The sequence below is a fragment of the Streptomyces sp. NPDC055013 genome, assembly GCF_053608645.1.
In genome coordinates this window covers 1-115343 of sequence record NZ_JBSGVW010000022.1, presented here as the reverse complement: position 1 = coordinate 115343, position 115343 = coordinate 1, and the positions used below count along the sequence as shown (strand labels likewise).

The following is a 115343-nucleotide window of genomic DNA, read 5'->3' as shown; positions in this document are numbered from 1 at the left end:
TGTGGGACACCGAGCCGGACAAGGCCCGCGCCCATGTACGCACGGCCGCGTCCGTCACCGCGCACAACCTCGCCGAGGCCCGGCGCTTCGTACACGACCTGGCCCCCGCCGATCTCGCCGGCGGCGGTCTGGATCAGGCCCTGCGCACCCTGGCCGGACGGGAATCCGGGACCGACCTCACCGTACGCGTCCACGTCGACGGTGCCGAGCGCCTCCCTCAGCTGCCCGACCGGGTCCGGTCCGCCCTGCTGCGCATCGCCCAGGGCGCCCTGGCCAACGTCCGCGAGCACGCCTCGGCCGACAGCGCCGCCCTCACCCTGACCCTCCTCGACGACGAGGTCGTCCTGGACGTCTCCGACGACGGCCACGGCTTCGACCCGGCGACGCTGCCCGACTCCCCCGCCGACGGACGCGGCCACGGACTCCCCGCCATGCGGGCCCGGCTGCGCGCGCTCGGCGGGACCCTGACCGTCGACTCCGCGCCCGGCGCGGGCACCGTCCTGTCCGCGGCCGTTCCCCTGGAGGCACCCCGATGACCCCCGACCGAGCTGCCGTACGCATCCTGGTCTGCGACGACCACGCCGTCGTACGGGCCGGACTGCTCGCGCTGCTCGACAGCGCCCCGGACATCGAGGTCGTCGGGGAGGCCGGCACCGGCGAGGAAGCGCTCGCACTGGCCGCGAAACTCGCGCCGGACGTGGTGCTGATGGATCTGCAACTGGGCGAGGGCATCGACGGCGTGGAAACCACCCGCCGCCTGACCTCGACGCCCGGCGCCTCCCCCCACGTCCTGGTCCTGACCACCTACGACACCGACGCCGACATCACCCGCGCCATCGAGGCGGGCGCCACCGGCTATCTGCTCAAGGCCGAGCGCCCCGACGAACTCTTCGCCGCGATCCACGCCGCCGCCGAGGGCCGCCCCGCCCTGTCCGCGCCGGTCGCGGGCCGCGTGATGGCCAACCTCCGCCGGCCCCGCCCCACCCTCACCGACCGCGAACGTGACATCCTCACCCAGCTCGCCCGGGGCATCGGCAACCGCGACATCGCCCGCGCCCTGTTCATCAGCGAGGCCACCGTCAAGACCCACCTGCGCCGCATCTACGACAAGCTCGGCGTCGACACCCGGGCAGGCGCGGTGGCGGTCGCGAAGGAACAGCGTTTGCTGCCGTGAGGCCGACCGGCCCGGCCGCGGTGCGCCCGCGGGCCCCTGAGGGGTTGACGCTGCTCAGGAAGATCCCCCACTCGCTCTTGAAGATGTCGGCGCCCTCGGTACACATGCCCTCGGCCCCCGCCCGAAGCGGAGGCGGAGGCTTGGCTGCGTCGCTGAGTCCGTAGCAGGGAATCGGGTCGCGAAGCCGGTCGATCTCGTCCTGGACAGCGCCGGTGGTGAGGAAGACCGCGCTGTATGTCCCGCGTCAGGTGCGATGTCGCCGCGGACGCGGAGGCGTCCGGGACGGCTGAAGCGCCGGCCGGCGCCGACGATCCCGCCTGCGGTGGCGTCGGGTCGGCTTGGCAGGCGCCGGATCGCCGCTGCATGCGGTCAGCAGAACTCAGGTGGCCACAGCCGGCGGTGGCGGCCAGGTCGGTCTGATCGCTCGTCGTCCCGAGAAAATGGCGGGATCTTGGGGACGAGCGCGCGGGAGGGGTCCCGACTCGCTCCGGGTACCCCTGGGACGGCCGGGCCTGACCTGCTCGTCCGGCGGACTGAGGTCCGGGTGGACGCCGCTACCCCCTCCGGTCCGAGTCGACCGACTCGTCGACGCGTTCGGCCACCCAGGCCAAGAAGACGTGTACGTCGGTGGTGGGCAGCGCGGTCGCGGCGGTGCGGGAGGGGCGCTCGTAGCTGTGCAGTGCGGCCCGCAGGAGCGGACGGAAGCGTTCCTCGGATGCCGCGACCGCCTCCGCCGCCCGGCGTTTGGCCTGCCAGCGGCCCGTACGGCAGAACTGAACGGAGCGGCAGCCGTTGAGGACCCGGTTGTCAGCGAGATGCCCTTCGCCGCTGCTGTGCTCACGGACCGAGGCACGGAGTGCGATGAGCACGTCGGCGCGTGCGGGCTCGGCGATCACCTCCCGCGCCGGCCTGCCGTACAGCACGCGCCCGGCTTGGTGAGCGACGGAACGGTCGATGACGTACCAGAACGCCGGCGACTCCGACGGGTCGACGTCGGCCCGTTCGGGCAGGAGCGGTCCGGTGTTGATGTCCAGCAGGTAGCCGGCCTCGCCGGAGGGCCGGGCCGTGAAGTTCCGGTCGTAGACCACAAGCTCCAGTCCCGCCGCGGGGCAGGGCAGGGCGGGGTGTGCGAGTGCGGCGGCCAGTTCGGGGACGGCTCGGTCGGGGGCGGTGCCGTCCACGACCACCGTCACGTCGACGTCGCTGCGTCCGTGCCGGTAGTCGCCGAGCGCGACGGAGCCGACGGCGATGACGCTCACCAGGTCAGATCCGCACAGGGCGTGCGTGCGCTGGACGACCTCCTGGAGGTAGGGACGCAGTTCGTCCGGGACGGAGTGCGGGTCCACGAGAGTCCGGGTCATACCGTCAGTGTCCGCCGAGGCCGGAAATCGACGAATGCCCGAGAATCTCCGCACCGGGCGACAGGTCACGGCACCCGGCACATCCGGAATCACGCCAATATCAACATCAGGAACCTCGCGGGCGACGCGCACCGCGCCGCTCCCCACAGGTGGCCCCTCCCGCCCCTTGCCGTGCACAAATGCACCCCCAGCAGGGGCTTCACACGCCCGTCGCACGCTCATCACATGAGACACACATTCGGCCTATCGACGACAGGAACGACCTTTGAGGGGCAGACGACGTGCGCGCCGGATGCCTAGCCTCCCGGGCCATGCGATCACCACGTATGAGACGCCTGGGTCTCACCGCCGTCCTCGGTCTCCTGCTCGCCGTGTTCGGTCTGGCCCCCAGCGCGAGCGCCGACCCCGCGCCGGCCGCCCTGACGTTCACCGCCGATTCCGCCACCACGACACCCGGCGGCACGGTGCAACTCTCGATGACGCTGACCAACAACAAGACGTACGACGTCCTGTTCGTCTACCAGACGATCGAGCCGACCTGGCTCACCACACAGCGCCCCGACCTGAAGTACAGCTTCACGGGCTGCGCCCTCACCACGGCCGCCGGCAGCACGCCCTGCGCCGGCACCGGGCCCAGCAACCTCGGCCAGAACTACGGCGCCACCATCCCGCCCGGACAGAGCCGCACGGTCACGCTGACCCTCCAGGTCGCAGCCGACTCGGGCTGCAACGGCAACATCGGCTTCTACTCGTACTACTACGCCGAGTTCAGCGACGCGACGAACACCAGCGGCGGCCCGGTCTTCACGCCGGAGACGCGCGTGCTCTGCGCCTGACGCCCGCACCAACCCGCCGACGCCCCGTGCAGGTTCCTTCCTGCGCGGGGCCAGTCGGCATTTCGACGGGCGGGCCCGGGGAATGACCCAGGTGCGGAGGACGGGGCCCGGTGACGAGGACTGCCCGGTCGGCGCGGCTGTCACAGAATGGGGGTCGGATCATCAGGAACCCCCAGCAGCGCCAGATGGGCGAGGTCGCCGGGCGGGGGCGTGCTCACCGACCAGAGAGGCGCCGGGCTCCCGTCGGCGACGGCGGCCGGGGCGTCGGTCAGGTTCATCCGCTCGCGCAGCCGGCCGTAGAAGTCCATCGGGCCGAGCCGGACGGCGCGCAGTCGGCGCGGCGCCGCGTACACACCGATCCAGTCCCCCGGGTCCAGAACGCCCCGCACCTGCCCGTCGATGCTGACGGCGGCCGGTCCCGACCGCTCGAGGACGCGCAGTCCGACGGGCTCGTCGGGTGCCGTGACGATCGACCGGTCGAACGCCATGTGCGGGGCGACCGGCGTGAAGACGAGGGCCTCGGCCCGCGGTGAGACGACGGGTCCGCCGGCGGCGAAGCTGTAGGCGGTCGAGCCGGTCGGGGTGGCCACCAGCAGCGCGTCGGCGGAGTAGGCGGCCAACAGCCGGCCGGAGACGTACACGCCGACCGACACCTGACGGTCCCTGGCCAGCTTCTCCAGTACGACGTCGTTGAGGGCGGTCACGTCGAGGGGGATGCCCCACTCGTCGTTGACCTCGCAGTCCGGGCGCACCGGGGGCGGCGGCAGGAGCGGACCGCGGCCGTACCGCACCCACTCCTCCAGGCCCGCCGGTACCTTCAGCCGGCAGGAGGCGCGCAGGGCGAGCAGCATCCGCGTGTCCATCCTGAGCCGGTCCTCGCGCACCGCGTCCAGCGCCGAACGCACCCCTGAGGCCGGCACCTCCGTCAGGAAGCCCACCCGGCCGAGATCGACGCCCAGGACCAGGGCGTCGTTCTGCGCGGCCATCCGGGCGCCGCGCAGGAAGGTGCCGTCCCCGCCCAGGGTGACGACGAGGTCGGGGTTGCCCGCGGCCTCGACCTCCGCACGGGAACTGCGCCGCCCGCCCTCGCCCCACACGTCGATGTCCGTGCATCCCACGGCGTGCTCCGCACACCACGCACGAACCACCCGAGCGGCCTCCACGGCCTCCGGACGTCCGCCATGCACGACCAGGCCGAGCCGGTTCAACGTCATCTCCGCCTCCAGGGCATCTAGGTCACCGGGTCGTGGCGACGGTCCGGAGCGTGGCCCGAGCCAAGGCCGACGGGGTGGCAGGCCACCCCATTCGTAGGATCCCCGCATCGCTGCGGCCCCGCACGCGCGGTCGGCGGAGGAGGCGGCAGACGGGATCGAGCACGAGGCCTTCGGTACGGGCGGTCAGGGGCAGGCGGCCATGACGGGCTCCGCCGGTCCCGCCGTATCCGTTGCCACCTGGTCGCCGGGCCCGCCGAGAGGTTGCCCGCCTCAGGGCGCGCACGAGGGCGGGCGTTCGGCTGCAGGCCGGGTTGATTTGAGCCCGCCCGGTGCGAGCAGGGCACGGGGCGGGCTCGTCTTGCTCATGCGTGGTGCGGCACGCGTCAGTCCACGATCAGCTCAGCGTCCGCCGCCGGGGCCCGCCCGACGAGCGCGCCGCCGAAGTTCCCCTGCACCTCCGCCTTCTCCGCCGCGTTCGGGTGCGGGTTCGTGCATGCGGTGCCGGCGCTGGACCCGGACATCAGGCTGGAGCACGGTCCGGGCTTGCGGTCGGGCAGGCCCAGGATGTGCCCGAGTTCGTGGGCGGAGATGCGGATCGTGTCGTAGCCCTGGTCGACGGCCTGGCGCCCGATGTAGACGGTTCCGTTGCCCAGGCTGGTGGGCAGGGCGCGCGGCCAGCCGTTGTCCGCGAGGACCCGTATGTTCGCGCGCTGCCCGGCGCCGGCCGGCCGCAGCTCGACGGCGTCGACACTCTCGTTCCAGATCGCCGCGCCCCGGTCGACGGCGCTCCTGAACTCCGCGGAGCCGCCGGCGTCGTAGGTGAGGACACGGGCGGCCAAGGGGGTGTCCGCCTCGTCGAGCGGAACGGCCACCGCCTGGCCGCCCATCAGGGACAGCGACACCACACAGGCAGCGGCCAGGCCGCCGGTCAGCCTACGTACGTGCATGATCGACCTCCTCGTGGGGGAAGGGTAGTCGTGCTCATGACATTCACTCCCCTCACTGCCCGGCGGGAGGGAACGTGAATCCGTCAATCCGAGGTGCGGCGATGAGTCCCGCCGTGGTTGCCGGTCTGTATTTCCGGCAGGCGATCAACCGCACTCGAGGAGAGCACCATGACCGCGACCTACACCTTCGACGTCTTTCCAGCCTCGACGGATACGGTGCCGCCGGCGGCGACTGGACCGGTTACTGGGGCAAGCAGGGCCCCGAGCTCCTCGACCACCGCCTCGCCCTGTACGGCGAGGAGCAGCGGATGATCTTCGGGGCCAACACCTATCGCTTGTTCGCGCAGATGCTGGCGTCGAGCACCGAGGAGTCCGAGGTGCGTGACCCATGGGTCACACGGATGAGGAACATGCCGGCAACGGTTGTTTCGACCACCCTGGAAGAACCCCTCGACTGGCCGGACGCGACCGTCGCGAGCGGCGACGCCGTCGAGATCGTCGCCCGGCTAAAGGAGGAGTCGGACGTACCGTTGCGCTCGCACGGCAGCCTGTCGATGAACCGGGCGCTGATGGCCGCCGGTCTGGTCGACCGCGTCCAGGTGACGCTCTTCCCGGTGATCACCGGCCGGACCGGGCTGGACCCGATCTTCCACGGTGCAGCCGACTTCGACCTCGAGCTGATCGAGAACCGGACGCTCGACGGCGACATCCAGGAGCTCGTCTACCGCCCTGCCCTGCATGTCTGAGTCCGCGAAGGGCTGCTCCTGAGCCCGGCGGAGCCGACGAACGCCAGGGCGGCCAGTACAGTCACGGCGTTCTGCCGCCGCCCTCCAGCATTCGCTCGAGACGGTCGAAACGCTCGTGCACCGCGTGGGTCACCTCCGCGTACGTCTGCTCCACCGCTTTCTCGGCCTCGCGCATGCGGCGGTGCCGACGTTCCTCGTCCCGCCCCACGAACCAGGTGGCCAGGGCCGCGGTGACCATCCCGTAAGCCGTGATCCCGACGACCATCACCACCACCGCGATCAGCCGCCCCCACAACGTCACCGGATAGAAGTCGCCGTACCCGACCGTCGTCGCGGTCTCCACCGACCACCACAGCGCCCGCGGATACGAGGTCAGCCGCGCCCCGGGCGCACCCCGCTCGGCGGACACGACCAGGCTCGAACCCACCAGGATCACGACCCCGAGGACGACCGTCGCGGCCGCGGCCGCCCTCACATGCAGCGAACGCCCCTGACGGCCCGACAGCAGCTCGACCACCCGGGCCATGAAACCGGCAAACATGCCCCGCATCCTGCGCCACCTGCCGACCCGGGCCCGCGAGAACGCGCCGCGCGGGTAGGACCCCCGACCCGAACAGCGGCCCCCGGTCGCCTTCCACGCGACGCGTGTCACACCTTGGGCAGGCTCCCTGTCATATGGGGTAAAGCGGGCAAAAAGCCCACCACCCACCCAGGGAGTGCAGCAATGACTGAGCCGATTCTTGAGCCTGAAGCGCAGGAGCTCGCGGATGCGACGGCCAATCCGCCGTACCTGTACGAACTCGGCCCGGAGGGTGCCCGGAGGGTCCTGGACGACCTCCAGGCTGCGCCCGTCGAGAAGCCGGACGTCGAGGAGAAGTGGATCACGGTCCAGGCCGGGGTCGGCGACGTGCGGGTACGTATCGTCAAGCCCGTCGGCAGTCGGGGCGCGCTGCCGGTCGTTCTCTACGTGCACGGCGGCGGCTGGGTCCTCGGCAATGCCGGCACCCACGACCGTCTGGTGCGCGAGCTGGCCGTCGGTGCGGATGCCGCCGTCGCTTTCGTCGAGTACGACCGTTCGCCGGAGGCCAAGTACCCGGTCGCCATCGAGCAGGCGTACGCGACCGCTCAGTGGATCACTGCAAAGGGCGCCGAGGCGGGCTTGGACGGCTCCCGGCTGGTCGTGGCCGGTGACTCCGTCGGCGGCAACATGGCGGCCGCACTGGCCCACATGGCCAAGCGCCGCGGCGACGTGGCCTTCCTGCACCAGTCGCTGTACTACCCCGTCACGGACGCGGCCCAGGACACCGAAAGCTACCGGGAGTTCGCCGACGGCCCCTTCCTCACGGCGAAGGGCATGGCCTGGTTCTGGGACTGCTACACCACCGATCCCGCCCAGCGGGCGGAGATCACCGCCTCGCCGCTGCGCGCGAGCCTGGAGGAGCTGCGCGGGCTGCCGCCGGCGCTCGTCATGGTCGACGAGAACGACGTGCTGCGGGACGAGGGCGAGGCGTACGCCCGCAAGCTGACCCAGGCCGGCGTCCCCACCACGAGCATCCGCTACAACGGCGCCCTGCACGACTTCATGATGCTCAACCCCCTCCGGCCCACGCAGGCCACAACCGCCGCGGTGGAGCAGGCCATTCGCACCCTGCGCACCGCCTTCCGCACCAACTGAAGTACCGCGCTGTCCAGCCGCAGCAAATTCACCGGGGTCGACACTCGACCCACATGCCCAGAAATAGTTGGAACCTCTGCCTCGAAAGGGCTCCTCATGTACCGCCATTCGCGTCTTCAGCAGGCCCGCACGCCGCTCACCCTCATGGCCACCGCAGCGGTCGCCACCGCCCTCTTCGCCACGTCGGCCGGTCCGGCGAGCGCCGCCAAGAGCGGCCCCGCAAAGGCCGCCAAGCCGACCGTCGTGCTCGTGCACGGCGCGTTCGCCGACTCCTCCAGCTGGAACGGCGTCATCAAACAGCTGAAGAAGGACGGCTACCCGGTGATCGCCGCGGCCAACCCGCTGCGCAGTCTCAGCGGCGACGCCGCCTCCGTCAAGAACCTGCTGGCCGGCATCGACGGGCCGGTCGTGCTTGTCGGGCACTCCTACGGCGGAGCGGTGATCAGCAACGCCGCCTACGGCTCCGACAACGTCAAGGCACTGGTGTACGCCGACGCCTTCCTCCCCGACAAGGGCGAGAGCGCCAACGAGTTGGGGAGCAAGTTCGAGGGCAGCGTCATCGGCGACGTTCTGCGTCCCGTCCCGATCACCAAGCCCGACGGCTCCAAGGACTTCGACTTCTCCATCGACCAGGCCAGGTTCCACCAGGCGTTCGGTGCCGACGTCCCCGCGGATACCGCTGCCCTCATGGCGGCCACCCAGCGTCCCGGGACCGGCACTGCCCTGAACGAGCCGTCCGGTGAACCCGCCTGGAAGACCATCCCCTCCTGGGCTCTGGTGGGCTCCAAGGACCGGATCATCCCGCGGGATGCCCAGGTCTACATGGCCAAGCGCGCCAATGCCCAGATCATGGAAATCGAGTCCTCCCACGCCGTGAGCGTGTCCCACCCGGATGTTGTCACCCACATCATCGAGAAGGCGGCCCGGACGGTCCGCTGACCAGCACATTCAGCAGGGCGGGGCGGCGAAGACGCCGCCCCGCCCGTTTGCCGGCCACGACACCGTGCTCCATCCGGCGTTAGAGTGCCGTGGCGCCACGCCCAGTTGCAGGCAAAAGGAAGGCAACGCGTTCCGTGAACCACACCCACGAGTCCACCGGCTCCGTCGGCGAGCGCCGCCTGCAGCACCTTCTCGGCACGGCCGACCAGGCCGCCACCTTCTACGACCGCCAGGTGCAGGCCCGTCTGACACCACAGATGGCGGACTTCATAGGGCGCCAGACCATGGCGTTCCTGTCCACGTCGGACGCCGGCGGAGCCTGCGACGTCACCTTCCGTGCAGGCCCCCCGGGTTTCGTCACGGTGCTAGACGACGGGACTCTCACCTACCCCGAGTACCGTGGCAACGGGGTCCTCGCGAGTGCGGGGAACATCAACGAGAACCCGCATATCGGCCTGCTCTTCGTCGACTTCGCCCATGACCACATCGGCCTGCACGTCAACGGCGGAGCTCGGCTGCACCGGGACGAGGATCAGCGGCGCGCCTATCCCCACCTTCCTGTGGACACCGCTCCTGGGCGCCGGCCCGAGTTCTGGGTGCACATCACGGTGGAGGAGGCGTATGTGCACTGCTCCAAGCACATCCCCCATCTCGTGCCGGCGCCCCGCCCACGCCCGGGGGCCCAGCGGCCGAAGGATGCCGACTACTTCGCTCCCGGCGCCGAGCACCAGGCCCCACCGCACGAGGCCGAGCAGACTGCGGGAACTCGCACCGGGTCTCTGCCGGGCAGGGGTTGACCCGTAAAGCACGTGCTCGCGCCGGGCGCCCTGGGACCTCTCCCCCGAGAGATGTCACATCTCCGGGACAGCGACACCAGCCTGTGCCTTCTCTGCCTCCGGCTCCTGCGACTTCTCGGCCTCCCGCTCCTGCGGCGGCTCGGCGAGTTGCTCCCGCAGGTAGTTCCAGATCACCGCGATCAGCGCGGTGACCGGCACGGCGAGAAGGCTGCCCACGATGCCGGCCAGGCTGCCACCCAACGTCACCGCCAGCAGAATCACGGCCCCGTGAAGGCCGAGCCCACGGCTCTGGATCATGGGCTGGAAGACGTTGCCCTCAAGTTGCTGCACCACGAGGATGATCGCGAGCACGATCAGGGCGTCCGTCGGACCGTTCGACACCAACGCGATCAGACACGCGACGAAACCGGCGAACACCGCGCCCACGATGGGCACGAACGCGGAGACGAAGGTCAGCACCGTCAGCGGGAGCACCAGCGGTACGTCGAGGATCCACAGGCCGAGGCCGATGAAGACGGCGTCGAGCATGCCGACGAGTGCCTGGGACCGCATGAACGAGCCCAGGGTGTCCCAGGCTCGCTCGGCCAGGACCGGAACGTCCTTGGCTAGCCGGCCGGGCAACTGGCGGGCGAGCCACGGCAGGAAGCGCGGGCCGTCCTTGAGGAAGAAGAACATCAGGAAGACCGCCAGGATGGCCGTGACCAGGCCGCTGAGCGTGGTGGCCACTCCCGTTGCGACGGTGTTGACCAAGCTGCCGACGCTGCCCTGGACGCGGGCGGCCGCGGTGTCCAGGGCAGTCGTGATCTGGTCGTCGCCGATGTTCAGCGGTGGCCCCGCGGCCCACTCGCGCATCTTCTTGATGCCCTCGACCACACCGTCGCTCAACTCGCCCGACTGGGACGCCACCGGAACCGCGATCAGCGCCACGATGCCGAGGATGGCCAGGAGGAACAGCAGGGTCACCAGCAACGCGGCCAACGCCGAGGGCCACCCACGCCGCCGCAGCGCACGGGTCATCGGCCAGGTCAGTGTGGTGAGGAACAGGGCAATGATCACCGGCCACACGACCGACCACATCCGGGCCAGCCCCCACAGAGCCACCGCAACCGTCGCGAACACCAACAGCAATTCGACCGATACGCGCGCGGACGTGGCAAGCGCGGCGCGGGTTCTCCCGGAACTCAACATGTCAGGCATGCGGCCACACTATTGGCACTCCGGTCACTGGCATCGCCCCTGTCCGGTGGGCTACGTTGTGCGGCGATGACTACCGGGACGGCCTTGCGCCACACACGGATCGGTGACCCGGCCCTCCCCTGAGCGCCGAACGGGCCGATACCGGCCCGCTGTTGGACCGGGGATCCGGCGCTGCTGCGCGGGCTCCGCCTCCTGTCGTGTTGATCAGCACTCGACACGTCGACCACGACAGGAGAACTCATGCTCACCAAGATGTTGCACATTCCCACCGCCGACGGCCGGGCCGACGCTTTCGCCGCCTGCCCCGACCGTGGCGAGCGGCACCCAGGGGTGCTGATGTACGCGGACGGCTTCGGCATCCGGCCCGTGCTGCGGGAGATGGCCTGCGAACTGGCCGGACACGGGTACTACGTACTTGTCCCCAACTTCTTCTACCGGCACGGGCCGGCGCCGGTGATCGAGCTTCCCGAATACATCGGTGAAGAGGCCCGGCCCGCGGTCTTCGCCCAGCTGATGCCTCTGATCGAGGCGCACACCGCCGAACGTGTCCTCAGCGACGCGGATGCCTTTCTCAGGTTCCTCACCGCCCAGCCCGAGGTGGCCGCCGGACCGGTCGCGGTGACCGGCTACTGCATAGGCGGCCTCCTGGCGATGCGCACCGCCGCCGCCCACCCTGACCAGGTGGCCGCCGTCGCCGGATTCCACGGCCCCGTGGGCGCCGACGGGCCCGACAGCCTGCGCCGTCTCCTCTCGACGCTCACCGCCCGGGTCCACCTCGGCCACGCCGAGACCGACATGACGCCCGAGGCGCTCGGCGAGCTCAACCGGGCCCTGGACGCGGCCGGTGTCGACCACACCTCGGAGATCTACCCCGGCACCGTCCACGGCTTCACCATGTCCGACACCGACGCCTTCAACCCCGGTGCGCTGCAGCGGCATTGGGCCCGCCTGCTGCCCCTCCTCGATCGCACCCTCACCGACCGGGGAGCCACTGCGACGGACTGATGGCAAAGGCGCTCAGGGCGTGAGATACGCCTGCACAGCCGGCGCGTACCGGTCGACCAAGGCGTCGACCGTGCTCGCACGCACCTCGGTGCCGCGAGCGATGCCGTACATCACGCCCAGGCCCAGCAGGGTGGCGACGGCCAGTTCGGCGCGCAGGCCCGCGTCGGGACCGGTGAGGCGGTCGGTGATGCGGTCGGTGACCTGGGTGCGGAAGTTGGCGCGCAGGATGTCTCCCTGCTCACCGTGCAGGGGCGCGAACACGATCCGCAGCAGCGGGTCGGCGCCCTGCTCGGACTGGCTGACCAGCACGTGCCGGACCATGTGCGGGCCGAGTTCCGCAAGTGGTGCGGCGAGCAAGGCGTCGGCGTCGGCCTCGAAGGACATGACCTGGGCGAACAGTGTGTCCTTGTTGCCGAAGTACTTCAGGATCAGCGGCGGGCTCACCCCGGCGCGGTCGGCGACGGCCTTGAGCGTGATGTCGGCGTGTGCGTGCCGGGCCAGCAGATGGCGGGCCGCCCGGAGGATGGCCGCCCTGGTCGACTCGGCGTCCCTGCGGGCCGGTGCGGGCGTGACGGGTGGAGTACTCACGGCACTCATGCTCCCTCCATCGCCTCGTCGCGCGCGCCCCGGGGGCTGTCACCGGTTCGCTCCGGCCCTTCCGTGACCGCCTGTGCGGGGTCGCCGGGGATGCACAGCGCCGCGGCCGCGGCCCCGAGGGCGACCACGCCCGCTGTCGCGAACGCCAGCTGGTAGCCGTGCAGGGTGGGCACGGGTGCTCCACCGACCACGCCGGTGTGGTGCACGAGGACGGCGGCCACGGCCGCGCTGGAGCCGGCCTGGCCGATCGTCCGCATCAGGACGTTGACGCCGTTGGCGGAGGCGGTCTGCTCGGCCGGCACGGCTCGCAGGATGAGCGTGGGCAGCGCCGAGTAGGCGAGGGTGGTTCCGGTGGCGACGATCGTGGCCCCCGTGATGATCATCCACAGGTCGCGGCTGTCGGCGATACGGACGGCGTAGCCGACGGCGATCACCGCGGACCCGAGCGCGAGCGTGATGCGCGGCCCGCGTGCGGCGGAGATCCGGGCGGAGACGGGCGACAGCAGGAGCATGACGACACCGCTGGGCAGCAGACACATGCCGGTGGCGACGATGGACAGACCCAGTCCGTACCCGGTGGCCTTGGGGGCCTGCACCAGCTGGGCGGTGACCAGGGTGTTGGCGTAGAACGCGAAACCGGCGAGCAGGGCGGCCACATGGGACAGGCCGACCCTGGGCTCGGCCACCAGCCGCAGGTCCACCAGCGGTTCCTTCGTCCGCAGCTGCTGTCTGCACCACAGGGCGAGCACGACGACGGCTCCGGCGAACAGGCCTACGACCCGTGCGCTGCCCCAGCCCCATTGCCCGCCCTGTGACACCCCCAGCAGCAGGCACACCAGCCCGGCGGCCAGGCCCAGCGTGCCGGAGACGTCGAACCGGCCCGGCTGTCGCACCGGCGATTCCCGCACCGCCCACCGGACCAGCGTCACGCCCGCCACGCCGAGGGCGCTGGTCACCCAGAACATGGTGTGCCAGTTCGCGTACTGCACGATCACGGCTGCCAGCGGCAGGCCCAGCGCGGCGCCGATGCCGACGGTGGCACTCATCAGCGCCACGGCCGATCCCCGGCGCTCCGGCGGCAGTTCGTCGCGCAGGATGCTGATGGACAGCGGGACGACCGCGGCGGCCGCTCCGGACAGCGTCCGGGCGGCGATCAGCACGCCGATGTCGGAAGTCAGGGCACACACGACCGAGCCCAGGGTCATCAGCCCCAGAGCCGACATCAGGACCCGCCGCTTGCCGTACATGTCACCGGCCCGGCCCAGTACCGGGGTGAGGACCGCGCCGGACAGCAGGGTGGCCGTGACCATCCACGAGACCGTGCCCGCCGAGGCGCCGGTCAGCCGGGGCAGGTCGGGCAGCAGGGGCACGACCACGGTCTGCATGACGGCCATGAGGATGCCGCCGAACGCGAGCACCGGCACGGTGAGCCGGTCTCGGAGGGTGCTCACGCGGGGCGGCTTCTGTATCGCGGCGGTCCGGTCCATCGGCACTCCAGCGGGGCATAGCCCGGCAAGGGCAGCGGGTGAATGGCTATTCACCATAGTTGGTGAATAGCCATTCACCCAAGCCAAATAATCCCGCCGACTCGGAGGGTGCTCAGTCGAGACAGAATTCGTTGCCCTCGATGTCCTGCATCACGATGCACGACTCGTTCTCGTCATCGGCGGGCAGCAGCCGCACGCGTACCGCGCCGAGCGGGATCAGGCGTGCGCACTCGGCCTCGAGCACGGCGAGGCGCTCTTCACCCACGAGCCCGGTGCCGACCCGCACGTCGAGATGAACCCGATTCTTCACGACCTTGCCTTCGGGAACGCGCTGAAAGAACAGTCGCGGGCCGACACCCGAGGGATCACTGCAGGCAGCCCATGCACCCCGATCCTCAGGAGGCAGCGAGCGGTTGTAATCGTCCCAACTGGCGAACCCCTCCGGCGGCTTCGGCAGGACGTACCCCAGCACCTCGCACCAAAAGCGAGCGACACGCTCAGGTTCCGCGCAGTCAAAGGTGACCTGGAACTGCTTGATCGATGACATCGGCGCACCCTAGCAGGGGGATTCTCGGCTCAGATCGAGAACCGCTCCTTGCGCAGCAACGGCCGCACTCGGCCGCTGAAACCGCCCGTGCGGAAGGGGGCTTGGAGCAGGCCGGGCCGGAGGTGCTGGGCGAGGGCAGCGGTGATCATGCCCTGGTCGAGGGCGAGGACGAAGTCGCTCACGCGACCGGTGGTGACGTCGACCGAGTCACGGAAGCCGTAGCGGTCGTCGTAGGCACCGAAGGCGCGGTCCAGACCACGGAGGTTGGTGACGGCCTCGGTGGGCGCCTGGGGAAGAGCGAGGAAGTTGGCGTGCGGGGTGACGACTCCGAGCGAGTGGTAGCCGTCCTCCTGCATACCGATGGCATCGACGCCGTACTCTCGGTAGCCACCCTCGGGGATCGAGGCCGGGGAGAAGCCCCAGTAGCCGTATCCCTGCTCGTCCAGGCCGTGTTCGATCTGGCTGCGGACGAAGCGGTCGTGCGTGGTTCCCCAGGAGTTCGGGGACCACTCGGCCTCGGGCACGAAGAGCGGGACCATCAGCGCCTCGAACATCGAGCCGCCCCAGGTGGGGACGAGGTCGCGGCCCCGGTAGGTGTAGTGGCCCTCCCACACCCGTACGCCGTCGATCTGGACGTACTCGCCCTCGGGTTCCTGTTCCTGGCCCGCCCCGGGCAGCAGGGTGCGGAAGAGGTTCCAGTAGTGGTCGACGGGCAGCGAGCCGTCGGCGATGCCGAGGTAACTGGCCATCCGGGGCTCGGTGTTGAGGGCGCCGTAGTGGTGGGCGGTGGGTTCGCCCTTGCCGGGCTTGTCCGGCCAGTAGCCTCCGCGCAGTTGGCCGGGCCCGGCGACGGGGTCGGCCGGGTCGTAGGGCGTGTAGTAGTACGACCAGTCCGCGTCGGCGAGGAGCGCGCCGACGCGTGAGCGCAGGGCGGGGTCGGCGTGGGCGGCGATGCGCAGGCCGGTCACCAGCCAGGCGTTGTCGACGGTGGACAGGAACGGGCGTATCGGGTCGCCGGTCTCGGGCCAGGCCGTCAGCAGGGAGCCGTCGTGGGCGTCGTACCAGTTGAACCAGAACCCGTGGGCGCGTTCCAGTCGCTCGACGGCGCTCAGTGCGCGGTCGAGGCGGCGGCGCATGGTCGTCCCGGAGATGACGCCGAGTCCGGCGGCGGCGACGGTGGACCACAGGCCGCAGCCGATGTTCGTGGGCGAGGTCTGTGCCGAGGGCACCGGGGTGCCGCTGCCGCTGACGTCGATCTTGTCGGCGGCCAGGCCGAGTTCGGTCGTCATGGCCTCCATGGAGCGGTACGTCGCGGTGAACCACTCGTGCAGCAGGCGGCGGTCGGTGGCGGAGCGGGATGCGGGGGCGGCGGCGCGGGCGGTGAACGGGGTCGCGCAGGTGACGGCCGCAGCGGTGGTGGCGGTGGCGGCGGTCAGGAAGCTTCGACGGTTCATCGGGACTGGCTCCCTTGCGTGGGCGGACGGGTGTGCGGGTGCGGTGGTGCCGGGGCGTGCCGAGGAGTCGTACGAGGTCGTACGGGGGTGTGGCGGGGCCGGCCGGTGTCAGGGGCCGGCCGGCCCTCGCCCGTCCTGGTGGTTCAGCCGCCGATGCGGGGCAGGGTGCGCTCGTGGCCGAGGGCGCCGAGCCAGGCGGCGGACGGCTTGGCCGTGCGCGCGAAGGTGACGGGGTCCACGGCGATGAGGCCGAAGGTGGGCTTGTAGGAGCCCCATTCGTAGTTGTCCAGGGCGCTCCAGGCCAGGTAGCCCTGGATGTTGAGGCCGTCGTCGAGGCAGGCGGCGACCGCGTCGAGGGCGCCGGTGTAGTAGTCGACGCGGCGACCGTCGTCGGCGGTGGCGATGCCGTTCTCGGTGACGATCAGCGGGGTGTCGTCGCCGATCACGTCGGCGGTGTGGCGCAGGGCGTGGCCGACGGCGGTCGGGTAGTACTCCCACTGCGTGAGGGTGCGTTCGGCGTCCGCGGGGGCGGGGATCGGGCCGTCGGTGCCGATCTTGGTGCGGGTGTAGGACTGCACGCCGATCCAGTCGTCCCCACGGGCGGCCTCGATGAAGACGTCCTCGCGCGGGTGACGGTAGTCGGCGGTGACCTGCTCGGCGCCGGGCAGCGCCTGGTACACCTGGTTGGCGACGGTCCAGCCGACCTTGACGGCGGGGTGCCGGCCGCGCAGCGCCTTCACGGCCGCGTGGTGCGCGGCGATGATCGCGTGGGTGGTCTCCTCGTCCGGGGTGGGCAGGCCGGCCGGCGGGAATCCCTGGTCGCCGGCCTTCGCGGCACCGGCCATGACGGCGATCATGTTGGGCTCGTTGATGGTGCACACGTACGGCACACCGTCGGCGATGACCGGCGCGCAGTGCTCGACGTAGCGGACGAAGTGGTCGACGGCGCCGTCCGCGGTCCAGCCGCCGAGGTCCTCGAACCACTGCGGGACCGTGAAGTGGTGCAGGGTCACCATCGGGCGCAGTCCGCGGGCCAGGGCACCTTCGACCATGCGCCGGTAGTGGGCGATCTCGGCGTGGGAGAAGGTGCCGGGGACGGGTTCGATGCGGGACCACTCGATGCCGAAGCGGTAGTCGGTGAAGCCGAGTTCGGCGAGGAGGTCCATGTCCTCGTCCCAGCGGTGGTAGCTGTCGCAGGCGTCGAGGCTGGGTCGTTCGATGCCGGCCGCCGGATCGTGCTCCTTGCGCCACCAGTCGCTGTTGACGTTGTTCCCCTCGATCTGGTGACCGGCGGTGGATGCACCCCACAGGAAGCCGTCGGGGAAGGGCGTGGTGCGGTACGTCATCGTGTGTCGCTGTCTTTCCGGTAGTCGGGGGTGGGGGGTGTGCGGGCATGACGGCCCGGGCCCGCGGCCGTGGGGCGTGGGCTTGGCGCCCCGAGGCCGTCGAGGCGAGGGCCGGGGTCCGACGTGCTGGTGCGCCTACTTGAGGCCTGCTGTGGCGATGCCTTGGGTGAAGTGCCGTTGCAGGACGGCGAAGACGAACAGGACCGGCAGGACCACGAGCAGGGAGCCGGCCATCAGCATGCCGTTGCCACCGGCGACCGTGCGGTTGGGATCGTTGGCGAAGGTCGCCAGAGCCACCGGCAGGGTGTACTTGTCGGGGTCGTTGGTGGCGATCAGGGGCCAGATGAAGTTGTTCCAGGAGCCGAGGAACGTGAAGATCGTCAGTGTGGCGAGAGCCGGCTTGACCAGGGGCACCACGATCCGCCAGAAGATGTACCACTCCCCCGCGCCGTCCAGGCGGGCGGCCTCCAGCAGTTCGTCGGGCACCTGGAGCATGAACTGCCGCATCAGGAACACCCCGAAGGCACTCGCCGCGAACGGCAGGACGAGTCCCGCGTAGGTGTCGATCATGCCCATGCCGTTCATCAGCACGTACAGCGGCAGGATCATGAGGTTGCCGGGGACCATGAGCGCCGCCAGGACCACGCCGAATACCTTGGAGCGTCCGGTGAAGTCGAGCTTGGCCAGCGCGTAGCCGAGCATCGAGCAGAACAGCAGGTTGCTGACGGTCACCAGGACGGCCACGATCAGCGAGTTGAGGAAGTACCGCGGCATGTCGAGCTGGTCGAGGAGAGCGGTGAAGTTCTCCATGGTCCAGTGGGTGGGAATCCACACGGGCGGGTTCGCCGTGAGGTCCTGCCGGCTCTTGAACGCCGACAGCACCATCCACAGGAACGGGGCGGCCATCACCATCAGGCCCACCGAGGCGACGGTGTAGAGCAGCGGCTTGCGCACGCGTCCGGTGCGGCGCGGGCGGTGTGCCTTGACGGCTGTCTCGGCGGTCATCGGGTGTTGTCCTTCAGCAGGCGGAGCTGGAGCACCGTGATGCCCATGATCACGACGAACAGGACGTACGCCATGGCGCCGGCGTAGCCCATGTGGAAGAAGTTGAAGCCCTCGCGGTACATGTCGAGCGAGACCGTCAGGGTGGAGTCGGACGGGCCGCCCTGGGTCATCACGAACGGCTCCTCGAAGACGTTGAGGTAGCCGATCGAGGTGATGACGGTGGCGTACAGCAGGGTGGGCCGCAGCAGGGGGACGGTGATGCGGCGCAGTTCCTGCCAGGCGCCCGCGCCGTCCAGGCGGGCGGCCTCGCGGACCTCGGCCGGGATCGCCTGCAGGCCGGCGATGCACAGCACCATCACCGTGCCGAGGTTGCGCCATACGGCCATGGCGATCAGGGAGGGCATGGCCCAGGTCTCGGAGCCGAGGAAGTCCGGCGCCGTGAGGCCGGCTTCGGAGGCGAGGGAGGCGATGAGACCGTCGGAGGGGTCGAGCACGAACCGCCAGACGATGGCCACGGCCACGATGGTCGTGACGACGGGGGCGTAGAAGCCGATCCGGAAGAACGTGCGTGCGCGGTCGATGCCGTTGTTCAGCAGGATCGCCGCGAGGAGCCCCAGGACGATCGTCGCGGGCACGCCGACGACGACGAAGTAGGCGGTGTTGAACAGGGCCTTGAGGAAGGTGTCGTCCTGGAACAGCCGGGTGTAGTTGTCCAGGCCGACGAACTCCGCCTCCAGGGGGCGGGTGACGTTGCGGGCGCCGAAGTCGGTGAAGCTCATCAGGAGCGTGGCGACGATCGGGAAGAGCATGAACAGGCCGAACAGCGCCAGGAAGGGCGTGGAGAACAGCCATCCGGTCAGGTTGTGTCTGCTCAGGGAGCGATGCCCGCGGGGCGAAGGTGTGCCGGGCTCGGGGCTTTCGTCGACGGCCGCGTGGGGTGCGGCCGGTCCTGTCGTGAGGGACATGAGGGGGGCACGCTCTCTTACTGCACGAGGCCTTCGATCTCGGACTGGGCCTTGTCCAGGGCGGCCTTCGCGCCGGACTTGCCCTGGGTGACCGACTCGATGGCCGCGTCGACCTTGGAGGTGATCTCGGTCAGCCTGGGCTGGGAGGGTGTGCTCTCTGCGGTGTCCATCTGCTTGCGCCAGATCTGGAGGGTGGGGTCGGTGGCCAGGTCGCCGGACTTCCAGGCGGCCGTGTTGGCGGGCAGGTCCTTGGTGCGCTCGAACCAGTCGGCCTGGCCCTTGGCGTCGGTGAGGTAGGCGACGAACTCCTTCGCCGCGGCCTCGTGGTCACTGTCGGCGGACACGGCGAGGCTGGAGCCGCCGGCCATGGAGACGGAGGACTCGTCGGTGGGAACCGGGGCGACGGCCCACTTTCCCTTGATGTCGGGGTAGTTCTCGTCGAGGAGGCTGGTGAACCAGGGACCGCCGAAGAACATGGGCACGGAGCCTGTGTTGAAGTCCTTCGTCACGTCGTAGCCGGGCTGGACGGACTTGTCGCTGAGGTCCTTGCTGAAGAAGCTGCCGTAGTTCTCCAGCGCCTTGACGGCGGAGGAGGAGTTCACGACGGCCTTGCCGTCGTCGTCGATAATGGCGCCGCCGGCCGAGAACAGGAACGGGTAGAAGCTCTGCACGGTGTCCAGGCCGCGGGGCTGTATGGACAGACCCCACTTGGAACCGGCCTTCTCCTGGTAGGCCTTCGCCACGCTCTGGAGCTCGGCCATGGTGGCCGGGGCCTTCTTGATGCCGGCCTTGGCGGCGAGGTCGGTGCGGTAGAACAGCACGCGGGTGTCGACGTACCAGGGGACACCGTAGGCCTTTCCGTCGTAGGAGCCCTGCTCCCAGGCGGCCGGGAAGAAGTCGTCCTCCTTGAACGTCTTGGTGTCGACCGGTTCCAGGACGCCCATGTCGGCGAACTCGCCCAAGTAGGTCCCGCCCATCTGCACCACGTCGGGCAGCTTCCCGGCGGCGGCCGCGGCGACCAGCTTCTGGTGCGCGACGTCCCAGCCGATCGGCGTGACCTTGACGGTGATGTTGGAGTGCGTCTTCTCGTACTCCCTGGCGACGTCGCCGAGCTTCTCGCCTTCCGTGCCCATGGCCCAGACGGTCAGAGTCTGCTCGGCATCGGCTGCCACGCCCGCACCACCCGAGCCGCCACAAGCGGTGAGGGTGAGCGCAGACGCCAGGGTGAGGGCGAGCGACCCGATTACGGCGGCGCGGTTCATGGAGGGCTCCTCCTTGAGCTCTGATGAAAAATGTATGCGCTGCCTGTAAGCGCATACATCACTCTGTTGCAGCGCTTCGGGGCCTGACAAGAGGGGCCGTGGTCACACTCCGGTAACGAGCGCGACACCCTGCGGACGGTCCGCGGGGCACCGGTGACACGTGGCCTCGCGTGACCGACCGGTGCGACAGCAACGTATGGCGGATCAATGCATAGTGAAAGGATCTGTGACCGATGCCGCTGTCGGCGCATCCGGCGAGACGCCCGACGGTGCGGCTCGTGCGGGGTGATGGCGGGCGCGGTGCGCCGCTGCCCAGTCACTCTTGATTTCGGCCCCTGGCGCGGCCACGACCGCAATGACCTGCTGGTCATCGGCGTGCGTGCCGCGCCGCCTGGCTTCGATGACTTTAGGTGCGACCACCGAGGCGGCGTCCGACACACACTTCCGCGATTCCGTCTCGGTCGGTTCGTCGGGGGCGCGACGGCTGTCAGGTGCGGGAGCTCTACCAGGACATCCTCTGCGGGCGCGCTGGGCGGCTTTGCTGGTGCTATCGACCGAGGGGCCGCAACGTTGTGGCTTCGCGGTCCGGCAGGGCTACGGCGGCCGCGCGGATGTCGGAGCGGAGCGGGTGTACCGCTGCCGATGCCCGGCTCGGCGACGGTCCTGAGCCGCTCGCGCGCGGGCTCCCGGGGGCTTCGGTGGGGGGATCAGGGCTTTCGCGATGCCGTCGGACGACCGGTTCGCGGCGGCGGCCCGGCTAGCCGTGCCCGCCGTCGGCAATCACCCGCCGCACCTGGCCAACTCCCCAGCACCGGCAGCGATATCGGTGCGCAGCTATGTCCGTGCGCACCCGGAAGCCGTCGGGTCCTCGCCGACTTGGATGCGCCTACGGCGCCACGCGCGAGGGTCCCTGTGCTGATGGCCTTACTCGATTCCCCTGCGTACCTCCACCCAGACAGTTCGCGATCCTCGGGGCGCTGAGCCGGACTCGGCAGCTGGAAGCGGTCGACGCGGCTTCTTTCGCCTACGGCTCGGCTGATCCGCCTAGATCTTCTCTCCTTGGCCGTCTGCCGGCTGGGGCGCTTGGACATGGTCAATGGTGGTGCCATCAGGGTTCCTCCCGAAGGCGGCCTCGAGAACTGCGGGGAGGTCTGCCTCGGAAACTGTGGTGCGAATTCCCGCCAGGACGTGCCCGAATGCGTCGTCGTCGATGACACCCATGTGTTCCTGCCGAAGTTGGTAGATGATCTCGACGAGTTCGGGCTTCAGCAGCATCCAGGCGCGGGAGGTGCGGATCTCGTCCTCGACCTGGTCCATGAACCAGCGCATGACCTCGTACGGGACGTCCACGTGTGGCCCTTGAGGGTTGAAGCAGACCGTGGGCTCCCTTGCCGGGTCCTCATCAGGGATGATCGCGATCACGAGATTCCGTTGCCCGGCCGTGTGGTCCAGTTCCAGGTACCAGGCGTCATCGGGCACGGAGTACATCGTGGTGATCGTGTAGTCCCCGTTGGGGTGTGCGATGGCCATGGCCAGGATGCTGTCACGCCGGGCTGGGGGCGTGCAGCTTTGAAAAGCCACCCCAGTCCCCGGCCCCGTATGAGCCCGTTGATGCCTCGCTCAACGGTGTTGCCCTACTTGTGCGCATCCCCGCCAAGGCAGGGTGCCGTTCGCCGAGCCGACCTCGCTTGAGTCAGTGGTTGACCTGGCGGCCCCGCCCTTTCCGAGCCCCGCCGCTTCCGAGCGGCACAGCCTCCAGGCGGGCCCCTCCACGCGACGTCGCCCTCAGACGGCCCCGAACGTCCCCGACCCCGCATCCGCACAGCCGCAGCTCGCCCGGCGGGCCAGGCTCACCGGAAGTACCAGGGACACCGGCTCCGCACTGCTCTCCCCGCGCAGGCGTCCGATCAGCAGTTCGGCGGCTGCCTCCCCCAGGCGCACCATCGGCTGGCGCACCGTGGTCAGGGAGGGGCGGACGATGCGACTGAGGGGGATGCCGTCGAATCCGGTGACGACCACGTCGTCCGGCACCCGCACACCACCACGTTCGAGCGCCTGGAGTGCGCCCACCGCCATCTGGTCGTTGGCGAACACGAAGGCCTCGGGCCGCTCCCCGCTCGCCTCGCAGAGCAGCTCCGCGGCTCGGGCGCCCTCCGCCTGCGTCATCATCGGCATACGCAGCGCGGGTTTTGCCCCGGCGTGGACTCCGGCCTCCACGCACGCCCGGCGAAAGCCCCGGAATCGGGCCTCCACGTCGGGCGAGGTGTCGTCGACCCCGACATAGGCGAGGCGGCGCAGTCCGTGATCGTCCAGGAGGTGGCGGGTCAGCTCGTACTGGCCGTCTTCGTTGGCCACCTCCACATGGTCGAGGTGATCCAGGGACGGATCCGCACGTGGGCCCGCGAGCATGACGACCGGCTGGCGCCGGGAGATCACCTCCAGCTCCTCGGTCGGCACGGTCCGCGCGAGCACCGCGAAGCCGTCGACCCGGCCGGCCACCTTGGCGACGAGGCTCTCCGGGCCGCCTTCGAGCGATGCGGCGATCAGCAGGGCGTAGCCGTGGCGGCGGGCCGCGCGTTCCATGCCCCGGATGATCTGGTCCGAGTAGAGCATGGCCGCGTCGTCGTCCTCGATGTCCGCGGTGTCCGGGTCCGCGTAGTCGGGGAAGCACAGACCGAGGACGCCGGTGGAACGGCTGGCGAGACCACGCGCGTTGCCGCTGGGTACGTATCCCAGTTCCCGGGCTGCGGCGAGGACTCGCTCACGGGTGGCGACCCGCACGGAGTCGGGGTTGCGGTACACCCGGGACACGGTCGCGATGGACACGCCGGAGCGCTCGGCGACGTCGTACACCGTGGGTGTGGCGCTCACGATGCGGCGCCCTTCATGATCGATCCCCCGTTCCGTGCTGGTCGTGCGATGCGCCGACACGTGAATGAAAGCGCATTCATCCTAGGGTCGGGGTGGGCCGGGAAGCAACCGTGGGCGCCGGCCCAGGCCACCGGCGCGAGCCACGGGATCGTTCGGGCGGGCGGCAGCTCAGGATCTGTGCGGGCGCGGTTGCCGTGCGTGCTCGCTTGAGGCGTGCCGCGCCTGCTCCTGCGGCTCGGCTTCGGGGAGTCAGGTGCCGTGATCACTCCGACCGGCGCGGGCCCGGATCACACGTATGGGGCTGCTGGAATCAACTCGCCTTCCGGCCATGGTCGTTCACGCGATTCGCTGCGGCGGGTCATTCACACCGTGCCATGCTGTGCGCACGCTCTGCGACGACGCCGAGCCGCTTCGGGGGGAAGAGACATTGGCACGCAACGATCCCGGTCGACCGTCGGTGGACCCGCCGCACCCGCCGAACCCGCTGCCGGGCGGCACTGGTTCCGGGTCCGGGTCCGGGTCCGCCAACCGCCCGACGCCACAGCCCGATCCGGCGGCGCCGGAGCCATCTGCTCCCGATCCTCCATCGACCGATCCGCCGCCCGCTGGTGCGCCGCCCGGTGAACCGTCATTGGCCAATCCGCCGTCGGGCAATCCGGCGTCGGGTGATGCCGACGACGAGGGGGACGGCGAGGACGGCCGCCCCCGCACCAGGCGCGCCCATCTGGTGGGCATCGCGGTCGCGGCCGGTGCCGCGCTCGGGACCGCCGTCATATCCGGCTTCGGCGCGCACTTGGTCTCGGGCGTCATGGGCCTGTTCCGCGACGATCCTTCGGCACGGTCCGCGGTGGCATGGGACGCGACGTGGCGCGATCCCATGAACGGGTGCGAGGCCGGGAGGGGCAGAGTTCAGCCGGTACGGCCGAGCAGGCTGGGGCCACCCGGCGACCTCGCCGCCACAGGTGTCATCGCCCGCGGGAACGTCCTGGTGGTGACGGTGCAAAGCCCGTCGGCGGCGGCCGTCGTGCTCACAGGGGCTCGCGTCGAGGTGGTCGCCCGCAGGAGCCCGATCGCCGGCACCTTCGAACCACCCGCCGAGGGATGCGGCTCCTTCAGCTATCGCTCCTTCGTACTGGACCTCGACAAACCGAACCCTCTGCTTGCCCCGGCCCGTGAGACCGACGTGACCGGAGAAGAGGGCGGCGCGGAGCCTGCCGGTCAGGGGCAGGACCGCTCCGTCACGTTCCCGTTCAAGGTCTCCGAGGGGGACCCCGAGCAGTTCTGGATCCGGGTGGACACGCGTACGTGCGACTGCGACTGGGTCCTCCACCTGGATTGGATCGACGGCGGCGAGCGCCGGGAAACGGTGGTCTCCGACCACGGCGAACCGTTCCGCACCACGTCCGTCGCGGACTCCCCGTCGTACAGCTACGACAGCGAGCGCTGCCAATGGCGGCCCGATGCCCGCTGCGAGGACTGCGCGCCGGCGCCCGCCGCCGCACCGGGCGTGTCTCCGGCCACGGGGACGACGCCATGAGCCGCCGCCGGCCCGGCCTCCGGGTGATCGCGGTGCTGGCAGTGATGGTCGTGGCGGCTGTGGTGATCGTCGTCCAGGCGGGCCCCTGGTCCGACGACCGCCCCGAGGGACCCACCTACGACTCGTGGGCGCAGGTGTCGGACACCCGGCTTCCCGAGGGTTTCGAGACGCGTGCCGCGACGATGACCCCGTACGGATTCGTCATCGCCGGCATGGCGAGCGAGGAGGATCCCTCGGCGGAACTCGGATTCCGGTTGCTGCCCAAGGCTTTCGTGTCGTCCGACGGCCGCACGTGGCAGGCGGCCGATCTGGGACCGGCGGGCCGCAACGACGACCTCGACGCGATCGGGGCCGTCGCCATGTCCCGCAAGGTCGGCTTTCTCATGGCCTCGGGTCGGCAGACCACTCAGGTCTGGACATCGAAGGACGGCCGACGGTGGACGCCCGCCGCGGGGCCGGGCCGCGGCACACCGCCGCCGGCGGGAATCCTGCACGGCGCGGCCGGCACCGATACGGGTGTCGTCGCCCTGATCCAGCCGACGGACAACCCCGACCAGGGCGCGGACACCGACGTGGAGATCTGGGCCTCCGTGGCCGGCTGGACCTGGAGGCAAATCGCACAACCTCTACCGCGTCAGGAGTCAGAACTCTTCGAACTCGGTGTCTTCTCCCTCGACGACCAGGTGACGACGGCCGGCTACCGACAGGATCCGCCGCCGCCCGCGGCTTCGCCCGACGACACCCCCGCATCCGTCTACTGGCCCGCCGCGTGGACCTCACCTGACGGCAGCGGCACCTGGACGTCGATGGCGGATCGGCTCCCCGGTGCGCTGTGGCCGACGGCGGCCCTGACCTACAAGGGCTCCCCGCTGATCTGCGGCGCCACGGTCGCGACGCCTGAACGCACGCGCGCCATGGACACGTTGGAATCGCCCTACGACGTGCACGGCCCACCCGCTTGCTGGACACGGAGCTCCGACGACTCCTGGAAGCGGATCGGTCGTTTCAGGACGGGACAGCTCCCCGATCCGACCGCCGTACCGCTCACCGAGCAGCGGCTGTCGAGCGTGGTGGACGCCGACGGAACGCTGATCGGCGTGGGCGCGGCGAACCTCCCGGACGGGAAGCGGACCGTCGGGGCCGTCTGGACCTCACGGGACGGACGCAACTGGTCCGAACTGCCCGCCTCCGACAATGATTTGGTCTCCTCCACCGCGACGATCGAGCTGCGCCATGTACTGCGGCACGACGACATCGTGATCGTGGTCGGCAAGGAGGAGACGTACCGGGACACCGAGCCGTTCCATGAGGAGTACACGAGGATTTGGATCCCCAAGCCCTAGTCGGCGCACCGCCGTTCAGTCGGGCGGCGCGCCTGCCGGGATCGGGTTCATTTCTTGGGGGTGCGGCGCCGGCAGAGCGACGGCTTCAGCAAGTCACCCAGCCACCCAGTCACGAGTCACGCTGCACTGCCTACATGGCGTCCCGTCTTCGCCCGCGTACGGGCTGGTCTGATCCGGTAGGTGGTTTTGGACGGATCGATGACGGGCTCGCCCAGTTCGATGCGTCCGCCGGAACGCAGCTTGTCGCACACGTCGGTGGGCAGGGCGACGTAGCAGCCGCCTCTGCCTGTGGTGGAGTCGACCGGGCGCCAGTAGCCGTAGCGGGTTCGTCCGCCCTCGTGGACGGTCACGAAGACGGGTGTGCGGGAGTCGGACACGATGCGCAGCACCTCGGAAGCGAGGGCGTCGGGCGGCACCGTGGATCTGGGCGGGTGCAGTTGGAAGGGTGCACTCAGGCCGGCGAGGTCCGTACGGGCCACCCGCCCGAGCCGGTCGGGGTCACCGCGGCGCGCAGGGTGAACCGTGTCGGCAGCAGAGTCGGTGTCCGCGACGGAGTACGAGGCGCGGGAGGTCGCGAGGGGCATCTGTACGGCCTTTCCAGGGTGGAGGACGGACAGCGCGCGCCTCGTTCCGAACCCGACGTTGATCTTGCTGGACCGCATTGTTGCGCCTGCCACTGACAATGCGTCCCCCGTCGCTGCGCGGCGCTCGTGCGGACCGCTCGACGCACCGAAGGCGCCGACACGACTCGCACTCTTCAGCGAACAAGGGGCGCCGGTAAGAACACTGTGACCGACCCTGCTGGCTTATTGCGCGGTGGCCTCGACGGTGTCCTCCGACTTGCGGTTCAGCTTCGGCTTGAGGTCGTTGAACCTGTTCTTGACGTGCGGCGTGGCCTGCGCGGCAACGATGCCCGGCGCGGCTACGGCTGCGACCACCTTGATCACGTTCTCAAGACGCGCTGCGGAAACTCGGCGTCCCGGCCGAGAAGGGCCCCACCTCGGCCATCCGCCGGCTGGTCCGGTCGCGAGTAGCAGCGGTACAGCGGCTAACGGTGATTGATCTTGGTCAGCTGGCGCAGCGATCGGCGGTCGTGGGGCAGTTCGGGCAAGCCCGCTGAACGTGCTCGTGGCGTGGCCACGTTCACCGCGTGCCGGTGGAATTCCTGGCTGGCGAGAAGGCCGTTGTCTGGACCCCTCGCGTTCTCTTGCCGTGCTGAGCCGGGGCTCTTTGTCCCTGACAGCGTCAGGGACATGCCGTTTCAACCCCGGACCGCCGTATCGACGTGGCGTGCGCGACGCCGGGCGGCGAGGTCCTCGGCTGCGGCATCCCCACTGATCTCCATCCCCACTGATCTCCCGGAGGCAAACCTCGGGGCCGCCGGCACCATTTGCCGGTGCCGGCGGCCCTGCGGGTCCCGGCCGCGGGACAGCGGCCTACGGGCGCTGCTTCACCCGGTCGACGATCCCCCAGTCCACTACGTGCGACAGCTGGATGTACTTCTTCTTCCCGGAAGCCGAGATCCGCTCGTCGCGGAAGCCCAGGAATTCATACGACGCCGGGTCGAAGATCAGGTACTTGTACGTGCGCTCGGCATGGGCGATCCCCACCCCGGTCCGCCCTGCGGAGTCCTTCACTCCCGGGATCGTCTTGACGCCGGGCACAAGGGCCAGCGCCTCGTACGCCGCGGGGCGCAGTCCCCGGGGCAGCACCGGGTTCTTCAGGAGCTCGCCGAGCAGCCAGTAGGCCTCGTACCGTTCGAGCTTGTCGAGATCGCTGATCGACCGGTCGTCGGACGCGCCGAGGGAGATGATGGCCGAGATGAGCTTCTCCGGGTCCTGGGGCAGCTTCTTCAGCTCGCTCCACTTCCGGGGTGGCCACACCCCGCCGCCCTTCCCCGCGGGCTCCTCCCACATCTCGCGGCCCAGTTCCATGGTCAACGAGGGCTTGGAGACGTCCACCGAGTCCCACATCTCGTCGGTGTAGGTCTTGACCTTGCCGGTCTTCTGCTCCGTCTCCTTGATGATCCGCTTCGAGTAGATGAACTGGTCGTCGCGCGGCGCCACCAGCTCCTTCTCCTGCTCGCGCTCCCACGCCGCCGCCCCGTTCAGCACCACCGCGGCGGCGTTCTCCACCCGCGGGGTGCTCGTGCCCGGTGCGCCGCCCTCGCCGGAGCCGTCCGAGCCGAGCAGCACCGCCGTCCCCGTAACCGCCGTGGCGACCACCGCGGCCGACGCGAGGCGCAGTGCATGGCGGCGACTGGGGCCGGTGCCGGTGCGCTGGTCCGCGTGGGCCATCGCGTTGAGCAGCCGGTGCCGGGCCCGGTCCCGGGCCGGACCGGTGAACGGGGCCGCGTCCGCGTCCCACTCCCTCAAGAGTTCGAGTTCGTCATTCATGGTCGGATACCTCTCGCAGTGCCGTCGGGTCGGATCCGCCCAATGCTTCGCGCAGCTTGCTGCGAGCCCGGTGCAGCCGTGATCTGACCGTGCCCACGGCAATACCGAGGGCCTGGGCCGCCTCCCCGTAGCTGAGATCCCCCCAGGCCACCAGCAGCAGCACGTCCCGGTGCCGAGCGGGCAGCGCGACCAGCGCCGCCGCCAGCTCCCGGCGTACGGCCCGCGCCACCACTCGGTCCGCGGCCCGGTCGGCCAACGGCTCGTCGTGGTCGGCGAGGGCCGGGACCCGGGCCATGGCCTTGAACCGGCGGGCCTCAGCCCGCCGATGCCGGCCGACCAAGTTGGTCGCTATGCCAAACAACCAGGGCCGGGCGTCGGCGCCCGCTCCGCGGGCCGGGTCGTAGCGATGCCGCTGCTGGAATGCGGTGGTGAAGGTCTCCGCCACGAGGTCATCGGCGACCTCGCCGCCGAGGCGGCGGGCCGCATAGCGGTGCACGGCGTCGGCGTGCCGGTCGAAGAGCGCGGCGAACGCCTCGGGCTCATCCCGGGACCGCGCGATCACTGAGGCGTCGCTCTCCGCATCGGCACGCGCGGTGCCGATGCCGACGCCTGGTCCGACGGTCATCGGGGCTCCTCTCGTCCAAGGGACGATGCTCGAATACGTGGGCTTTCACCTGTCCTTCGCCCATCGCGCCGAAGCGGTTCCCTCAGACCCCCTCGGCGACACCGTGGTCTGCGGCAACACTCACATGCCATTCATCCGCCTCGCCCACGGCCGGCTCGTGATCAACCCCGGCAGCGTCGGCCTGCCCTACGGACGGACCGGAGCGCACTGGACCCTGCTGGGCCCGGGCGTCGAACTCCGTACCACGCACTTCGATATCGAGGCCGCAACCACCCAACTCGGCCACGACTCGTCCTATCCCGACATCACCGAATGGGCCGACTACTTCCTGCACGCTCGCGCGACCGACGCCGACGCCCTCGCAGCCTTCGCTCCACGGGACGGACGCGACCACAGTCCGTGACACTCGCGCCCCATCCACGACAGCGGGCAGCCGAAACCGACTACACGGCCAACGACGCCTACCAATCTCAGACCCCAATTCGGTTACGCCGCGCAGGAGATCGAGTCGGGCAAGGTGACTGACGCGGGTGCGGTCGAGCGAGTGGCCGTTCCACCAGGCATCGAGGCGTATGAGGTTGAGCGCGACGGCGGAGAAGACGTGCTCCAGGTGGGTCTTCTGGAGACCAAGGTAGCGGGCACGCTCATCCCGGTGACCGCGACGGCCTGGTGGATGGTTCCCTCGATGCCCGCGTGGGTTCCGTACTTGGCTCGCCACTGCTCGTCGCCCTGCTGGAGGCGGGCATGGTCGAGGACTTCTCGAACCTCGCGCGGTTGCAGGGAGAGGGTCCTGCCGCCGGTCTTCGAGCTGGTGCACTGGTCGCGCACCGGGCAGGGGCGGCATGTCTCCCTGCTGAACTTGATGACGATGGCCTTGGTACCGCGCAGGATGGCAGGGCTCCACCAGGTGCTGGTGTCCCCGCGTGGGCAGGTGGCAGGCCGCTTGTCCCAGCCGATGGTGAACGCGGTGCGGTCGAACCCGGCGCCGGCACGCGCCTGGGGTGAGCTGTTCATGAGGACCGGGGTGACCAGGGTGACCCCGAAGTTCTTCCTGATGCCCACGATCAACTCGGCGGAAGCGTAACCGGAGTCGAGGAAGTGCTCGGCGGGCAGGAGATCGCGGGCAGCGAGCATGTGATGGACCGGTTCGGTCATTTCCGCGTCGGTCACTGTGGCCTCGGTGGTCGCGATGCCGGTGATCAAGCGCGGCGGCGGTCCGTCGGCTCCTGGGATCAGCGCCTGGCCGTCGGCAGCCGGGTTCTGGTCATCGGCATCGTCGCAGGACTCGCTGATGTGGATCTTGTAGCCGGTCCACCAGGAGCCCTGTTTGAGGCCGTAGCGGGCGTCGGTGTCGTACGGAGAGGCCAGCCTCAGTCTGCCGGGCGGCAGGTCTTTGCTCTCCCGCCGCTTCACCTCCGCTCCGGCTTCGGACACGGTGCGGTGGTAGTTCTGCACCCCCATCGTGCGCAGGACCTGCACCGGCGGGAGTTCGCGCAGCCAGGACGGAGCATCAGGGGCATGCACCGCCTCCAGCAGCCCGAACCCGTCCCGGCCGCAGAGCCAGAGCCATCACCTCGCGCTCGCTCGTGGAAGCCGGCGGTCGCCAGGAGTGAGTCCGCGGGTCGCAGCGTTCGGCCCATTCCTGAACGGGCACCGCCAGCTCCAGCGTGTTCAGGTCGCGTACCGCCGCTGGTGTCGGTGCGCTGCTTGCCTCCGGCCTTCACCAGGCCCCGGTCCTTGAGCGCGGTCAGCAGCAGGTCGAGCACCTTCTCCCCCATCCCGTGCCCGACCAGGCGCGTGCGGGGCTCGGGCAGCACCGAGCCGTCGAACCCGGGATCATCCAGCTCCAGGCCGAGGGCGTATTCAAGTCCATGCCGTACCGCACCCGATGCGCTGCCGCCCGGTCGGTGAGGTTCTCGGTGAACTGCAACACCGTCACCAGCGCCGGGCTGGCCAGGTGACCAGCCCGGCCTCCCTCAGGTTCCGAACGCCTCGGCGAACTCGGCGTCCGCGAACAACTCGCCCAGCTCGTCACGGACCCGGATCGCCAACGGGAACGGGCCCCGTGCCGCCACCGCCCGCGCCGCCTGCACGGTCAGTTCGGGCACCTTCGGCCACGGCCTCGGCCGCATCGACATTCCGCACCCCGCCCCCGACCGGACCGCCAAGACGGCCGCTGCTGTCCCAACCAACGAGCCGCCAGCCCCGCCGGGGCACGGAATAAGCCAGCAGGATCGGTGACAGCGTTCTTACCGGCGCCCCAACAACCGTGGGCGCGGCGCCCGGCCGCCGAGAGAAGCGCACCGGGCGCTTCAGTGGCGCCGCCCCCGCAGCTTGCCGAGCAGCCGCTGGGCCTGGGCCCGGCGCCGCGGGTCGCGAGAGGCCCGGCGTACCTCCTCCACGGCACGTCGCCCCTGCGGGCTCCTGCTGAACTGCTTGATCTTGTCCAATATGCCTGGCACGACTGTCCTCCTGAGACGCTCGACTACAACGCCCTTGCGATAAGGCCTCGTACGAACGCGGCTACCCCGGCCTCGTGGTCTCACCCCTGCCGTCGAGCGATGAGCTCGCAGAATCGCCTGCTGCGGCCACCCGCTCACTTCTTGCGCAGGGCGGACGGCAGGAACTTGTTGGACGCGGGAGAACGCGCCCAGCCGGTGGCGGTGCAGGGCGAGGGTATGAGTAGGTGCGGTACAGGAAGTGCCGCTGAGATTGATCATGGTCGGCTAGCACACGGGCAGCGGCTGCCGCTGGGGTTCGCGGGAAGCACGCCGGGCGGCTGTTGGCGCTGGTTACGGTCCGCCTCGTGCCGGTGGAGTTTCTGACTGACGAGCAGGCCGAGGCGTACGGGACGGCCGGGCCCGCCTGTCGGTGGACAAACTCGGCTCGGTGGGCGAGCCGGAGTCCCTGACCTGGCTGAAGACCACCACCGAGTCGATGCTGCCCAGGATCGACCTGCCGGACCTGCTGTTCGAGGTGCACTCCTGGACCGGGTTCCTCAACTCCTTCGGCCACGTCTCCGACCGGCGCACCCGCATGGAGGGACTGCTCGTCTCCCTCGTGGCCCTCCTGGTCTCGCAGAGCTGCAACATCGCGCTGACCCCGGTCATCGACCCGAACAACAAGGCGCTGACCCGCTCGCGGCTCTCGCACGTCGACCAGAACTACGTGCGCGCCGACACCATCGCCGCGGCGAACGCCGCGCTGATCGGCGCGCAGTCCCGCATCGAGCTGGCCCAGATGTGGGGCGGCGGACTGCTCGCCTCCGTCGACGGCATGCGCTTCGTCGTCCCCGTCAAAAGCATCAACACCGGCTCCTCGCCCAAGTACTACGGCTACAAACGCGGGGTGACCTGGCTCAATGCCGTCAACGACCAGGTCGCGGGGATCGGCGCGATGGTCGTACGCGGCACCCCTCGCGACAGCCTGTTCACCCTGGACACGCTGCTGAACCTGGACGGCGGGGTGAAGCCGGAGATGGTGGCCACGGACAACGCCTCGTACTCCGACATGGCGTTCGGCCTGTACAAGATGCTCGGCTTCCGCTTCGCCCCGCGCTTTCGCGACCTGGCCGATCAGCGGTTCTGGCGGGCCGACCTACCCGACGGCGAGGAAGCGGCCGACGGGTACGGGCCGCTGGACGACGTGGCCTGCAACAAGGTCAACTGCAAGAAGATCGCCACGCACTGGCCGGACATGCTGCGGGTGGCCGGGTCGCTCATCACCAACCAGGTCCGCGCCTACGATCTGCTGCGGATGTTCGGCCGCGAGGGGCACCCGACCCCGATGGGGGCGGCGTTCACCGAGTACGGGCGGATCGACAAGACCATGCACCTGCTCGCCCTGGTCGACCCGGTGGACGACACCTACCGGCGGCTGATGAACCGGCAGCTCACCGTCCAAGAGTCCCGCCACCGGCTCGCCCGCGCGATCTGCCACGGCGGCCGGGGCCAGATCCGCCAGGCGTACCGCGAGGGCCAGGAGGACCAGCTCGCCGCGCTCGGCCTGGTCCTCAACGCCGTGGTGCTGTGGAGTACCCGCTACCTGGATGCCGCCGTGGCCCGGCTCCGGGCCGAGGGCCACGACATCAAGGACGAGGATGTCGCCCGCCTCTCCCCCTCAAGGACCGGCACATCAACTTCCTGGGCCGCTACCTGTTCAACATCACCGCCAGCGGCCCCGGCCAGGGCCTGCGCCCCTCCCGCGACCCGGACGCGCCCGAGGACGGTGACGAGGAGGAGTAGCCCCGGTCAGTGGTCAGTCCGTCTCGAAGGCGTCCTCCCGCAGGTGCGCGGTAAGGAGCTCCGCGATGGTGTCCAGGGCGCCCTTGATGGCGAGGTGGTCGGCGCCCCTGACCGTGGCGTCCAGCAGCTCGCTGTCGCTCCGCACGGTGGTCCAGCCCCTCTTCGGACTGCGGTAGTCCTCTTCGCCGAGGGTGACGGTGATGGTGCGGCCGACCGGCAGGGACAACTGGAGTACGGTCTCGCCGGCCACGGCCTGCTGAACACCGAGCAGGTCGAGATCCCGCTCGGACGTGCGGGCGGCGAGCTGGTCATTGTTCTGGAGCGAGGCCCGGTGGGCGTGCGCGTAGCGCAGGGCGTCACGCAGCTTGCTGGCCAGGTCCTCGGCCATCTCGACGTGACGTTCCTTCTCGTGCCCGTCGAGGAGGCCCCGGTGTCCTATCCCTGACGGCCCTCCACGAAGGCGGGCAGCTGCAGGGATGCGAGCAGGTGCCCCAGACGGGCGGGAACGCGTTCCACGCGTCGCTGCACCCGACCGTCGTCGTACGTCTGTCACGCTGATCGCGGAATCACCCTGTTCGCCAGACACTGGCCCGATTCACTGGATGCCGGCTCGTCTGCGATCGATGTGCCGGCGCGGTCGCCGGTGCCCGGCAGGTCCTTGGCGAGCCGGCCTGCGAGTGCGCTCACCGGGCATCGACCGGGTGAGGACGCCGAGTGTGAGCAGAGCGAGCGCCGGCAGCACGGCGACGATGATTCCCATCGGCAAGGCGTTGGTGGCGCCACCCGCGCCGGCCAGCGGAGCAAGTGCCCCGCCGAACATGAACTGGCTGAAGCCGAGCAGAGCGGCGGCCGACCCGGCGTGTCCGCCGTGGTCGGCCAGGGCCTGGGCCGCGGCGTTCGGCATGACCAGGCCCACGCTGGAGACCAGGACGAACAGGCCGATCAGGAGCACGGGCAGGGGTGCCCGTGTCAGCACTGCACCCAGGACCGTGGTACCACCGGCTGTCGCGCCCAGCAGACCGGCGAGCAGCAGCACGCGGGCGCCGGCCCGGGCCACCAGCCGGCCGCTGATCTGGGCGGCCGCAATGAGTCCGGCGGCGTTGACGGCGAACACGGCGCTGTACTGCTGCGGTGACAGGCCGTGGATTTCCTGCAGGACGAACGGCGAGCCGGAGATGTAGGCGAACATCGCCGCGAAGACCAGGCCGTTGGCCAGGACGTACCCGGTGAAGACCCGGTCGCTGAGCAGCTGCCCGACGACAGCCAGCAGCGGCTGGCGTGACGCGGAGGACCGGGTCTCCGGCAGTCCTGCGGCGGAGGCCGCCAGCATCACGGCGCCGAGTACGGCCAGGGCCACGAAGATCCCCGGCCAGGCCGTGACGCGCAGTAGCTGGCCGCCGAGGACCGGCGCGAACACCGGCGCCAGGCCGGTGATCAAGGTCAGTGCGGAGAAGAGACGTGCGGTGCGGGTTCCGGAGGTGCGGTCGCGGACCATGGCGTTGGCGATGACGATGCCGAACGCCCCGCCGATGCCCTGGACCAGGCGTAGGCCGACGAAGGTCCGGACGTCGGGCGCCACCGCGCAGAGCGCGCTGGCGATCGTGTAGAGGGCGAGGCCCGCCAGCAACGGACGCCGCCGGCCGTAGGTGTCGCTCAGCGGCCCGGCGATCAGCTGCCCGATGGCCAGCCCGGCCAGGCAGGCGGTGATGGTGAGCTGGGTGGCCGCGGCGCTGGCGCGCAGGTCGCCGGCGAGGTCCGGCAGTCCGGGCAGGTAGCCGTCGATGGACAGTGGTCCCAGGGCCACGAGCGCTGCGAGCAGGACGATGAATCGGGTGTGCCGGCCGGCGGCGTCGTTGCTCATGGCTCAGTACGCCACGGTGATGCGGCGGCGGATCGCGGTGCCGCTCTCGATCGTGTCGGCCAAGGCGATCGCGTAGTCGGCGTACGAGATGCGGCTGTTGCCGTCGTCGTCGGTGAGCAGGGTGTCCCCGGCGCTGCGGTAGGTCCCGGTCCGCTCGCCCGCTCCGATGACCGCGGCGGGCGACACGTACGTCCAGTCGAGGTCGTGCACGCCGCGGTAGAGGTCGAGCGCTTCGGACTGGGCCTCGGCGTTGGCCTTCCACAGCGCGGGGAAGTCCGGGTCGTCCATGACCCGGGCGCCGGTCGGCGTGCGCAGGCTACCGGCACCGCCGATGGTGACCAGGCGGGTGACGCCGGCTCGGCGGAGTCCGTCGATCAGCGCACGGGCGGCACCGACGATCGTGGCGCGGTCGTTCTCCTGGCCGATCCGGGGGCCGACGGCCGACAGTACGGCGTCGTGGGAAGCGGCGAGGCCGGCGACCGCCGCGGGGTCGGTGACGTCACCGGTGGTCACGGTCAGGGCCTTGTGCTTGAGTCCGTCGACGTGGCCGGCTCGGGTGACCGCGGTGACGGTGTGGCCGCGCCGCAGTAGTTCCTCGGTGGTGGGCCGGCCGATGTTGCCGCTGGCACCGAACAGGACGATCTTCATGTGTTGCTCCTTGTTCCTGATGGTCAGAGGACGGGCTGGCCGTCGGCGATGATGGCCGCGGTGATGCCGCGCTCGTCGGCGGCGTGCTGGAAGCGCTGCTCGATGTCGGGTTGTTCGGTGTAGAACGGCGGGTTGTGGAACAGGCCGTAGTGCATGGCGCAGACGGTGCCGGCGCCGAGTGCGACGGCGGCCTCGACGCCCTGCTCGGGGGTCATGGTCGCCGGGACGTTGGCCGCGTAGCCCTCGAAGTGGGCGATGACGCCGTTGACCGGGACGAACGCGACGTCGAACGGGCCGTGGTCGCGGGCGATCTGCCACCAGCTGCCGTGCCACTGGGTGTCGCCGCAGTGGATGACCCGCCGGCCGGCGCCTTCGACGACCCAGGCGACCTGGTCACAGTCGTTACCGCGCCAGTCCAGCGAGGTCACCGGGGTGACGGTCAGCTTTCCGATGCGGCGTGACTGGCCCAGGTCCTGGGCAACGGGGGTGATGCCCACCTCGTGCAGCGCCGCCGCGCTCGGGGTGTGGCAGCCGATCGTGCCGGTGGCCGCGATCCGGGCGATCAGGTCGTGGTCGTAGTGGTCGGGGTGCAGGTGGGTGATGAGGGCGTGGGTGCCGGGCGGGGTATCGACCGGGTCGACCGGCCGGTGCGGCGGCCCCATCACCGGCGCCAGCGGAGCGACGTTCTCGAGCGGGTCGATCAGCAGGCGGGTGTCGCCGAGACGGATCTCGACGCCGGCCCAGGCCAGCCGACGCACGGAAAGGGTGGGGGTCATGGGCAGCGACGCTAGACCGACGTTGTTGAGAAAGTCAACAAGAGAGTTTTGAATCTCAACACCACGATGTAGGGTGGTGGCATGCGCACCTACGGGCAGTACTGCGGCATCGCGAAAGCACTGGACACCATCGGCGACCGATGGACCCTGCTGATCATCCGCGAACTGCTCGCCCTGGGTCCTTGCCGGCACACCGACCTGCGCAACGGGCTGCCCGGGATCGCCAGCAACCTGCTGGTCGACCGGCTCCGCGAACTCGAGGAAGCCGGCCTGATCCACCGCGAGGCCGCCCCGCCGCCGGTGGCCACCACCCTGTTCTCCCTCACCGAGCGTGGCCGCGAGCTGGAGCCGGTGCTGCGGGAGCTGAGCCGGTGGGGCGTGCCGCTGTTGCGTGAGCCGGCCGACAGCGACACCTTCCGCACCCACTGGCTGGACATGCCCGCCCGGGCACTGACCGACCACCGCCCCGACCAGCCGGCAATCGCCCTGCAACTGCACGCCGACGGCAACGAAGACCTGGTCATCGAAGTCAAGGACGGCTCGGTGCACACCCACGCCGGCCGGGTCGACCACCCCACCGCATCCCTGACCGGACCGCCGCACCTGCTGGCCGCGACCCTGCTCGGCGACCTCGATCTGAGCGCCGCAGTACAGCAAGGCCTGCGGCTCAGCGGCGAACACGAGGCAGTACTGCGCATCCTGCCCCGCTGAACGACCGGCCGCTCGCGAGACTGCGACCTCATGCTCTACCGAGTCTGCGCCGGTCTCAAAAACGGTCCTTTGCCCGAGCAAGATCAAACATGATGCCCCGGCGGGCGCGAAGTGCCGTTCCGGTTCGCAGAACTCGTTCTCACTCAAAGGTGGGGCGTGTACTTCTGAGAATGGTTTGTGACAGCATCCCGAGCGTGACGGACCCTCAAGAAGCCTCCCCGAGCGACGCGGACGACGTCGAGCGCCATCCCTGCCCGCGCTGCCGGGCCGAGCCCCGCTCGCCGTGCCGCTCGCGCTCCGGCGCGGTCGCCGGCACCTACCACACCGGCCGCTTCACCAAGGTGCCCCGGCTCGCCAAGCTCTTGCGCGTGCCCACCCCCGCCGACCGCGGGCCCGGCCAGCCGTGGCGCCCCGGCACCCCGGTCCCGCTCGCCCTGGCCCCCGACACCCCGAGCGCCGACATCCGCATCGGGTACGCCCGCTGCTCGACGCTCACTCAGGAACTCCAGTCCCAGCTCGACGCACTCGCCAAGCACGGCATCGACCGCGACAAGGTGTTCTCCGAGAAGATCAGCACCCGCGTCCGGGTCCGCCCCCAGTTCGAGGCCGCACTCGCGCTGGCCCGCCAGATCAAGGCCCACGCCCCGCACTGCCGCGTCATCTTCACCGTGTACGAGATGAAGCGCCTCGGCCGCGACGCCGCCGAACTCACCGCGCTCGCCGACCACCTCACCGCCCACGGCCTGGTCCTGGAGATGCTCGCCGGACCCCTGCCCGGCATGTACGACCCCAGCGGGCCGGGCCGCCTGCTTTTCGCGTTCTTCGCCGCGATGGCGGAGACCGAGCGGGAGAACATCCGGGAGTCGACCCTCGAAGGACTCGACGCCGCCGCCCGCAAGGGCAAGCACGGCGGCCGACCGCCCGTCATCACCGAGGACATGCTGCACACCGTGCTCCGGCGCCGGGCGAACGGCGAGTCGGTTGAGCGGATCCAGCCTGACCTGATCATCCCCACAGGCAAGCGCAAGGGGCAGGCCCCCAGCGTCGCGAGCATCTACCGGGCGCTCGCCGAGCACGAGAAGCAGGAGGCGTACCCCGAAGCCGTCGCCCAGGCACATGCGGACTTCGCCAACCTCCAGGACGCCGACGACATCCCCCGCCCCCGCCGAGTCCGCATCCGACGCCCGGACGACCCGCTCACCCCGACACCAGCCGGACCATGATCAATCTCAGCGGCACTTCCTGTACCGCAACTACTCACACCCGGTCTCCCGCTGCGCCATGCACGCCGCCGCCCGGGTGAGCGCCGGCCGAGGACAGAAAGACGAGCGGCCGCGGAGGCGTCCAGGCTGTCTCGACCGGGTTGTCCGTCGGCAATGCCCCGAGTGCCCGAGCATCAGGGGGCCGACCAGCCCCACTGATCCCGATCACGCAGAGGTCACCCGCATCACTTCCGTCCCGAGCCTTGACCCGCCGGGCGGGCAGGTGCAGTCTCGTTAATGCGCATTAGGTAATACGCATTAACAAGGAGCAGCCACCGTGGAACCCAGGAAGCGCCCCGGACGTGCCCCTGCTGCGGCCGGGCGGACGTCACGACCCCGGCAGGCCGAGGTGGCTCGGCTCGCCGGGGTCTCGCAGGCGACCGTGTCCCTGGTGCTCTCCCCGAAGCCGGACGGGAAGGGACGCCTCATCTCCGAGGAGACCCGCCAACGGGTCCTGGAGGCGGCCCGCAGTCTCGGCTACGTGCCCGATCCGGCCGCCCGGCGGCTGGCCGCCGCCCGCAACAACCTCCTCGGCGTCTTCAGCTTCACCGCCACGTTCCCCACCGATGTGCAGCACTCGTACTACCCCTTCCTGGTCGGCGTGGAGCGCGAGGCGGCGGCGCTCGGTTACGACCTGGTGCTGTTCACCGGTTCGAGCACCGGCGGCGCGGGGGCCGAGGGTCCCGAAGCCCTGAGCCGGGTCCGGCTCGCGGACGGCTGTCTGTTCATCGGCCGGCACACCCCCCGGGCGGAGCTCAAGCGGCTGGTCGAGGACGGTTTCCCGGTCGTACACCTGGGCCGCCGCGAGGAGTTGGAGGGCGTGGCCTGGGTGGGCGCGGACTATGTCCAGGCCACCCGTGACGTCGTGGGTCATCTGGCCGAGTGGGGACATCGACGGATCGTCCTCGTCCGCGAGGACGACGATGCACCCGCTTCGACGGACCGTCAGCGCGGCTTCCTGGAAGGGCTGGAGGCGGCAGGCCTGCACGCCGGGCCCACGTCCGTCTTCCGGTCCGCCGATCCGCAGCGGGAGCTCACGCCCGAACGGCTGCGGGCCTGGGCGGACGACGGGGTGACGGCCTTCGTCGCCGAGGAGACCGACACCGGGGCCGTCTGGCGAGGCCTGCTCTCCGCCGTACGCGGGGCGGGCCTCGACTGTCCCGCGAAGGTGTCCCTCGCCCTGCTCGGCAGCCCGCCCTCCGATCTGGCGAGCGAGCCCGTACCGACCGGATTCGACATCCCCCGGCCGCAGTTGGGCGCCGCGGCCGTACGGCTGCTGGCCACGCTCGTCGCGGGCGAGGAGGCGCGCGAGCCGCTCGTCGGCTGTGCCTTCCGCCCCGGTCCGACGACCGGACCGCCGCCGGCCCGTCCCTGAACACGGTCCCACCCAGCCACCACCCTCCGTGAACCTGATCCGGCAGCAAGGAGAAGCGTGATACCCGAAGCAGACATCCTCGTCGTGGGCGGCGGCCTCGGTGGCGTGGCCGCCGCACTCGCCGCCTGCCGGGGAGGACGCAGCGTCGTGCTCACCGAGGAGACGGACTGGATCGGCGGCCAGCTCACCAGCCAGGCCGTACCGCCCGACGAGCACCCGTGGGTGGAGCAGTTCGGCACGACCGCCTCGTATCGGCGGCTGCGCGAGGAGATCCGGCGGTACTACCGCCACTGGTACCCGTTGCGAGCCGAGGCCCTGGCGCTCACGGAACTCAACCCGGGAGCGGGCCGCGTCAGCAAGCTGTGCCACGAGCCGCGGGCCGCTCTCGCCGTCCTGGAGGGCATGCTCGCGCCCCACCGTGCGGCGGGCCGACTGACCGTACTCACCGAGCACCGGCCGGTCTCCGCCGAGGCCGACAACGATGTCGTCAGGTCGGTGACCCTGCAGGATCTGCGTGCCGGGACCCAACGCACCCTCACCGCGCGCTACGTCCTGGACGCCACCGAGACCGGCGAACTCCTCCACCTCGCGGGCGTCGAGTACGCGAACGGGGCCGAGTCGCGCGCCGAGTTCGACGAGCCGCACGCCCCGGACGAGGCCCAGCCCGACAACCAGCAGGGCATCACGGTCTGCTTCGCGCTCTCCCACCACGAGGGCGAGGACCACACGATCGACCGGCCGGAGGACCACGACTTCTGGCGCGGCTATCGGCCCTCGTTCTGGCCCGGTCCGCTGCTCGGCTTCGAGGCGCCCGACCCGCGCACGCTGGAGCCGGTGCCGCGGACCTTCGTACCGAATCCCGATCTCGACCCGCTCGGTGTCTCCGCCGACCAGAGCGCCGACGCCGGCGACAAGGAACTGTGGGGCTTTCGCCGGATCCTCGCCCGCAAGCTGCACACTCCGGGCGCCTTCGACTCCGACATCACCCTCGTCAACTGGCCGCTCAACGACTACTGGCTCAAGCCGTACATCGGCCAGGAGGCCGAAGCGCTGCGCGAGGCACGGCAGTTGTCGCTGTCACTGCTGTACTGGCTGCAGACCGACGCACCGCGCGAGGACGGCGGCACCGGCTTCCCCGGCCTGCGGATCCGCCCGGACGTGACCGGCACGGCGGACGGCCTGGCCAAGGCGGCGTACGTCCGCGAGTCCCGCCGTATCAAGGCCGTCACGACGGTCACCGAGCACGACGTGGCGATCGACCTGGTCGGCCCGTACGGCGGCACCCGGCACCGGAACTCCGTCGGCGTGGGCGGGTACCGCATCGACCTGCATCCCTCGACCGGCGGCGACAACTACATCGACATCGGCTCGGTGCCGTTCGAGATCCCGCTCGGGGCACTGGTGCCCCGACGCGTCCGCAACCTGCTGCCCGCGGGCAAGAACATCGGCACCACGCACATCACCAACGGCTGCTACCGGCTCCACCCGGTGGAGTGGAACGTCGGCGAGGTCGCGGGTGCGCTGGCCGCCCACTGCGTGGCCGAGGACGTCGAGCCGCACCAGGTGCAGGCGGACGACAAGCGGTTCGAGGAGTTCGCGCTGCTGCTCGACCGCGACGGAGTCCAACGCCACTGGCCGGACGTACGCGGCTACTGAACGAACCCAGCGCGCAGACGGGTCGCGCACACGCGAACCGATCCAGCACAAGGAGGTGCTTGGGCATGAACACACCCCGCATCCGCGTCGGCATCGACGTGGGCGGAACCTTCACCGACGCCGTGGCCGTGGACGCCACGACTCTCGAACTCCTGGGACAGGTCAAGGTCCCCACCAGCCACCATCACGAGGACGGCGTCGCACACGGCATCGTCGAGGCCCTCGACCGGCTCCTGGAACGGACCGGCTCCGCCCCGACCGACGTCGCCTTCCTGGCGCACGGCACGACCCAGGCCACCAACGCCCTCCTGGAGGGCGACGTCGCGACCGTCGGGCTGATCGGCATCGGGACCGGCCCCTCGGCGGTGTTCACCCGCCGCCTCGCCTCGTTCGGCAAGCTCGAACTCGCCCCCGGCAAAAGACTCCCGCTGGTGTACGCGCATGTCGCCGACCCTGACGACGCGGTGGCCGTCCGCGGTGCCGTCGAGCAGGTGAAGGGTGCGGGGGCTCAAGTTCTCGTCGCCAGCCAGCCGTTCAGCGTCGACCGGCCCGAGGGCGAGCAGGCCGTCCTGGACGCGGCACGGCCGTACGGGCTGCCGATGACCGCCGCGCACGAGATCACCTCGCTGTACGGGCTGCACAAGCGCACCCGCACCGCGGTGGTCAACGCGGCGATCCTGCCCCGCATGCTGGCCACCGCCGACCTCGTCGACGCCTCCATCACCAAGGCGGGCGTGACCGCACCCCTGATGGTGATGCGCTGCGACGGCGGCGTGATGGCCCTCGACGAGATGCGTCGGCGACCGCTCCTGACGGTGCTGTCGGGACCGGCCGCCGGAGTCGCCGGCGCTCTGATGCAGGAGCGGGTGAGCGAGGGAGCGTTCCTGGAGACCGGAGGCACCTCGACCGACATCAGCGTCGTGCGCCGCGGCAAGGTCGCCGTACGGCACGCCACCATCCTCGGCAGCACCTCGTATCTGAACGCCCTGGACGTGCGCACGGTCGGTGTCGGCGGCGGCTCCATGGTGCGGATCGGCGAGGGCCGGGTGAGGGGTGTGGGACCGCGCAGTGCCCACATCGCGGGGCTGCCGTACGCCTGCTTCGCCGCTCCCGGCCAACTGCGTGACGCCGAGGTGGCCACCGTCCGGCCCATGGACGGTGACGCCGCCGACTACGTGGTGCTCGACGCCGCGGGCGGGCGGTTCGCCGTCACCATGACCTGTGCCGCCAATGCCCTGGGCCGCGTCCCCGAGGGCGACTTCGCCCGCTGCGCCCCGGAGACCGCGCGTGCCGCGATCGCGCCGCTGGCCGCCGTGCTCGGCACCGACGTCGCGACCGCGGCCACGCGGATCCTCGACGCGGGCGTCGCCCAGGTGAGGACGGTGGTGGACGCCATGATCCGCGACTACCGCCTCGACAAGGACACGGCCGTTCTCGTCGGCGGAGGCGGAGGCGCGGCGTCCGTCACCCCGCACCTCGCCCTCACCAGCGGCATGGAGGGCCGGATCGCCCGCCACAACGAGGTCATCAGCCCCATCGGCGTCGCCCTCGCGCTCGTACGCGAGCAGGTCGAGCGGATCGTGCCCGGCGCCTCGCAGGAGCAGATCCTCGCCGTCCGTGCCGAGGCGGAGCGGGCGGTCGTCGCCCAGGGTGCCGCCGCCGAAGGCGTGGAGGTCGAGGTCACCGTCGACCCGCAGACCAGCACCGTGCGCGCGGTCGCGACCGGCGCCACCGAACTGCGCACCCAGGACCGGTCCCACCGCGCCGACGACACCGAGCGTCTGCGTGCCGCGGCGGCGAGTCTCAGGGCCGACCCGGCGGACGTCCGTCTCCTGGCGGGCACCGCGGCCCACACCGTCTACGGCACGCGGACGCACCGTCGCCTGCGGGCGCCGCGCCGGCCCGTACGGATCGTCGACATGGACGGCGTGGTACGCCACCATGCCGCCGACGCCCGCGTGGAGACCACCACCGTGGCCGGTGCCCCCGAGGTGCTCGCCCGGCTGGTGGGCGAGTCCACCTCGTACGGCGACGGCGGCGTCCGTGCCCCTGCCCTGCGGCTGCTGCTCGGCTCCCGCATCGCCGACCTGTCCGGCGTCCTCGATCCGCAGCCTCTGCTCGCGCTGGCCCGCAGCGAATTGCGTGCCCGCGCGGCCGACGAGCCGGTCGTCGCGGTTCTCGAGGTGCGGTCATGACGGCAAATGAACTCTCCTCCGGAGAAGGGGAATTGACAGTCCCGGCGGCCGTCGACGACCTGCGCGACATCGACGACATCGAATGGGCCGTCCGGCTGCTGGCCGCCACACCGACCCACGAGGGCCGTGATCCGCGGCTGCTGCGCGAATGGGCTTGCAGGGCCGACGAGTTCGGATCCCGGCTCGCCCCCGTCCCGTCCACCGCGCTCGTGGTCGAGCGGGACGACGGCCTGGAGCGGATGCTGCTCGCCCGCTACACGTCACGGCCCCCGACGGTCGAGCTCTACACCGACACGCTCGCACTCGCCGAGGAGCTGGTCGACGCCCGCGGCTGGCGCACCTGGTACCCGCCGGGCTCCGTGCGCGCGGCGGCCCTCGCCCACGAGGCCGTGCACGCCCACCTCCATCACGGCCCGGCGAAAGCCGCGCTCAAGCTGGCGCTCGGCCACACCGTGCTACGCCTCGGACGCCACCGCGTGGCCGGCCATGTCGCCGGTGCCGAAGAGGTCGCCGCCCACGCCTACGCCAGAACGGTCTGCGGGCTCGGCCGCAGCCCCCTGCTCCTCACCGCCGCGCTTCGCACAGCGCTCCCCCGGCCCGGAAGAGAGAACTGACCCATGGGTGTCGTCATCCTCCTCGTCATGGCCGCAGGCGTCGGCCTGATGCTCACCCGCAGACTTCCCACCGCCTTCGCGCTGGTGCTGCTCGCCGTCGTCATCGCCTTCCTCGCCGGGGCACCGCTCACCGGCGAGAACAGCGTGCTGGACACCGTTCTCCAGGAAGGTGCGCCGGCCTTGGCCGCCACCATGATCGCGATCGTTCTGGGCTCCTGGCTGGGCAAACTCCTCGACGAGACCGGCATCGCGGGCACGCTCGTCCGCAAGATCGTCGAGTTCGGCGGTGACCGCCCGACCGTGGTGGCCCTCGGCGTCCTCGCCGTGTCCGCACTCGTCGGAACGGTGACGGGCTCGGCGCCCGCCGCGATGCTCGCCGGCATCATCGGCATCCCCGCCATGATCGCCGTCGGCGTGCCCAAGGTGACCGCCGCGGGCACGGTGCTGATGGGCATCGCCGTGGGCATCCCGTTCGAGCTGCCGGTGTGGCAGTTCTTCTCCACCGCGCTGGAACTGCCGATCCCGACCGTGCGCGGCTTCATGGTGAAGCTCTTCCCGTTCGCCCTGGTCGCCGCCCTGGCCTTCGTCCTTGTCGAGACGCGTCGGCGTGGCACCGAGCATGCCTGGTCGCTCAAGTCCCTCGACTCCTCCGGCGCGAAGCCTCGTTCACGCCGCGCGGAGCTGGGCGACGCCCCGTGGTACGCGCTGCTCGCCCCGGCCGTCCCGCTCGTCCTGGCCCTGGGTTTCGAACTCGCCATCATCCCCTCGCTGTTGGCGGGCGTTCTCTACGCGCTGGTCACCACGACCCGGCCCGGCGCGATGAACAAGCGGCTGCTGCGCACCCTGTACGGCGGATTCGAGGTGGCCGCCCCGCCGATCGTCCTGTTCGTCGCCATCGGCATCCTGCTCGCGGCTGTGAAACTGCCGGGCGCCGTGGACGCGCTCGAACCGCTCGTCAAGGCCGTCAGTCCGCAGAACCCCGTGCTGTTCGTCCTCGTCTTCACCCTTCTCGTCCCGCTGTGTCTCTACCGCGGCCCTCTCAACGTGTTCGGGCTCGGCGCGGGCATCGCCGGAGTCCTCATCGCCACCGGCATCTACCCCGCGGCCGCCGTCCTCGGCATGACCACCTCGTACAACCAGGTCTTCGGCGTCGCCGACCCCACCAGCACCCAGACCGTGTGGAGCGCCCAGTACGCGGGCGTCACTCCGCAACAGGTCATGGTGCGCACCCTGCCGTACGTGTGGGCGGTCGCCCTGGGCGGCCTGTGCGTCACCGCCGTCACCCACCTCTGAGCCCCTCCGTCCTTGGAGCCCACCATGCCCGAGCACCCCCTCGACCGGCGTCTCTTCCTGCGCGCCGGCGCCGCCACCGGAGCCGCTCTCGCCATTGGGACGGCCGTCGGTGCCCGGCCCGCCGCCGCGGCGCCCGGCGGATTCCCCGACTACAAGTACGTCCGCACTCTGCTGACGGCAGCTCAGCTGAAGTACAACCCCACCGGCGAGATCATCTTCCCCTGCGTCCGGGGCGTCTACGACAAGCTGAGCGCCCCACTGGGCCGCTACTACCTGTACTACGCGCCGCACGACGCACCCGGTGGGATCTGCCTGGCCTACGGCAACTCGCTGGAGGGTCCGTTCACGGAGTACCCGTCGAACCCGATCGTCTCCAACAAGTGGTCAGGGCACTACTCCGTCAGCCATGTCTCGTCGCCCCACGTGCTGTGGAACCAGGACGCCGAGGAGTTCTGGCTGTACTTCCACGGAGAGAACACCACGACCCGCCTCGCCCGCTCGGCCGACGGGATCCACTTCACGTACGACAAGGTCGTGCTGTCGACGTCCGTGCTCCCGGTGGGCACCGCGGAGACGTCGTACGCCCGCGTCTTCCGCCACGACCTGCCCTCACGCGGTGCCCGTTACGTGATGGTCTTCATGCTCAACAACACCACCAACCACCGGGACATCCACTGGGGTTGGTCCGCCGACGGCCGCACCTGGACGTACGACCAGCAGCCGCTGATCCGGCACAGCGACGTCGGCGCCGTCAACGTCGGCGGTCCGCACCTCCTGCACCGGAACAACAGCACCTACGTCGTCTACAACAAGGACAAGTCCAGCGGCGGCGACATCATGATCACCGAAGTCGGCAACGACTTCAGCAAGCGCACCCACCTCGGAGTCTTCTACAACTCGCGCAGCGCGGCTCCGGAGAACGGGCGCGCCGCGGCGCCTTCCTTCGGCACCGACGGCGGCGTCCCGTACATGATCTACGAGGCGGGAGAGCGGCTCGCCGGAGCCATCGCGGTGGCCCGGGGCTGAGCCGCGCGAGGGCCGCTGTCCAACAGTTCCCCTTCCGCTTACGCAACCCGGTTCGACGTCTCGACGTCCAACTCCACAACAGACGGCTGCAGATCACCCGGGAGAGCACGTGGCGAAGAAGGACCGGACGACGGACGCGGCGGCGGAGAAGGACCGCGAGAAATGGATGGCCCGTTTCCAGGTACGGCTGGCCATGCAGCCGGGCGTGGACCGGGCAGTCGTGCTCCAGGCGGTCAAGGAGGTCACGGTGCACTGCGCGGAGACGGGAGAGCACCCGCGAACCGCCTTCGGCGACCCGGACACCTACGCCGTGCAGGCCGCCGCGCGGCTGGTGCCGGCCGACCGGGCGGCGGGCGCGAGGCGGCGCAACGCCGTGGTGGACGCGCTCGACTCCGTACGTGACGCGGCCGGCAAACTCGGCGGTCTGTGACCAGTTGAAGCGTGACCGGCTCGGTGACCGGCCCGCACGGCGCTACCCGAGCCAGGCCTTCACCTTGCCGGGGTGTGCCGCGACCCACCTCTTCGCGGCCGCCTGTGGTGTCATCTTGTCGAGCGCGATGCACCTGGCGACGGTGTTCTGGTCGTCGTTGGTCCAGGTGAAGTTCTTCACCACGCCGTAGGCCGGGCTGCCGGATTTCGCGAATCGGGTGCTGACGATCTTGTCGAGGTCGAACACGGGGTAGTCACGCCCTGTGCGAGCCGATGAAACCGTTTCCCGCCGCATTCGCGCTCCAGGGTGCGGATCGCATGCGACAGCGAAGGCTGCGCCACATGGAGCGCGTTGGCCGCGGTCGTGAAACCGCCGTGCTCGACGATCGCGATGCAGTACTCCAGTTGGCGTCGTTCCATCGGATCTCCGTCGATCGCCGCACGTCCAGGGATCACCGCGCGGACCGGCGGGCGAACGGCAGAGACAGTCTGCATCGGCCGGCCGTCCGGTGCAGGACCGGTTCACCGATCGGACTTTGAACCGACTGATGACAAAGTATGGACGCGATCGGCGAAAGTCCCCTACGGTATCGGCGCAACCGCACGAGTACCGCCTCTGCGCGCCCCCGCGCAGCGGGTCTCTCGACCGGAGTGCAATCCGGCGGCCTCCGGTCCGTTCTGGAGGACCGATGCATCTACGGTTGTTCCGCCGCGCCCGAAGACGGCTCACCCCCCTGCTTCTCGGAACCTTCCTCGTCGGGGGCGTGTGGACAGCGCCCCCGTCCGCCGCCGCCCCTGATGACATCCCGCCCCAGGAACCGGGGGTGACCCTGCGGGTGTTCGACACCCAGGTCCCGCTCAGCAAGCTGTGCACGCTCAAGCCGGGGCAGACCCCCAACCACGACAAGCTGATGCCGACCGTGGACTGGTCCACGACCGGCGACTTCGGCGGCTTCGCCGACAACTTCTCGGCCGAGGTGTCCGGCTACCTCGTGGTCCCCGACGACGGGTCCTACACCTTCCGCCTGACCAGCGACGACGGCTCCCGGTTGACCATCGACGACCGGACGGTCATCGACCACGACGGACTGCACGGGGCCGAGCCGAAGGACGGATCCGTCCAACTCACGCCCGGATCACACCCGTTCCGCATCGACTACTTCGAGCGGGGCGGCGAGCAGCGCCTCGCGCTGGCGTGGAAGCCACCGTCCGCGACCGACTTCACCACGGTGCCGAGCGAGGCACTGAGCACCGACGCCGGGGTGGTGCGGGTCACCGCCCCGGGACGCAAGGAGTGCGAGTCGGGAGCGGACAGCCCGGGCGACGGTCTGCCACTGACCGACGTACGCCCCGACCTCACCCTCACCGACCTGCGCCCGGACGGCTTCGAGCCCCAGGTCACCGGCATGGACTGGCTGCCCGACGGGCGCCTGGCCATCACCACCTGGGGCGGCTCCCAGACCACGACGGGCGAGGCGTACCTCCTCGACAACGTCACCGGCAACACGAGTCGCGACAAAGTGACCGTGAAGAAGGTGGCAAGCGGGCTGCGCGAGCCCATGGGCATCAAGTACGTCGACGGCTCGCTGTATGTGTCGCAGAAGCACGAGCTGACCCAACTGGTCGACACCGACCGGGACTTCGTCGCCGACGAGTACCGCACCGTCGCCACCTGGCCCTACGGCGGCAACTTCCACGAGTTCGCCTTCGGGCTGCTCTACCGCGACGGCCACTTCTACGTGAACCTCTCCGTCGCCATCAACTACGGTGGCGCGACCACGACTCCGCAGCCGGCACCCGGCCGCGGAACCACGTACAAGATCAGTAGGAAGACCGGGAAGATCCAGCCGATCGCGGGCGGCCTGCGCACGCCCAACGGCATCGGCTGGGGCCCCGGCGGCGACATCTTCACCACCGACAACCAAGGCGGCTGGCTGCCCGCCTCCAAGCTCGTCCACATCAAGCAGGACCGCTTCTTCAACCACTACACCGAGCCCTCGGGCCCCTTCGACGACCGGTCGGTGACCGAACCGGTGCTGTGGCTGCCGCAGAACGAGATCGCCAACTCCCCCAGTACCCCGCTGTACTTGACCAAGGGCCGGTTCGCCGGACAGATGCTCCTCGGTGACGTCACCTACGGCGGGCTCCAGCGTGCCTATCTGGAGAAGGTGAAGGGCCAGTACCAGGGCGCCGTGTTCCGCTACACGCAGGGCCTCGAAGCCGGCGTCAACCGCATCACCATGGGCCCGGACGGCGCGGTCTACGCGGGCGGGCTCGGTGCCGACGGCAACTGGGGCCAGGAGGGCAAACTGAAGTTCGGCCTCCAGAAGCTGACGCCTAACGGCGGCAACACCTTCGACATCAAGGAGATGCGCGCCGTCCCCGGCGGCTTCGACCTGGAGTACACGCAGCCGCTGTCCCAGGCCACGGCGGAGAAGCTGGCCTCCCGCTACCAGGCCGAGCAGTGGCGCTACACGCCCACATCGGACTACGGAGGACCGAAGATCGCCGAGGAGCGGCTGAACGTCCGCTCGGCGACCCTCGCCGACGACGGGCGCACGGTCTCGCTACGCCTTGACGGGCTCAAGCCGGGCCGCGTCGTGCACGTCCGTTCACCACGCCCCTTCGCGTCCACGTCCGGTGAGACGCTGTGGAGCACCGAGGCCTGGTACACGCTCAACACCCTGCCGGGCAAGCAGCCGCCACCCGCGACGCTGTACGAGGCCGAGGAGGCGCGGCTGACCGGAGCGGCCGGAATCAACACCGACCACACCGGCTACTCGGGCAGCGGCTTCGTCGACAGCTACGGCACGGAGGGCAAGGCCGCCACGACGTTCGACGTCACCGTCCCGAAGGCCGGCGACTACGACGTGAACCTTCGCTACTCCAACGGGCCCAACCCCTTCCAGGGCACCAAGTCCCTCTCGCTGTACGCCAACGGGCAGAAGCTGAGACAGACGAAGTTGGCCTCGACGGGCGACTGGGACACCTGGTCGACCCGGACCGAACGGGTCACGCTGCGCGCGGGGAAGAACACCGTCGCGTACCGCTTCGACTCCGGCGACACGGGCCATGTCAATCTGGACCTGATCACCGTCCGCCCGCACGGCGCCCGGGTCACCCTCTTCGACGGGTCCGCCGCGTCACAGGGGCTGTGGCAGCACACGGACGGCCGATCGGTGGAATGGCCACTGACCGACGAGCAATCGATGGAGGTGTGCTGCGGCGACCTCCGCACCAAGGACGCCTACCAGGACTTCAAGCTGCACGTGGAGTTCCGCGTCCCGCTCCTGCCGGACGACGTGACCGGTCAGGACCGCGGCAACAGCGGCGTCTACTTCCAGGACCGGTACGAGCTTCAGATCCTCGACTCCTTCGGTGACACGACGCTCGACACGAACGAAGCCGGAGCGATCTATCTGAAGAGGGCTCCGGACGTCAACGCGGCCACAGCGCCGGAGACCTGGCAGACGTACGACGTCACCCTCCGAGCGGCCCGCTTCGACGCCGACGGCACCAAGACGGCCGACGCGCGGGTCACCGTCGTCTGGAACGGCAAGAAGATCCACGACGACATCGCGATCGACGGCCCGACCGGCGGCGGCGCGCCGGAGGGACCGTCGGCCGGGGCCATCCGCCTCCAGGACCACGGCAACAAGGTGCGCTACCGCACCATCTGGGTGGAACCACTGAACTGAAGCAACCGCAACCGCGAGGAACGGGGGCGCGCCTACGAGGGTTGTGGGCGCGCCTTCACCCCAAGGGCTTCGCGGTGCCGGGCTTGCGGGACCTCGAGCGGGCCTCTTCTTCACATAGCTGGTCTATACCAAGCGGCACTGTCTCAGTATCCTCATACGTAGCCAGCCAGTAGCACACCGCTCCTCTCTCCCCACACCCCCCACCAGGTTGCGTGCTGGCGCGAGCGGCACCCCGCGACAAGCTCCAGCAGCCGCGCGACCTGCCGATTCACCGCCTCCAGGAGGATCTCGGTGAGAGTTCGCATCCGAAGCACGGCGATCATCGGCACCATCTGTCTCGTCGCTTCCCTCGCCCTGACCGTGGCGTCGGCCGACGAGCCCGACGCCCCACGGCGGGCAGCGAAGGTCACCCTCAAGAACGTGGCCACGGCCCAGAATCCGACGGCCGGCGCCGCCGGTCCCGGCGGGAAGCTCTGGATCGCCGAACGCCCGGGCACCGTAAGGGTCCTGGACAGCAAGGGGCTCGGTCGGCCCGTCCTCGACATCACCGCGGAGACCACCACCGACGGCGAACGCGGGCTGCTGGGCATCGCGTTCGACAAGACGTTCGCGCACTTCTACATCTCGTTCACGAACCTCGAAGGCACCAGCACCGTGGACGAGTTCGCCGTACGGAACGGCAAGATCCAGCCGCAGACCCGGCGTACGGTCATCACCCAGACCCAGCCCTACGCGAACCACAACGGCGGCGACATCAAGATCGGCCCCGACGGCTACCTCTACATCGCACTCGGCGACGGCGGCTCGGGGGGCGACCCGCACGGCAACGGGCAGAATCTCGGCACCCTGCTCGGCAAGCTCCTGCGGATCGACCCGAGGGGCGGCAAGCCGTACGCGATCCCGTCGGACAACCCGTTCGTGAACGACCCGAACGCCAAGGACGAGATCTGGGCGTACGGGCTGCGCAACCCGTGGCGGTTCTCCTTCGACTCGGGCACGGGCGACCTCTTCATCGGTGACGTCGGCCAGAACGACTGGGAGGAGATCGACTGGGCCCCGGCCGGCAGCAAGGGCGGCGAGAACTACGGCTGGTCCCAGATGGAGGGCACCCATCCCTTCCGCGGCGGCACGGAACCCGCGAACCATGTGCCGCCGGTCCATGAGTACGACCGCGCCAACTTCGGCTGCTCGGTCACCGGCGGCTACGTCTACCGGGGCAAGGCGATTCCGGCCCTCAAGGGTCAGTACGTGTACAGCGACTACTGCGACGGCACCGTCCGCTCCCTGCAGTTGAAGAACGGCAAGGTGACAGCCGTGCACGACCTCGGAGTCAACGGTGGCGAGGTCATCTCCTTCGCGCAGGGCGGCAAGGGCGAACTGTACGTACTCGCCATCGGCGGCAGCGTCTCCCGTATCGACCCGGCGTAACGACTACCGGAAACCCGTCATTCGACTACGCGCCCGCCGCTCAAGACTGCGCCTCACGCCCGTGCCTCACACCCGTGACCTTCACCGACGCCTCCGTCGACCTGGGGCCGCCCGCTCCGTGGTCGACGGTGGCCGCAGGGGAGGCGGGCTCCGAGTTCAGGGCATTGCGGACGGCGGTCAGGATGTCCTCGGTGTCGGCGCCGAGCGCTCGGGCGGCGGAGGTGAAGTCCCGGGCCAGAGTGCCGAGTTGAGGGGCGTCGTGGACGCGCGGTCCGGACGGGAGCGCCGCCACCCGGGTGCCCGCGCCACGGCGGGTGCGGATCAGCTCCGCGGCCTCCAGCTCGCGATAGGCGCGGGCCACGGTGCCCGGCGCCAGACCGAGGTCGGCAGCGAGCTGGCGCACGGTCGGCAGGCGCTCGCCCTCGGTCAGCCGACCGGTGCGAATGAGCGCGGCGAGCTGGGCGCGGATCTGCTCGTAGGGCGGTACCTGGCTGGTCGTGTCGACGCGGACGGTGCGGTCGGTCATCGCGGGAATTCCCATCGTGCCGCCTCGTCGTCAACCGCCCGCGGTGCCACCACGGTTACCAGGGACCACCCGAACGTGAACAGACTCAGCAGACCCAGGGGACAGATCACCATGACGGTGGCGGCACCGAGCGGGCCCGCGCAGGCCGTTTCCGTGAGCGCGATGAGCAGCATCAGAACAACGAGCAGGACCTGGCTCGACACCAGCAGCCCCCAGGCTCCCGTGATCGCCCACGCCCGGTCGCGGCGCTGCTGGTAGTCGCCCGGCCCGTGGGCGATACGGCGCAGGGCCCAGACGCACGCGGGGGTTCCGACCGCGAGGGCGGCGAACATCGGGCCGCTGTAGTAGAGGCCGGGCCAGGGACCGAGGGACGCGGTCAGCCCCTCACAGGCGACGACCATGACACGCCCCGCTCCGCCTGTCCGGTCGGGGCCGGCGGAAGCGGTGACGGCGCCCATGACCAGCAGACCGACGAGGGAGGCCGCCTGCAGAAGAAGCAGGGGCGCCATACGGGGCGGCACGTGGTTTCTGACCAGACGCGGGGCGAGACTCGCGGTGCGTACCGCTTCCTGGGGGCCGAGCGTCAGGGCGTCGCCGAGCAGGACACCGCCCACCGCGCACAAGCCGAACGCCGTGATGGCGAACACCAGGGGGATCGTGATGTCGCCGCTCTCCATCATGACCAAGTGCTGCGCGGCGACGATACCGATGGCCAGGCCGGACCAGCGGGCGTAGTGGTCGGCGTGGTCGAGGAGCCGGGACTGGAGCGGGACGGTGTCGAGCACGTGGAGATCCCCCAGGAACACTTGTACCAAACGGTGGGTACAAGATGCCCTGGTCGGAATCTTGTGTCAAATGCTCGATACAAGCCGACTCCGACGGCCGACCTGGACTGCCTCCTGTCGGTGTCAGCCGGCTGTTCTCTCGTTGATCAGGGAGCCTTGCCTCAGCCACCGCACGAATGCAAAGACCCACGTCGCGGAGAGGAGGAGCAGCAGGATGAGGGCCAGGAGCCAGGGGGCGGGGCGGGACCAGCCGACGAGGAGGGCGCCGACGGCTGCCGCGACGAGCACGGCTTGCACCGACTTGTAGACGGAGGGGAGGCGGTCGTAGTCCGCCAGGGTGGGCAGGAGCACCACGATGGCGATCAGCATGACGGCCACCGACCCACCCATCAGCCAGCTCACTGCGACCGGTGTCCGGTGATCGGTGGCGTGCTCCACGAGTCCGACCATGCCCGCGCCGGCTGCCGCCACGGCCATGGACGTCGGCAGGTGCGTGAAGATCCACGTCGCCAGGGAGTGGCCGGACTCGCGAGGCAGCCGTCGGGACACCAAGTCGGCGTAGTTCCACCAGAAACCGAAGCCGATGGCGAGGCCGAGCAGGCCCGTCGTAGTGACGAGTGTGCTGCGTTCGGTCTCCGTCAGGCCGTTCACGACGCCGATGACGACTTCGCCGAGGACGATGATGATGAACAGCCCGAAGCGTTCGACCATGGGCTCGGTCACGACGTCGTAACTCGGCGCTCTGCGCCAGGAGATGAGAATGACGCACTCCACGCTGCACCACGCGACGACGAACACCGCCCAGACGACGAGCCGGGCGTCGGCCGACAGAGGTACCGAAGCCGCGATCGCGATGATGCCCGTGACCATGACGATCAGATAGCGACGGGGCGTCCTGCGCAGCTCCGGTTCGTCCTGTCGGTACACGGAGTACCACTGGTAGGACAGCAGGGCCAGCAGCAATGCGTACAGGGCCGCCAGGGTGCGGCCGTCGTCGCCGTCGGCGTGGCCGACGTAGACCGCCATGAGGGACAGCAGCAGCATCTGCACGAAGATCAGCGAGCGGGTGTGTCCGTCTTCGCGGCCGTGCAGTTCGTAGAAGAGGGTGCCGTTCAGCCAGGCGATCCAGATCAGCCCGAAGACCACGGCGAACGTTGCCGTTCCCCGCCAGGAGAAGTCCTCGGCCAGGGTGTGGGCCGCCTGCCCGACCAGGACGACGTAGACGAGGTCGTAGAAGAGCTCCAGGAAGCTGACGCTGCGACCGGTGTCGACCTCGCCGTGGCGCCGCGGCGGGCGGAAGAGCCACCGGCGGGTACCGGTGCCCAGGGGCATTGCCTCTGCGTTGCCGGGACGGGGCTCGGGGGCACTGTCGGACATGTGAGGCTCCTGTGGGGCGCGGCCGAACGTGTGGCGCGGTGATGATGACGGCCCGGGCCGACAAGCCCGTACGGTGCCGCCCCGCCATGTGCTCAGGATATGAACTGATATGAATGCATCGCGTGCAGGAACGGCCCGCGTGTACACGGACGGCGCCCGTCCCCCGCAGCCACGGTCTGCCGTCCCTGCGGCCCGAGCAGCGCCCCCGGAGAGGTTCATGAGACGTCTGGATCCCACCGATCCGCCGGTCATCGGCGGCTACCCCCTGTTGGCGAGACTCGGCGCCGGCGGCATGGGGCAGGTGTTCCTCTCCCGCACGGCCTCGGGTCGTCCGCTGGCCCTCAAGACCGTACGCACCGAGTTCGGCCTCGACCCCGGGTTCGAGCAGCGGTTCGCCCGCGAGATCGCCAGCAGCGACCAGGTGCGCTCCCCGTGGACCGTGTCGGTCGTGGACTACAGCCCCGCGGGGCACCGGCCGCAATGGCTGGCCACGGAGTACGTGGCAGCGCCCTCGCTGGCGGACTGGGTGGCGTGCGACGGCCCGCTGGCCGAGTCCGCCGTCCGGGCCCTGGCGGCGGAACTCGCCGAGGGGCTGCGGGCCGTACACCGGGCGGGGCTCGCGCACCGCGACGTGAAGCCGTCCAACGTGCTGCTCGCCCGCCGCCATCCGCTGCTCATCGACTTCGGAATCGCGCGAGCCGCGGACGACACCCGGCACACCCGTACCGGCGGTGTCATCGGGTCCCCCGGGTACATGGCGCCCGAGCAGGTCACCGGGGGAATATCGGCCGAGCCCGGCGACATCTTCTCGCTGGGCGCGGTCCTGGTGTACGCCGCCACCGGGAACGGGCCCTTCCTGCACCCGGGCGAGGACCCGTCCGCCGCCCAACTCCTCTACCGCGTCGCACACGAGGAGCCCGCGCTCGACGGCGTGCCGGAGCCGCTCGCACCCTTGCTGACCGCCTGCCTGGCGAAGTCACCGCAGGACCGTCCCACCGCGGACGAGCTGCTGGGGAGGCTCGAGGCGAGTCCCGGCGTCTGGGCCTCGGCACGGCCGCCGCGCCTCGATGCGGACATCGCCGCCCGGGAAACCGAGCTGGCGGCGCTGCTGGAACACTCGGCGCCCCTCCCCCCGGAGTCACTCCCGGCGCCCGTCCCGGCACCGCAGACCGGGTTCGGGCCACCGACCGCGTACGGCCCGCCGATTGCGTACGGCTCTCCTCCCGCTCTCCCGTCGGTTCCCGCTCCCGGCCCCGTGCCCCTTGCCCCGTCCGGGGCCGGTTCCGCGCCGGGGCGTCGGTCGGCGCGGGCATGGGCGGCCGCCGTGGCCGCGGGCACGGTGGTGACGGCGGCCGTCGTCACGGCGCTGGCCTGGCCCGACGGCTCTGATGACGACGCGAGTCGAAACGGCCGTACGACCCCGCCGGCCTCCGTCTCTCCGTCCCCCACCGCTGCCCGAAATGCCCTGCCCGCGTCCTGGGCGGGCACGTGGAAGGGCACGGGCCCCGGCAGCCCCGACGGCGACGGCATCGTCAACGCGCGCACGACCCGGGTGGCCGTGACCGTCACCCTGCACGCCGCGGCGCGGGGCGAGATCGTCGGCAGACAGGTCAGCCACGTGACCGAGGAGGGCACAGGCCGGAACCTCGGCTGCACCGAGACGCTGCGTCTGCGGGAGACGCATGGAACGTCCATGGTCTTCGAGGCCGTCACGAGCGCACCCACGGATCCGTCGGCCGGCGTGCTGTGCACTCGGGGCAACGTCTACACCCTGGAGAAGACCGGCGCCGACACCCTGACCCTGGGGAACGAGGGCAGTCAGACGACAGGGTCGCCCTCCCGGCTGACCCGCTCCTCCTGACACCTCACCGGTCGGCGTGCACGTCCCCCTGAGCTGTGAGAACGACGGCTTCCTGCTGGGGGAAGACACCGGGCGGGATGCCCGGGATGGATTCCGTCCGGGTCGTTTGATCCTCACCGGTCGGCAGACCCCCCAAGGTCAGACGGGTGACGATGCGGTAGCGGTCGCCGCGGTAGATGGAGTGGACGTACTCGACGGCCTGGCCGTCGGTGTCGGTGGTGAGGCGCTCGAAGAGGAGCGCCGGTGACAGGTGCGGCACGTCGAGGAACTTGGCCTCGGCCTGGCTGACGACGGTGGGCTCGATCGTCTGCACGGCTTCGCTGACCCGGACTCCATGGCGGACGTGAAGGTGCTCGTACAGGTCGCCCGTCTCCAGTTCCTGCGCGGTGAGCGCGGGCACCAGTCCTGCGGGGATGTGCAGGTGCTCGATGGCCATGGGGTCGCCGTCGACGAGGCGTAGCCGCGCCACGTAGACGATGTCGGCGGCGGGTGACAGGTGAAGTTTGCGGCCGACCCGGGCCCCGGCGGCGATGGTGGTGAACTCCAGCAGGCGGCTCGTCCAGGCGCCGGCTGCCCTGGGAACGACCATGGCCCGGTGGTCCGAGACCAGCTCCTGTGTGATCTTCTCCGGCGCCACGAACATGCCTCGGCCGTGCTCACGCACAAGAAGTCCCGCGGCGACCAGTTCGTCGACGGCTGCCCGCAGGGTCGGCCTGGAGACGTGCAGGGCGGCGCACAGGGACCGCTCGGAGGGAATGGCGTCGCCGGGGTTGAGCGATTCCATGAGTTCGAGGATGTGGTCCCGGACGCGTTCTCGCTTGAGGACCGTCCCCGACTCGCCAGCGTTCATGCTGCTGCTCCCGCCCCGCCGTTCGTGACTGCACCTGACCAGTCCACTACTTCTTACCACTGATCGAGCACTGGTCAGGTGGAGTGTAGCCATCAATCTCCCCACCACGACATGGCTCAGCGTGAATCGTTCAATCAAAAGCCAGGCCAGCGCGGAGGGTTGACGCTTCGATTGGTCTATGCCAACTTCATCGACCAATAAGAGGTCACCTGACCAGTCACCCAACTGGTCAGGTGGCGTGGTGCTTTCCTTCCAGGGGTGAACTGTGAAGCTCCGCATGCTTGCCGGTGTTTCCGCGCTGGTGCTCGCCGGCGGCCTCAGTGGCTGCGGCGGCGATTCGGGGTCGTCCGGGAAATCCGCCGACGGCCGGACGAAGATCGATGTCTGGCTCATGCGCGACAGCGTCTCGGCGAGGTTCCAGAAGGAGTTCGTCGCGGGCTTCGAGGCAGCCCACGCGGACATCGACGTGAAGGTCCAGATCCAGGAGTGGGACGGCATCGGCGAGAAGGTGACCGCCGCCCTCGCGAGCAATGACGCCCCGGACGTCATCGAGACGGGCAACACCCAGGTCGCCCAGTTCGCGCAGAGCGGCGGCCTGCTCGACCTCAGCGACAAGGTCGACGAGCTCGGCGGCGGCAACTGGCTCAAGGGGCTGGCCGAGCCCGGCGCCTACGAGGGCAAGCAGTACGGCATCCCGTACTACGCGGCCAACCGCGTCGTGATCTACCGAACGGACCTGTTCGAGAAGGCCGGCGTCGACGCCGCTGCCATCAAGACCCGTGACCAGTGGATCGCCGCGACCGAGAAGCTCAACACGGGCGGAACACAAGGCGTCTACCTGCCGGGGCAGATGTGGTACGCGCTGGCCGGGTTCATCTGGGACGAGGGCGGCGACCTCGCCACACGGTCCGGCGACACCTGGAAAGGCGCACTCGACAGCCCGCAGGCCGTACGCGGCATGAACTTCTACGAGCAACTGCAGGCTCTCGGCAAGGGCCCCAAGGACGCCGACGAGGCGCAGCCCCCGCAGGCCGAGGTCATGGCCAAGGGGCAGGTGGCGCAGATCATTTCGACGCCCGGCGGGGCCAATGTCGTCATCGCGAACAATCCCGGCCTCAAGGGCAAGCTCGGCTTCTTCCCGATCCCCGGCAAGACCGCAGCACGGCCCGGTTCGGTGTTCACCGGCGGCTCCGACCTCGTCATCCCGGCGGCATCGGGCAAGCAGGACGCCGCCTACACGTTCATCAAGGAACTCACCGGTGACGCCTGGCAGCGCAGACTCGCCGCGGCCATGAGCTACGTACCGAACAAGACGACCCTGGCCGACGCGGTCGCCGCCGACCCTGGTGCCTCCGCGATGGCCGTTGGCGCGGCCGTCGGCCGGGCGACGCCCAACACCCCCGGCTGGGCCGCCGTCGAGGCGAAGAACCCCATCAAGGACTACATGACCGCCGTGCTCACCGGCGCCGATGCCCGGGCCGAGGCTGCGAAGGCGTCCGCGTCGATCACTGCGGCCATGGCGACAGGATCCTGAGCCGTCTTCGATGCCGCGCTCGGCGCGCCCGTGCCCTTGGACCCGCCGCACGGCGCGAGCCGCACACCGAGTGAACCCGCCGCACAGTGCGGAGCCGCACACCGAGAGGAGAGGACATCGTGACGGTCGTCCGTGAAGCCGGCACGCCACCCGCCTCGCTCCCGAGGCCGGTCAACGGGTCGGCCCGGCCCGGCCGCGGGGGCAGGCGCGGGCCCGTCGGGAGCGGAGCCTGGCCCTATCTGCTGGTCGCCCCCGCGATCCTGGGCATGCTGTACCTGCTCGCGTACCCCCTGATCCGCACGGTGCTGATATCGCTCCAGGACTTCCAGCTGCGTCAACTCATCCAAGGCGACGCCCGGTTCGTGGGCCTGCGCAACTACGAGACCCTGCTGACGGACGCCCACTTCTGGCAGGTCGTGCGCCGCACGTTCCTCTTCATGGCCGTGAACGTCGCCCTGATCATGCTGCTCGCCACCCTGGTCGCCCTGGTGATCGAGCGGTTGGGCCGGGTGGGCCGTACGGCCGTCCTCAGTGCGCTCGTGCTGAGCTGGGCCATGCCGGTGATCGCCGCCACGACGGTCTTCCAGTGGCTGTTCCACTCGGAGTTCGGCATCGTCAACTGGGCCCTGCAACAGCTGGGGTTCACGTCGTTCGACCGCTACCCCTGGTTCGCCCACGGTCCGGCCGCCTTCACCATCCTGGTCGTGCTGATCGTCTGGCAGTCGGTGCCGTTCGCCGCCATCACCCTGTACTCGGCCCTGGTCACCGTGCCGACGGAACTGTACGAGTCGGCGCGCATCGACGGCGCATCGGCGCGGCGCATCTTCCGCGCCATCACCTTCCCCATGATCCGGCCGATCTTCATGCTGGTGTTCTCGCTGGAGGTCATCTGGACCTTCAAGGCCTTCGTGCAGATCTGGGTGATGACCAACGGCGGCCCGGGCGACGCCACCACCATCCTGCCCGTCTACGCCGTGCAGACCGCGCTGTCGAGTCAGCGCTACGACCTCGGCTCGGCCGCCTCGATGGTCACCGTGCTGATGCTGGCCGGCGTGCTCGTCTTCTACTTCCGACAGATGTTCCGCCAGGAGGGCGAGGCCCTATGAGCGCCCCGCGAGCCGTCATCAGCAGCACGGCACGCCTACGGCTTCGGCGCACGCCGCTGCACATCGCCGCCGGAGTGATCGTCGTGGTCTGTCTCTTCCCCGTGTACTGGATGGTCGCCACCGCGTTCAAGCCCAGCCGGGACATCCAGTCCGACAGCCCCCAACTGCTGCCCCGCACCTGGACGTTGGACCACTTCCGTGCCGCTGTCGACGCCGACGGCTTCGGACTGTTCTGGCGCAACAGCATCCTCGTGACGCTGGGCGCCGTCCTGCTCTCCCTGCTCGTCGCACTGGGCGCGTCGTTCGCCGTGGCCCGCATGCGCTGGCGTGGCAGACGGCAGTTCATGCTGATGGTGTTCATCGCGCAGATGGCGCCCTGGGAGGCGCTGATCATCCCGGTGTACATCATCTCCCGAGACACCGGCATGCTCGACCGGCTGCCCACCCTGACGCTGGTCTACTTCATGATGACGCTGCCCTTCACCATCGTGGTGCTGCGCGGGTTCATCGCCGCCATCCCACCGGAGTTGGAGGAGGCAGCGCAGGTCGACGGCTGCACTCGCCTGCGGGCCTTTCGGCACATCGCCTTCCCCCTGCTCGCCCCCGGGCTGATGGCCACCTCCCTGTTCGGTTACATCACCGCCTGGAACGAGTTCGCCTACGCCAACTTCCTGATCATCAAGCACCAGGACAGCCGCACCCTGCCCGTATGGCTGTCGTCCTTCCAGAACGTCTTCGGCACGGACTGGGGCGCCACCATGGCCGCCTCCACGCTCTTCGCCCTCCCCGCGCTGGCCGTGTTCCTGCTGCTCCAGCGCCATGTGACGGCCGGCTTCGCCGCCGGCGCCGTCAAGGGCTGACACTCCCCCGCCCTGTCCCGTACCCGACCCCCGGAGACAGCTGTGCCCGCACCCCCGACCGGGGCCTTCTCCCTGCTCCCCCGCCCCACCAAGGCCCATGCCAGAGCCGGACACTTCACCTTCGCCCCCGATACCTGCCTGCGCATCAGCGGCGGTGCCGAACCCGCCGCCCACCTGCTGCGCACCCTGCTCGCCCCTGCCACCGGCCTGCCGCTGCGTTCCGCCGAGGACGCCGCCGTGGTTCTAGCCCTCGACCCGGCCCTGACCGGGCTCGGCGGCGAGGGATACGGGCTGACGGTCGGACCTCAGTCCGTACTGCTGCGCGCAGCAAGGACCACCGGGCTGCTGCGCGGAGTGCAGACGATCCGCCAGCTCCTGCCCCCGCAGGCCTTGGCGGCATCGCCGCAGCCCGGTGTGCGATGGTCACTGCCCTGTGTGGAGATCACGGACATCCCCCGGCACCGCTGGCGCGGAGCGATGCTCGATGTGGCCCGCCACTTCCAGCCGGTGTCGTACCTGCGCCGGTACGTCGATCTCCTCGCCCTGCACAAGATCAATGTCTTTCATCTGCATCTGACCGACGACCAGGGCTGGCGGATGCCGGTCGCGGCGTATCCCAAGCTCACCGAGATCGGCGCCCATCGTGCCCAGTCCATGACCCGCGCCGACGGCGACGACCACGACGGTGTGCCGCACGGCGGCGCCTACACCCGCGCCGAGTTGGCCGACCTGGTGCAGTACGCGGCTGCCCGAGGCATCACCGTGATGCCCGAGATCGAGATGCCCGGCCACGTCCGTGCCGCCCTGGCCGCATATCCGCACCTGGGCAACCGTCCCGACCGGGTGCTGGACGTGTGGACCAAGTGGGGCGTGTGCGACACCGTCCTCGGAGTCCACGAAGAGGTCTTCGACTTCTGCCGCACCGTGCTGGAAGAGGTCATGGACGTCTTCCCCTCCCCCTACATCCACATCGGCGGGGACGAATGCCCCACCATCGAATGGGAGCAGAGCCGTCAAGCCGGGGCGCGCGCCCGGGATGCCGGGCTGAACGGTCCCGCAGCTCTGCACGGGTGGTTTCTGGGCCGCGTCGGAGCGTTCCTGGCCCGGAACGGTCGACGGCCGGTCGGCTGGGCCGAGACCGGCATCGAGCTGCCCGGCCCCTTCACCGTGATGGCCTGGCGCGACCCCGCACATGCCCTGACCGCAGCCGGGCGCGGCCACGACGTGATCAACGCCCATTACCGCGCCACCTACTTCGACCATCCGCAGCGCGGCGGAGCCCAGGAGCAGCCGGCGCAACCAGGAGCCGTCGTGGCGCTGAGGGACGTACACACGCACGATCCCGTCCCCGAGGGGGCCGCACCCGAAGTCGCCGCCCGCGTCCTGGGCACCCAGGCGCAGCTGTGGACCGAGTACGCCGCGACGCCCGGTCGCCTCGAGTACCTCACCTTTCCGCGCCTGTGCGCCCTGGCGGACCGCGCCTGGAGCGGCCCGACGCCGTGGGCGGACTTCCGCTCCCGCCTGGACCGGCACGTCCCGCGCCTTGACGCCCTGGACGTCCGCCGCCACCCCTGATCCCCCGAGCACGACGAACCCACATCCCGTGTTGGAAGGAATCGGCATGAAGTCCCGAACCATTCCGAGCAGGCTGCGTATCGCCGCAGCCGCCTCCGTGGCCATGGCCATGGGCACCGCCGGCCTCACCGCCCTGACCGGCACCGCCGGCGCCGCGGCCGAGGCGGTGACGGTCCAGTATCGGACCAGCGCCACGGGCGTCACGGCTGACCAGGCCGAACCCTGGCTGAAGGTCAGGAACACCGGCTCCGGCACCCTGCCGCTCAGCACCGTCAAGGTGCGCTACTACTTCAAGGCCGATTCGGCCGGCGCCACCTACCGCTTCGCCTGCTCCTGGGCGGTCAAGGGCTGCGCCAACATCACCGGCACCTTCGGCACCCCGGCCAATCCCACGGCCACCGCCGACCGTTACCTGGACATCGGCTTCACCGCGGGGGCGGGCACCCTCGCGCCCGGTGCCGACACCGGGGACATGCAGCTGCGCTTCCACCGGGCGGACTGGCAGACGCTCAACCAGGGCGACGACTACTCCTTCGGTCCCTCCCAGGCGTCGTACGCGGACTGGTCGAAGGTCACCGCTCAGGTGTCCGGCAGCACGGTGTGGGGGACGGCCCCCGAGGGCAACGACCCGACGGATCCCCCCACCGACCCGCCCACCGATCCTCCGGCCGGCGGACAGAGCCTGTTCGACGACTTCAACTACAGCAGCTCCAGCGACCCGAAGATCTCGGCGAACGGCTGGAACGTGCGCGCCAACTCCGGCGGGCCGGGGGTGCCCGGTGCCACGTGGTCCCCGGAGAACGTCACCTTCGCCAGTTCCGGCGGCAACTCGGTGATGAACCTGCGGACCTCGACCGCGGGGACGGCCGAGAGCACCAAGCAGACCGAAGTACTCACCAAGGCCATGAAGTTCAAGAACGGCACCTACGCGGCCCGGGTCAAGTTCTCCGACGCGCCCGTGTCCGGCCCGGACGGTGACCGCCTCGTCCAGACGTTCTTCACCATCAACGACCTCAAGGCGCCCATGGCCGACGACTACGCGGAGTACGACTTCGAGTACCTGCCCAACGGCGGCTGGGGCGAGCCCGCCAACATCCTGTACACGACGTCCTGGGAGACCTACAACCCCGACCCCTGGCAGGCCGTCAACCAGCACACCGAGTCCCGGCAGAGCTGGGCGGGCTGGCACGACCTGGTGCTCACCATCGACAACAGCTCCATCAAGTACTACGTCGACGGCCGGCTCTTCGGCACCCACGACGCCGCGTACCTGCCCGAGCGCCCCATGTCCATCAACTTCAACCAGTGGCTGATCGACCTCGCGGGCCAGACCAGCACCACTCCGCGGTCCTACGACGAACAGGTCGACTACGTCCTGCACGTCAAGGACCAGGTCCTGAGCCCGGCTCAGGTCGCGGCAAAGATCAGCGCCTACCGCACAGCCGGCACCACGTTCGAGGACACCGTCCCCAACGGCTAGGCACTCTCTGTGGGCAGCGGGGCTCAGCCGGTTCGCACCGGGACCGAGCCCTGCTGCGTCCATGCGCTACAGCTGCGGAAGCACCTCGCCGGCGATGAGTTCCAGGTGGTCGAGGTCGGTGAAGTCGATCAGTCGGAGGTGGAAACGGCCGGTGCCGATGGCGGAGAACTCGCCGAGCCGGTCCACGAGTTGGGCCGGGGGATCCGATCACCGGGTCCTCCGGTGGCAGCGCGCTCTTGACGTGCAGGGGGGCGGCCGATCGCGACCACGACACCGGTCGAGAGCACCAGCGGTGCCCGACCGGCGTCCGCCCGGCCGGTCCGTTCGCATGGCTCGGCAACTCGTCGGTACGCCCGGGCAGTCTCTGCCACCGACTTGAAGGGCATGTTGAACTCGTCGGCGTACCGAGCGGCCAGCTGCGGGGTGCGCTTGGGCCCGCGGCCCCCGACGATGATCGGCGGCGCCGGCACCTGCACGGGCTTCGGCAGAGCGGGCGCGTCGAGCAGTTGGTAGTGGTCACCGTGGTGGCTGAAGTGCTCACCGACCGGTGTTCGCCACAGGCCGGTGATCACGGCCAGCTGCTCCTCCAGCCGGTCGAAGCGCTCCGGGGCGGGCGGAAACGGGATGCCGTACGAGGTGTGCTCCCGTTCGTACCAACCGACGCCGAGGCCCAGCTCGACCCGCCCCCCCCGCTCATCCGGTCCACCTGCGCCACCGTCACGGCCAGCGGGCCCGGTAGTCGGAAGGTGGCCGAGGTGACCAGGGTGCCCAGCCGGATCCGCGCCGCGATCGGCGCGGTCATCGGCGAGTTCCAGGCCGGTGAGAGCGGGCTGGCTTTCTGATCGTGCAGGCAGGCGGGGTCGGCGACACCGCCACGCAGGACCCCGCGCCGTGGGCGTCGGTGCGGGCGCCGGGGCACGGCGGGGTGTATCCAGAATGTATGGTTCCGAGACGCCGCAAAGATCACCGTCGCTCACAGGAGCCACGTCACGTGCTGCTGGCGGTGCCGATCATGATGATTGTGATCGTCACGGTGGTCGACATCCTGGCTCCGCCCAGGGTCCACCTCGGGCCGTTCCTGGTGGCCGCGCCCGCCGTCACCGCGTCGTTCGCCGGTCCCCGGACGACCGCATGCGTCGGCGCGCTCGCCGTATCGGCCCAGGCCGTGGTGGCGGTGGCGCGTACCAGCATCGCCGATCTGAACCACTCCTCCCAGCTGGTCATTCTGATCCTGATGTCAGCGTTCGCGACCTCTTTCGCCGCCCGGCGCGAGCGTCATGAAAGGGAGCTGAGTCAGCTGCGGTCGGTCGCGAAGGCCGCGCAAGAGGTGGTGCTCAAGCCGATTCCCCAGCGTGTCGGCTCGTTGCGCATCGCGTCGGTCTACCTGGCCGCCGAATCCGAGGCGCAGCTGGGCGGCGATCTGTATGCCGCCGCTCGTACGGCACACGGGACCCGGATCGTCATCGGCGATGTGAGAGGCAACGGCCTGGAAGCCGTCGGAGATGCCGCCCTCCTGCTCGGCGCGTTCCGGGGCGCAGCCCACCGGCAGGCCGATCTACCGGCGCTCATGGCCTTCCTCGAGGGAACCGTCTCCTCGGACCTGGACGACCCAGCGGCTCTCGACACCGCGACCGAGGATATCGGCGAAGCGTTCATCACTGCCGCCGCACTGGACATCCCGGACAACGAGCCGGTCCTTCACCTGATCAACTGCGGACACCCCTCGCCTCTGCTGCTGCGCCGCGGCCACGTCAGTCCCCTCGAGGTACGCGACCCGGCACCGCCCCTGGGCCTCACCGAATTCATGAAGACCGAGCTGTCCGAGGAAGAGTTCGCCTTCGAGTACGGCGACATCGTCCTTCTCTACACGGACGGTGTCATCGAGGCCCGCAACCGCGAGGGCGCCTTCTACCCGCTCGCGGAACGGGTGGCCGACAAAGCCGACAAGGAGCCCGACGCCCTCCTGGCCCACCTGTGCAAGGACCTGATGCGGCACGTCGGCGGACATCTGGGAGACGATGCCGCCATGGTGGCGATCGAGCGCATGCCGCGGCGATCCTGAGGACGCGGGTCCGCCGACGGGCTCGGGCAGGCGGCGCGGACCTGGCGCTGTGACAGGAAACGTTCGCCGCGTCGCTGTCACGTGATCGAGGAAGCGGAAGCTGTCGGCGGATCAGGAGGAGCCAGGTGGCCGGTCGGCGGCACCGGTGAGGCCATGCCGGCGGCGAGTGTCGTGCCGTCGGCCGGGTCGATCAGGAGGAAGGAACCGGTGCTGCGGGAGTCGGCATAGGCGTCCAGGGCCAGTGGTTCGGCGGCGCGCAGCCGGATCCGGCCGATGTCGTTGGCGACCAGTTGTCCGGGCTCCGGCCGCTGGGAAAGGTCGTCCGGACCGAGCCGCGAAGGGATCTCCTCGACCCGGGCCCGCACGGTTCGCGTGGTGTGCTTGATCAGGACACGTCGGCCGACGGTGAGCGGGGTGTCGGCCACATGGCAGACCGTCGCCTCGACATCCCTGCTGGTGGTCGGCAGGTCCGCGGAGGGAACGATCAGGTCACCGCGGGCGATGTCGATGGCGTCGGCGAAGAGGAGGGTGACCGACTGCGGGGCCCGCGCCGCGTCGACCGGCCTGCCGAGCAGATCGATCCCGGTGATGGTCGAGGTGTGGCCGGAGGGGAGGACCGTCACCGATTCGCCGACCCGGAAGGCGCCGGCCGCGATCTGGCCCGCGTAGCCGCGGTAGTCGGGGTGTTCGGCGCTGCCGGGGCGAATCACGTACTGCACCGGGAAGCGTCCCTCGGCATCGGCCGGATCGTGCCCGGCCTCGACGGTCTCCAGATGCCGGAGGACGGTGGGGCCGTCGTACCAGGGCATGGCGGCCGAGGACTCCACGACGTTGTCGCCCTCGAGGGCGGAGATCGGAACGGCGGTGACGTGCGGCACGCCCAGTGCGCCCGCGTACGCGGTGAATTCCTCGGCGACCGGAGTGAACGCCGACTCCGCGTAGCCGACCAGGTCCATCTTGTTCACGGCCAGCACCACCTGCGGGACGCGCAGCAGAGCGGCGATCGCGGCGTGCCTGCGCGTCTGCTCGACCACTCCCTTGCGTGCGTCGACCAGGATGACGACGAGGTCCGCGGTGGAGGTGCCGGTCACCATGTTGCGGGTGTACTGCACATGGCCCGGGGTGTCGGCGAGGATGAACCGGCGGCGCGATGTGGCGAAGTAGCGGTACGCCACATCGATGGTGATCCCCTGTTCCCGCTCGGCCCGCAGCCCGTCGGTCAGCAGCGCCAGATCGGGCGTCGCGGTTCGCGATGCCCTCGCCACGTCCTCGAGTTGGTCGGTCAGGACGGACTTGGAGTCGTACAGCAGGCGGCCCACCAGAGTGGACTTGCCGTCGTCGACCGAGCCCGCGGTCGCGAAGCGCAGTGTGTCGGCGTTCATCAGAAGTACCCCTCGCGCTTGCGGTCCTCCATGGCGGCCTCGGACAGCTTGTCGTCGGCGCGGGTCGCGCCCCGCTCGGTGAGCCTGGACCGGGTGATCTCGGCGATGACGTCCGCCACCGTGCGGGCTTCCGATTCGACGGCGCCCGTGCACGACATGTCACCGACGGTTCGGTATCTGACCTGCCGGGTCGTCACCCGCTCGTCCCTCGTGGGACCGCCCCACGCACCCGCGGTCAGCCACATCCCGTCCCGCTGGAACACCTCGCGCCGGTGCGCGAAGTAGATCTGCGGCAGGTCGATCCGTTCCCGGGCGATGTACTGCCACACGTCCAGTTCGGTCCAGTTGGACAGCGGGAAGACACGGACGTGTTCGCCGGGGGCGTGCCGGCCGTTGTACAGGTTCCACAGCTCCGGACGCTGACGGCGCGGATCCCACTGGGAGAACTCGTCGCGCAGGCTGAACACCCGCTCCTTGGCGCGTGCCTTCTCCTCGTCGCGCCGGGCGCCGCCGAACACCGCGTCGAACCGCTCGGTCCGGATCGTCTCCGTCAGCGGAAGGGTCTGGAGCGGATTGCGGGTGCCGTCGGGACGTTCACGCAGCATCCCGCTGTCGATGTAGTCCTGGACCGGGACGGCGTGCAGCCGGAGCCCGTGTGCCGCCACCACCCGGTCCCGGAAGTCGAGGACCTCGGGGAAGTTGTGCCCGGTGTCCACGTGCAGCAGCGGGAAGGGGACCGGTGCCGGCGTGAAGGCCTTCAACGCGAGGTGCACCACGACCATGGAGTCCTTGCCGCCGGAGAACAGGATCACCGGCCGTTCGAACTCGCCGGCGACCTCGCGCAGGATGTGCACCGCCTCGGACTCCAGCCGGTCCAGGTGGGACAGCGCGAACGAGCGGGCCGCGACCCGGGGCGCGGCCGGGGCCGTCACGCCAGCCCCCGCTCGACGAGCAGCCGGTGGACCGCTGCGGCGGACTCGTGCACGGACTGAGCATGTGTCTGCACGCGAAGGTCCGGTGACTCCGGCACCTCGTAGGGGTCGTCGACGCCGGTCAGTCCGCTGATCTCGCCCGCGGCCTGCCTGGCGTACAGCCCCTTCACATCGCGTGCCGCGCACACGTCCAGCGGGGCGGCGACATGGATCTCCAAGTAGGGCGTGCCGTTGGACAGATGGCGCTTGCGGACGGCCTCGCGGCTGTCGGCGAACGGGGCGATGACCGGTACGAGCGCGAGGACTCCGTTGCGGGCGAGTACCTGGGCCATCGTGCCGATGCGTTGGACGTTGGTGTTCCGGTCCTCGCGGCTGAAGCCGAGGTCGGGCGAGAAGACCTGCCTGAGCCGGTCCCCGTCGAGCACCTCCACCCGCCGATCCCGAGAGCGCAACAACTCGGCCAGTTGCCGGGCGAGCGTGCTCTTGCCGGAACTCGGCAGGCCCGTCAGCCATACCGTCGCGCCGGGCCGGCATGTGCAGACCGGCTGTGTCATGCGGTCCCCCTGGTGACTTCTCTCAGCCGTCATGGCCGGCGTTCTTCTGACTGTTCGTCTGTTCGGCCTGCTGCCCGGCCTTCCGGGTCAGTTCGTCGCGTACGGCCTCGGCGTCCGCCGTGATGCTGTGGTCGGACACCACCTGCCGGCCGGCGAGCCACAGTTCGACGTCGAGTGCGCGTGGCGTGGCGAGGGTGGCGAGGAGTACGGAGCGTGCCAGCGCCCGGGACAGGTCGGTCGGCGACAGGCCCTGGGCGACGGCTTCGAGGGACAGGCCGTGAAACCGGCTGGGCACCTCGCGTGCGACGTTCAGCATGCCGCGGGTGTCGAGGAGCCCGGCGGCCCGCAGCACGCTGCCGTCCGGGAGCAGTGAGGCCAGTTCGGCGCAGAGGGCGGCGAGCAGGATCTCCTGCGAGTTGGGGGCACGGTCGATACCCAGCATCTGCTTCGCCTGATCCACGCCCCAGGGGCCCGACCGCGGGCGGGCGCCGGGTGTGCCGACCGTGGTGACATAGCTGCCCTCGGAGCCGTACTCCCAGGTCACGGTTGCTTCGATGGTGGTGCTCCGGGCAAGGCCCGCCGCCTCGGAATCCGCGCCGGGCGCGGGCGCTGGGGCGTCGAGGGCGGTCGTCCGGCCCTCGGCGCCGACGAGGACGACGGTGTCGAGGGGGGCCGCGTCCAGGAACACCCGGTGGTTGGGGCTGAAGGCGGTCACCAGCCGGTTGATCGAGCGGGCCGTGTCGGGGTCCGTGTCGCAGTCGACCTCGCAGCGCCAGGCGATGTTCTGAAGCGGCCGCCCGGCGACGGGCCGTCCCGTCCGGTCGAGCTCCAGGTCGGCCCGGACCGTGATGGACATCGCGCCGAGGGTGACGCCCCTGGCGGTGTAGCCGTTGACGGAGGTCACCATGACGCAGGCCCCGAGAGCGGCCAGTGCCGACTCGTACGGGGTGGGCCGGGCGCCGTCCGGTTCGTCGGCGGTCACGGTGAGGCGATGGCCCAGCCGGAAGTCGCGGGCCATCCGTACGGTGCCGTTGCGTGCCGTGAGCGTGCGGGAGGTGACGCTTCCCGGGGTGGCGGCGCCGACCGGTGTCTCCACCGCGAAGCGTGCGACCGCCTCCGCGGGGATCTCCCGTATCTCGTGCACCATCTCCGACACTCCGGCGATGTTCAGTCCGTTGCGCATACTGCTCAGTCCTTTCCCTCGCGGGTGGCGCGGGTCTCCGGCCGGGTCACAGGCCACCGAGGGCCTGGTCGAGATCGCCGATGAGGTCGTCGGCGTCCTCGATGCCCACCGAGAAGCGCACCAGGCCCGGGGCGATCCCCACCTCGGCCCGCTGGCGCCTGGTCAGGAAGCTGTGCGAGGTGTTGAACGGCAGGCTGACCAGGGACTCCACTCCGCCGAGGCTGGTGGCGACCACGGGCAGACGCAACCGGTCCAGGAGCTTGAGGGCCGCCTCGTCCCCGCCGTCCAGTTCGAAGGAGACCATGCCGCCGAAGCCGTCGGGCGCCATCTCGTGCAGCCAGGGGTAGGGGTAGTCGGGCCGGGAGGGGTGGTGGACCTTGCGTACCGCGGGATGGCCGGCCAGGAACGCGGCGACGGCGACGGAAGTCTCGCTGTGAGCGCGCATCCTGAGGGCCAGTGTCTTGAGTCCACGCTCCAGCAGGAAGCACGTCATCGAGTCGAGCGAGCCGCCGAACTTGAGCATCTGGGCCCAGATCCGGTCGACGTACTTACGTGGCCCGGCGGCGACGCCCGCCGTCACATCGCTGTGCCCGTTGAGGTATTTGGTGGCGCTGTGCAGCACGAGGTGCGCCCCGTGTTCCAGCGCGCGCAGACAGACCGGCGGCAGGAACGTGCCGTCGACGACCAGGAGCAGGTCCTTCTCCCGTGCGAGGCGCCCGAGTTCGACCAGGGGCGCGGCCTTCAGCAGCGGATTGGTCAGGGTCTCGAAGAACAGCACCTGGGTGTTGTCGCGGACGGCGGCGCGGATGGCGTCCATGTCGACCGGATCGGTGAAGGTGACCTCGCGGCCGAGCTGGTGCATGTCCTCGCGCAGCAGGTTGAAGGTGCCACCGTAGACGTCGCGGGAGGAGACGATGTGGCCGCCACGGTTGGTGAGGGCCAGCAGGGTCGTCGTGATGGCCGCCATGCCGGACGAGAACACCAGGGCGCTCTCGGCGTTCTCCAGGGCGGCGACCTTCTCCTGCACGGCCCACTGGTTGGGGCTGCCGTACCGCCCGTAGATCGGGACGTCCCTGATGTCGCCCTGTTCGAAGGCCTGGTAGGTGTCATCGCTGAAGGTGAACGTGCTGGTCTGGAACACCGGGGTCCCCACGGCACCGGTCACCGGGTCCTGGTAGGTGCCGGCGTGGACGCTGCGGGTGCTCGGGCCGGTTCCGTCCACCACTCGCTGCTGGGGCAGCCGGGGGCCCGGCACGCGCCCGCGGCTGAGGGCGTTCATCCAGGGGCGGTCCTGGCCGGCTCCGGAGGGCGTGCCCTGGGATCGGGTCATCGGTGTTCCTGCCTTTCGACGGAATGGCTGCGTACGTCCCGCAGGGCGAGGGGGGCCAGGCTGATGGCCAGTTGTGCCAGCCCGGCGGCCAGCAGGGTGGTGCGCATGCCGGCCTGGGCGGCCAGCGGTCCGGCGAGCATCAGCCCGATCGGCTGGGCGGCGTAGGAGCCGAACCATTCGTAGGCGCTGACCCGGGACAGCGCCGAGGCGGGGACGCCTGCCTGGAGGGTCGTCTCCCACAGCGGGTTGAACAGCATCAGGCCGGCACCCCCGACGAACGCTGCCGCCGCCGCGGGCACCGTGGTGGAGGCCTGCGAGAGGACGAGGGGCGGGGCGGCGAAGAGGGCCGTCGCCAGGAGCCCGGTGCGCAGCGGGTGGCGGGTGCGCAGCCACAGGGCACCGGCGCCGCCGAGGACGGCGCCCGCCCCGAAGGCGGTGAGGATGGCGCCCCAGGCGCCGCGTCCACCCAGCTCCCGTTCGCTCAGCACGGGGCCGAGGACGGTGAAGACGGCGTACAGCATGTTGCTCAGCGAGGCCATGGTGATGATCGACCAGACCCAGGTACGAGAGGCGAACTCCCGCCATCCCTCGCGGAGTTCGCTCAGCATGTGCCCGCCCCGGCCGGTGGGCACGGTCGCGTCGCGGGGCAGTCCCAGTCGTGCCAGGCAGTAGGCGCTGACGGCGAAGGTCGCGGCGTCGGCGGCGATCGCCCAGCCGGTCCCGGCGGTGAGGACGAGAAGCGTGGCCAGCAACGGCCCGGCGATCATGGCGGCCGAGTGGGAGATGCTGCGCAGGGCGTTGGCGGACTGCCGTCGGGGGGCCGGGACGCACTCCTGCACCAGTCCCGTCACGGCCGGCATGAACAGCGCGGTGGCCGTGCCGTGCACCGCCTGCAGGGCCATGAGCTGCCAGACGGCGGCGTCGCCGCTGAACACCAGTGCCGCGGTGACGGCCTGGGAGCAGAACCGGGCCAGGTCGCTCGCGAGCATCACCCGCTGGCGGGGCAGCCGGTCGGCGAGCACGCCCCCGACGAGCATGAACAGCGTGAGGGGGATGGTCCGGGCGGCGAGGACCAGTCCGATGGCGGCGGCGGAGCCGGTGAGATCCAGGATGGCGAAGGCGAGTGCGGGCGCGACCAGGAAGTCGCCCAGCGACGAGCTGGACTGGGCGATGAAGAACAGCCGGAAGGAACGCACCCGCAGGACGCCCAGCGCGTTCCGGCGGCCGTGCGGAGCGGGTTTGCTCAACTCCCCTTCGTCCGGCCGGGGTTCGTCGGCCGTGCCGGAGGTGTGTCCTGGGTGTTGAGTACCTGCCATATGCCAATGCGCCGTTTCTCGTCGTGTTCGTACACCGTGACCGTCCGGACCTGGGGGGTGAGGGCGCAGATGTGCGGCGGGCTCAGCCTGGCTCCCGGTGGTGCCGTGCTGGCCAACCGCTGGTGGTCCAGGGCGGTCTGCCACGGGTAGGGGTGCTGGTCGAGCACCCGGTCCGCCGCCTCCTGGTCCGTCGCGACCACGGTCACGGCCACGTCCTCGGGCGCGCAGGCGCCGATCGCGAGCATGCCCCCGTCCTGCAGGGCGTACGCTCCCGAGCAGATCTCGGTGACGCCGGGTTCGGCGAGGGCCCCGTCCGCGGTGGGCGTGCCGCCGACGGCGACACCCGGGCAGGGCAGGCCCGCCTCGCGCATCAGCGCGGCGATCCGCAGGCAGTACGCGGCCGTTGACCGTCCGATGGCCGCCGCGTCCTTCGCGTCCTCGGCGCTGAGCAGTGCCTGGTAGGCGGTGACGCCGTCGAGCCGCAGCGACGGGCGGGCGGCTGCCGCGCGGGCCAGGGCGAGGAGGCGGCCGTCGGGTGTGGCGGTGGCGTCGAGGCCGGTGCCGAGTTGCACCCGGATGCCGACGGTGACGCCGAGTCCGGCCGCGGCGTCGGCCAGCCCTTCGACGGCGGCCTCGCTGTCGACGTGCGCCGACACCCGGCAGTGCCGGGCGAGTTCGGCCGTTTCGCGCCACCTCCAGGGTTCGGGCCAGGGGTGCGCGATCACCACGTCGTCGATGCCGGCGGCCACGTACTGGCGGGCCTGGGCGAGTTGGGTGACCGCAATGCCCACGGCTCCCGCCGCGCGTTGCCGCAGCGCGAGTTCGGCGGTGCGGTGCCCCTTCACATGCGCCCGGACGCGAACGCCGCGGGCGGCCGCGCGGGCGTGCAGCCGGCGCACGTTGCGGTCGACACGGGCGAGGTCGATGAGGACCCGTACGGGGCTGTCCGCGGGTTGGTCGTCGGTCACGGGGTTCCCTCTCCGCGTGGGGCCGTGCGGGCGGCCGCGGACATGGAGGGTGCGCCGGGGACGCGGCTCACCCGAGGCCGTCCCAGGCGTCGCGCGGATAGGAGAAGCCGGCCGGCCCGCCGTCGAGCATCGCCGCCTGCCGCTCGGCCTCCTCCTCGTCCGGCGGCCCGAAACCGCTGACGCCGAGCGGGATCTCCGTGTTCCAGTGCACGCCCAGGTCGCGCTCCACGGTCTCGTCCCGGAGCGCGGCGGTGAAGAACACGCCCAGTTCCAGTGCCGTACCCGCCAGGTACGTCGTCTGGCTCACGTGTCCCAGCTCGGCGTAGATCGCGCGGTACGTCCTGCCCATCGGGTACTTCCAGGCCGAGCGCTCCAGGACCGCCGTGTAGAGGAAGAGCACGGGGGCGCGGGCCACGAAGCTCTGGTCGCCGCACCAGTGCAGGATCTCCTCGTCGCTCAGGGGTTCCTCGCGCAGCGGTTCCAGGCCGTGCACGTCGGGTGCGTAGTGGTAGAGGCCCGGTCGCACGTTCTCGACCGACCGGATCACCGGATAGATCTCGATGGGGTGGCGCGACCCGCCGGAGGGGCTCGCCTTCAGCAGCGAGACGCCGAAGCCGGGCAGGTCCACGCGGTGCTGGACTCCGCCTGCCCAGTGCAGCATGGTGCTCAGCTGCCGCAGGCCGACCGGCTGCCGCGCCGCGAAGCGCCGGGTGGTGCGACGGCGTCGCAGCGCCTGGGTGAGTTCCATGGGCAGCGGGTCCGGAGCCGGGAGCGTCACCGGCTCGGTGCCGTAGCGCTTGAACGGCTCGGGCTGGGGCTCCTGTTCGCCCTTCTCACGCAGCCGGGCGGTGTCCTCGGCCGCCGTGACGAAGCGCTCGCTGTCGTGGGTGCGGGTGGCCAGGTGGAAGTAGGTGGCGGCGGTGCCCCAGGTACGCCAGGGTCCGAGCTCGTCCTCACGCCGGTGCTCGGGCGAGCCCTCCTCGATCAGCAGGCCCGACTCCAGGAGTTGCTTGACCACGTGGGTGTCGGCCTCCCGGGGCTGCGCCCACACGGTGTAGTGCGGCAGCAGGTCCCATACCGCGGGGCGCAGGGCGAACTGGCGGTGGTTGACCGGATCGTCGCACACCAGCTGTCCGTTCCTGCTGGTGAAGATCAGCAGCCGCGAGAGACGTACCCGCATCGGCTCAGCCCTCCTCGGAAGAGAGTGGTCCGCCGCCCGGTGGGGAACACCGGGCGGCGGAGCCGGGGTCAGGCGCAGGTGGGGATCAGACAGTGCTGCGGAGCCTCGTACTCGTCCTCCATGAGGGTTTCGAACGCGAGGTCCTGCGTCTCAGTGCTCTGCATATGAACTCCTCAGATAAGTACCCGAACCAGGGCACGGACCGAATTGCCCAGTCATCCAAACACGACGTTCGACCGAATTTCAAGAAGAAATTCAAGACCCACATCGAATCCAATTTCCAGGCAGCATGAATTACACCCACGCCTCCATCACATAGCGGCGTGCAGCAGTCTATCCAGGCACTGAACTGGAGATTTACGGTTCCACGCGGCGCGTACGGTCACCTCCGACCGGAACTCTGGAAATACGCCGAATCGGCTTATCGACCCGTGCCGCGGGCTTGGCACGGCGCACCGCTTCGACGAATTCATTCAGGGTCGGATTGGCGAATATCGCTTCGATCTCCATGTCGACCGAGAGCTGCCGGCCCACCTTGTCGATCATTCGCAGTGCCAGCAGCGAGTGGCCGCCGAGCAGGAAGAAATTGTCCTGCCAGGCCACCCCCTCGTGCTCGAGGAGCTCGCCCCAGATCGACCGGACCGCGGCGACCACCGGATCCCTCAGCAACTCGGCGCTCATCTCGCCCGCGGAACCGACGGGCCGGTAGTCGAGAGAGCCGTAGTCGATCTTCCCGTTGCCCAGGCGGGGCAGCTCCGTGCGGCGCACGAAGACCGTGGGGATCATGTGCCGCGGCAGCCGATCGGCGAGCGTCCGTCTGATGTCCTCGTACTCGCCGGCCATGAGTTGCCGTGGTTCCCCCTCCCCCGCCATCACCAGATGGCCGACCAGTGACATGCCCTGCCGGGTGTGGTGCACCTTGGCCACCGCGTCCAGCACGTCCGGGATCTCGCGCAGGGCCTCCTCCACCTCGCCGGGCTCGATACGCAGTCCGCGCATCTTCAACTGCCGGTCGACCCGGCCCATGTACTCGAGGTCGCCGTCGGCCGTGAACCGTACGAGATCGCCCGTGCGGTAGAGCCGCGCACCCGGCTCGCCGAAGGGGTCGGGAATGAAGGCCTCGGCGGTGCGGCCCGGGTTGCCCAGGTAGCCACGTCCCACGCCCATCCCGCCGACCCACAGGGCACCCACCATGCCTCTGGGCACCAGCCGCAGTTCGGGGTCCAGCACATGGACCGTCATGTTGGCCAGAGGTCTGCCGATCGGAACCGGCCGGGACTGGTCGGAGTCCTCGGTCACCCGGTGGATGCTGACGTCGTCGGCACACTCGGTGGGCCCGTAGGCGTTGTACAGCTCGACCCCGGGGCACTGCGCGAGCCACTCCCGCGCGGTGTCCCAGCTCAGCGCCTCGCCACCGGAGATCATCGCCCGCAGGGCGTGCGGTTCATGCTGGACACCGGCCTCGAGGAGGGCGGCCACCATGACGGGAACGACTTCCATGAGGGTCATCCCGCTCTCCACGACGGCGTCCCGGAGCCTCGACGGGGACATCACCCGTCCGTCGTCGACGATCCTCAGCCGACCGCCCACCATGAGCGGGGCGAGGAACTGCCAGAGCGAGATGTCGAACGTGGCCGGCGCGGTCTGGCCGACACAGTCCTGCGGCCCCACGCCGAAGTGCTCGATCATCTGCCACTGATGGTTGGTCAGCCCGCCCATCGTGACGACCGCGGCCTTGGGCACACCGGTGGAACCCGACGTGTGGATGATGTAGGCGCTGCCGATCATCGGCGTCGGGCAGTGCGGGTTCCGCTCGACATGGCCGGCGCCCACCTCGTCGATGTCGAACATGTGGGGCCGCGCGATGTCGTCCCGCTCGCCGAGCGCCCGGTCGAACAGTTCCCGGCCCGTCCGGTCCGCGATCACCGCCCGCGCCCCGAGCGTGGCCGCCATCTCCGCGACCCTCCGTGGTGCCTCCGTGGGGCCGATCGGCACGTAGCACGCGCCCGCCTTGTGGATGGCGAGCAGAGCCACCAGGAAACCGACGGTGCGCCCGGCGCACACCACGACATGGGTCTCGGGACCGACGCCGGCCGCCCGCAGCCGCTGCGCCACGTGGTTGGCGCGGCCGTTGAGTTCCGCGTACGTCAGCCGTTCGCCGCCGTCGTCGACGGCCTCGGCCGCGGGGGTGCGGACCACCTGCCGCTCGAACGTGGCCAGGTAGTGCTCCTCGCGTGGGATACGCGGCCCGGTCCCGGTCTCCAACAGGTCCCGTACACCGTCGGCGTCCACGAGGGACAGCGCGGTCACGTCCGTGCTCGGGTCCATCGCGATCGCGTCCAGCAGCGTCCGGTAGGCGTCCGCGATCCGCTCGGCCTGCTCCCGCGGCAGCAGCGCGGTGTCGTACTGCAGCCCGAACTGCAGCCGGTCCGGCAGCTCCACGACGTTCAGCGCGATGTCCGACTGCGTGGTGGGGTCCGCGACGGCGAAGCCGCGCAGGGCGACCCCGCCCAGGTCCAGTTCGGCGGCGGGGTCGCCGAGGACCGCACCGGCCACGGCGCGGCCCCCGGGCAGCGCCGTCGAGTAGTGGCTGAACATGGCCTGGAAGACGGGCGGCGCGCCCGAGGTACGGTCCGGGTTGAGCTGCTGGGTCAGGACCGGGAAGGGCAGCTCCTGGTGGTCCAGCGCGTCCAGCATCGTGCGGTGTGCCGTCGCGGCGAAGTCCGTGAAGGCGGTGCCCCGGCCGAAGCGGGAGCGGATCGGCAGCACATTGACCAGGTACCCCACGTGCGCGGCGAGTTCCTGGCGCGTCCGGCCGGCCACCGGGACGCCGGTCACCAGGTCGGGCTGGCCGCTCACGCGGTGCAGCAGCACCTGGAAACCGGCCAGCAGAACGTTGTGCAGGGTGTGGCCGTTTCGCCGGGCGACGTGTCGCAGCGCCCGCAGCTGTGGTGCGGAACTCTCGAACGTGACCGTGCCGCCCGCGTGACCGCGCTGTCGGCCGGCGGAGGGAAGTTCCAGGACGGGCAGCTCTCCGGCGAGCTGTTCCTTCCAGAACGCGGTGAGTTCGTCGCCCCGCTCGGCCAGCGTCGTGCGCTCCCACACGGCCGGTACCAGGGCGGGCGGCCGCTCCTGCCGGCCGTCGTCCCGCGCGGCGCCGCCCGAGACGTACGCCCGCTGCAGTTCGGCCACGACGAGGGCGAGTGACGTCAGGTCGCACACGAGGTGGTGCAGGGACAGCACGAGCAGCCGGCAGTCCGCGCGACGCAGGACCGCCGCCCGGAACAACCGGTCCCGCTCCAGGTCGAAGGGCCGGGTCGCCAGCTCCTGGATCCAGTCCCGCACCCGGTCGTCCGACCACGACCGCGCGTCCACCGTCTCCGGCTGTACGTCGGCTACGGGCTCGATACGGGCACGCGGTTCACCGTCGTGCGTGTGGAGGGCCAACCGCAGGGTGGCGTGCCGAGCCGCCACCTCGGTCAGTGCGCCGGACAGCCGCTCCATGTCGACGTCACCGGTCAGGCTGAAGGCACGGGTGACGTTGTAGGCGTAGCTCTCGGGCGAGGTCCGCTGCAGGAACCACAGGGCACGCTGTGTCTCCGACAGTTCGTACTCCTGCGGCCCGTCGGCAGGGACGGGCGCCGGTTCGACGGCGGCTTCGGCGTCCGTGCCGCCCGTGGTCTCCGCGTGGTCGAGCACGATCTCCGCCAGTTCCGCGAGGGAACCGGCACGCAGGACGAGACTCGGCCGGAGCCGCACGTCGAGCAGGCTCTCCAACTCGTGCTGCAGCTGGAGGGATGTGAGCGAATCGAGCCCCAGCGACGTGGGCGAGGCCGTGCCGTCCAGCGGCTCGTCCTCGCCGAGGACCTGCTGGAGGTATCGGCACAGGACGTCGGTGAGCAGGTTCCGGCGCTCCGGGCCGGTCGTCTCCCGCAGGCTTCGGGCGCTGACCAGGTCAGTCAGTCGCGCCGACCCGGCCTGCCTGTCCCGGGCCGTCTGCGACCACAGCACGGGCAACTCACCGGAGAGGAACCGGGCGCGGGTCGCCTGGCGTTGCACCTTCCCGCTGGACGTCTTGGGGACGGCTCCCGGGGGCAGCAGCGCGATGGTCCGGGCGGCCACGCCGTACCGGCGGGACAGCGCGTCCTTCATCCCCCGGGCAACCGCCGGGTACTGGTCGTCGGTGAGGCCGGGACGCACCTCCTGGCAGACGACGATCGCCTCCTCCCCGTCGTCGTCGACGCTGAAGACGGCACCGCAGCCCGGCCGCAGGGACGGGCTGCTCGCGGCCACGTCGATTTCCAGGTCCTCGGGGTGCAGGTTCCGGCCCCGGTGGATGACCAGGTCCTTCATGCGGCCGGTCACGTGCAACCGGCCGGCGTGGACGAAACCGAGGTCGCCGGTGCGCACGTGGGAGGCCGGTGCGCCACCCGACGGTGCGCCATCCGACGGTGTGGCGCCGAAGACGTCGCGGGTGTCGTCGCCGCCCCAGTAGCCGGCCCCGTTGCTCTCGCTGTGCACCCAGATCTCGCCGACCTGGCCGTCGGGCAGCGGCCGCCCATCGGCCGGATCGACGATGCGCACGGCGGCGTGATCGAGCAGCCGGTACGCGACCAGCTCCCGGACCGCGTCCCCGGCGCCGGGCGCGTCGTCCGGCGCGGCGGCGCTCCGTTCCACCGCCCGGCCCTCCTCCAGGGAGGTGACGGAGAAGGTGCGGCTCTCGCACTCGGCGGCCGCGTCGGCGCTCGCCACCAACAGCGTGACCTCGGCGAGGCCGTAGCACGGAGTGTGCGCCAAGGGGCGGAAGCCGGTTTCCGCGAAGGCTTCGCTGAACTCCCTCAGGCTGCGCGGCGACACCGGCGCCGCACCGTTGAAGGCCAGGCGCCACGAGCTGAGGTCGAGGCGCGCCTTCTCCTCGTCGGTGACCTTGCGCAGGCACAGGTCGTAGGCGAAGTTCGGCCCGCCACTGATCTGGGCCCGCTCCCGTGAGATCTCCTCCAGCCAGGAGGCCGGGCGTTGCAGGAAGGAGAGCGGATCGAGGATGACGGCGCGCGCGCCGGTGAACAGCGGTTGCAGCAGGCCGCCGATGAGTCCCATGTCGTGGTGGAGCGGCAGCCAGCTGACGCTCGTCGAGCCGGGCGTGACCTGGAAGGTCTTCTGGATGGCGACCTCGTTGTGCATCAGGCTGCCGTGCGGGACGACCACGCCGCGAGGTGCCTTCGTCGAACCCGAGGTGTACTGCAGAAAGGCCGTGTCGTCCGCGGCGATGGACACCGGATGCCAGTCGGCGGCCTCCGCCTCCTCGACCAGGTCCACGTCGATCCAGTCGACCGAGGCGCCGAGCTGCTGCACGACCGGGGCGTCGCCCAGGAATTGACGGACCAGGGACGTCGTCAGTACGGCGGCGGGAGCGCAGTCCTTGGCCACGTTCAGCACCCGTTGCGTGGCGGAGTCGTCCACCGGCACGGGCAGCGGTACGGCGACGACGCCGGCGGCGAGACAGCCGAGGAAGGCCGCGGCGAACTCGGGCACGGTCGGCATGACGATCAGTGCCCGCTCGCCGGGACGCAGCCGCCGCCGCAGCATGCCCGCAACGGCGCGGGTACGCAGGTCCACGTCCGCGTACGTCAGATCGGTCCGCGGCGTGCCGAGGGTTGTCGCGGCGAAGGTCAACGCCTGCCGCTCGCCCTGCTGTTCGGCGTGGCCGCGCACCAGGGCAGGAAGATCAGTGAACACGTACAACCCCGCTCCGTCCGTGGGTGAGGAATGCGATCGTCATGACATGAGCCGGGCGGCGAGCACCGGGCCGATCTCGGCTGCCGCGGCCGGGCCGGTCAGGGCCCCGTGGACGGCGTCCACCTGGTGCACCTCGACGCTCCCGGTCACGTACGGCTGCCACTGTGCGGCGTCGGGCGCACCCGGAAGGCGGTCCGCCGTGGCGGCGAAGAAGAGCACGTCGCCGTCGAACACCCCTGGAGCGAAGTGCCGTTGCACGTTCACGTTGTCCGCGAAGACCTTGGCCATGGCGCGCAGGCCGGCCTCCCCGAACTCGGCGAGGAGACGGTCGTCGGCCGAGGCATGACCGAGTGACTCGGCGACGGCCGTCAGGAGCGCCGGGTCGTCGTGGTCGAGGGTTCCGGTGTCGTCGGTGAAGGGGAAGCTGTCCAGCAGGGTGAGGGTGGCGACCTGCTGTCCCTCCCTCTGGAGCACGGTGGCGATGTCGTGGGCGACGAGACCGCCGAAGGACCAACCGAGCAGGTGGTACGGCCCCTGGGGCTGGACCTTGCGGATCTCCGTGAGGTACTCGGACGCCAGGTCGGCCGTGCTCATCGGCTCCCGGTCCGGCTCTGTGAGCCCCCTGGACTGCAACCCGTAGACGGCCTGGTCCGGCGGCAGGTGCGGCAGCAGTCCGCGATAGCCCCAGCTGACGCCGGCCGCCGGGTGGACGCAGAAGAGCGGTGTCCTCGTCCCTGTTTCACGCAGCGGCAGCAGGACGGGAAAGCCCGTGTGCTCGCCGCCGGCCGACCGTTCCAGCAGCCCGGCGGGAGTCGGCGCCTCGAACAGGTCGCGGATGGTGATCCGCAGGCCCAGTTCCTGCCGGGCCCGCCCGACGAGGCGCGCCGCCAGCAGGGAATGCCCGCCGAGGGCGAAGAAGTCGTCGTCGATGCCGGTCTCGGCGCGTCCCAGGACGTCGGCGTACAGGGCGCACAGGGCGCGCTCCTCCGATGTGCCCGGACGGCGGCCGCGCGAGGTGAACGCCGGTGCGGGCAGAGCCTTCCGGTCGATCTTGCGGTTCGGTGTCAGGGGCAGCTGGGGCAGCGGCACCAGGCTCGCCGGCACCATGTAGTCCGGCAGTTCCCGCCGGGCGTGGGTCCACAGCCGGTCCACGTCGATCTCGGCGCCGGGGGCCGCGACCACGTATCCCGCCAAGTGGTGCAGGCCGGGCTGGTCCTCGCGCAGGATCACCGCGGCCTCGGCGACGGTCTCGTGGCGGGTGAGGACCGCCTCGATCTCGCCCGGTTCGATCCGGAAGCCGCGGAGTTTGATCTGCTGGTCCGCCCGGCCGGCGAAGCGCAGTTCGCCGGACCTGGTCCAGCCGGCCAGATCGCCGGTGTCGTACATCCGTGAGCCGGCCGGTCCGAAGGGGTCGGGCACGAACCGCTCGGCGGTGAGGGCGGGTTGTCCGAGATAGCCCAGGGCCACCCCGTCGCCAGCGATGTGGAGCCGCCCGGTGACGCCCACGGGCACCGGGCGCAGCGCCTCGTCGAGAACGTACATGCGGGTGTTGGCGATCGGCCGGCCGATGGAGGGGATTCCCGCTTCGCCGGTCAGCGTCTTGAGGGACGACCACACCGTCGTCTCGGTGGGGCCGTAACAGTTGACGACACGCCTTGCCGTCTCCGCGAGACGGGTGGCGAGGTCGGCTCCCAGTGCCTCCCCGCCGACCAGCAGCGACAGCCCGCGCAGCGCGTCGGGGTCCGCCGACAGCATCGCCCGGTAGAGCGAAGGAGTGGCCTGCATCATCGTGGCCGCACCGGTCGCGAGGAGTCCGCACAGGGCAGCCGGGTCCCTGACGGCGTCGGGACCGGCGATGACGACGGTGGCGCCGGTCAGCAGCGGCAGGTACATCTCCACGGCCGCGATGTCGAAGGCCATGGTCGTCACGGCCATCAGGACGTCCCGCGGACCGATCCGGGTCGTCTCCCCCATGGCGAGCAGCAGGTTCAGCAGTGCGCTGTGGGAGACCATCACGCCCTTGGGGCGGCCGGTCGATCCCGAGGTGAAGATGACGTAGGCGGTGCGGTGCGGATGCCGGGAGGCCGGGCGCTCCTCGTCCGTCAGGTCGGACGCCGGGAGCCGGGCAGCGTCCCGCTCCGCCTCGTCGATGCGCAGGACGGGTACGTCCGCCGGCAGCCGACCGGCGTACTCGGCCGTGGTCAGGACGAGTTCCGGCGCGGCGTCCGTCAGCATGCGGTGGATGCGTTCGGCGGGGTAGGCGGCGTCCAGCGGGATGTAGGCGGCTCCCGCCTTCAGTACGGCCAGCAGGGCGACCGGCAGGCCGGCGTCGCGCGGCAGGAGCAGGGCGACCATCGGGTCGGGTCCGGTCGTCGCCGCCGAAAGCCTGCGTGCGAGCCGGTTGGCCCGACCGTTCAGCTCTTCGTACGTGAGGGAGCCGTCGTCGCTGCGGACGGCCGTCGCCCCTGGGGTCCGCGCGACCTGCTCCTCGAAGAGGTCGGTGAGCCACCGGGACGCCGGCCGCTCGGTCGCGGTGTCGTTCCAGCGCACCACCTGGGTGTGGCGCTCCTCGGGGTCGAGCAGGTCGACGGAGCCGATGGGCTGTGCGGGGTCGGTGGCCACCGCCTCCAGGAGGCGGACCAGCCGTGCCGCCAGCGCCTCGATGCTCTCCCGGTCGAAGAGATCGGTCGCGAAATCGACCACGCCGGTGATGCCGCAGGGCGCACCGGCCTCATCCCGGCGCTCGGACACGGAGAACGTCAGGTCGAACTTGGTGGTGCGGGTGCCGACCGGTTCGATGTCGGCGCGCAGACCGGGCAGGACGAACTCAGGCTCCGCGGTGTTGTGCAGCATCAGGCTCACCTGGAAGAGCGGGTGCCGGGCCAGCGACCTGGCCGGCCTGAGCAGTTCCACGAGCTGCTCGAAGGGGACGTCCTGGTGCGCGTAGGCCTCCAGGTCCGTCCGCCGTACGCGGGCCAGCAGGTCGGCGAAGCTCGGGTCGGCCGAGGTGTCGGTGCGCAGCACCAGGGTGTTGAGGAAGAAGCCGACCAGATCGTCCAGCGCCTCGTCGGTCCGTCCGGCGACCGGAGTACCGATGGGGATGTCCTCGCCCGCCCCCAGCCGGGTCAGCAACGCCGCCACCGCCGCTTGCAGCACCATGAACAGCGTCACGTTGTTCGAACGGGCCAACTCCAGTAGCCGGCCATGGAGGTGGGCGTCGACGTCCAGGTCCACGAGCATGCCCTGGTAGCCGGTGGACGCGGGCCGGGGCCGGTCGGTCGGCAGGTCCAGCTCGTCGGGCAGGTCGGCAAGCTGCCGGGTCCAGTAGGCCAGTTGGCGCACGGCCAGCGTGTCGTCGGACCCGGATCCTTCGGCGGGTTCCTCCGCGGTTGCGACCGCAGGCTGCCCCGGCGCTGTTCCTGGCGCGGTCTCCTCGGTGCCCACCAGGTCGCGCTGCCACAGCGTGTAGTCGGCGTACTGCACGGGAAGCGGTGCCCAGTCCGGAGCCTCGCCGCCGAGGCGGGCCGCGTAGGCGGCCGAGAGGTCGCGGGCCAGGGGTACGGCCGACCAGGCGTCCCCGGCGATGTGGTGCAGCACGAGGAACAGGACGTGCTCCTGCTCGCCCATGCGGTAGAGGTGCACGCGCAGCGGCAGGTCCACGGTGAGGTCGAAGCCCTCTGCGGCGGCCTCCTCCAGCAGATCCGGAAGTTGCCCGGCCGTCGCCTCCCGCGTGCGCAGCACCGGTGCGCCCGTCCGCGCGTCCAGGATCCGCTGGTACGGCTCACCGTCGGCGTGGGGCAGCACCGTGCGCAGCACCTCGTGCCGGGCCACCAGGTCCGCGAGCGCGGCCCGCAGTGCGCGCAGGTCCAGTTCGCCCGAGAGCCGCAGTGCCGTCGGCATGTTGTAGACCGCGCTGCCGGTGTCCAGCTGGTTGAGCACCCACAGACGCCGTTGCCCGTGGGAGAGCGGAACGCGTTCGGGGCGTGCCGTCCGGACCAGCGGGGCCCTGGCACCCGACGCGGCATCGATCCGTGCGAGCAGGCCGGATGCCGTCGGGGCTTCGAACAGGCTGCCCACCGGCAGTTCGACGCCGAACACCGAACGGACCTTGCTGACGAGTCGCGTGGCCAGCAGCGAGTGTCCGCCCAGCACGAAGAAGTCGTCGTCCAGGCCCACTGCGGGCAGGTCGAGCAGGTCCGCGAACAGGTCGCAGAGCATGCGTTCGCGCTCGGTCCTCGGACCACGTGAGTGGGGTGCGCGGGCGAAGTCCGGGGCGGGCAGGGCCTTGTGGTCCAGCTTGTCGTTGACCGTCAAGGGCAGGGCGGCCAGTTCGACGTACGCGGCCGGGTGCATGTGGCGGGGGAGGATCCGTGCGACGTGGTCGCTCAACGCTTCCTGCGACAGGTCCGCGCCCGGTCGCGGCACGACATAGGCGACCAGCCGCTCACCGCCCGCGCCGGCCGCGGTGTGCGTGGTCACCACGGACTGTGCGACGTCCGGGTGGTCGGTCAACGCGCTCTCGATCTCACCGAGTTCGATACGGAATCCACGCAGCTTCACCTGACCGTCGGTGCGGCCCAGGAACTCGAGGTGCCCGTCGGCGTTCCAGCGGGCCCGGTCCCCGGTGCGGTACATCCGTGCGCCGGGACCGCCCCAGGGGTCCGGCAGGAACCGGTCCGCGGTCAGGCCCGGCTGGTGGAGGTAGCCGCGTGCCACTCCGGCCCCGGCCAGGCACAGTTCGCCGGGCACGCCGATGGGCGCCGGGTTCAGGTGCTCGTCGAGCACATACGTGCGTACGTTGTCCACGGGAGCGCCGATCACCGGGTGCTCGGACTCCGAGAAGTCGCCGATGGTGGCGAGCACGGTCGCCTCGGTGGGCCCGTACACATTGCAGGCCCGCAGTCCCGGTGTCGTCCGCAGCCGCTGCCACATCCACTCGCTGATCTGCTCTCCGCCGAACGTCAGCACCGAGGGCCGGTACCGCTCGTCGTCGAGCACACCGCCGCCGATCAGTTGCTCGGCGAAGGACGGCGTACAGGTCATGGCGTCGATGCGCCGGTCGATCATCAGACGGGCCGTCACCGCGGGATCGCGCCTGGTCTCGTCGTCCAGCAGGTGCATCGCATGGCCGGCCAGCAGCCAGAGCATGCCGTCCCACGATCCATCGAAGGAGAGCGCGAGCACGTGCGCGAGCCGCAGCGGGCGGCCGAGCGCGGCCGCCGCCGGGTCGATGACGCGGCGGCGCTGGCTGTCCAGCAGGTTCACCAGGTTGCGGTGTTCGACGACCACGCCCTTGGGCCTGCCGCTGGAGCCCGAGGTGTACAGGACGTAGGCGGGGTGCGCCGGGTCGAGCGAAGCGATGCGGTCCGAGTCGGTGGGGTCGGTGCCGGGCCGCTCGGCCAGGTCCCGGAGCGTGTCCACACTGTCGAGCACGACGGTCTTGTCGCCGCCGCCTTCGGGGAGGACCTGCTCGTCGGCGACGGTGGTGAGCACCAGCACCGGGTCGGTGTCGGCCAGCATGAAGCCGATCCGCTCGGCCGGGTAGTCCGGATCCACCGGCATGTAGGCGGCACCGGCCTTGAGCACGGCCAGGATGCTCACCATCTGGTGGTCACTGCGCCGCATGGCGAGCGCGACCCGCCGTTCGGGGCCCGCACCGCGTGAGATGAGCAGGTGGGCCAGGCGGTTCGCCCTGGTGTTCAGCTCGGTGAAGGACATCTCCAGGTCGCCGAAGCGCAGCGCCGGATCGTCGCGGCGCTCGGTCACCGTGGTCTGGAACGCGTCGTTGACGGTGCGTGCGGAGGTCGGGCGCGCTGTGGCGTTCCATCCCGCCACGACCTGCTCGCGTTCTGTGGGCGCCATGACGGCGAGCTCGCTGAGCGGGGTGTCCGGCCGCGCCACGGCGGACTGCAGGATGTGCCGGTAGTGGTCGAGGAGCCGCGTCATCCGGGGGCGGTCGAAGAGCTCGGTGGAGAACTCCATGCTCAGGTGCAGGCCACCGGACGGCGGCTGAGAGAAACCGAGTCCCACGTCGAAGCGGGACGTGCCCAGTTCGATGGGCAGTTCCTCGACGAGTACGTCGCCGAGCCGGACTCCGCTGCGGTCCGTGTCCGCCTGGTAGAGGGCGAACTGGAAGAGCGGATTGCGGGTCGGGTCCCGCTGCACGTCGAGCTTCTCGACCAGCTGGTCGAAGGGCAGGTCCTGGTGCGAATGCGCGCCGAGCACCATGTCGTTGGCCCGTCCCAGCAGGGTCCGGAAGCCGGGGTCCCCTGAGGTATCGGTGCGCAGGACCACGGTGTTGGCGAAGTAGCCGATCAGCGGTTCGATCTCGGGCCGGCTGCGTCCCGTGAACACCGAACCGAGCGCGATGTCGTGCTGCCCGCTGTAGCGGGACAGCAGTGCGGCGAAGCCCGCCACCATGACCGGGAGCAGCCGCATCCCGCTGCGGTCGGCGAGTTCGGCCAGACCGCGCTGCAGCTCGGCCGGATAGGTCGCGGTGAGGTTCTCGCCGAGCCAGGTCCGCTCGGCCGGGCGTGGCCGGTCGGTGGGGAACTCCAGCACGGGCAGGTCGGCCAGTGTCGTCCGCCAGTAGTCCAGGTCGGCTGCCGGTCCCTCGCCCGCGAGTCGTTCGCGCTGCCAGAGGGCATAGTCGGCGCACTGCACCGGCAGCGGCGCCAACTCGGGTGCACGTCCGACCCGTATCGCCTCGTAGCACTCGGCGAGTTCGCGCATCAGCAACGGAACCGACCACGAGTCGAGCACGATGTGATGCATCGAGAGGACGAAGACGTGGTCGTCGTCGGTGAACCTGGCCAGCAGTCCCCACACCAGCGGGCCGCGGGCGAGGTCGAAGGGGCGGGCGCTGGCGTCGGCGGCCACCCGCAGGGCGCGCGCGTGCCGCTCGCTCTCGGCGACGGGGCCCAGGTCGAGGGTCTCCAGGGCCAACGGTCCGACCGGGTCGATCACTTGGCGCGGGCCGTCGTCGGTGCCGACGTACCGGGTGCGCAGTACCTCGTGCCGGGCCGCCACCATGTCGAGGGCTCCCGCCAGGGCGCGGCGGTCGAGTGGGCCGCGCAGGCGCATCGCCAGCGGCGTGTTGTAGAGCGGCAGTCCCGGCGCCAGCTGGTCGAGGAACCACATGCGGGACTGGGCGAACGACAGCGGCAGGGCACGGTCCCGGCCCGCCGGGCGAATCGTGTCCTCGGCACGGCGTTGCAGCCGCTCGGTGCGCATGGCCTCGAGCAGGCGTTCCCGCTGTGCGGGACTGAGCCGGGCAAGCCTCTGCCGAAGGTCCTCGCGCATACAGCTCCCTCCCACCGTGGCCGACAGTGCGCCGTTATCAGGGTGCGGATGAGCCGGGGAGACCCGGCAGTCGGGCAAATGACGGACAGCCCGCGCTCTGCCGCAAGGGGCAGGATGGCCCGGACACCTGGGAGGGACCTTGTCTCGGTTCAAGCGCCTGCCGCCCGCCCGGCTCGGCACGCTGCTGCTGATGCTCGGGCTCGTCGTGTTCGCGGCGTTGGCCCTCATCCCGCTGCGAGGTCCGAGCCCGGCCGGTTCCGGAGCCCCGGTGGGACAGTTCTCCGCGGAACGCGCCGAGCCGTACATCGAGCGGATCGCCGCCGAGCCGCGGCCGATGGGTTCGGCGGCCAACGCCGAGGTCCGGGAGTATCTCGTCGAGCGGTTCCGCGCGCTGGGTCTGCGGGCCGAGGTCGAGGCGACGACCGCCGCCGACAGCTATCCGGACCACGCCTCGGTTGCCGGGCGGGCCGCCAACATCCGCGCCACTCTCCCCGGTACCGAGGGAAAGGGCCGCGTGCTGATCGTCGCCCACTACGACTCGGTCTTCACCGGGCCGGGCGCGACCGACGACGGGATGGGCGTGGCGACCGTCCTGGAGACGGCCCGCGCCCTGAAGTCCGGTCCGGCGCCCCGCAACACGGTGGAGTTCCTGCTCACCGACGGCGAGGAGCCGGGGTCCATCGGCGCCAAGGCCTTCACGGACTCCTCGTCGGCGGGCGATCCGAAGCACACGGTGATCCTCAACCTCGAGGCGCGCGGCACCACGGGGCCGGTGGTGATGTTCGAGACCGGCAAGGACAACTCGGCATTCCTTTCGGCACTCTCCGACCACACACCGTTCGTCACGTCGATGTCCGACGAGATCTACCGGCTGCTGCCGAACGACACCGACCTGTCGGTGTTCAAGAAGGCCGGCTTCACCGGGATGAACTTCGCGGTGGTCGGCGGCTCCGCCCGCTACGACACCGAACTGGACAACCTGTCCGCCCAACGGCAGGGGACCCTGCAGGACATGGGCTCCACGGTACTGGCGGCGGCCAGGCAGCTGGCCGACCGGGACATCGCCCCGCCAGGAGCCGGCTCCAGCACGTACTTCACGGTGTTCGGGCTGCTGGTGAGTTATCCGCAGTGGCTCGGTCCGGTCCTCGCGGCCCTGGCCGCCGTCGCAATCGCGGTGGTCCTGTGGCTGTCCCGTCGACGTGGAGTCCTACGGCTGCGCGGGCTCGCCCTGGTCGCCGGGACGCTGCCGTTGCCGCTGATCGGTTCGGCGGTCCTCGGCTATCTGGGCTGGACGGTGCTGGTGATGATCCGGCCGCACTATGCCGCGTTCACCTTCGGCGATCCGTACCGCCCCGGTCCCGCGGTCGCCGGTCTGGTGGTGCTGACGCTGGCGGTGTGTCTGTGCTGGCTGCTGTGGATGCGCCGGCGCACCGACGCCTTCGCCGTGAGCGCTGCTGCGCTGTGCTGGTTCGCCGTACTGGCGCTGCTCACGGCCGTCGTGCTGCCCGGCGCCTCGTATCTGTTCGTCTGGCCCGCCCTGTTCGGCGCGGCGGGACTCGCCGTGGGCCTGCGCCTGCCGGAGAAGTCGCCCTGGCTCGCGCCCGCACTCTGCGCCGCCGCGCCGCCGGCCATCGTGCTCTTCGTGCCGCTCCTCGCGATCCTGTTTCCCACCATCGGGCTCGCGTTCGTGTCGGCGGCCCTCGTGATCGTCGCGCTGCTGCTCCTGCCCCTGCTACCCGCCTTGTTGCCGCTCCCCCGGCGCCGAGCCGTGCCCGTGACGGTTGCGGTCATCGCGCTGTTGGGGACGGCCCTGGTGGGCGTCGGCGGAGCCCGGGACGGCGTGGACGGGCGCCACCCCGCGCAGGTCGCCCTGTTCTACGTCCAGGACGCGGACACCGGAACCGCCTCCTGGTACAGCGGCGCCGACTCCGGCCAGCCCTGGGTGTCCCGCTACACAAAGGGCGCCAAGTCGCCCGCCGAGAAGGACGTTCCCGCGCTGATCGGCCCTGGTGGCTACCGCAAGGGGCCGGCCCGAGGCGGCAGCACGTCCCTGCCGGAGGCCGAGGTGACCGGCCGGCGCAGCCTCGGCGGCGATGTGCGCGAGGTGCGGCTGCGGCTCAGCTCGGACGCGACGGCGACCGCGCTGTCGTTCTACGCCGACACCCGCGGGACGAAGCTGGTCGACGTCACCGTCGAAGGCAGGCGCATGCCGGGCGGGCAGAACCGGCCGTCCTCGACCCCGTGGAAGTGGGGCTGCCACCTGGTGGCGCCGGCGGACGGCTACGACGTGGTGCTGCGGCTGCGCGGCGACGCGCCGCTGCCCCTGCGGCTGCTGGCCTACAGGGCCGACGTGCCGGCCGCGGCGCTCACCTCGCCCCGCCCCGCCACGATCGTCTGGACCGCCTCCGGGTTCGGCCAGAGCATCGGTATCCGCACCATCGACATATGAGGGAACCGCCCGTGAACGACCGTCCGGACATCCCCCGCGTCATCGCCATGTGGAGCGCCCCGAGGGCAAGGTCGACCGCGTTCTTCCGGTCCATCGTGGAACGCGGCGATCTGGCCGCACTGCACGAGCCGTTCTGCAACATCGTCGACTTCGGCGAGACCACGGTCGACGGACGGGTCGTGCGCACCGAGGTCGAACTCATCGCGGCGATGCGGGCGCTGTCGGCTCGACGGCGGGTGTTCCTCAAGGACACCACCGACTACCGCTATCCCGCGGTGCTCGCGGACGACGTCTTCCTGCGCGAGGTCCGGCACACGTTCCTGATCCGGCATCCCGACGAGATCGCCGCGTCGTACTACGCCCTGCGGCCCGAGATGTCGGCCAAGGACATCGGGCTGGAGCAGATGCACGAGTTGTACGAGGCGGTGTCCGCCACCGGGCAGCGTCCGGTGGTCCTCGACTCTGAGGACCTGGTGTCCAGGCCGGAGCGGACCATGGCCGCGTTCTGCGCCGCGGTGGGCCTGCCGCAACGGCCCGAGGCACTGCAGTGGAGTCCCGGCAGCCGTGAGGAGTGGCAGCGCTCCGACCGCTGGCACACCGACGTCAGCAACAGTTCGGGCTTCACGGCCAAGTCGACCGAATACGCCGTCACGGTCCACAACAACGCGATGCTGGCCGAGTTCAGCGCCCGGCACGAGCCGTTCTACCGGGCGCTGTTCGACCAGCGGCTGATCGTCACGTGATGAGGGCTCAGTCCCGGTCGGCCGCGAGGTCGCGCAGTGCGGCGCGGTCGACCTTTCCGTTCGCCGTCAGCGGTACGGCGTCCACGGTGACGATCCGGGCGGGAATCATGTAGGAGGGCAGCAGCGGGCGCAGGTGCGCGCGGACCTCCGCGATCGACGGTGCGTCGGCCGCGTCGGGCGGCGGCGCCAGGAAGGCGACGAGTGTGCGGTCCGAGCCGCCACCGGTGAGGTCGACCAGGGCGGCACCGACGCGCGGGTGGGTCTCCAGCGCGGCCTCGATCTCACCCGGCTCGACCCGGTGGCCGTTCACCTTGAGCTGGGTGTCGATCCGGTCGAGGAACTCGATGTTGCCGTCCGCCCTCCGCCGCACGAGGTCGCCCGTGCGGTAGAGCCGGGCCCCGGGCGGGCCGTACGGGTCGGGCACGAACTTCTCCGCCGTCAGCGCCGGGCGCCCGTGGTAGCCGCGGGCCACCCCGACCCCGCCCATGAGAAGCTCGCCCGCGACGCCCACGGGGACCTGCCGGCCGGCCTCGTCCACCACGTGCGCCTGGAGGTTGGCGATGGGGCGGCCGATCGGTGGCCTGCTCTCGCGCAGCCCGGGCGGGCACAGATAGTCCGTCGACGTGACGGTGACCTCGGTGGGCCCATAGGTGTTGTGCACCTGCCGGTGCGGTGCCTGAAAACGGTCGGCCAGCTCGCCCGGGAGCGCCTCGCCCCCGATGTTGGCCATCCGCAGATCGGGGAGCCCGGCCGGGTCGAGGAGACGGGCCACAGCGGGCGGTATGTCCATCACGGTGACCCGTTCGTCGCGGATCAACGCGGTGAGCGCCCGTGGGTCGAGGAGGGTCAGCCGCGACCCCTGGACCAGGGTGATCCCGTTGCAGAGCGCGGCGAAGATGTCGAAGACGCTCACGTCGAAGCACGGGTTCGCGAACTGCAGGATGCGGTCCGGCGGTTCGAGCCGATAGGCCCGCCTGCAGTACTCGGTCATGTTGACCACGGAGCGGTGCTGGACGAGCGTGCCCTTGGGAGCTCCGGTCGATCCGGACGTGTAGAGCAGGTAGGCCAGGTTGTCGGGGAGGGCCGGGTAGTGCGGGTCGTCGCCGGGCAGTGCGGCCAGCGACGCCGCGATGGCGGGATCGTCCAGGCAGACCGGCAGGACGTCGTCGGGCAGCCTCGCGGCCGGCCCGCTCGTGGTGACCACGATCTCGCATCCGGCGTCCTGGACCATGTACGCGAGACGGCTCGCGGGCTGCTGTACGTCGAGCGGCAGATAGGCGGCGCCCGACTTGAGGATGCCGAGGAGCGTCACCGGAAGGTCGAGGCCGCGGTCGAGCAGCACGCCCACCACCGTCTCGGGGCCGATGCCGAGGCGGTGCAGATGCCGGGCCAGCCGGTTGGCACGTCGGTCCAGTTCGAGGTAGCTGAGTTCCTCGCCCTCGAACCGGCAGGCGGCCGCCTTGGGCCGTAGGGCCACCCATCGCTCGATGGCATGGTGCACACAGAGTCCGGCCGTGTCCGCGTAGTCCTCCGTGGCACCGTACCGGTCGGCTTGGATGACGTGTTCCACCGTCTTCGTCCCCCTGGATTTTCGACACTGCCGGTGGGTCGACCCTGTCAGAACGTGGCGCTGCCACGTCGTAGGGATTCCTCCTGACTGTGTCCGTCCTTGCGGATCGCACATTCTCGGTACGGATGTCGTTGCCCGAGATGAAGCATGACCCGCGGCCAGGGAGGACCAACGTGGGCGGGACCCGTACACAGAACTTCGAGGCCGCGCTGAGCCCGCAGGACGGCATGCCCTGCCTCCGGCTGACGTCGGCGGAGGCCGACACGCTGCGCGCGCTCGCCGAGGCCTTCGTCGAGGAGTTCGGCGCGGCCAAGCCCGCCGACCTCGAGCACCTGCTGCCCGAGATCGCCGTCCACGCACATCGCGTGCCGGAGCGGATGCGCTCCGTCCTGAACGGGTTCCGGCTGACGGGCCGTCCGAACGGCGGGCTGGTGCTGTCCGGCCTGCCGCTGGACGAGCAGGCCGTCGGTGCGACACCGCGCGACTACACCGCCGCGCCGGACACCGCCGAGGTGACCACGGCGACGGCTCTCCTGCTGATGATCGGCTCCCTGCTCGGCGACCCCTTCTCCTATCTGTCGCAGCAGCGGGGCAAGCTGGTCCTGGACGTGTTTCCGATCGAGGGGCACGAGGGGGAGCAACTCGGGTCGAGCTCCACGACGTTGCTGGAATGGCACAACGAGGACGCGTTCCATCCCCACCGGGCGGACTGGATCATGCTGCTGTGTCTGCGCAATCCGGACGCGGTGCCGACGATGTTCGCGTCGGCCCACGATCTGGAACTCGACGAGGAGCACCGCAAGGTCCTCTTCGAGGACCGGTTCGTGATCCTGCCCGACGAGTCGCACACGGCCCAGTTCAATGCGGCGACCACCGGGATCGACGACGGTGACGGCCAGGCGGCCGCTTTCGAGCGCATACGACGGATGAACCACGAGCCGGAGCGGATCGCCATTCTGGGCGGCGACCCGGACATGCCCTACGTCCGGATCGACCCGGCGTTCATGCAGCGTGACCTGGGCGACGCCCTCGCCGAACGGGCGCTGCAGGGCATTCTCGACGCCTTCGAAGCGCGTATGCGGGACGTGGCGTTGGCCTCCGGCGAGCTGCTGATCATCGACAACAAGCGGGCCGTGCACGGACGCCGGCCCTTCAAGGCCCGCTACGACGGCACGGACCGCTGGCTGCGACGCATCAACGTCACGGCGGACCTGCGCAGTTCGGCAGGACGCCGCTTCGGCGCCCATGGGCGTGCCCTGGTCTGACCGCCAACTGCCACCTTCGGGAGACGTGCATGACGCAGACCGCGCCCGCGCCGGGCGGCCTCCTGAAGCAGCGGGACTTCCGTCTGTTCTGGACCGGCGACCTCGTGTCGCAACTGGGCTCGGAGATGACGCTGTTCGCCCTCCCGCTGGTGATGGTGAGCACACTGGACGCCTCCGGCACCCAGATCGGGCTGCTGGAGGCGTTCTACACGCTGCCGTTCTTCCTGCTGCCGCTGTTCGTCGGCGTATGGCAGGAGCGCCGGGCCCGCCGGCCCGTGATGATCGCCACGGACCTCGCCCGGTTCGTGCTGGTCGTCACCATCCCGGTCGCCGCCGTGCTCGACGTGCTCTCCCTCGCGCACGTCTATGTGGTCGCCGTGCTCGTGGGGGCTCTCAGCGTGGTGTACGACATCGCGGCCCGGTCGTACCTGCCGCGCCTCGTCGCGCCGGAACACCTCGGCTCGGCCAACAGCAAGCTCACCGCTGATCAGGCCGTGAGCGCGACGATGGGTCCGGGTGGTGGTGGCTGGCTGGCCGGCGCGTTCGGGGCGGCCAGTGTGCTGTTCCTGGACGCGCTGAGCTATCTGGTCTCCGCGGTGGCGATGATCGCGGTCCGCACCCGGGAGAAGCCCGAGCCGCCGCCCGCCGAGCGAGATCTGCGCCGGGAGCTCGCCGAGGGCCTGCGTGCGGTGTTCGGCAATCCGCCGGTGCGTGCCATCGCCCTCCACGCGGCCATCTACAACGCCGGCGGATCGCTGGTCAACGTGGCCTTTCTGGTCTTCTTCGTGCGTCAGCTCGACATGGGCACGTTCGCCTACGGTCTGGTCACCGTGATCGGTGGGGTCGGAGCGATCTTCGGGGCCGTCTGCGTGCCCTTCCTGTTCGAGCGCATCGGCTACGGCCCCAGTCTGCTGGTCGCTCTGGCCTTCTCCACCAACGCCTACTTCCTGCTGCCGCTGTACACCGGCTCGGACACAGCGGTCTTCTGGGCGTCCGCGGCCGGCCTCTTCCTCGGGTACGCGGGCTCCGCCGCGGGCAGCGTGATCGCCGTGACGGTGCGCCAGAAGGTCACACCGCCCGAGCTGCACGCGCGGATGAACGCCACCTACCGGCTGATGAACTTCGGCACCATCCCGATCGGTGCGGCACTCGCCGGCGTGCTGGTCGACGGCATCGGTGCGCGTACGACGCTGTGGCTGGCGCCCTTCGTCCTGCTGGCGTCGGTGATCCCGGTCGCCAACCGCACCATCTGGCGGCTGCGGCAGCTGTGAGACCGGGCCGGCGGCTCAGACCGTGGCCGCCAGCTCCCGGATGGTGTGCTCCCCCAGCACCTTCTCCACCGGCAGCTCGACGCCGAGTTCCCGTGCACGCATCACCACGCGGACGGCCCGCAGGGAGTTGCCGCCGGTGGCGTAGAACTCGTCGTCGACGCCGACCGTTTCGAGGTCGAGCACCTCGGCCCACAACCGGCTGAGCAGCACCTCGGTTTGCGTGCTCGGCCGGCCGCCGAGCTTCTCGCGGTGCAGCGGCTCCCGTTGCGCCGACTCCTGCGCCTCCGGGGCCGCCGTGACGGCCGGACTGCGGTCGGCCAGCGGGCAGGGGAGCTGCGACACAGCCGCACCGGGGTTCGCCGACGCACCTCGCAGCACGGTGACGACGGACCGGGCCAGCAGGTCCGCGGTCTCCTGGACGAACAGGTCCGACTGGAGCACCACTGAGCCACTGAGTGCGTCGTCGGTTCCGTCGAGATCGACGGTCACCTCGAAGTGGGCGCGCTCCTGGAGAAGTGGCACCGGTTCGATCCTCAGTCCGGCGGCCTCCAACGCCTGGGGAAGCCAAGTGTTGTTCACGGCCAGCATGGTCTGCGTCAACGGGGTGCGGCCCGGGCGCCGCTGCGGCTTCAGGGTGTCGACCAGCACCTCGAAGGGCACGTCGGGGCGCTGGTAGGCGCCCAGGCAGCGTTCCCGTACCTGCCGGAGCAGGCTGAGGAAGTCGGGATCACCCGACAGGTCGAGGCGTACGGGAAGGGTGTTGACGAAGAAGCCGACGAGCGACTCCAGTTCGGTCTGGGTGCGACCGGCGAAGGGCAGGCCGACGACGACGTCGTGCTGCCCGGTCCAGCGGGCGAGCACCGTGGCGTAGGCCGCGAGCACCACCATGAAGGGGGTGACGTCCCCGTCCGAGGCGACCGCCCGGAGCTGACGGATCATGAGGGCGGGCGGCGCCAGCGGCGCGTGCACCGTCCCGTAGTCCGGCGTCCCGCCCGGGAGCCTGTCCACGGGCAGCCGGAGCGGTTCACACTCGGTCAACTGGTCTTTCCAGTATGCCAGTTGGTCATCGAGCTCACCCTCGTCCCAGCGCTGCTTCTGCCAGGCCGCGAAGTCCGCGTACTGCACCTGCAACTCGGGCAGCACATCCAGCCGTTCACCCCGGACCGCGGGCGGGTAGAGCGCCGTGAGCTCGCTCAGCAGCACGCCCAGCGACCAGCCGTCGGCCACCGCGTGGTGCACCACCACGGCGAACAGGTGCTCCTCGGGAGCCACCCGCATCAGCCGACAGCGGATCAGCGGTCCACGCCCCAGATCGAAGGGGGTCGCGGCGAGGCGGCGCGCCTCGGCGAGCGCCGCGTCGTGGCCGCCGTCCACGTCCTCGACGGTGAGCCGCACCGGCGACGGCGCGCGCACCACCTGCACGACCTCGGCTCCCTCCAGCTCCAGCACCGTCCGCAGCACCTCGTGCCGCTCCACCACTTCGGTCATCGCCGCGGCCAGGGCGTCCGGGTCGAGGCCGCCGCGCAGCCGCAGTCCCACCGCCTCGTTGTACAGCGGGGTGTCCGGCTGGATCTGTTCCAGCAGCCACAGCCGTTGCTGGCCGAACGAGGCGGGCAGCACGAAAAGGTCTTCGGTCATCTTGGCTCCCGCGGAGTGAAGGAATACCTCGGTGGCCGGCTACGGCTACCGGTAGTCGCGCAGCAGCGCGGTCATGCACTGGGTGCCGAACTCCAGCGCCTCGACGGGAATCCGCTCGTCGGCGCGGTGCAGCAGCGTCCGGTACGGGCTGCCCGCCGGCACCCTCATCGGCAGCCAGCCGTAGCAGCGGATGCCCAACTGGGCGAAGAAACCGGCGTCGGTGGACGCCGGCGACATCATCGGCAGCGGCGCGGCGTCCGCGTCGGCCTTGCGGGTGATGTCGGCAAGCGTCTCGTAGAAGCCGCCGAACTCGGGCTCCGGGATCCGGCTCTGGTCCACGGCGAAGCCTTCCACCAGCAGCTCCAGGGGCGGTTCGGGGCCGATCAGGGCCCGCAGTTCGGAGACGAACTCCTCCCTGGTGTGGTCGCCGGGCAGGATGCGGCCGTCCAGGTCGACGGTGATCTCGCCCGGCACCACGTTGATCTTGTCGCCGGCCCGGACGACGGTGGGGTTCACCGTGTTGCGCAGCAACGAGTCGATCTGCAGGGCCTGGTCCTCCGGCAGCCCGGCCGGAGGCGCGTCACCGTCGTCGTCCCGGAGGGAGCGCAGCCGGCCGGCGAGCGGGTCGGGCAGGTGGCCGGCCAGCTCGGTCAGCATGCGGTGGGCGGCCGGACCGAGGTGGCGCGGCAGCCGCACGCCGCTCAGGGCGGTCAGCAGGTGTCCGAGCTGCCGCATCGGGGTCTGCGGCGGCGCCAGGCGCGAGGCGTGGCCGCCGGGGCCCCGCAACGTCACCCGGAACCAGCACGCGCGCTTCTCCGCGACCACGATCGGATGGAAGCGCCGCCCGCCGAGTTCGATGCCCGCTCCGCCCTCCTCACCCACCGCGTACCGGATCCCGGAGAACAGCTCGGGGTGCTCGCGGGTCAGCCACCGGGCTCCGGCGATGCTGCCGTGCTCCTCGTCGGCGACCACCGCGAGGACGACGTCTCCGGCCGGCCGCTGCCCCGCCTCGTGCAGTCGGGCCAGCGACGACACCATCATCGCCAGGCCGCCCTTCATGTCGACGGAACCGCGGCCCCACACCTCACCGTCGACGAGCCTGGCCTCGAAGGGCGGGTGCTGCCAGTCCTGGCCGGTGACCGGCACGACGTCGGAGTGCCCGTGCAGGAGCAGCGGCGGGGCCGCGCCGCGGCCGGGGAAACGTACGATCAGATTCGCCCGGTCCCGGCTCGGGCCCAGCACTTTGATGTCCAGGTCGTCGCGGTGGGCGAACCGGTCGATCAGGTACTCGGCGCAGGCGATCTCGTTGCCGGGCGGGTTGGTGGTGTCGATGCGGATCAGGTCCTGGAGCAGCGGCACCGGGTCCGTGAGCGCGTTCATGGGTCACTCCGAGGTCGGTTCGTACGCCGCGGCCAGCAACCGGGCTGCCTCCAGGCGCAGTTGGGTCGGACTGCCGAGCCGCAGGCACTCCACGGCGGCGCACCGGTAGAACACCGAGACGTCGTACTCCTCGGTGAGTCCGGCGGCGCCGTGCAGGTGCACGGCCTCCGCCGTGGCCTCGCGAGCCAGGTCGGCGGCGAGGAAGAGGGCCTGCGCGGCGGTCAGCCGTATGTCCGCCCCGGTGTCGGCGTCGTCGGCCACCGCGTGCACCAGACTGCTCACGGCGGTGGCCTCGGCGGCCAGCGCCGCGAGCCGGAAGGCGGGAGCCTGCTGCTTGGTCAGCGGGCGGTCGAAGGCCGAGCGCTGTTGCAGCCTGGCGACCGTGAGTTCCAGCGCGGCGCGTGTCAGGCCGGTGAGATAGGCGGCCTGTTGGAGCCTGCCGCGGGCCAGGGCGGCAGAGTAGTGCGGTCCCGCGGTGATCAGACCGTCGGTGACCACCACCGCGCCGTCGAGGGTGACCCGGTAGAGGTCCCCGCGCCCGATGTCGTCCTGGCGGTGCAGGCGGACGCCGGGTCCGTCGGCCGGGACCAGCGCGTGGCCGTCCCCGCCGATCACCAGCAGCAAGTCGGCCTCGGCGGCGAAGGCGACGAAGCGCCGGGTGCCGCTGACCAGGCCGCGTGCCCGGTCCGGCGCGAGGGGCGCGGGCGTGCCCGGTTCGTCCGTGCCGTGTTCCCGCACGGCGAGGGCGCAGGTTCGCTCCCCCGACGCCATCGAGGTGAGGAGCTTGTCATGACGGCCGTCGGCTGCCAGCAGGTCGGCCGCGATCATGGTGTCCAGGTAGGGGCTCTGATAGAGCGCGGGTCCCATCAGCTCGGCCGCCCGGACCCGGCCCGCCATGGCGTCGGCCGGTCCCCCCAGCCGGGGCGGCAGCGCCGGGCGCAGGCCGTCCAGTTCGGCGAGGGTGGACCACACGCCCCGGCGGACCTCGGTCTCCTCCTCGTCCGGCGGTACGGGCCCGGCGCCCTTGGCTCGGGCGCCGAGTCGACGCAGGACCGGATTGAGTTCCTCGTGGAAGAGTTCGGCGACGTTCACAGCAGACCCAGTCCATTGGTCGCGATGAGATAGAGCATGATCTCGGAGGTGCCCGATGCCAGGCGGTGGGCGGGCCCGAGGCGGTAGTTCGCTTCCAGCAGTCCCTGCGCGGGCGCTTCCCCGTCCCAGGCGGAGAGGACACCGCCGGCGCCTTCGAGGTCCATCCCGGCGCGCAGGATGGGCCGGAACTGCTCACTCGCGTACCACTTCGACATCGCCGAGGTGACCGGGTCGGCCCGGTCGGCGGCGAGATTGTGGACCATTTCCCAGGCCAGGGCGCGGGCGGCCCGCAACTTGGCGTCGAGTTCGACCAGTTGCAGGGCGTAGGCCGGATCGGTGAGCCGGCCCGTCTCGGCGGCCCGCCGGATGACCAGGTCGAGCAGCCGTCGTGCCTTGCCGTGGAAGTCGATGCCCGTGCGCTCGAGTTGGAGCAGTTCGTTGAGCTGCCACCAGCCCTCGTCGACGGTTCCGACGACGTCCGCCGCGGTGAGCCGTACCCCGTCGATCACCACCAGGTTGAAGCGGTCGTTCTGGATGCTCGGCACCGGTTCGATGTGCACGCCGGGTGACCGGACCGGCAGCAGGAACAGGGTGATCCCGTGCATGCCGACCGCGCCGTCGGTGGTGCGGGCGGCGCACAGCGAGAAGTCGGCGAACTGGGTCTTCATGTTGAAGACCTTGGTGCCGTACAGCCGCCAGCCCTCCCCGTCGCGCTCCGCCCGGGTGCGCAGCGCGGACAGGTCGGAGCCTGCCTCGGGTTCCGTGAACAGGACGCTGGCTGTCTGCTCACCACGGGCGAGTGCGGGCAGATACCGGCTCTTCTGCTCCTCGGTGCCCGCCTTGAGCAGGAACATGCCGACGATGTCGATGCTCAGGACGTGGACGTCGTCGGGCACTCCGGCGAGCGTCATCTCCTCGGTGACGACCGCCGCCTCGGGGGCGCCGAGGCCGAGGCCGCCGTAGGCGACCGGCCAGTTCGGGGCGAGCCATCCGCGTTCGCCGAGGAGCCGGTACAGGTCGAGACGGGCGGCCTCCTCGTCGGGCCGGTGTCCGGCGACGGCTGCGAGGGTTCGCTGTGCCTCGGGGCCGCGGAAGAACCGTCGCACCTCCTGCCGGAAGGAGTCGTGGCTGACGGCGACCGCAGGTGCGGAGCTGGTCACTGTGTCTCCTCCAAGTGGGCGAGGATCGCCGACAGTTCGTCGTCGGACGCCTCGTCCAGCTCGCTCGTCTCCACGAGTTCGGCGAGCTCGGCGATGGTGGACCGGACGAACAGCTCCCGCAGCTCCACCTCCACACCGAACGCCGTGCGGATCCGGGAGGCCAGCTGGGTCACCTTGAGCGAGTTGCCGCCGACGGCGAAGAAGCTGTCGTGGACGTCGATCTCGAGCGTCCCGTCGAGCAGTTCACGCCAGATCTCGGCGAGCATCAGCTCGGTCCGGGTGCTGGGCGGTACGGCCCTGCGGACGGCGCCCGCACCGGGTTCCGGCAGCCGCTTGCGGTCCAGCTTCCCGCTGCCGGCCCGGGGCAGCTCGGGCAGTTCCACGAAGGTCGCGGGGACCAGGTGGGCGGGCAGCAGTCCGGTCAGGTGCCTGCGCAGCTCCTCGGGAGTGACCTCTCGGCCCGCGTTGACGGTCAGATAGCACACCAGCCGGGCGTCCGCGCCGGAACCCGACACGATCACCACGGCCTCGTCGACGGCGTCATGGCCCTGCACCGCCTGCTCGATCTCGCCGGGTTCGACGCGCAGCCCGCGGATCTTGATCTGGTTGTCCACCCGGCCCAGGAAGGCGAGGTTGCCGTCGCTCCGCCGGACCACGAGGTCCCCGGTGCGGTACAGCCTGGCGCCGGGGGCGCCGAAGGGGTCGGGCACAAAGCGCTCAGCGGTGAGCCCGGGCTGGTGGGCATATCCGCGGGCCACTCCGACGCCGCCGATGAGGAGTTCGCCGGGGATGCCGTCCGGTATCGGGTTGCCGTACCGGTCCACGACGTGGGCCCGGTAGTTCGCCATCGGGGTGCCGATCGGCGGCATGCTGGTGTACGTGCCGTCGGGGCAGAGGTAGTCGATGCAGGCGACGGTGGCCTCGGTCGGGCCGTACCCGTTGTGGAACTCTCGCCCCGGGATGTTCCACCGGTTCACGAGCTCGCCCGGGAACGCCTCGAGTCCCACGAACAGGGCGCGCAGTTCGGGGAAGGTGCTCTCGTCGAGCAGTCCGAGAACGGCCGGCGGCAGATCGGTGACCGTGACCCGCTCCGTGCGCATCAGCTCGGCCAGCCGGTCGGGGTCCAGCAGGGTCGCCTTGGGCGCCTGCACCAGTTGGGCTCCGGAGCACAGGCAGCTGAAGAAGTCGAACAGGCTGACGTCGTAGGCCGGGTTCGCGAACTGAAGCACCCGGTCGCCCACTTGGAGGGCGAACATGTCGATGCTCGCCCGGGTGAAGTTGACGATGCTCCGATGCTCGACCTGGACACCCTTGGGTTTCCCGGTGGAACCGGACGTGAAGATCACGTAGGCGAGGTTGTCCGGTCGCACGCCGAGGTGCGGCCGTTCGGTGGGCTGCTCGTCGAGGGCGGGGTCGTCCACGCAGACGGCTGTGACACCGGTCGGGAGCAGGGCGGCCTGGTCGCGGGTGGTCACCACCGTGGTGCAACGTGCCTCGGTCAGGACGCTCTCCCAGCGGGCGGCCGGGTGGTCGGGGTCCAGAGGCAGGTAGGCGCCGCCCGCCTTCTGGATGCCGAGGAAGGCCGCGGGCAGCTCGGGGCCCCGGTCCAGCAGGACGGCGACCACGCTCTCTGGGCCCGTGCCGGCCTGGCGCAGGGACCATGCCATCCGGTTGGCGTCCTGCTCCAGTTCCCGGTAGGTGCGACGGCGGCCGGCGAAGGAGGTGGCCACGGCGTCGGGTGACCGGTCCACGACCGACTCGAACAGTTCGTGCAGGCATCCATCCGGTACGGGCGCGGTGCTGCAGCTCGTCCCGGACAGCCGCTCGTGCTCCGGCTCGGTGAGCATGGGCAGCCGGCTGAGGGGGAGGTCCGGGTCGGCGGCCACCGCCGACAGGATCCGTTCGTAGTGCCCGAAGAGCCGTTCCACCCGGTCCGCGTCGTAGAGATCGGTGGAGTACTCCGCCCACAGCCGCAGGCCCTCAGGCACTTCGGTGAGCTGGACCGCGAGATCGAAGCGAGCGGTGTCGCCGTCCGCGGGGTACGCGGCGACCTCGACGTCCCCGATCCGGGCCGACTCCACGCCCGCGTGCTGGAGCGTGAAGGACGTCTGGAACAGCGGGTTACGGCTCGGATCGCGCTCGGGGCGCAGCTCGTCGACCAGTCGGCCGAACGGCAGCTCCTGATGGAAGTGGGCGCCGAGGACGGCCTCGTTGGCGCGGGCGAGGAGTTCGCGGAACGTCGGGTCGCCGGCCGTCGAGCAGCGCAGCACGACCGTGTTGGCGAAGAAGCCGACCAGCGACTCGATCTCGGGGCGCTCGCGGCCCGAGAACACCGAGCCGAGGACGATGTCGTCCTGACCGGTGTAGCGGTCGCACAGGGCCATGAACGCGGACAGCACCACGGTGAGCAGCGTGACCCGTTCGGTCCGGGCGAGCTGGTTCAGGGCGCCGCCCAGCTCCGGCGGCAACAGCCGGTCCGTGGTGGCACCGGCGCCGGAGGGAACGGGCGGGCGGGGCCGGTCCGTCGGCAGGTCGAGGGTCGGCAGGTCGGCGAGCCGGCCCTTCCAGTACGTCAGGTGGTCGTCGAGGACGGCTCCGGTGACGCGGCCGCGCTGCCAGACGGCGTAGTCGGCATACTGCACGGCCAGTTCGGGCAGCTGCGCCGGCGTCCCGGTGTGTTCCGCCTCGTAGAGATGGAACAGCTCGCCGACCAGGATGGGCAGGGACCATCCGTCGCTGGCGATGTGGTGCAGGGCCAGGACGAGTACGTACTCACGCGCCGCGGTGCGCACCAGGTGAGGGCGCAGGACCGGGCCCTTCTCGAGGTCGAACGGCTCCTGGACCAGACCGAGCAGGAAACCCCTGACCTCTTCGTCGCCGGCGCCCTTGAGGTCGGTCACGGGCAGCGGCACGGCACCTTGCGGCTCCGCGATGTCCTGGTAGGGCACGCCGTCGCGCAGGGGATAGCGGGTGCGCAGGATCTCGTGCCGGTCGACCAGCGCGTTCAACGCCCTGCCGAGCGCCTGTTCGTCGAGGTCGGCACGGAGCGACAGGACGATCGGGGCGTTGTAGACGGCCTTTCCGGGATCCAGCTGGTCGAGGAACCACAGCCGTTGCTGGGTGAACGACAGCGGCAGCTCCCGGTCGCGGGCCACCGGGACCACACGCTCGCCGGTGCCCCGCACGCCTGCGCGCTGACGGGCGCGCAGGGCGAGCAGGCTCTTGCGGGTGTCCGCGAGGCTCTTCCCGCCGTTGTTCGCTGGATTGGACATGTCACAGACTCCCGAGCGTTGCGGTGAACCTGACCGTGGTGCCGGCGCCGTCGAGCGCGGCGCTCACCGGGTCGGGGACGCGGCCGTCGGCAATCACCACCGTGTCCACCCCGGCGTCCAGCGCCGCGCGGGCGGCTTGCAGCTTCGCGGTCATGCCGCCGTGCACCGCCGCCTCGGTCACCGGCTCGTCCGAGAGCTCGATCCGCGGTATCAGGGAACTCTCGTCGGCGGGATCGCGCAGCACCCCCGGCGCGGCGGTCAGCAGCACGAGCCGTACGGGACGGGTGCCGGCCAGCGCACCGGCGATCGCCGCGGCCAGCCGGTCCGCGTCCACGTTGACGGCCCCGTCGGCGCCGAGCGCGGGCGGGGAGAGGACGGGCAGACAGCCGGACTCCAGCAGGGTGTCCAGCACGGCGGGGTCGACGTCCCGGATGCGGCCGCTGTGGTCGTCTCGGACGACGACGGTGCGCCCGTCCAGGACGGCACGGTGGGCGGCGGTGCGCTTGGCGGTCACCAACCCCGCGTCCATCCCGGTCAGTCCGACCGGCCGGGCGCCGTGCCGGGCCAGCGCGGCCACCAGCGCGGGCTTGATCTTGCCCACCAGCGCCATCAGCAGCACCTCGAGGGTGGCGGGGTCCGTGTACCGGCTGGACGAACCGCTCGGCGTGGTCAGCCGGCGCTGCGGCACGCCGAGCCGGTCGGCGAGCCGGTCGAGTTCGACCGCCCCGCCGTGCACCAGGACCGTGCGGCCGACCGGGAGGCGCGCCAGGTCGCGGCAGATGTCCTCCTGGGCGTGGGAGAGCCCGCCGCCGCACTTGACCACCGTGATCTCGTCAGTCATCGAACCACCTCAAGCCGGGTGCAGTCCGGGGAAGTCGAGCCCGAGCGACTCGTCCCAGCCCATCCGGATGTTCAGGCACTGAACGGCGTTCCCGGCGCCGCCCTTGACCAGGTTGTCGAGTGCGCCGACCAGGAGCAGTTGGCCGTCGGCGGGGTCGAGCGCGAAGCCGACGTCGCAGTGGTTGGAGCCGATCAGGATCTTCGGTTCCGGCAGCCGGTAGTTGCCGCGTTTGTAGGTGACGACACGGACGAACGGCTCCGCCGCGTAGGCAGCCCGATAGGCGGCTCGGATGTCCGCCTCGGTGAGGTCACGGCTCGCGGTGGCCCGGCAGAGCACCTGGACTCCGCGGACGGCGTCCACGCCGGTGGCCGTCATCCGCGCGTCCAGGCCCGTCGCCTGCGCGATCTCGGCCTGGTGGCGATGGTTCAGCGGGGCGAACACCCGCAGCACGCCGCTGCGTTCGGCGTGCAGGTTCATCTCACCGGCCGAGGCGCCCGAGCCACTGGAGCCGACCCTGCCGTCCACCGTGACGCGCGGCTCCAGCAGTCCGGCGACGGCCAGCGGCCGCAGGGCCAGGATGGCGGCCGTGGCCATGCAGCCGGGCACGCTGACGGAGTCGGCGGTGCGCAGCGCCGCACGGTCGGCTTCCGGCAGCCCTCGGGTCGCCGTGCCGAGGAGTTCCGGGGCGGGATGCTCGCCGTAGAACTCCCGGTACCGGTCGTGGTCGGTGAGCCGCAGGTCCGGGCTGAGGTCGTAGACGTGTTTGGCCCGGGCCACCAGCGCGCGGCGATGGTCCGTGTCCGTGCCCATCGAGCCGGTGAGGAACAGCACGTCGCACTCGGGCAGTCGCTCCGGAGCGACGTAGGCGAGATCGACGCGGCCCCGCAGGTTCGGGTGACTTCCGTCCACCCTGCGGCCGGCCAGCCGGGCCGAGGTGACCGCGGTGATGTCCACCTCCGGGTGTCCGGAGAGGATACGGAGCAGTTCTCCTCCGATATAGCCGGCGCCGCCGACCACCCCGACGCTGATCACTCGCCCCAGTCCTCCTCGACCTCCGGCGCCACGGCGACGAGCAGCGGGTCGACGGAAATGACTTCGAGTTCACCCGCGCAATCACCGCATTCGATGATTTCGTTGAGCTCGGGCTTTTCCTTGACTTCCACGTCCGAGACACATTCAGGGCAGGCCACGATCATTTATTTCCTCCACCCATGGGAACGCATTCAACACCTAGAGGCTGTCGAAATCGGGGGCTCGGGGACAGTAGGGGAAACCCCTGACAGGTAGTCCGCCATGGCTTCCAGTGCGTGTTCGTGAGCGGCGACGAGCCGGGTCGAGCGGCGCCGCAGGCCCGCCACGGCGCCGGCCCGGTCGGAACGTGCGGTGGCGACCGCGATCCGCAGCGCCGACCAGTGGTGCGCGACCGCGTCGACGAGCCGGGAGAGCTCCAGCAGACGACTGTCGCCGAAGCGCCGTCCGGACAGCTCCAGGAAGGAGGCGTGCAGGCCGGTCACCGCGAGGACGGGTCCGGCCACGATGAACACCTCGTCCACCACCTCCTCGGTGTCCGGCAGCCGCTCCCAGGCGCCGATGAGGAAGCCGTCCAGACCGGCCAGCCCCGAGGTCCGCGGATCGACCGGGGCGGTGAGGCCGCGCAGGTTCCCGGTGATCACCCGGTGGACGAAGGCGGGGTCGAACTCCGGGGGCGAGGACGGGAAGTCCACCTGCAGCCAGCGGTTGCCGATCGGGTTGGCGGTGAAGAACATGTCGCGGTCGTGCCGCGCCGGATTCCCGGAGTCTCGGGCGGCGGTGAGGGCATCCAGCGGGATCGACCCCTGGAAGGCCGGCGGCACCGGGTCGGCCACCAGGACCTCGGCCCGTTCGTCGTCGAAGCCGTGGACCACCAGCAGGTGGTTGGTGTGCACGTCCCGGTACGCGGGCCGGAACGGCAGGTGGTAGTTGTCCGCGGCCACGGCGACGGCGCGGCCCGCGATCAGCTCGGCGCGTACCTCCTGCCAGCCCTGCGCGGCGTCCGCCGGAGTGCGCCAGCGCGAGCGGATCCCGTGATAGGGCGCCAGACCGCTGAACAGCGAGTCGGCGAACCCGGGCAGGTAGTACTCCTCCCGCCGCAGATCGCCCGGATAGTGGAACCCCCAGGCGGCACCGAGGACGACCACGGGGTCCCATCCGCGCTGGGCGACCAGCACCCCGGCGGTGGTGTGCAGGCAGTGGCCGAGTTCGTGCCGCCAGTGGCGGACCTGGTCCAGTTCAACCCGCACGGCGCACCTCCGTGTCCGTCACCGCGGTGAGGGCGAACACATGCATGGCGGGGTTGTCCGGCAGGCGCAGCGCGACGAGCTCCCCCGGCACGGTCACCGGGATGCGCTGCTGCCAGATGACGGGCCGATGCCCCTGCTGGGTGTGCCGGGGGTAGCGCAGGCCCTTCGCACGGAATGCCTCTGGTTCGCCGAACCAGGCCTCGGTTTCGGGCCAGAAGTCCGACATCCGCAGCCATTCGGTGCGTGTCGCACCGTCGGCGTAGTGCAGCTCCACCTCGTCCTCGGTGCGCCGTTCGGCGGCGCCGAGGAGGTAGAACCAGTCGTAGGGTCCCAGCGGCAGGCTGATCAGCTGCCCACGGCAGCGGATGTTGTCGCCTTTGCCGGTCGCTCGCGGCGGGAACTCGAATTCCACTCCGGCGACCGTCACCGAGGATCCCGGAGCGGGAAGGTCCTCGGCAGGGAACGTGTTGCGCCAGATATTGAAGCCGTATTCGTCGCCGGCGCCGGACTTTCCGATACCGAGATTGTCACAGACAGCCGACACATCTATGACGGTGCTTATCATTTGGGGATGCACGTGAACCTCATAAGTTCCGTTCCGGGAAAACTGGCCGAATCGGTGTCCCGGGTCATCAGGGCCGCCTATTCCGCGGGCGATCTCGTGCCCGGTCTGCCGACCGCCGACGGGGCCCGGGTCCACACCGGCGAACTCCTGGACGACCTCGCCGCCGGACAACTGCTCTGGGTGGCCGAGCTCTCGGGCCGGGTGGTGGGCACCGTGCGGGCCGTACGCAGCTCCCCCCAGGTCTGGGAGGTGCGGCGGCTGGCCGTCTCCCCGTCCTGTCGGGGTACCGGGGCGGCACGCAGGCTGCTGCGGCAGCTGGAGGCGGAGGCACTGGCGCGCGGGGTGTCCCGGGTGGCGCTGGACGCCGTGGTGGAGCGGGGCAACCCGGCGTTCTACGCCCGCGTCGGCTACCGCACCGTGCGGCACTTCCCGGCCGGCGACAAACCCCTGTCCGAGGTGCGGATGGAGCGCGATCCGCGTGCGGAGCCGACGCCGGTCGCGCACGACGCCGCTCCGGCCGGCCCCGGCCTGCTGCTCGACTGGCGGACGGCGCCCGGCGGAACGGTCTGCCGTCCCCGCCTGCTGTCCGGCGGCGAAGTACCGGCCGCCGGGACCGTCAGTTCGCTCGGAGCCGACTTCTGGCCGTCCGCCGGTACAGCCCAACTCCCCCTCGTACACGGCACCCTGGTACGGGAGGGCGGGTCGACGGGGGACGGCGAGGTGTTCTTCGACCGGCCGGCGTCCCAGGTCGCCGCCTTCCGCACACCACGGCAGGCGCACCCCGAGCTGCTGGCCTGGTGGCGCAGTCCGATCGCGCGCCACCAGGCCGCGGTCGGGCGATGACCGGGTCACCCCCGCCGCCTGACGATGTCGCAGGCTGCCTCCGCGATCCGCTCCGGGCTCACTCCCGCGTGCTCCAGCAGGCTCCGCTCGCCGGCGACGAAGTCGAGGTAGGCGTCCGGCACTCCGATGCGACGCACGGGGCACGGATGGTCCTCCGCGACGGCCTCGCACACGGCGGCCCCCAGCCCGCCGATCCGCACGTGGTCCTCCACAGTGACCAGTCCCCTGGTCTCCCGGGCCGCGCGCCCCAGCGCCGCCACATCGAGCGGCTTGATCGTGTGCATGTTCAACACCCGGGCACTGCACCCTTGTCGGGCCAGCAGATCAGCGGCTTCCAGGGCCATCACCACGGGGTACGGACCGGTGGCGACCAGGGTGATGTCCTCACCCTCCCGCAGCAGCCGTGCCTCGCCCACCCTGAACTCGTACGGCTCCGTGTTGACCATCGGGGTGCGGGCCCGCCCGAGCCGGAGGAACAGCGGGCCCGGCAGATCCGCCGTGGCCCGTACTGCGGCCTCGGTCTCGGCCGCGTCGCACGGAACGACGAGGGTCATGTGGGGCAGTGGCCGTATCAGCGCTATGTCCTCGAGGGCGTGATGCGTGGGGCCGTAGTGTCCGGCGGACACCCCGGCATGCGTCACGACGATGCGGACCGGCAGGTTGTTGCCCGCCACGTCGATCTTCACCTGCTCGGCAGCCCTGCTCGCGGCGAAGCTGGAGATGGTGTTGGCGTACGGCAGCAGCCCGGAGTGGGCCAGTCCCGCGGACACCCCCATCAGGTTCGCCTCGGCGATGCCCACGTTGACGTATTGGTCGGGCAGTTCCTGCCCGAAGCCGTCCTCCAGACCTCCCATGTCGGAGTCGACGCAGAAGATCCGCGGATCGAGGCGTGCCATGTCGAGCAGGGTGCGGCGGTAGGCCTCCCGGGTGGGCACGGCATGGTGCTGGGCCCACTCCGACGGAGCCTGCGTGGGGACGTCGGTGATCACTTCGCTCATGACTGCCTGCCTGCCCTCAGACCCGCCTTCGCCCGCTGGTACAGCCTCGGTGTGAGCTGGACGGAGTGACTCTTCTTCTTTCCTTCGAACAGGGCGACACCGCGCCCCTTGACCGTGCGGGCGACGACCACGGTCGGACGGTCCGTGACCGCGGGCAGAGTCCGGAACACCTCGCGCAACGCGGCGTGGTCGTGTCCGTCCACCTCGACGGCGTGCCAGCCGAAGCTGCGCCATCGCTCGGCCAGCGGCTCCAGCGCGACGCAGTCCTCGGTGTCCCCGGTGATCTGCAGACCGTTGCGGTCCACCACCGCGACCAGATTGTCGAGCCGGTACTGGGCGGCCAGCATCGCCGCCTCCCACACGGAACCCTCCTGCAGTTCACCGTCGCCCAGCAGCACGAAGGCGCGGCTGTCGCGCCCGAGCCGGCGCATCGCCAGCGCGACACCGGCACCGAGCGACAGCCCGTGCCCGAGCGACCCGGTGGGGAACTCCACCCCTGGCAGCCTGCCCAGGGGATGGCCCGCCAGGCGGCTGCCCTGCTGGGTGTACGTCTCCAGCTCCTCGGGCTCGATGACGCCGGTCTCGGCGAGCACGGCGTACAGGGCGGGCGCGGCGTGTCCCTTGCTGAGCACGAACCGGTCCCGGCCGGGCCAGTCGGGCTCGTCCGGCCGCAGCCGCAGCACCTCCGTGTACAGGTGCACGAGTACGTCCGTACAGGAGAGGCTGCCGCCGATGTGGGCACCGTGCTCTGATGCGCCCATGCGGAGCACGTGCTCCCGCACCCGGTAGGCGCGGTCGGCCAGAGCCTGGTCGGCGACGGCGGCGGTCCCCGGCGTTTCGGCGCTCACCGGACCGCTCCGCTCATCACCCGGTGCCACGGCGGCCGGTGGTCCATCGCGGCGGCCGCGGGGGCCAGTTGGTCCAGTCGGTCCCACACCTTCTCGAATGCGCGCACGACGAGATCGAGCACCGGCTCGCAGCGCGGGTTCAGATGCCAGCGCTGCAGGGTGACCGAGTCGTCGATCACGGCCAGGCTGACCTCGTAGGCGGTGATCGGCACCCCCAGGTCACGGAAGGCGGGCTGCCCCGGCAGCGGGACCACCTGATAGGGCTGCACCGGCACCCCCTCGGCACGCAGCGCCCGCTGCACCGTGGCACGGAACGCGCCGGGCGGCAGCTCGGGGTAGCCCGCGGCGACCGGATCGAAGCGCAGCCGCAGGATGTGCCAGGCGTGCGTGCGGTCCTCAGGGCAGGTCGGCACCGTCACTCCGGGCAGCCGGCCAAGCCTGTCGAGAAAGCGCCGCACCACCCGGTCACGGGCGGCCGAGTCGGCGTCCAGGCGGGTCAGTTGGCACCGGGTGAAGGCGGCCTGCACCGCGCTCAGCTTCTCGTTGCCCGCCGGCAGGCGCGAGATGTAGTCGCGGTCCTTGCCGGGCCGCAGGTCCTCGCCGAACTGCCGGTGCAGCACCACCCGTTCGTGCAGTTTCTCCTCGTCGGTGGTCACCAGGCCGCCCTCGCCGCAGGTCGGCAGGTTCTTCACCACGTTCAGGCTCACGGCGTTGATGTCGCCGATCGAGCCGGTCCGCCGCCCGCGGTAGGCGGCTCCCTGGGACTGGGCCGCGTCCTCGACCAGATGCAGGCCGTGCCGCTCGGCCAGCGCCCGCAGCGCGGCCATGTCGCACGGCAGTCCGTGCAGGTGCACGGCGATGACGGCCCTGGTCCGGCCGGTCACCGCCTTCTCCGCCGCGATCGGGTCCATGGTGTACGTGACCGGGTCGATGTCGACGAACACCGGTACGAGTCGACGCTGCAGGACCGGCACCGCGCTGCCGATGAACGTCAGGGCGGGCACCAGGACTTCCGAACCCGGTTCGATGTCCAGTGCCGCCAGGGCGAGTTCGAGGGCTGCGGTGCCGTTGGCGACCGCGGCACAGTGCGCGGTGCCGACGTATCGCGCCCACTCCTCCTGGAGTGCGCTGACCTCACCGCGCCCGGCGTCGTTGGAGGTGAACAGGCCCCGGTCCAGGACGCCGCGCAGCGCCTCGTGTTCCCGGTCCGTCACCACGGGCCAGCCGACCAGTTCCTTGGTCACGTCCTGTTTGCCGACCACGCGGCTGCCGCCGAACATGGCCAGCTTTACTGCATCGGTCATGCCCTCGCCTCCCCCTTCTCGGTGCTGTGCCGCGAGACGACCGCGGCCATCGTGCGGATGGTGAGGGCCGGTTCGACCGGGAGCCGTACGGCCCGAAGTGCCTGCCTGCGGGGTACCGGCAGCCAGACGCGGGCGGGCCCGCCCTGCGGGAGCACGAAGTGCTCGGGGTCGACGCCGCTGTCGTAGTGCAGCCATGCCGTCCCGTCGGTGACGGCCGGCGTCGGCGGGCTCATGTCGATGCGCAGCCAGTCGTAGCGTCCCTCGGGCACCTCGACGAGTTGCCCGGCGCAGGGCAACGGCCCCTGGAGGGGGACCGGAACGAGCCGGTTCACCGGCCGCCCCACAGCTTCAGCTGGCCCATGACGTAGTCGACGTAGGCGCCCACCAGGTCGACGTCGAGGACCTCGAGGGCCCCGTGGAACTCCGGCGTGTGGTTGACCTCGTTGACGAAGAGGCGGCCGTCGCGGTCCTCGATCACATCCACGCCCAGGACGCCCTCGCCGATCGCGTTGGCCGTGTCCTGCAGCACCTTGACCAGGTCGTCGGTGAGGGGACAGACCTCGGCCCGGCCGCCGCGCGCGGTGTTGGTGCGCCAGTGGTCGTGCCGCACCTTGTAGATCGCACCGACCACCTCGCCGCCGAACACGTAGGCCTTGATGTCCCGGTCGGGCTTGTCGACGTACTGCTGGACGAAGGTGATCTGGTGCTGCGGCCCGGACAGCGCGGCCCGGTGCTCCAGGAGCGCCTCGGCCTGTTCGTGGTCGTGCATCCGTGCGGCCAGCCTCCCCCAGGACCCGGTGAGCGGCTTGACCACCGCCGGGTATCCGAAGTCGTCCAGCTCGTCGAGCACGGCTTCCGGTGTCAGTCCCGCCAGGGCACGGATCGTGGGCAGCCCACCCTCGCGCAGCGCCAGCGTGGTGAGCAGCTTGTCACCGCACAGGCCGATGATCTGCGAGCTGTTGACGACCGGGACTCCGCCGTGCTCCAGGAGCCGGCAGGCGTAGAGGTTCCTGGTGTGGGAGATCTCCCTGCTCAGCGCTCCCCCGTACGGCAGGCGCAGCGGCTCCCCGTTGTCCAGCCGCACGAAGAACTTCCGGGCGTCGATCTGGTCGAAGTCGATGTCCCGCTTGCGCAGCTCAGCGAGAAGCAGCCGCTCCTCCAGTCGCACTCTCGAGGTGAGGACGGCCAGCTTCTTGGGTTCTGCGGTCACTGTCTGACGCTCCCTTTCCCGTCTGCGCGGCGTCATGGTGACCCGGAGCAGAGCGCAGCGAATCGACGAGCCGTGGCAACGCATCGGTCAGCACATCGATGGCAGCCAGGTACTCGGGTATCTCGATGTGTTCGTCGTCGCTGTGACAGAGCCGGGAGTTGCCGGGCCCGTAGGCGGCCGTCGGCACCGGCCAGTACTGCGCGACCACGTTCCAGTCCGAGGTGCCGAGCTTGAGCTTGGGCACAGGACGTGCGCCCCTGCTCGACAGTGCCGCGCCCAGGGCCCGCACCACGGGATTCGTGCGGGAGGCACGCACGGCCGGCACCTCCTCGATCACGGTGACCCGGCTGCCGGGCACCGCCCCGAGCCAGGACGTCAGGGCGGGGGCGTCGAAGCCGAGCGGGGTACGGCAGGAGATCTCGAGCTGGGCCCGCTCCAGGTCCGCGGTCATCCCCACGATGGTGGGCAGGGCGCGGTCGAACAGCGGTGCGTCCTGGTGCTCCGGGGCGAGTTCCGTACGCAGGGTCTGCCAGAAGGCGAACGCCGCCTCGGCCGCGGTCGGCTGGTCGGAGCTGGTGTGGGCCGGCGGCTGGGTGAACTCCATCCGGAACCGGAAGACGCCCTTGTAGCCGATCCCGATGGAGTGCACCCCGCTGGGTTCGCCGATGATGAGGGCGTCGGGGGCGCTGCGGTGCAGGAGGTGCCGGGCGCCGTGCGAGGTGGCCTCCTCCCCGACCGCGCCGATCACGACCAGGCGTCCCTGGATTCGGTCCGCCAGCCGGGCCGCGGCACAGATCATGGTGGCCAGCGAGCCCTTGGCATCGACCGAGCCCCGGCCGGTGAGCACGTCACCGTCCAGTCGCACCGGCAGCGTGCCCGGGACCGTGTCGATGTGGCCGAGCATCAGGACCTCGGGGCCGCTCGGATCGCCGACCTCACCATGCACGTTGCCGACCGCGTCGACGTGTGTGTCGAAGCCGATCGCCGCCATCCGCTCGGTGAGCAGGCCGGCCAACTCGCACTCCTGGCCCGAGAACGACGGGACGGCCACCATCGAGCTCAGCAGCTCGATCTCGTCCGCGCCGGCCGGCCGTGTCATGCGTCGCTGCCGAGGGGGTTGATGTCGACGAGCAGCATGTCCCGGATTCCCGTCTCGCCCACCGCCACGGTCGGCGAGACCTCATGGGTGACGAGCCGGTCGTCGACGAAGATCGAGTCCATGGGTTCGGTCAGGGTGAGCCGCACCGCTTCGCCGCTGTCCGGGTACACCGTCGACTCGCCGCCCACACAGCCCTCGCGGCGGACCAGGTGCATGCCGATGTAGCAGTGTCCGTCCCGGTGCCGTCCCTCGGGTGTCGGCAGGCCCTGTTCCCCGGCGTTGGCCACCATACGGATCAGGTGGATTCCCACTTCCCAGCTCCGCCGCCCCGTGATGCTGCGCGCCAGGTCGGTGTCGAAGCCCACCAGGGTCGTCATCGCCGGGTGCAGCAGGGCCTCTTCCCCGGCGGGTGCGAACTCCCGGTCCGCGCCCTTCCAGAGCGGGATCCCGTCCTGCCGGAAGGTCTTGTGCGGCAGGACCTCGAACTCGGCTCCGTCGTCACCGATCTCGACACGCAGCCGGCCGTATCGGCGGTGGCGGTACCGTCCGCCGTCGTGCAGGGTCGTGTCGAGCGGAAGGTCGGACCAGAACCGGGCGAACGCGGTGAACTCGCTCTCCGGCAGCAGCGGGCGCAACTGGGCGCCCGGCAGGATCACGAAGCCTTCCTGGACCGTTTCCTCCGCGAGCCCCTTCATCCGCTCCTCCATGAAGTCGCTCGCGGCCGTGCCGAAGGCCCCCATACGTCCCTCCGTGGTTCGAAACCTGTTGTGATGCCGAGCCCGTTGCGGGTCGTGACGGCCACCAGAGTCTTCGACCACCCTGGCATCACCGGGGCTGCGGGACCTGTCGGTCATTACCCTGACTGTCACCCGGGGCAGGAGGAGGAGTCGTGGGCGGATACCGCAAAATCCCTGGGTACGGGCATGACTGTGGCGGGGGGCCCCGCCGGGGGCCCCGCCACCCCCCCGTGGTACGCGGGCCCACCACGGTGCAAACGTGCGCCAGGGTCAGCGCACGAACACCCCCGCATTGCCGGCCAGATCCAGGAAGTACTGCGGCGCCACACCCAGTACCA

Annotated in this window: 92 protein-coding genes and 5 pseudogenes (1 of these 97 running past the window's edge); 36 read left to right on the top strand and 61 right to left on the bottom strand. The window is 70.6% G+C overall.

Annotated elements, in window-relative coordinates; genetic code table 11:
* Together ACWGDB_RS25465 and ACWGDB_RS25460 are read left to right on the top strand one after the other, a co-directional pair.
* Nucleotides 1-536, top strand: partial view of a sensor histidine kinase gene (locus ACWGDB_RS25465; RefSeq protein ID WP_453824527.1) — the 3' end only. Its footprint begins 667 nt before the window's first position; 536 of the gene's 1203 nt are visible here — the last part of the coding sequence; its start codon lies off the left edge, out of view; its stop codon occupies nucleotides 534-536.
* Nucleotides 533-1174, top strand: coding sequence for a response regulator (locus ACWGDB_RS25460; protein WP_453824526.1), 642 nt, complete (start codon nucleotides 533-535; stop codon nucleotides 1172-1174). Before ACWGDB_RS25465 ends, ACWGDB_RS25460 begins: the two co-directional genes overlap by 4 nt.
* A 554-nt stretch (nucleotides 1175-1728) precedes the next feature.
* Here ACWGDB_RS25460 and ACWGDB_RS25455 read toward each other — a convergent pair.
* Entirely contained in the window at nucleotides 1729-2535 is an 807-nt protein-coding gene (locus ACWGDB_RS25455) for an aminoglycoside adenylyltransferase domain-containing protein (protein ID WP_453824525.1), read from the bottom strand.
* A gap of 326 nt (nucleotides 2536-2861) precedes the next feature.
* Here ACWGDB_RS25455 and ACWGDB_RS25450 point away from each other — a divergent pair, with 326 nt between their 5' ends.
* Nucleotides 2862-3371 carry a COG1361 family protein gene (locus ACWGDB_RS25450; protein ID WP_383598101.1) on the top strand — a complete coding sequence of 170 codons (510 nt, stop codon included), beginning with the start codon at nucleotides 2862-2864 and terminating at the stop codon, nucleotides 3369-3371.
* Between the two features lie 140 nt (nucleotides 3372-3511).
* Here ACWGDB_RS25450 and ACWGDB_RS25445 read toward each other — a convergent pair whose 3' ends face one another.
* Nucleotides 3512-4585, bottom strand: a complete 1074-nt coding sequence (locus tag ACWGDB_RS25445) for an NAD(+)/NADH kinase (protein WP_453824524.1) — start codon at nucleotides 4583-4585, stop codon at nucleotides 3512-3514.
* 383 nt (nucleotides 4586-4968) lie between these two features.
* The gene (locus ACWGDB_RS25440; protein ID WP_453824523.1) at nucleotides 4969-5532 is read right to left on the bottom strand and encodes a snapalysin family zinc-dependent metalloprotease; all 564 of its coding nucleotides are present in this window, start codon (nucleotides 5530-5532) and stop codon (nucleotides 4969-4971) included.
* A gap of 168 nt (nucleotides 5533-5700) precedes the next feature.
* Between ACWGDB_RS25440 and ACWGDB_RS25435 the strand changes: the two are divergent.
* Nucleotides 5701-6278 (top strand): annotated as a pseudogene (locus ACWGDB_RS25435) (dihydrofolate reductase family protein).
* Between the two features lie 61 nt (nucleotides 6279-6339).
* Here the strand turns inward: ACWGDB_RS25435 and ACWGDB_RS25430 are convergent.
* Nucleotides 6340-6819, bottom strand: a complete 480-nt coding sequence (locus tag ACWGDB_RS25430; RefSeq protein ID WP_453824522.1) for a potassium channel family protein — start codon at nucleotides 6817-6819, stop codon at nucleotides 6340-6342.
* A gap of 183 nt (nucleotides 6820-7002) precedes the next feature.
* On the opposite strand from ACWGDB_RS25430, the gene ACWGDB_RS25425 reads away from it, so the two are divergent.
* From ACWGDB_RS25425 to ACWGDB_RS25415, 3 genes are all read left to right on the top strand, one after another.
* The gene (locus ACWGDB_RS25425; protein ID WP_453824521.1) at nucleotides 7003-7953 is read left to right on the top strand and encodes an alpha/beta hydrolase; all 951 of its coding nucleotides are present in this window, start codon (nucleotides 7003-7005) and stop codon (nucleotides 7951-7953) included.
* A 96-nt stretch (nucleotides 7954-8049) separates the two neighbouring features.
* Nucleotides 8050-8892, top strand: a complete 843-nt coding sequence (locus tag ACWGDB_RS25420; RefSeq protein ID WP_453824520.1) for an alpha/beta fold hydrolase — start codon at nucleotides 8050-8052, stop codon at nucleotides 8890-8892.
* 134 nt (nucleotides 8893-9026) lie between these two features.
* Nucleotides 9027-9689, top strand: coding sequence for a pyridoxamine 5'-phosphate oxidase family protein (locus tag ACWGDB_RS25415; RefSeq protein ID WP_453824519.1), 663 nt, complete (start codon nucleotides 9027-9029; stop codon nucleotides 9687-9689).
* Between the two features lie 54 nt (nucleotides 9690-9743).
* Here ACWGDB_RS25415 and ACWGDB_RS25410 read toward each other — a convergent pair whose 3' ends face one another.
* Nucleotides 9744-10886, bottom strand: coding sequence for an AI-2E family transporter (locus tag ACWGDB_RS25410; RefSeq protein ID WP_453824518.1), 1143 nt, complete (start codon nucleotides 10884-10886; stop codon nucleotides 9744-9746).
* Between the two features lie 240 nt (nucleotides 10887-11126).
* On the opposite strand from ACWGDB_RS25410, the gene ACWGDB_RS25405 reads away from it, so the two are divergent.
* Entirely contained in the window at nucleotides 11127-11891 is a 765-nt protein-coding gene (locus ACWGDB_RS25405) for a dienelactone hydrolase family protein (protein ID WP_453824517.1), read from the top strand.
* A 12-nt stretch (nucleotides 11892-11903) separates the two neighbouring features.
* Here the strand turns inward: ACWGDB_RS25405 and ACWGDB_RS25400 are convergent, their stop codons facing one another.
* The 10 genes from ACWGDB_RS25400 to ACWGDB_RS25355 all read right to left on the bottom strand — a co-directional run bounded on the left by ACWGDB_RS25400 (nucleotide 11904) and on the right by ACWGDB_RS25355 (nucleotide 23425).
* A complete protein-coding gene (locus tag ACWGDB_RS25400; protein ID WP_453824516.1) occupies nucleotides 11904-12488 on the bottom strand; it encodes a TetR/AcrR family transcriptional regulator in 585 nt (194 codons plus the stop codon).
* Complete coding sequence (locus ACWGDB_RS25395) at nucleotides 12485-13975, bottom strand: MFS transporter (RefSeq protein ID WP_453824515.1); 1491 nt, start codon at nucleotides 13973-13975, stop codon at nucleotides 12485-12487. The genes ACWGDB_RS25400 and ACWGDB_RS25395 overlap by 4 nt, the downstream gene beginning before the upstream one ends.
* 112 nt (nucleotides 13976-14087) lie before the next feature.
* Entirely contained in the window at nucleotides 14088-14522 is a 435-nt protein-coding gene (locus ACWGDB_RS25390; protein ID WP_453824514.1) for a VOC family protein, read from the bottom strand.
* A 29-nt stretch (nucleotides 14523-14551) separates the two neighbouring features.
* Nucleotides 14552-15976: a glucoamylase family protein gene (locus tag ACWGDB_RS25385; RefSeq protein ID WP_453824513.1), complete on the bottom strand. Its 1425-nt coding sequence runs from the start codon at nucleotides 15974-15976 to the stop codon at nucleotides 14552-14554.
* A 143-nt stretch (nucleotides 15977-16119) separates the two neighbouring features.
* Nucleotides 16120-17322 (bottom strand): glycoside hydrolase family 1 protein, encoded by a 1203-nt coding sequence (locus ACWGDB_RS25380; RefSeq protein WP_453824512.1) that lies wholly within the window; start codon nucleotides 17320-17322, stop codon nucleotides 16120-16122.
* A gap of 135 nt (nucleotides 17323-17457) precedes the next feature.
* Nucleotides 17458-18327, bottom strand: coding sequence for a carbohydrate ABC transporter permease (locus ACWGDB_RS25375; RefSeq protein WP_453824511.1), 870 nt, complete (start codon nucleotides 18325-18327; stop codon nucleotides 17458-17460).
* A complete protein-coding gene (locus ACWGDB_RS25370) occupies nucleotides 18324-19292 on the bottom strand; it encodes a carbohydrate ABC transporter permease (RefSeq protein WP_453824510.1) in 969 nt (322 codons plus the stop codon). Before ACWGDB_RS25370 ends, ACWGDB_RS25375 begins: the two co-directional genes overlap by 4 nt.
* A 17-nt stretch (nucleotides 19293-19309) precedes the next feature.
* On the bottom strand, nucleotides 19310-20554 hold the full coding sequence (locus ACWGDB_RS25365) for a sugar ABC transporter substrate-binding protein (RefSeq protein ID WP_453824509.1): 1245 nt from the start codon (nucleotides 20552-20554) through the stop codon (nucleotides 19310-19312).
* 1044 nt (nucleotides 20555-21598) lie between these two features.
* The gene (locus tag ACWGDB_RS25360; protein ID WP_453824508.1) at nucleotides 21599-22084 is read right to left on the bottom strand and encodes a hypothetical protein; all 486 of its coding nucleotides are present in this window, start codon (nucleotides 22082-22084) and stop codon (nucleotides 21599-21601) included.
* Nucleotides 22085-22339: 255 nt separating this feature from the next.
* Nucleotides 22340-23425, bottom strand: coding sequence for a LacI family DNA-binding transcriptional regulator (locus tag ACWGDB_RS25355; protein WP_453824507.1), 1086 nt, complete (start codon nucleotides 23423-23425; stop codon nucleotides 22340-22342).
* Between the two features lie 631 nt (nucleotides 23426-24056).
* On the opposite strand from ACWGDB_RS25355, the gene ACWGDB_RS25350 reads away from it, so the two are divergent.
* Together ACWGDB_RS25350 and ACWGDB_RS25345 are read left to right on the top strand one after the other, a co-directional pair.
* Nucleotides 24057-24962 carry a hypothetical protein gene (locus ACWGDB_RS25350; RefSeq protein ID WP_453824506.1) on the top strand — a complete coding sequence of 302 codons (906 nt, stop codon included), beginning with the start codon at nucleotides 24057-24059 and terminating at the stop codon, nucleotides 24960-24962.
* Complete coding sequence (locus ACWGDB_RS25345; RefSeq protein WP_453824505.1) at nucleotides 24959-26305, top strand: hypothetical protein; 1347 nt, start codon at nucleotides 24959-24961, stop codon at nucleotides 26303-26305. Before ACWGDB_RS25350 ends, ACWGDB_RS25345 begins: the two co-directional genes overlap by 4 nt.
* A 116-nt stretch (nucleotides 26306-26421) precedes the next feature.
* On the opposite strand, the gene ACWGDB_RS25340 is transcribed toward ACWGDB_RS25345, so the two are convergent.
* The 4 genes from ACWGDB_RS25340 to ACWGDB_RS25325 all read right to left on the bottom strand — a co-directional run bounded on the left by ACWGDB_RS25340 (nucleotide 26422) and on the right by ACWGDB_RS25325 (nucleotide 29326).
* Nucleotides 26422-26889, bottom strand: a complete 468-nt coding sequence (locus ACWGDB_RS25340; RefSeq protein WP_453824504.1) for a hypothetical protein — start codon at nucleotides 26887-26889, stop codon at nucleotides 26422-26424.
* A 222-nt stretch (nucleotides 26890-27111) separates the two neighbouring features.
* Nucleotides 27112-27243, bottom strand: a complete 132-nt coding sequence (locus tag ACWGDB_RS25335) for a hypothetical protein (protein ID WP_453824503.1) — start codon at nucleotides 27241-27243, stop codon at nucleotides 27112-27114.
* Nucleotides 27244-27741: 498 nt separating this feature from the next.
* Entirely contained in the window at nucleotides 27742-28701 is a 960-nt protein-coding gene (locus ACWGDB_RS25330) for a CU044_5270 family protein (protein WP_453824502.1), read from the bottom strand.
* The gene (locus ACWGDB_RS25325; protein WP_453824501.1) at nucleotides 28694-29326 is read right to left on the bottom strand and encodes an RNA polymerase sigma factor; all 633 of its coding nucleotides are present in this window, start codon (nucleotides 29324-29326) and stop codon (nucleotides 28694-28696) included. Before ACWGDB_RS25325 ends, ACWGDB_RS25330 begins: the two co-directional genes overlap by 8 nt.
* A gap of 100 nt (nucleotides 29327-29426) precedes the next feature.
* On the opposite strand from ACWGDB_RS25325, the pseudogene ACWGDB_RS25320 reads away from it, so the two are divergent.
* Nucleotides 29427-29729: pseudogene (locus tag ACWGDB_RS25320) on the top strand (metallophosphoesterase family protein); the annotation flags it as partial.
* Between the two features lie 83 nt (nucleotides 29730-29812).
* Here ACWGDB_RS25320 and ACWGDB_RS25315 read toward each other — a convergent pair.
* Nucleotides 29813-30850, bottom strand: a complete 1038-nt coding sequence (locus ACWGDB_RS25315) for a transposase (protein WP_453824500.1) — start codon at nucleotides 30848-30850, stop codon at nucleotides 29813-29815.
* A gap of 143 nt (nucleotides 30851-30993) precedes the next feature.
* Here ACWGDB_RS25315 and ACWGDB_RS25310 point away from each other — a divergent pair, with 143 nt between their 5' ends.
* Nucleotides 30994-31287: a hypothetical protein gene (locus tag ACWGDB_RS25310; RefSeq protein ID WP_453824499.1), complete on the top strand. Its 294-nt coding sequence runs from the start codon at nucleotides 30994-30996 to the stop codon at nucleotides 31285-31287.
* Between the two features lie 15 nt (nucleotides 31288-31302).
* On the opposite strand, the gene ACWGDB_RS25305 is transcribed toward ACWGDB_RS25310, so the two are convergent.
* Both ACWGDB_RS25305 and ACWGDB_RS25300 read right to left on the bottom strand, forming a co-directional pair.
* Nucleotides 31303-31458 (bottom strand): hypothetical protein, encoded by a 156-nt coding sequence (locus ACWGDB_RS25305; RefSeq protein ID WP_453824498.1) that lies wholly within the window; start codon nucleotides 31456-31458, stop codon nucleotides 31303-31305.
* A gap of 180 nt (nucleotides 31459-31638) precedes the next feature.
* Nucleotides 31639-31788 carry a hypothetical protein gene (locus ACWGDB_RS25300; RefSeq protein ID WP_406207720.1) on the bottom strand — a complete coding sequence of 50 codons (150 nt, stop codon included), beginning with the start codon at nucleotides 31786-31788 and terminating at the stop codon, nucleotides 31639-31641.
* A gap of 388 nt (nucleotides 31789-32176) precedes the next feature.
* Between ACWGDB_RS25300 and ACWGDB_RS25295 the strand changes: the two are divergent.
* Nucleotides 32177-33570: pseudogene (locus ACWGDB_RS25295) on the top strand (transposase); the annotation flags it as partial.
* Nucleotides 33571-33583: 13 nt separating this feature from the next.
* Here the strand turns inward: ACWGDB_RS25295 and ACWGDB_RS25290 are convergent.
* The 4 genes from ACWGDB_RS25290 to ACWGDB_RS25275 all read right to left on the bottom strand — a co-directional run bounded on the left by ACWGDB_RS25290 (nucleotide 33584) and on the right by ACWGDB_RS25275 (nucleotide 36855).
* Nucleotides 33584-33958, bottom strand: a complete 375-nt coding sequence (locus ACWGDB_RS25290) for a hypothetical protein (protein WP_453824497.1) — start codon at nucleotides 33956-33958, stop codon at nucleotides 33584-33586.
* 207 nt (nucleotides 33959-34165) lie between these two features.
* Nucleotides 34166-35431, bottom strand: a complete 1266-nt coding sequence (locus tag ACWGDB_RS25285) for a multidrug effflux MFS transporter (RefSeq protein ID WP_453824496.1) — start codon at nucleotides 35429-35431, stop codon at nucleotides 34166-34168.
* Between the two features lie 3 nt (nucleotides 35432-35434).
* On the bottom strand, nucleotides 35435-36079 hold the full coding sequence (locus tag ACWGDB_RS25280; RefSeq protein ID WP_453824495.1) for an NAD(P)-dependent oxidoreductase: 645 nt from the start codon (nucleotides 36077-36079) through the stop codon (nucleotides 35435-35437).
* Nucleotides 36080-36102: 23 nt separating this feature from the next.
* The gene (locus ACWGDB_RS25275; RefSeq protein WP_351513174.1) at nucleotides 36103-36855 is read right to left on the bottom strand and encodes an MBL fold metallo-hydrolase; all 753 of its coding nucleotides are present in this window, start codon (nucleotides 36853-36855) and stop codon (nucleotides 36103-36105) included.
* 81 nt (nucleotides 36856-36936) lie between these two features.
* On the opposite strand from ACWGDB_RS25275, the gene ACWGDB_RS25270 reads away from it, so the two are divergent.
* The 9 genes from ACWGDB_RS25270 (at nucleotide 36937) to ACWGDB_RS25230 (ending at nucleotide 47417) form a co-directional block, all read left to right on the top strand.
* The gene (locus ACWGDB_RS25270) at nucleotides 36937-37566 is read left to right on the top strand and encodes a winged helix-turn-helix transcriptional regulator (RefSeq protein ID WP_453824494.1); all 630 of its coding nucleotides are present in this window, start codon (nucleotides 36937-36939) and stop codon (nucleotides 37564-37566) included.
* A 194-nt stretch (nucleotides 37567-37760) separates the two neighbouring features.
* Nucleotides 37761-38789, top strand: a complete 1029-nt coding sequence (locus tag ACWGDB_RS25265) for a recombinase family protein (RefSeq protein WP_453824493.1) — start codon at nucleotides 37761-37763, stop codon at nucleotides 38787-38789.
* A gap of 316 nt (nucleotides 38790-39105) precedes the next feature.
* Nucleotides 39106-40203 carry a LacI family DNA-binding transcriptional regulator gene (locus ACWGDB_RS25260; RefSeq protein ID WP_453824492.1) on the top strand — a complete coding sequence of 366 codons (1098 nt, stop codon included), beginning with the start codon at nucleotides 39106-39108 and terminating at the stop codon, nucleotides 40201-40203.
* A 57-nt stretch (nucleotides 40204-40260) separates the two neighbouring features.
* Nucleotides 40261-41859, top strand: coding sequence for an FAD-dependent oxidoreductase (locus ACWGDB_RS25255; protein ID WP_453824491.1), 1599 nt, complete (start codon nucleotides 40261-40263; stop codon nucleotides 41857-41859).
* A gap of 65 nt (nucleotides 41860-41924) precedes the next feature.
* Nucleotides 41925-44054, top strand: coding sequence for a hydantoinase/oxoprolinase family protein (locus ACWGDB_RS25250; RefSeq protein ID WP_453824490.1), 2130 nt, complete (start codon nucleotides 41925-41927; stop codon nucleotides 44052-44054).
* Nucleotides 44051-44668, top strand: a complete 618-nt coding sequence (locus ACWGDB_RS25245) for a hypothetical protein (RefSeq protein ID WP_453824489.1) — start codon at nucleotides 44051-44053, stop codon at nucleotides 44666-44668. The genes ACWGDB_RS25250 and ACWGDB_RS25245 overlap by 4 nt, the downstream gene beginning before the upstream one ends.
* A gap of 3 nt (nucleotides 44669-44671) precedes the next feature.
* Nucleotides 44672-45961, top strand: coding sequence for a transporter (locus tag ACWGDB_RS25240; RefSeq protein WP_453824488.1), 1290 nt, complete (start codon nucleotides 44672-44674; stop codon nucleotides 45959-45961).
* A 24-nt stretch (nucleotides 45962-45985) separates the two neighbouring features.
* Entirely contained in the window at nucleotides 45986-46987 is a 1002-nt protein-coding gene (locus tag ACWGDB_RS25235) for a hypothetical protein (RefSeq protein ID WP_453824487.1), read from the top strand.
* 109 nt (nucleotides 46988-47096) lie between these two features.
* On the top strand, nucleotides 47097-47417 hold the full coding sequence (locus tag ACWGDB_RS25230; RefSeq protein ID WP_453824486.1) for a hypothetical protein: 321 nt from the start codon (nucleotides 47097-47099) through the stop codon (nucleotides 47415-47417).
* Between the two features lie 42 nt (nucleotides 47418-47459).
* On the opposite strand, the pseudogene ACWGDB_RS25225 reads toward ACWGDB_RS25230, so the two are convergent.
* Both ACWGDB_RS25225 and ACWGDB_RS25220 read right to left on the bottom strand, forming a co-directional pair.
* A pseudogene (locus ACWGDB_RS25225) lies at nucleotides 47460-47672 on the bottom strand (glycine betaine ABC transporter substrate-binding protein); the annotation flags it as partial.
* A complete protein-coding gene (locus ACWGDB_RS25220; RefSeq protein WP_453824485.1) occupies nucleotides 47594-47836 on the bottom strand; it encodes a LysR family transcriptional regulator in 243 nt (80 codons plus the stop codon). The gene ACWGDB_RS25220 and the pseudogene ACWGDB_RS25225, both read right to left, overlap by 79 nt.
* A gap of 269 nt (nucleotides 47837-48105) precedes the next feature.
* Between ACWGDB_RS25220 and ACWGDB_RS25215 the strand changes: the two genes are divergently transcribed.
* Both ACWGDB_RS25215 and ACWGDB_RS25210 read left to right on the top strand, forming a co-directional pair.
* Nucleotides 48106-51114 (top strand): family 16 glycoside hydrolase, encoded by a 3009-nt coding sequence (locus ACWGDB_RS25215; protein ID WP_453824484.1) that lies wholly within the window; start codon nucleotides 48106-48108, stop codon nucleotides 51112-51114.
* Between the two features lie 291 nt (nucleotides 51115-51405).
* Nucleotides 51406-52542 (top strand): PQQ-dependent sugar dehydrogenase, encoded by a 1137-nt coding sequence (locus ACWGDB_RS25210; RefSeq protein WP_453824483.1) that lies wholly within the window; start codon nucleotides 51406-51408, stop codon nucleotides 52540-52542.
* A gap of 40 nt (nucleotides 52543-52582) precedes the next feature.
* Here the strand turns inward: ACWGDB_RS25210 and ACWGDB_RS25205 are convergent, their stop codons facing one another.
* The 3 genes from ACWGDB_RS25205 to ACWGDB_RS25195 form a co-directional block, all read right to left on the bottom strand.
* Nucleotides 52583-53068 carry a GntR family transcriptional regulator gene (locus ACWGDB_RS25205; protein ID WP_453824482.1) on the bottom strand — a complete coding sequence of 162 codons (486 nt, stop codon included), beginning with the start codon at nucleotides 53066-53068 and terminating at the stop codon, nucleotides 52583-52585.
* Nucleotides 53065-53853, bottom strand: coding sequence for a hypothetical protein (locus ACWGDB_RS25200; protein ID WP_453824481.1), 789 nt, complete (start codon nucleotides 53851-53853; stop codon nucleotides 53065-53067). The genes ACWGDB_RS25205 and ACWGDB_RS25200 overlap by 4 nt, the downstream gene beginning before the upstream one ends.
* Before the next feature lie 123 nt (nucleotides 53854-53976).
* Nucleotides 53977-55230: a low temperature requirement protein A gene (locus ACWGDB_RS25195; RefSeq protein ID WP_453824480.1), complete on the bottom strand. Its 1254-nt coding sequence runs from the start codon at nucleotides 55228-55230 to the stop codon at nucleotides 53977-53979.
* A 217-nt stretch (nucleotides 55231-55447) separates the two neighbouring features.
* On the opposite strand from ACWGDB_RS25195, the gene ACWGDB_RS25190 reads away from it, so the two are divergent.
* On the top strand, nucleotides 55448-57091 hold the full coding sequence (locus ACWGDB_RS25190; RefSeq protein ID WP_453824479.1) for a protein kinase domain-containing protein: 1644 nt from the start codon (nucleotides 55448-55450) through the stop codon (nucleotides 57089-57091).
* A gap of 4 nt (nucleotides 57092-57095) precedes the next feature.
* On the opposite strand, the gene ACWGDB_RS25185 is transcribed toward ACWGDB_RS25190, so the two are convergent.
* The gene (locus ACWGDB_RS25185) at nucleotides 57096-57941 is read right to left on the bottom strand and encodes a GntR family transcriptional regulator (RefSeq protein ID WP_453824478.1); all 846 of its coding nucleotides are present in this window, start codon (nucleotides 57939-57941) and stop codon (nucleotides 57096-57098) included.
* A 265-nt stretch (nucleotides 57942-58206) separates the two neighbouring features.
* Between ACWGDB_RS25185 and ACWGDB_RS25180 the strand changes: the two genes are divergently transcribed.
* The 5 genes from ACWGDB_RS25180 (at nucleotide 58207) to ACWGDB_RS25160 (ending at nucleotide 64496) form a co-directional block, all read left to right on the top strand.
* Complete coding sequence (locus tag ACWGDB_RS25180) at nucleotides 58207-59475, top strand: extracellular solute-binding protein (protein WP_453824477.1); 1269 nt, start codon at nucleotides 58207-58209, stop codon at nucleotides 59473-59475.
* A gap of 119 nt (nucleotides 59476-59594) precedes the next feature.
* A complete protein-coding gene (locus tag ACWGDB_RS25175; protein WP_453824476.1) occupies nucleotides 59595-60581 on the top strand; it encodes a carbohydrate ABC transporter permease in 987 nt (328 codons plus the stop codon).
* Nucleotides 60578-61441 (top strand): carbohydrate ABC transporter permease, encoded by an 864-nt coding sequence (locus tag ACWGDB_RS25170; RefSeq protein WP_453824475.1) that lies wholly within the window; start codon nucleotides 60578-60580, stop codon nucleotides 61439-61441. Before ACWGDB_RS25175 ends, ACWGDB_RS25170 begins: the two co-directional genes overlap by 4 nt.
* A gap of 42 nt (nucleotides 61442-61483) precedes the next feature.
* A complete protein-coding gene (locus ACWGDB_RS25165; RefSeq protein ID WP_453824474.1) occupies nucleotides 61484-63016 on the top strand; it encodes a beta-N-acetylhexosaminidase in 1533 nt (510 codons plus the stop codon).
* Between the two features lie 46 nt (nucleotides 63017-63062).
* Nucleotides 63063-64496: a cellulose binding domain-containing protein gene (locus tag ACWGDB_RS25160; RefSeq protein ID WP_453824473.1), complete on the top strand. Its 1434-nt coding sequence runs from the start codon at nucleotides 63063-63065 to the stop codon at nucleotides 64494-64496.
* A 293-nt stretch (nucleotides 64497-64789) separates the two neighbouring features.
* On the opposite strand, the pseudogene ACWGDB_RS25155 reads toward ACWGDB_RS25160, so the two are convergent.
* Nucleotides 64790-65473, bottom strand: a pseudogene (locus tag ACWGDB_RS25155) (LLM class flavin-dependent oxidoreductase); the annotation flags it as partial.
* On the opposite strand from ACWGDB_RS25155, the gene ACWGDB_RS25150 reads away from it, so the two are divergent.
* Nucleotides 65437-66558, top strand: a complete 1122-nt coding sequence (locus tag ACWGDB_RS25150; protein ID WP_453824472.1) for a PP2C family protein-serine/threonine phosphatase — start codon at nucleotides 65437-65439, stop codon at nucleotides 66556-66558. The pseudogene ACWGDB_RS25155 and the gene ACWGDB_RS25150 overlap by 37 nt on opposite strands.
* Before the next feature lie 77 nt (nucleotides 66559-66635).
* On the opposite strand, the gene ACWGDB_RS25145 is transcribed toward ACWGDB_RS25150, so the two are convergent.
* The 10 genes from ACWGDB_RS25145 to ACWGDB_RS25100 form a co-directional block, all read right to left on the bottom strand.
* A complete protein-coding gene (locus ACWGDB_RS25145; RefSeq protein WP_453824471.1) occupies nucleotides 66636-67940 on the bottom strand; it encodes a sulfate adenylyltransferase subunit 1 in 1305 nt (434 codons plus the stop codon).
* A complete protein-coding gene (gene cysD, locus ACWGDB_RS25140) occupies nucleotides 67940-68872 on the bottom strand; it encodes a sulfate adenylyltransferase subunit CysD (protein ID WP_453824470.1) in 933 nt (310 codons plus the stop codon). The genes ACWGDB_RS25145 and cysD overlap by 1 nt, the downstream gene beginning before the upstream one ends.
* On the bottom strand, nucleotides 68869-69426 hold the full coding sequence (gene cysC, locus ACWGDB_RS25135) for an adenylyl-sulfate kinase (RefSeq protein WP_453824469.1): 558 nt from the start codon (nucleotides 69424-69426) through the stop codon (nucleotides 68869-68871). Before cysC ends, cysD begins: the two co-directional genes overlap by 4 nt.
* Nucleotides 69427-69448: 22 nt before the next feature.
* Nucleotides 69449-70609: an OsmC family protein gene (locus tag ACWGDB_RS25130; protein WP_453824468.1), complete on the bottom strand. Its 1161-nt coding sequence runs from the start codon at nucleotides 70607-70609 to the stop codon at nucleotides 69449-69451.
* Between the two features lie 46 nt (nucleotides 70610-70655).
* Nucleotides 70656-71939: a trans-sulfuration enzyme family protein gene (locus tag ACWGDB_RS25125; RefSeq protein WP_453824467.1), complete on the bottom strand. Its 1284-nt coding sequence runs from the start codon at nucleotides 71937-71939 to the stop codon at nucleotides 70656-70658.
* Complete coding sequence (locus tag ACWGDB_RS25120; RefSeq protein ID WP_453824466.1) at nucleotides 71936-73186, bottom strand: MFS transporter; 1251 nt, start codon at nucleotides 73184-73186, stop codon at nucleotides 71936-71938. The genes ACWGDB_RS25125 and ACWGDB_RS25120 overlap by 4 nt, the downstream gene beginning before the upstream one ends.
* A complete protein-coding gene (locus tag ACWGDB_RS25115; protein ID WP_453824465.1) occupies nucleotides 73183-74223 on the bottom strand; it encodes an alanine racemase in 1041 nt (346 codons plus the stop codon). The genes ACWGDB_RS25120 and ACWGDB_RS25115 overlap by 4 nt, the downstream gene beginning before the upstream one ends.
* A 67-nt stretch (nucleotides 74224-74290) precedes the next feature.
* Entirely contained in the window at nucleotides 74291-75403 is a 1113-nt protein-coding gene (locus ACWGDB_RS25110) for a SagB family peptide dehydrogenase (protein ID WP_453824464.1), read from the bottom strand.
* A gap of 357 nt (nucleotides 75404-75760) precedes the next feature.
* Nucleotides 75761-81139: an amino acid adenylation domain-containing protein gene (locus ACWGDB_RS25105; protein WP_453824463.1), complete on the bottom strand. Its 5379-nt coding sequence runs from the start codon at nucleotides 81137-81139 to the stop codon at nucleotides 75761-75763.
* 39 nt (nucleotides 81140-81178) lie between these two features.
* The gene (locus ACWGDB_RS25100) at nucleotides 81179-88441 is read right to left on the bottom strand and encodes an amino acid adenylation domain-containing protein (protein ID WP_453824462.1); all 7263 of its coding nucleotides are present in this window, start codon (nucleotides 88439-88441) and stop codon (nucleotides 81179-81181) included.
* 139 nt (nucleotides 88442-88580) lie between these two features.
* Here ACWGDB_RS25100 and ACWGDB_RS25095 point away from each other — a divergent pair, with 139 nt between their 5' ends.
* Nucleotides 88581-90890 (top strand): M20/M25/M40 family metallo-hydrolase, encoded by a 2310-nt coding sequence (locus tag ACWGDB_RS25095; protein ID WP_453824461.1) that lies wholly within the window; start codon nucleotides 88581-88583, stop codon nucleotides 90888-90890.
* 11 nt (nucleotides 90891-90901) lie between these two features.
* Nucleotides 90902-91633, top strand: a complete 732-nt coding sequence (locus tag ACWGDB_RS25090) for a sulfotransferase-like domain-containing protein (protein ID WP_453824460.1) — start codon at nucleotides 90902-90904, stop codon at nucleotides 91631-91633.
* A 7-nt stretch (nucleotides 91634-91640) separates the two neighbouring features.
* On the opposite strand, the gene ACWGDB_RS25085 is transcribed toward ACWGDB_RS25090, so the two are convergent.
* Nucleotides 91641-93203 (bottom strand): non-ribosomal peptide synthetase, encoded by a 1563-nt coding sequence (locus ACWGDB_RS25085; RefSeq protein ID WP_453824459.1) that lies wholly within the window; start codon nucleotides 93201-93203, stop codon nucleotides 91641-91643.
* 173 nt (nucleotides 93204-93376) lie between these two features.
* Between ACWGDB_RS25085 and gntD the strand changes: the two genes are divergently transcribed.
* Both gntD and ACWGDB_RS25075 read left to right on the top strand, forming a co-directional pair.
* Nucleotides 93377-94468: a guanitoxin biosynthesis L-enduracididine beta-hydroxylase GntD gene (gene gntD / locus ACWGDB_RS25080; protein WP_453824458.1), complete on the top strand. Its 1092-nt coding sequence runs from the start codon at nucleotides 93377-93379 to the stop codon at nucleotides 94466-94468.
* Nucleotides 94469-94497: 29 nt separating this feature from the next.
* Nucleotides 94498-95739 (top strand): MFS transporter, encoded by a 1242-nt coding sequence (locus ACWGDB_RS25075; RefSeq protein ID WP_453824457.1) that lies wholly within the window; start codon nucleotides 94498-94500, stop codon nucleotides 95737-95739.
* A gap of 15 nt (nucleotides 95740-95754) precedes the next feature.
* On the opposite strand, the gene ACWGDB_RS25070 is transcribed toward ACWGDB_RS25075, so the two are convergent.
* The 10 genes from ACWGDB_RS25070 to ACWGDB_RS25025 are packed head-to-tail and all read right to left on the bottom strand — an operon-like array spanning nucleotide 95755 to nucleotide 107945.
* On the bottom strand, nucleotides 95755-97377 hold the full coding sequence (locus ACWGDB_RS25070) for a condensation domain-containing protein (RefSeq protein ID WP_453824456.1): 1623 nt from the start codon (nucleotides 97375-97377) through the stop codon (nucleotides 95755-95757).
* Between the two features lie 45 nt (nucleotides 97378-97422).
* Nucleotides 97423-98757, bottom strand: a complete 1335-nt coding sequence (locus ACWGDB_RS25065; protein ID WP_453824455.1) for a M20/M25/M40 family metallo-hydrolase — start codon at nucleotides 98755-98757, stop codon at nucleotides 97423-97425.
* 3 nt (nucleotides 98758-98760) lie between these two features.
* Nucleotides 98761-99849, bottom strand: coding sequence for an acyl-CoA dehydrogenase family protein (locus tag ACWGDB_RS25060; RefSeq protein ID WP_453824454.1), 1089 nt, complete (start codon nucleotides 99847-99849; stop codon nucleotides 98761-98763).
* Nucleotides 99846-101009, bottom strand: a complete 1164-nt coding sequence (locus ACWGDB_RS25055; protein WP_453824453.1) for an acyl-CoA dehydrogenase family protein — start codon at nucleotides 101007-101009, stop codon at nucleotides 99846-99848. Before ACWGDB_RS25055 ends, ACWGDB_RS25060 begins: the two co-directional genes overlap by 4 nt.
* Nucleotides 101006-104281 carry a non-ribosomal peptide synthetase gene (locus ACWGDB_RS25050; protein ID WP_453824452.1) on the bottom strand — a complete coding sequence of 1092 codons (3276 nt, stop codon included), beginning with the start codon at nucleotides 104279-104281 and terminating at the stop codon, nucleotides 101006-101008. Before ACWGDB_RS25050 ends, ACWGDB_RS25055 begins: the two co-directional genes overlap by 4 nt.
* A gap of 1 nt (nucleotide 104282) precedes the next feature.
* A complete protein-coding gene (locus tag ACWGDB_RS25045) occupies nucleotides 104283-105122 on the bottom strand; it encodes a [LysW]-aminoadipate kinase (protein WP_453824451.1) in 840 nt (279 codons plus the stop codon).
* 9 nt (nucleotides 105123-105131) lie between these two features.
* Nucleotides 105132-106154, bottom strand: coding sequence for an N-acetyl-gamma-glutamyl-phosphate reductase (argC, locus tag ACWGDB_RS25040; protein WP_453824450.1), 1023 nt, complete (start codon nucleotides 106152-106154; stop codon nucleotides 105132-105134).
* Nucleotides 106151-106318, bottom strand: a complete 168-nt coding sequence (gene lysW / locus ACWGDB_RS25035) for a lysine biosynthesis protein LysW (RefSeq protein WP_453824449.1) — start codon at nucleotides 106316-106318, stop codon at nucleotides 106151-106153. Before lysW ends, argC begins: the two co-directional genes overlap by 4 nt.
* 27 nt (nucleotides 106319-106345) lie before the next feature.
* On the bottom strand, nucleotides 106346-107401 hold the full coding sequence (locus tag ACWGDB_RS25030) for a BtrH N-terminal domain-containing protein (RefSeq protein WP_453824448.1): 1056 nt from the start codon (nucleotides 107399-107401) through the stop codon (nucleotides 106346-106348).
* Nucleotides 107391-107945: a hypothetical protein gene (locus ACWGDB_RS25025; RefSeq protein WP_453824447.1), complete on the bottom strand. Its 555-nt coding sequence runs from the start codon at nucleotides 107943-107945 to the stop codon at nucleotides 107391-107393. The genes ACWGDB_RS25030 and ACWGDB_RS25025 overlap by 11 nt, the downstream gene beginning before the upstream one ends.
* Before the next feature lie 27 nt (nucleotides 107946-107972).
* Here ACWGDB_RS25025 and ACWGDB_RS25020 point away from each other — a divergent pair, with 27 nt between their 5' ends.
* Nucleotides 107973-108809 (top strand): GNAT family N-acetyltransferase, encoded by an 837-nt coding sequence (locus tag ACWGDB_RS25020; RefSeq protein WP_453824446.1) that lies wholly within the window; start codon nucleotides 107973-107975, stop codon nucleotides 108807-108809.
* 5 nt (nucleotides 108810-108814) lie between these two features.
* Here ACWGDB_RS25020 and ACWGDB_RS25015 read toward each other — a convergent pair whose 3' ends face one another.
* Genes ACWGDB_RS25015 through ACWGDB_RS24985 form a run of 7 tightly spaced genes read right to left on the bottom strand, consistent with a single transcriptional unit; the run spans nucleotide 108815 to nucleotide 115008 of the window.
* The gene (locus ACWGDB_RS25015) at nucleotides 108815-109807 is read right to left on the bottom strand and encodes a transketolase family protein (RefSeq protein WP_453824445.1); all 993 of its coding nucleotides are present in this window, start codon (nucleotides 109805-109807) and stop codon (nucleotides 108815-108817) included.
* Nucleotides 109804-110655, bottom strand: a complete 852-nt coding sequence (locus tag ACWGDB_RS25010; protein ID WP_453824444.1) for a transketolase — start codon at nucleotides 110653-110655, stop codon at nucleotides 109804-109806. Before ACWGDB_RS25010 ends, ACWGDB_RS25015 begins: the two co-directional genes overlap by 4 nt.
* Nucleotides 110652-111959 carry a DegT/DnrJ/EryC1/StrS family aminotransferase gene (locus tag ACWGDB_RS25005; RefSeq protein ID WP_453824443.1) on the bottom strand — a complete coding sequence of 436 codons (1308 nt, stop codon included), beginning with the start codon at nucleotides 111957-111959 and terminating at the stop codon, nucleotides 110652-110654. Before ACWGDB_RS25005 ends, ACWGDB_RS25010 begins: the two co-directional genes overlap by 4 nt.
* On the bottom strand, nucleotides 111956-112291 hold the full coding sequence (locus ACWGDB_RS25000) for a hypothetical protein (protein ID WP_453824442.1): 336 nt from the start codon (nucleotides 112289-112291) through the stop codon (nucleotides 111956-111958). Before ACWGDB_RS25000 ends, ACWGDB_RS25005 begins: the two co-directional genes overlap by 4 nt.
* On the bottom strand, nucleotides 112288-113169 hold the full coding sequence (locus tag ACWGDB_RS24995) for a RimK family alpha-L-glutamate ligase (RefSeq protein WP_383598317.1): 882 nt from the start codon (nucleotides 113167-113169) through the stop codon (nucleotides 112288-112290). Before ACWGDB_RS24995 ends, ACWGDB_RS25000 begins: the two co-directional genes overlap by 4 nt.
* On the bottom strand, nucleotides 113096-114268 hold the full coding sequence (locus ACWGDB_RS24990) for a M20/M25/M40 family metallo-hydrolase (RefSeq protein WP_453824441.1): 1173 nt from the start codon (nucleotides 114266-114268) through the stop codon (nucleotides 113096-113098). The genes ACWGDB_RS24995 and ACWGDB_RS24990 overlap by 74 nt, the downstream gene beginning before the upstream one ends.
* Complete coding sequence (locus tag ACWGDB_RS24985) at nucleotides 114265-115008, bottom strand: 2OG-Fe dioxygenase family protein (protein WP_453824440.1); 744 nt, start codon at nucleotides 115006-115008, stop codon at nucleotides 114265-114267. Before ACWGDB_RS24985 ends, ACWGDB_RS24990 begins: the two co-directional genes overlap by 4 nt.
* Nucleotides 115009-115343 lie beyond the last annotated feature (335 nt).

Bases quoted from the DNA above. Each gene is read 5' to 3' on its own strand.
- ACWGDB_RS25460 (WP_453824526.1), top strand. From the start codon at position 533: ATGACCCCCGACCGAGCTGCCGTACGCATCCTGGTCTGCGACGACCAC.
- ACWGDB_RS25445 (WP_453824524.1), bottom strand. From the start codon at position 4,585: ATGACGTTGAACCGGCTCGGCCTGGTCGTGCATGGCGGACGTCCGGAG.
- ACWGDB_RS25190 (WP_453824479.1), top strand. From the start codon at position 55,448: ATGAGACGTCTGGATCCCACCGATCCGCCGGTCATCGGCGGCTACCCC.
- ACWGDB_RS25370 (WP_453824510.1), bottom strand. From the start codon at position 19,292: ATGTCCCTCACGACAGGACCGGCCGCACCCCACGCGGCCGTCGACGAA.
- ACWGDB_RS25075 (WP_453824457.1), top strand. From the start codon at position 94,498: ATGACGCAGACCGCGCCCGCGCCGGGCGGCCTCCTGAAGCAGCGGGAC.
- ACWGDB_RS25100 (WP_453824462.1), bottom strand. From the start codon at position 88,441: ATGCGCGAGGACCTTCGGCAGAGGCTTGCCCGGCTCAGTCCCGCACAG.
- ACWGDB_RS25365 (WP_453824509.1), bottom strand. From the start codon at position 20,554: ATGAACCGCGCCGCCGTAATCGGGTCGCTCGCCCTCACCCTGGCGTCT.
- ACWGDB_RS25330 (WP_453824502.1), bottom strand. From the start codon at position 28,701: ATGAATGACGAACTCGAACTCTTGAGGGAGTGGGACGCGGACGCGGCC.
- ACWGDB_RS25325 (WP_453824501.1), bottom strand. From the start codon at position 29,326: ATGACCGTCGGACCAGGCGTCGGCATCGGCACCGCGCGTGCCGATGCG.
- ACWGDB_RS25360 (WP_453824508.1), bottom strand. From the start codon at position 22,084: ATGGCCATCGCACACCCCAACGGGGACTACACGATCACCACGATGTAC.
- ACWGDB_RS25290 (WP_453824497.1), bottom strand. From the start codon at position 33,958: ATGGCCGAGGACCTGGCCAGCAAGCTGCGTGACGCCCTGCGCTACGCG.
- ACWGDB_RS24985 (WP_453824440.1), bottom strand. From the start codon at position 115,008: ATGGGGGCCTTCGGCACGGCCGCGAGCGACTTCATGGAGGAGCGGATG.
- ACWGDB_RS25045 (WP_453824451.1), bottom strand. From the start codon at position 105,122: ATGACTGACGAGATCACGGTGGTCAAGTGCGGCGGCGGGCTCTCCCAC.
- ACWGDB_RS24990 (WP_453824441.1), bottom strand. From the start codon at position 114,268: ATGACACGGCCGGCCGGCGCGGACGAGATCGAGCTGCTGAGCTCGATG.
- ACWGDB_RS25345 (WP_453824505.1), top strand. From the start codon at position 24,959: ATGAGCCGCCGCCGGCCCGGCCTCCGGGTGATCGCGGTGCTGGCAGTG.
- ACWGDB_RS25285 (WP_453824496.1), bottom strand. From the start codon at position 35,431: ATGAGCAACGACGCCGCCGGCCGGCACACCCGATTCATCGTCCTGCTC.
- ACWGDB_RS25020 (WP_453824446.1), top strand. From the start codon at position 107,973: ATGCACGTGAACCTCATAAGTTCCGTTCCGGGAAAACTGGCCGAATCG.
- ACWGDB_RS25430 (WP_453824522.1), bottom strand. From the start codon at position 6,819: ATGTTTGCCGGTTTCATGGCCCGGGTGGTCGAGCTGCTGTCGGGCCGT.
- ACWGDB_RS25145 (WP_453824471.1), bottom strand. From the start codon at position 67,940: ATGAACGCCGACACACTGCGCTTCGCGACCGCGGGCTCGGTCGACGAC.
- ACWGDB_RS25065 (WP_453824455.1), bottom strand. From the start codon at position 98,757: ATGAACGCGCTCACGGACCCGGTGCCGCTGCTCCAGGACCTGATCCGC.
- ACWGDB_RS25195 (WP_453824480.1), bottom strand. From the start codon at position 55,230: ATGTCCGACAGTGCCCCCGAGCCCCGTCCCGGCAACGCAGAGGCAATG.
- ACWGDB_RS25215 (WP_453824484.1), top strand. From the start codon at position 48,106: ATGCATCTACGGTTGTTCCGCCGCGCCCGAAGACGGCTCACCCCCCTG.
- ACWGDB_RS25125 (WP_453824467.1), bottom strand. From the start codon at position 71,939: ATGACCCGATCCCAGGGCACGCCCTCCGGAGCCGGCCAGGACCGCCCC.
- lysW (WP_453824449.1), bottom strand. From the start codon at position 106,318: ATGATCGTGGCCTGCCCTGAATGTGTCTCGGACGTGGAAGTCAAGGAA.
- ACWGDB_RS25240 (WP_453824488.1), top strand. From the start codon at position 44,672: ATGGGTGTCGTCATCCTCCTCGTCATGGCCGCAGGCGTCGGCCTGATG.
- ACWGDB_RS25455 (WP_453824525.1), bottom strand. From the start codon at position 2,535: ATGACCCGGACTCTCGTGGACCCGCACTCCGTCCCGGACGAACTGCGT.
- ACWGDB_RS25220 (WP_453824485.1), bottom strand. From the start codon at position 47,836: ATGGAACGACGCCAACTGGAGTACTGCATCGCGATCGTCGAGCACGGC.
- ACWGDB_RS25205 (WP_453824482.1), bottom strand. From the start codon at position 53,068: ATGACCGACCGCACCGTCCGCGTCGACACGACCAGCCAGGTACCGCCC.
- ACWGDB_RS25110 (WP_453824464.1), bottom strand. From the start codon at position 75,403: ATGCGGGTACGTCTCTCGCGGCTGCTGATCTTCACCAGCAGGAACGGA.
- ACWGDB_RS25150 (WP_453824472.1), top strand. From the start codon at position 65,437: ATGGTTCCGAGACGCCGCAAAGATCACCGTCGCTCACAGGAGCCACGT.
- ACWGDB_RS25440 (WP_453824523.1), bottom strand. From the start codon at position 5,532: ATGCACGTACGTAGGCTGACCGGCGGCCTGGCCGCTGCCTGTGTGGTG.
- ACWGDB_RS25015 (WP_453824445.1), bottom strand. From the start codon at position 109,807: ATGAGCGAAGTGATCACCGACGTCCCCACGCAGGCTCCGTCGGAGTGG.
- ACWGDB_RS25280 (WP_453824495.1), bottom strand. From the start codon at position 36,079: ATGAAGATCGTCCTGTTCGGTGCCAGCGGCAACATCGGCCGGCCCACC.
- ACWGDB_RS25305 (WP_453824498.1), bottom strand. From the start codon at position 31,458: ATGCGGCCGAGGCCGTGGCCGAAGGTGCCCGAACTGACCGTGCAGGCG.
- ACWGDB_RS25340 (WP_453824504.1), bottom strand. From the start codon at position 26,889: ATGCCCCTCGCGACCTCCCGCGCCTCGTACTCCGTCGCGGACACCGAC.
- ACWGDB_RS25395 (WP_453824515.1), bottom strand. From the start codon at position 13,975: ATGGACCGGACCGCCGCGATACAGAAGCCGCCCCGCGTGAGCACCCTC.
- ACWGDB_RS25275 (WP_351513174.1), bottom strand. From the start codon at position 36,855: ATGACCCCCACCCTTTCCGTGCGTCGGCTGGCCTGGGCCGGCGTCGAG.
- ACWGDB_RS25245 (WP_453824489.1), top strand. From the start codon at position 44,051: ATGACGGCAAATGAACTCTCCTCCGGAGAAGGGGAATTGACAGTCCCG.
- ACWGDB_RS25385 (WP_453824513.1), bottom strand. From the start codon at position 15,976: ATGAACCGTCGAAGCTTCCTGACCGCCGCCACCGCCACCACCGCTGCG.
- ACWGDB_RS25160 (WP_453824473.1), top strand. From the start codon at position 63,063: ATGAAGTCCCGAACCATTCCGAGCAGGCTGCGTATCGCCGCAGCCGCC.
- ACWGDB_RS25400 (WP_453824516.1), bottom strand. From the start codon at position 12,488: ATGAGTGCCGTGAGTACTCCACCCGTCACGCCCGCACCGGCCCGCAGG.
- ACWGDB_RS25185 (WP_453824478.1), bottom strand. From the start codon at position 57,941: ATGAACGCTGGCGAGTCGGGGACGGTCCTCAAGCGAGAACGCGTCCGG.
- ACWGDB_RS25270 (WP_453824494.1), top strand. From the start codon at position 36,937: ATGCGCACCTACGGGCAGTACTGCGGCATCGCGAAAGCACTGGACACC.
- ACWGDB_RS25005 (WP_453824443.1), bottom strand. From the start codon at position 111,959: ATGACCGATGCAGTAAAGCTGGCCATGTTCGGCGGCAGCCGCGTGGTC.
- ACWGDB_RS25050 (WP_453824452.1), bottom strand. From the start codon at position 104,281: ATGTCCAATCCAGCGAACAACGGCGGGAAGAGCCTCGCGGACACCCGC.
- ACWGDB_RS25390 (WP_453824514.1), bottom strand. From the start codon at position 14,522: ATGTCATCGATCAAGCAGTTCCAGGTCACCTTTGACTGCGCGGAACCT.
- cysC (WP_453824469.1), bottom strand. From the start codon at position 69,426: ATGACACAGCCGGTCTGCACATGCCGGCCCGGCGCGACGGTATGGCTG.
- ACWGDB_RS25425 (WP_453824521.1), top strand. From the start codon at position 7,003: ATGACTGAGCCGATTCTTGAGCCTGAAGCGCAGGAGCTCGCGGATGCG.
- ACWGDB_RS25170 (WP_453824475.1), top strand. From the start codon at position 60,578: ATGAGCGCCCCGCGAGCCGTCATCAGCAGCACGGCACGCCTACGGCTT.
- ACWGDB_RS25450 (WP_383598101.1), top strand. From the start codon at position 2,862: ATGAGACGCCTGGGTCTCACCGCCGTCCTCGGTCTCCTGCTCGCCGTG.
- ACWGDB_RS25250 (WP_453824490.1), top strand. From the start codon at position 41,925: ATGAACACACCCCGCATCCGCGTCGGCATCGACGTGGGCGGAACCTTC.
- ACWGDB_RS25380 (WP_453824512.1), bottom strand. From the start codon at position 17,322: ATGACGTACCGCACCACGCCCTTCCCCGACGGCTTCCTGTGGGGTGCA.
- ACWGDB_RS25410 (WP_453824518.1), bottom strand. From the start codon at position 10,886: ATGCCTGACATGTTGAGTTCCGGGAGAACCCGCGCCGCGCTTGCCACG.
- ACWGDB_RS25235 (WP_453824487.1), top strand. From the start codon at position 45,986: ATGCCCGAGCACCCCCTCGACCGGCGTCTCTTCCTGCGCGCCGGCGCC.
- ACWGDB_RS25070 (WP_453824456.1), bottom strand. From the start codon at position 97,377: ATGACCGAAGACCTTTTCGTGCTGCCCGCCTCGTTCGGCCAGCAACGG.
- ACWGDB_RS25375 (WP_453824511.1), bottom strand. From the start codon at position 18,327: ATGACCGCCGAGACAGCCGTCAAGGCACACCGCCCGCGCCGCACCGGA.
- ACWGDB_RS25405 (WP_453824517.1), top strand. From the start codon at position 11,127: ATGCTCACCAAGATGTTGCACATTCCCACCGCCGACGGCCGGGCCGAC.
- ACWGDB_RS25420 (WP_453824520.1), top strand. From the start codon at position 8,050: ATGTACCGCCATTCGCGTCTTCAGCAGGCCCGCACGCCGCTCACCCTC.
- ACWGDB_RS25130 (WP_453824468.1), bottom strand. From the start codon at position 70,609: ATGCGCAACGGACTGAACATCGCCGGAGTGTCGGAGATGGTGCACGAG.